Here is a 113,016-nt window from a genome sequence, read left to right as displayed (position 1 = left end):
ATCCGGTCCAGGTCGTCCGTGTGCTGGACGGCGATCCCGGCCACCGGCGTACCGGCCATGGCGGGGTCCGCGTCGATCAGCGCCGCGACCCGGAAGCCGCGGGAGGCGAAACCGCCGTAGTTGGCGAGGGCCGCGCCGAGGTTACCGATACCGACGATCGCGACCGGCCAGTCCTGGGTGAGCCCGAGCTCACGCGAGATCTGGTAGACGAGATATTCGACGTCGTATCCGACACCGCGGGTGCCGTAGGACCCCAGGTAGCTGAAGTCCTTGCGCAGCTTCGCCGAGTTGACGCCGGCCGCCGTGGCCAGCTCCTCGGAGGAGACCGTGGGGACCGATCGCTCGGAGAGCGCGGTCAGGGCGCGCAGATACAACGGAAGTCGGGCGACGGTGGCCTCGGGAATTCCTCGGCTACGGGTCGCCGGTCGGTGTGTTCGGCCAGTTGCCACGGTGCTCCTGCGGGATGAGCGGGGCTGCAGGCGGCCGTATGTCCCAAGACCGCCCCGTCGAATGCAGGCTATGCCTTTGTGAACGCGTGCACAAAGATGGTGTCCGTTTTGTCCGGTCAAAGTGACCGGGGTCACGCGTATTTCCCGCGCGATCCCGGAACCGGGGACCGCATCGGCCCGTTGCAACCTCGAAGGGGGCAAAGCGGTACACACTCCTCACAGCCAAGCCCCCGAGGCCACTCAAAACGCCCGCAATGTTAACCGGGTTTCGCGTCCGCACCCAGCGCCTTGCGCAGCCTCGCCGGGTCCACACGCCAGAACGTGTGCTGTTCGTCATCGATCAGCACCACCGGAATCTGCTCCCAGTACTCCTTGTGCAGCTCCTCGTCCTCGGTGATGTCCTTCTCCACCCACGACGCACCGGTCTCCGCGCAGACCGCGCTCACCACCGCCCGCGCGTCCTCGCACAGATGACATCCGGGCTTCCCGACCAGCGTGACCACCCGCTCGGCGGGCTTCTTCTTCGTACGGCGCAGCAGAGGACTCATGCCTTCATTCTGCGCCTGCGGGCCACCGCCCCGGGCCGCCCGGAATCGCCCGATTCACCGTTCCGACCCGAAGCGTTCACACCCTCGCATCGCGGCAGGTCGGGCAGGTACGGGCGGACTGGCTATGCTCACCGCATGGCCGCTCTTGGATGGCTCACACCCCGTAGGCGTTCCGCTACCGCACGGAGCGTCCTGGCAGGCGAGGCCGCCGCCGAGGCCGCACGCAAGACCTCGGCCGCCGACGACGACTCCGCCCTCCTGACCGGAACCTCCGAAGAAGCTCCCGAGGAGCCCGCGTTCCCCGTCGCCGGGGACCACCGCGCCGCCGCCTTCTTCGACCTCGACAACACCGTGATGCAGGGCGCCGCGATCTTCCACTTCGGCCGCGGCCTCTACAAGCGGAAGTTCTTCGAACGCCGCGAACTCACCCGGTTCGCCTGGCAGCAGGCCTGGTTCCGGCTGGCCGGCGTCGAGGACCCCGAACACATGCAGGACGCCCGCGACAGCGCCCTGTCCATCGTCAAGGGCCACCGCGTCTCCGAGCTGATGTCCATCGGCGAGGAGATCTACGACGAGTACATGGCCGACCGCATCTGGCCCGGCACCCGCGCCCTGGCCCAGGCCCACCTGGACGCCGGACAGAAGGTCTGGCTGGTCACCGCCGCACCCGTGGAGACCGCCACCATCATCGCCCGCCGCCTCGGCCTGACCGGCGCGCTCGGCACCGTCGCCGAATCGGTCGACGGCGTCTACACCGGCCGGCTGGTCGGCGAACCCCTGCACGGCCCCGCCAAGGCCGAGGCCGTCCGCGCCCTGGCCGCCGCCGAGGGCCTGGACCTGGACCGCTGCGCCGCCTACAGCGACTCGCACAACGACATCCCGATGCTCTCGCTGGTCGGCCACCCGTACGCGATCAACCCGGACACCAAGCTCCGCAAGTACGCCCGCGCCCGCGACTGGCGGCTGCGCGACTACCGCACCGGCCGCAAGGCGGCCAAGGTCGGCATCCCGGCCGCCGCCGGGGTCGGCGCGCTCGCGGGCGGCACGGCCGCCGCCGTCGCCCTGCACCGCCGCCGCCGCTGACCCGCACCCGCCCTCCGTACGCTCCACACCCCGCGCACTCCGCGCCCCGTGCCCCCAGGCCGGTCACGGGGCGCGGCCACGCCCGGACCCGGGCGCCCGATCGTGAGCCGCTCCGGCACCCCGGCCGACGCCCGCTCCGGCCTGCCGGATCGCCGTCGCACGGCCACAACCCGTCGCCCCCGCAGACAGATCACGAAGTAATCCGATCAATAAACGGTCACCAAGTGCTACTTGATTCGTCACTTAGCGATAACAGAAGCGACGGAACCGGTGATTTAGACAACTGGGTGTAGTGCTGCCTGCACGAAGCGTTATTCTCCTCAGACGCATCACGGAGACCGTCACTCGCTACCACGGGTGATGTTTTTCGAACTGCTCGTGATGGAAGCTCTGCCTCTGGGAGTCCCGTGTACCCACACGTCGGGGTTGACGCCTCGGGCCTGGCTACGCTGCGTGCATCGGTCATTGACCGCTTGCGCGGCTTCGTCCCCACCGCGTACGCCGTCCCCGCTTTTGCCACCCCTGCACCTGCCGGCCCTTGTTACGCCCTGGCCGAACGCAGTGCGGCGGTCGGAAGACGCGGCACCCGCGCCGCCTCGACCACCTCGACCGTCCGCCGTCCCACCGCCGACAGCGACAGCGCGCGCATGATGGATCTCGTCGAGCGCGCACAGGCCGGTGAGGCGGACGCCTTCGGCCGCCTGTACGACCAGTACAGCGACACCGTGTACCGGTACATCTACTACCGCGTGGGCGGCAAGGCGACCGCGGAGGACCTCACCAGTGAGACCTTCCTCCGCGCGCTGCGCCGTATCTCCACGTTCACCTGGCAGGGCCGCGATTTCGGCGCCTGGCTGGTCACCATCGCTCGCAATCTGGTCGCCGACCACTTCAAATCCAGTCGTTTCCGACTGGAAGTGACCACCGGCGAAATGCTCGACGCCAACGAGGTGGCGCGCAGCCCCGAGGACTCCGTCCTGGAGTCCCTCTCCAACGCGGCCCTGCTCCAGGCCGTGCGGCGGCTCAACCCCCAGCAACAGGAGTGCGTCACCCTGCGGTTCCTCCAAGGCCTCTCGGTCGCCGAGACCGCCCGGGTGATGGGCAAGAACGAGGGCGCGATCAAGACCCTCCAGTACCGAGCCGTACGGACGCTCGCCCGGCTCCTGCCGGACGACGCCCGCTGACCGAACCGCTGCGTGACCGTCCCGTCACGCACTGGTCCGATCATCTTTCGTGCGTAACCCAAGTGCCGCGCGCCTCGTTGTGCCGGTTGCAGGCCCCCTGCCGTCACCCCCTGTCCGTCTCCGCTCACTCCATCGAGTGGAAACGCTCAAGGTGTGCAACTTCCGGACCGCCAGGGGAGTCGACCGTCATGACGAGAGGAGGTGCCGCCAGTGATCGCAAACGTTTCGGCACACCGGCGGGCGAACGCCTTCGCCCAGGCCCTGGAGGAGCAGACCCCCCAGGGTGCGGCGGCCGTACAGCCCGCGGAGCCGGCCGACCAGGCCGACCGCGGACCGCTGTTGGCCCTGGCGAACGGCCTCGGTGAGCTACCGAAGCCGCAGTTGGACCCCGAGGTCAAAGTGGTGCAGCGAGCACAGCTCGTCGCGGCCATGGAGGCCATGTTCGCCGAGGGCGGCGCGTCCACGGGCCCTACGGTGCCCGTGCAACGGGGCAAGGGGGCCCACCGGGCCTCACCACTGCGGAAATTGCGCCCCCGCTCCCGCTGGGCGAAGGGTCTCACCGCCGGCGGGCTCACCGTCGGCGTGGCCGCGGGAGCCTTCGGCGGAGTGGCCGCCGCCAGCTCCGACGCCCTCCCCGGTGATTCGCTGTACGGGCTGAAGCGCGGGATGGAGGACATCAGCCTCGGCATGGCCAAGGGCGACGCCGACCGCGGCGAGGTCTATCTCGACCAGGCCTCCACCCGGCTCAGCGAGGCCCGCAGACTCATGGAGCGCGGCCGCTCCGGCGCACTCGACCACGAATCCCTCGGCGCCGTCAGACGCGCGCTCAACGGCATGTCCCACGACGCGTCCGAGGGCCACCGCCTGCTCCGCGCCGCCTATCAGCGCGACGGAGCGATCGGCCCCATCCAGACCCTGGACACCTTCTCCCGCTCGCACCGCGACACCTGGAGCAGCCTCCGCGACCGGCTGCCCGTCCAGCTCACCGACGTCCGCGACGAGGTCAGCTCGGTCTTCGACGCCATGGAGGAAGAAGTCGCACCGCTCCAGTCGCTCCTGCCCCGCCCCCCGGGCGAGGACAAGAACACCGGACGCGCCGACACCACCACCCCGGACACCGGTTCGCCCCGGACCGACGCCCCCGCATCCCCGGCCGCCCCCGAGCAGCCCGGAGACCGCACCGACGGCAACAGCACCACCCCCAAGCCCTCCGGCTCTCCGGGCTCCGCCGACACCACCCCGGACGACGGGCTGCTCGGCGGCGGCACGGACGGTCTGCTGGACGACCTCCCGACGGACGGCCTCACCAAGCCCTCCCCCGAGAGCAAGCCCAGCGCGCCGGCCGCCCCGGACGTCACCCTGCCCCCGCTCCTCCCCGGGCTCCTCCCGGGCCTCGGCATCGACGGCGAGAACCTCAGGCCGTAGCTCCCGAGCCCACAGAGGGAGGGGCCGGTACGCCATCGCGTACCGGCCCCTCCCCTGTGCAACTGATCAGAACGGGCAGGTCAACCGGGCAGGTCAGAAGAAGACCGACCGCCGCTGCACCAGCAGCTTGTACAGCGTGTGCTGGATCTGCTCGCGCACCTGGTCCGTCAGGTTGAACATCAGCATCGGGTCCTCCGCCGCCTCCGGCGGATATCCGTCCGTCGGAATCGGCTCACCGAACTGGATCGTCCACTTCGTCGGCAGCGGCAGCGCGCCCAGCGGCCCCAGCCACGGGAACGTCGGCGTGATCGGGAAGTACGGGAAGCCCAGCAGCCGGGCCAGCGTCTTCGCGTTGCCGATCATCGGGTAGATCTCCTCCGCGCCCACGATCGAGCACGGCACGATCGGCGCACCCGCGCGCAGCGCCGTCGACACGAATCCGCCACGGCCGAAGCGCTGAAGCTTGTAGCGCTCGCCGAACGGCTTGCCGATGCCCTTGAAGCCCTCCGGCATCACGCCGACGATCTCACCCGTCTCCAGCAGCCGCTGCGCGTCCTCCGCGCAGGCCAGCGTGTGACCGGCCTTGCGCGCCAGTTCGTTGACGACCGGGAGATGGAAGACCAGATCGGCGGCGAGCAGCCGCAGATGCCGCTCGGCCGGATGGTTGTCGTGCACCGCGACCTGGAGCATCAGTCCGTCCAGCGGCAGCGTCCCGGAGTGGTTGGCCACGATGAGCGCCCCGCCGTCCGACGGGATGTTCTCGATGCCCTTCACCTCGACCCGGAAATACTTGTCGGCCAGCGGGCGCAGCGCCGACATCAGGACCTGGTCGGTGAGCTCCTTGTCGTACCCGAACTCGTCGACGTCGTAGTCACCGGTGACCCGCCGCCGCAGGAACGCGAGCCCGCCCGCGATCCGCCGCTCCCAGCCGCCGCCCGCGGAACCCTCCACGTCCACCGCATCGCCGCGGGGCTCCTGCGGCACCTGCTCCGCCTCCACGGGCGGCTCGGGCACCTGCGCCCCCGGCAGGGCGCTCAGCGGAGCCGCCGAGCCGTCACCTCGACCGCCGCCGGGGCCGCCCGCCCCGGTCCGGCGCCGCGCCGGACGCGATGTGCCACCGGACCGCGAACGGTCGTCGTCGAACGGAATGACCTTGGCGTCCGCCATCGTCGGTGCGCTCCTCTACCTGGCGCCATGAGTCGTCTGTACCGCACCGGACCCGCGCTCCCGCGGCCCGGCGCCTCCCGGAAGCGGCAGCGCCGCCAGCCGGTCCACCACCCCGCCCACCGTCGCCGGCGGCAGCAGCCCCGGCCCCCGGCTCCGCGCGAACTCCGCGAACGTCTCCGCCGTGGTGAACTTCGGCCGGAAACCGAGGGTCTCGCGCATCTGCACGGTCGAGACCACCCTGCCATGGGTGAGCAGCCGGATCTGTTCCGGCGAGAAGTCGGTCATGCCGATCGTACGGAGCGCCGAGCCGACCCAGGTGACGGCGGGCAGCAGCACCGGCACGGTCGGCCTGCCCAGCCGCCGCGAGCACTGCGACAGCAGCAGCACCCCGTCACCGGCGATGTTGAACGTGCCGCTGTTCAGCGTCCCGCGCCGGGGCTCGTTCGCCGCGATCCCCAGGACGTCGATCACATCGTCCTCGTGCACGAACTGGAGCCGCGGGTCGTAGCCGAAGACGGTCGGCAGGACGGGCAGCGACAGATAGTCGGCGAGCGGCGAGTCCGGGTGCGGCCCCAGGATGTTGGCGAACCGCAGCACGCACACCGCCACGTCCGGCCGGCGGCGGGCGAAGCCCCGTACGTACCCCTCGACCTCCACCGCGTCCTTCGCGAAGCCGCCGCTGGGCAGCGACTTGGGCGGGGTGGTCTCGGTGAACACGGCGGGGTCGCGGGGCGCCGACCCGTACACGCTCGTACTGGACTTCACCACGAGCCGTCGCACCGTCGGCGACTTCTGGCAGGCGCCGAGCAGCTGCATGGTGCCGATGACGTTGGTCTCCTTGATCGCCGTCCGGCCGCCGGCGCCGAGCGCCTTGCCGGAGACGTCCAGATGAACCACCGTGTCGACGGCGTACTCGGCCAGGATCCGCGCTATGGCCGACTGCCGGATGTCGGCGCGGACGAACTCCGCGTCGCCCAGCTGATGCGCGGGCGCGACCGCGTCGACGGCGATCACCCGGTCCACCCCGGGCTCGCGCTGCACGCGCCGGACGAAGCGGCCTCCCAGCTGCCGGGCCACTCCGGTGACGAGCACGACCTTTCCCAAGACCCGGCTCCCCTGCTTCCCGCGGTAACTTCCCTGGCCGTCACCGTAGCGGGTGGACGCCGCCCTGTGATGACCCCAGGCCCCGAAACGCACCGCAGCCCTCCCGCCGGTAGGGCGGAAGGGCTGCGGATCTCACGAACTGCGTTCGCTTACTTCTTGTTGCGACGCTGAACGCGCGTGCGCTTGAGCAGCTTGCGGTGCTTCTTCTTGGCCATCCGCTTGCGCCGCTTCTTGATAACAGAGCCCACGACTACCCTCGCTTACTTCATCTTCACTGGTGCGGGGCGTCTGGGCCCACACGACCTACGTCGGCCTAGCCTACCCGCCACCGTCCGAGGGACGTAATCCGCAGGCAACCTCCGGCTGACCTCAGGCTGATTCCACCCCCACGAAGGACTCGCGGAGATACGCGTGAACCGCTTGCTCCGGCACCCGGAAGGACCTGCCCACCCGGATCGCCGGCAGATGACCACTGTGCACCAAGCGGTACACGGTCATCTTCGACACTCGCATGACCGAGGCGACTTCCGCCACAGTCAGAAACTTGACCTCGTTGAGAGGCCTCTCGCTGCCAGCAGCCATGACCCACCTGTACCTTCCGCACCGGACGCGCACCGGCTTCCCCTCCGGTGACTCTTCGTCGTTGTGCGCTCACTCACCAGATTAGGGGCGGGTGGTGCGAGTGGGGAAGAGGAGGGGCGGTCGACGGCCTACTGTGACAGACGGGCCCGATTGAGCACATAGCGCGTCAACGGCCGGTAAAACGGGGCCCGTACGCCGTCGTCGACCGGAACCACGACGGACACCCGGCCCTCCGCCTCCCCCACGAACAGCGCCGGATCGTCCGTGTCCGCCGGCCCGATCGCCTCGATCCCCAGCTGACCTGCACCGCAGACCCAGCCGTGATCCCCGATCACCAGCTCCGGCAGCACCCCGAGCCGCTCCGCCGCGTCCTGGAGCGCGAGCCGCACCGGAAGCGGCGAATGCGTGTGCGCGCCGGTCTCGCCCCCCGTGGGCCGCCCCCCTGGTTCGCGCACCAGGGCAACACCCCGTACGTAGTCGAGGTTGTACGTACGTACGCCAAACCGGGTCGTTATGTCGACACATCTCCCCTGCGCAGGGGTGAGAACAGGACAGCCCGCCGCCGACAGAGCGTCTGCCAGCCCGGCGTAGAAACCGAGCAGCCGGTGCGGATGACCGGTCCCCAGCAGCACCGGAGCCCGCCGCTCGGCCACCAGCGCCAACCGCTCGGCGAACGCGTCCAGCGCGGCCACCGTCCGGTCCGGGTCGATCGCGTCGGGCCCGCTCACATGCGCGGGATCCGCCGAGACCCCGCACCGGTCCGCCATCAGCCGCAGCAGCTCGCCCTCACCCCAGGCCCGCTCGGGCGCGAGCCCCAGCATCACCCGCGGATCCCGGGCGGCGAACAGCCGGTAGCTGCGCAGACTGTTCTCGCGCGGCGTGGCCACGGGCCCGGCCAGCCGGGCCGCCAGCAGATGGGCGCGTAACGCCCCGGTGCTCAACACCCCTGGGATGCTGCCGTATCGCGGAGCCACGGCGGACCGGATTCCCGGTACGCCCCACCGTTGGCGTAACGCACGGCACAATGCCCGCGTACGCCCGGCCGCACCTCTCAGGTCAGCAGCCCCCGCAGCGGGAACGCCGCCCTCCGGGACGCCAGCACCGCCTGGTCCAGCCGGTCGGCCGGATCGTAGCCGTCCTCCCACGCCTTCCAGGACGGCGTACGCCCGTCGGTCATCCTGCCCGGCCCCAACTGCCGCGTACGGGCGTAGACGAGATCCCGCCAGGACGGCGGCACCACCGACTCCGGATCGACGGGCGCGTGCGCCGCGATCCCGACGAGATGCGTCCACGACCGGGGCACCACGTCCACCACCGCGTATCCGCCGCCGCCGAGCGCCACCCAGCGCCCGTCGGCATGGTCGTGCGCCAGCCGGTGACAGGACTCCATGACCGCCCGCTGGGCGTCCAGCGACACCGCGAGATGGGCGAGCGGGTCCTCGAAGTGGGTGTCGGCCCCGTGCTGGGTGACGAGCACCTGGGGCCGGAAGTCGGCCAGCAGCTCGGGCACCACGGCGTGGAACGCCCGCAGCCACCCCTCGTCCCCGGTCCCGGCGGGCAGCGCCACGTTCACCGCGGAACCCTCGCCCGCCCCGGCCCCGGTCTCCTCCGGCCACCCGGTCTGCGGGAACAGCGTCCGCGGATGCTCGTGCAGCGAGATCGTCAGTACGCGCGGGTCCTCCCAGAACGCGGCCTGCACCCCGTCGCCGTGGTGCACGTCCACATCGACGTACGCGACCCGCTCCGCGCCCAGCTCCAGCAGCCGGGCGATGGCGAGCGCCGGATCGTTGTAGACGCAGAACCCGGCGGCCGAACCGGGCATGGCGTGATGCAGCCCCCCGGTGAAGTTCACCGCGTGCTCGCTCTCGCCCCGCCACACGGCCTCGGCGGCGCCCACCGACAGCCCGGCGATCAGCGCGGACGCCTCGTGCATCCCGGCGAACGCCGGATCGTCCACGGTCCCGAGCCCGTAGTTCTGGTCGGCGGCCCGCGGATTCAGCGAGGCGGCCCGCACCGCCGCCACATAGTCCTCGCGGTGCACGAGCCGCAGGGTGGAGTCCCCGGCGGACTTCGCCGACCGCAGATCCACCGCCCCGTCGAGCCCGAACGCCCGCACGAGCCCCATCGTCAGGTCCAGCCGGACCGGATCCATGGGGTGGGTGTCCCCGAAGTCGTATCCCGTAACTGCGTCATCCCACATCAGCTGTGCGCGCCCGCTCATGCCCGCCACCGTATCGGGCGGGGTTCGGCGCGAACGCGCGGGCATACACGAGCGTCACCAGCACCAGACCCATCGGTACGAGCATGGCTCCCCGATAGCTCCACGCATCGCCCAGAGCGCCCACGAGCGGCGAACCGATCAGGAACCCCACATAGTTGAAGATATTCAGCCGGGCCACGGCAGCATCGCTGTTCTCCGGGAACATCCGCCCGGCCGCCGCGAAGGTCTGCGGCACGATCACGCACAGCCCGAACCCGAGCATCGTGAACCCGAGCATCCCCACCCAGGCCCCCGGCGCCAGCGCCACCACCGCGAACCCGCCGGCCGCCAGCAGACTTCCGCCCCGCACCACAGCGACCGCCCCGAACCGCCGCACCCCGAGGTCCCCCACGGCCCGGCCCAGCAGGGTCGTCACCATGTAGACGTTGTACGGAACGGTCGCGAGCTGCTCGGAGCTGCCCAGCACGTCCTGGAGGTACTTGGCACTCCAGTTGGAGACGGTCGAGTCCCCGATGTACGCGAAGGTCATGACGAGACACAACGGCAACAACAGCTTGAACGACAGTCCCCCGCCCGCACCTCCACCACCGGAGCGCGCTTCCTCCTCCGGCCCCTTCCCCTCCGTGTACCACCGGCTCCCGGCCAGCGCGGCCGGCAACAGCACCACCACGACGGGCAGATAGGACACGAACAACGAGAGGTCCCACCGCGCCCCGACCCACGCCAGCGACGCCCCCGCGATCCCGCCGAGGCTGTACGCCGCGTGGAACCCGAGCATGATGCTGCGCCCGTACGCCCGTTGGAGGCTGACGCCCAACATGTTCATGGAGGCGTCCAGCGCCCCGACGGCCAGCCCGAAGACGCCGAGCGCGACGGCGACGTGCCACACCTCCCGCCCGGCGCCCACCCCGAGCAGGGCGAGCAGGACGAGGGGCTGGGCCCACCGCAGGACGACGCCTGGCCGCACCCGCGCGACCAGCTTCTCGGTGGCCACACTGCCGGCCCCCGCCAGGATCGGGACAGCGGCGAGGAAGACGGGCAGCAGCCCGTCGGATATCCCGTACTGGTCCTGAATGGCGGGGATACGCGTCACCAGAAGGGCGAAGGCCACCCCTTGGACGCCGAAGCTCAACCCCAGGGAGGCCCTGCCGTGCCGCAAGCCCGCTTCTGTCATGGCCGCGAGCGTAGAGCCAGGCGCTACCCGTGGGTAGACGGATCAGCCGAGCAGTTTCAGGCCAGCAGCTCGGGAAGCTGCGCCATGTCCGAGAAGTGCCCGGTCACTCCGGTGAGCCGGTCGGCGGGCATCATCGACGTGAACCCGTACACGTCCATCCCCGCCGCCCGCGCCGCCTCGACCCCGAGCGGACTGTCCTCGATGACGACGCACCGCTCCGGCGCGACGCCCATCCGCTCGGCGGCGTACAGAAACAGATCCGGCGCCGGCTTGCCCCGCCCGACATCCTCCGAGCTGAAGATCCACTCTTCCTCGAACCACTGGTCGATCCCCGTCTTGCGGTGCCCGACCCGGATGCGCTCGTGGCTCCCGGAGGAGGCGACGCAGTAGTCCACCCCGTCCGCGACGAGCTTCCCGAGCAGTTCCTCGGCCCCGTCCACCGCCACCAGCTCCTGCTGGAAAGCGGCGAACGTACGGGCGTTGAGCGTGGAGTCGAAGTCCTCGGGCAGCTTCTGCCCGGTCCTCTCCTCGACGAGATCGTGCACACGGTGCACGGCGGACCCCATGTAGTCGCGGAGCGACTCGTCGTACGTGGTGGGGTGACCGAGTTCGGTCAGGTAGCCGGAGAGGACGGTGTTGGCGAGCGGCTCACTGTCGACGAGCACACCATCGTTGTCGAAGATGACCAGTTCGTAGCGCATGGTTCGACCCTAGACGTTCAGAACGCAGAAAAGCCCCGTGCCACAAGGCACGGGGCTTTCCCGGAAAAATTGTTCGGCGGCGTCCTACTCTCCCACAGGGTCCCCCCTGCAGTACCATCGGCGCTGAAAGGCTTAGCTTCCGGGTTCGGAATGTAACCGGGCGTTTCCCTAACGCAATGACCACCGAAACACTATGAAAATTTGAACACCGGATGTTTACACGGCTGTTCATTATTTCAGAACTAACACAGTGGACGCGAGCAACTGAGGACAAGCCCTCGGCCTATTAGTACCAGTCAGCTCCACCCGTTACCGGGCTTCCACATCTGGCCTATCAACCCAGTCGTCTACTGGGAGCCTTAACCCTTCAAGAGGGTGGGAATACTCATCTCGAAGCAGGCTTCCCGCTTAGATGCTTTCAGCGGTTATCCTTTCCGAACGTAGCCAACCAGCCATGCCCTTGGCAGGACAACTGGCACACCAGAGGTTCGTCCGTCCCGGTCCTCTCGTACTAGGGACAGCCCTTCTCAATATTCCTACGCGCACAGCGGATAGGGACCGAACTGTCTCACGACGTTCTAAACCCAGCTCGCGTACCGCTTTAATGGGCGAACAGCCCAACCCTTGGGACCGACTCCAGCCCCAGGATGCGACGAGCCGACATCGAGGTGCCAAACCATCCCGTCGATATGGACTCTTGGGGAAGATCAGCCTGTTATCCCCGGGGTACCTTTTATCCGTTGAGCGACAGCGCTTCCACAAGCCACTGCCGGATCACTAGTCCCGACTTTCGTCCCTGCTCGACCCGTCGGTCTCACAGTCAAGCTCCCTTGTGCACTTACACTCAACACCTGATTACCAACCAGGCTGAGGGAACCTTTGGGCGCCTCCGTTACTCTTTAGGAGGCAACCGCCCCAGTTAAACTACCCATCAGACACTGTCCCTGATCCGGATCACGGACCCAGGTTAGACATCCAGCACGACCAGAGTGGTATTTCAACGACGACTCCACAACCACTGGCGTGGCCGCTTCAAAGTCTCCCACCTATCCTACACAAGCCGAACCGAACACCAATATCAAACTATAGTAAAGGTCCCGGGGTCTTTCCGTCCTGCTGCGCGAAACGAGCATCTTTACTCGTAGTGCAATTTCACCGGGCCTATGGTTGAGACAGTCGAGAAGTCGTTACGCCATTCGTGCAGGTCGGAACTTACCCGACAAGGAATTTCGCTACCTTAGGATGGTTATAGTTACCACCGCCGTTTACTGGCGCTTAAGTTCTCAGCTTCGCCGACCCGAAAGTCAGCTAACCGGTCCCCTTAACGTTCCAGCACCGGGCAGGCGTCAGTCCGTATACATCGCCTTACGGCTTCGCACGGACCTGTGTTTTTAGTAAACAGTCGCTTCTCGCTGGTCTCTGCGGCCACCCCCAGCTCACCGAGTAAATCGGATCACCAGTGATGGCCCCCCTTCTCCCGAAGTTACGGGGGCATTTTGCCGAGTTCCTTAACCATAGTTCACCCGAACGCCTCGGTATTCTCTACCTGACCACCTGAGTCGGTTTAGGGTACGGGCCGCCATGAAACTCGCTAGAGGCTTTTCTCGACAGCATAGGATCATCCACTTCACCACAATCGGCTCGGCATCAGGTCTCACCCTTAACGTGTGACGGATTTACCTACCACACGGGCTACACCCTTACCCCGGGACAACCACCGCCCGGGCTGGACTACCTTCCTGCGTCACCCCATCGCTTACCTACTACAAGTCTGGTTCATCGGCTCCACCACTACCCTCAACTCCGAAGAGATCGGGCCGGCTTCACGGACTTAGCATCGCCTGATTCAGTACTGGGCGTTTCAAAGCGGGTACCGGAATATCAACCGGTTGTCCATCGACTACGCCTGTCGGCCTCGCCTTAGGTCCCGACTTACCCTGGGCAGATCAGCTTGACCCAGGAACCCTTAGTCAATCGGCGCACACGTTTCTCACGTGTGTATCGCTACTCATGCCTGCATTCTCACTCGTGAACCGTCCACAACTCGCTTCCGCGGCTGCTTCACCCGGCACACGACGCTCCCCTACCCATCCACACAGGCGTTGGCCCTATATGTGTGAATGACACGACTTCGGCGGTACGCTTGAGCCCCGCTACATTGTCGGCGCGGAATCACTTGACCAGTGAGCTATTACGCACTCTTTCAAGGGTGGCTGCTTCTAAGCCAACCTCCTGGTTGTCTCTGCGACTCCACATCCTTTCCCACTTAGCGTACGCTTAGGGGCCTTAGTCGATGCTCTGGGCTGTTTCCCTCTCGACCATGGAGCTTATCCCCCACAGTCTCACTGCCGCGCTCTCACTTACCGGCATTCGGAGTTTGGCTAAGGTCAGTAACCCGGTAGGGCCCATCGCCTATCCAGTGCTCTACCTCCGGCAAGAAACACACGACGCTGCACCTAAATGCATTTCGGGGAGAACCAGCTATCACGGAGTTTGATTGGCCTTTCACCCCTAACCACAGGTCATCCCCCAGGTTTTCAACCCTGGTGGGTTCGGTCCTCCACGAAGTCTTACCTCCGCTTCAACCTGCCCATGGCTAGATCACTCCGCTTCGGGTCTAGAGCGTGCAACTCAAACGCCCTATTCGGACTCGCTTTCGCTACGGCTTCCCCACACGGGTTAACCTCGCTACACACCGCTAACTCGCAGGCTCATTCTTCAAAAGGCACGCAGTCACGACTGACAGCACAAGTACTGCCAGCGACGCTCCCACGGCTTGTAGGCACACGGTTTCAGGTACTATTTCACTCCGCTCCCGCGGTACTTTTCACCATTCCCTCACGGTACTATCCGCTATCGGTCACCAGGGAATATTTAGGCTTAGCGGGTGGTCCCGCCAGATTCACACGGGATTTCTCGGGCCCCGTGCTACTTGGGTGTCTCTCAAACGAGCCGTTGATGTTTCAGCTACGGGGGTCTTACCCTCTACGCCGGACCTTTCGCATGTCCTTCGCCTACATCAACGGTTTCTGACTCGTCTCACAGCCGGCAGACTATGAAAGAGAGATCCCACAACCCCGAATGCGCAACCCCTGCCGGGTATCACACGCATACGGTTTGGCCTCATCCAGTTTCGCTCGCCACTACTCCCGGAATCACGGTTGTTTTCTCTTCCTGAGGGTACTGAGATGTTTCACTTCCCCTCGTTCCCTCCACACTGCCTATGTGTTCAGCAGCGGGTGACAGCCCATGACGACTGCCGGGTTTCCCCATTCGGAAACCCCCGGATCAAAGCTTGGTTGACAGCTCCCCGGGGACTATCGTGGCCTCCCACGTCCTTCATCGGTTCCTGGTGCCAAGGCATCCACCGTGCGCCCTTAAAAACTTGGCCACAGATGCTCGCGTCCACTGTGCAGTTCTCAAACAACGACCAGCCACCCATCACCCCACCCTTCACAGGCGAGTTCACTGGGGCCGGATCAGAAGGACAGCCATTCCGGCCGCACCCTCAGACACCCAACAACGTGCCCGACACAACCGATCTCTCACCACGTTCCACGCCGAAGCAGTACTAGCAGTAATCAACCTGTCGTGCCGAATAGTCAACGTTCCACCCATGAGCAACCAGCACCGAACATTCGCCGGTGTACTGGCCTCTGACCAAACCGAAGCCTGGTAAGAAGTGCTCCTTAGAAAGGAGGTGATCCAGCCGCACCTTCCGGTACGGCTACCTTGTTACGACTTCGTCCCAATCGCCAGTCCCACCTTCGACAGCTCCCTCCCACAAGGGGTTGGGCCACCGGCTTCGGGTGTTACCGACTTTCGTGACGTGACGGGCGGTGTGTACAAGGCCCGGGAACGTATTCACCGCAGCAATGCTGATCTGCGATTACTAGCAACTCCGACTTCATGGGGTCGAGTTGCAGACCCCAATCCGAACTGAGACCGGCTTTTTGAGATTCGCTCCGCCTCGCGGCATCGCAGCTCATTGTACCGGCCATTGTAGCACGTGTGCAGCCCAAGACATAAGGGGCATGATGACTTGACGTCGTCCCCACCTTCCTCCGAGTTGACCCCGGCAGTCTCCTGTGAGTCCCCATCACCCCGAAGGGCATGCTGGCAACACAGAACAAGGGTTGCGCTCGTTGCGGGACTTAACCCAACATCTCACGACACGAGCTGACGACAGCCATGCACCACCTGTATACCGACCACAAGGGGGGCACCATCTCTGATGCTTTCCGGTATATGTCAAGCCTTGGTAAGGTTCTTCGCGTTGCGTCGAATTAAGCCACATGCTCCGCTGCTTGTGCGGGCCCCCGTCAATTCCTTTGAGTTTTAGCCTTGCGGCCGTACTCCCCAGGCGGGGAACTTAATGCGTTAGCTGCGGCACCGACGACGTGGAATGTCGCCAACACCTAGTTCCCAACGTTTACGGCGTGGACTACCAGGGTATCTAATCCTGTTCGCTCCCCACGCTTTCGCTCCTCAGCGTCAGTAATGGCCCAGAGATCCGCCTTCGCCACCGGTGTTCCTCCTGATATCTGCGCATTTCACCGCTACACCAGGAATTCCGATCTCCCCTACCACACTCTAGCTAGCCCGTATCGAATGCAGACCCGGGGTTAAGCCCCGGGCTTTCACATCCGACGTGACAAGCCGCCTACGAGCTCTTTACGCCCAATAATTCCGGACAACGCTTGCGCCCTACGTATTACCGCGGCTGCTGGCACGTAGTTAGCCGGCGCTTCTTCTGCAGGTACCGTCACTTTCGCTTCTTCCCTGCTGAAAGAGGTTTACAACCCGAAGGCCGTCATCCCTCACGCGGCGTCGCTGCATCAGGCTTTCGCCCATTGTGCAATATTCCCCACTGCTGCCTCCCGTAGGAGTCTGGGCCGTGTCTCAGTCCCAGTGTGGCCGGTCGCCCTCTCAGGCCGGCTACCCGTCGTCGCCTTGGTAGGCCATTACCCCACCAACAAGCTGATAGGCCGCGGGCTCATCCTTCACCGCCGGAGCTTTTAACCCCGTCCCATGCGGGACAGAGTGTTATCCGGTATTAGACCCCGTTTCCAGGGCTTGTCCCAGAGTGAAGGGCAGATTGCCCACGTGTTACTCACCCGTTCGCCACTAATCCACCCCGAAAGGCTTCATCGTTCGACTTGCATGTGTTAAGCACGCCGCCAGCGTTCGTCCTGAGCCAGGATCAAACTCTCCGTGAATGTTTACCCGTAATCGGGTGCACACATCACGAGAGCGGAACAACCGGTCGGAATAAGACCCGTTGTTCACAGCGTCCTCGCTGTGTAATTGCCTACCCGGTCACCGAAGTGAACCCGGTAGGACTTTCAAAGGAACCACCAACCTGCCGAAGCAGGCCGGGGTATCAACATATCTGGCGTTGACTTTTGGCACGCTGTTGAGTTCTCAAGGAACGGACGCTTCCTTCGGTCCCGTTTCACCGGGGCCCTCCGGGCGCTTCCCTTCGTTCTTGCGTTTCCGACTCTATCAGACTCTTTCGTGTCCGATTCCCGGCCGAAGCGGGTCAAGCGGTTTTCGCTTTCCAGGTCCTTCGCTTTCGCGTTTTCCCTTTCCGGCGAGTCCGACTCTATCAGATCCTTTCGGGCCTGATTCCCAGTCAGCGGGGCTTGTCTTCCCGGCCGTTGGGCCGTTCCGACGAGTGAGACTTTAGCGGAATCCTGCCCCCCGACGCTAATCGGGGTGCGTTCCTTCGAACGCGGATTCCTCATTTCGCGAGAGCACACGAAAAAGCATGCGACACGAGGTCGCGTGTTCTGTCGTGGTTACTGCGGAATGGCTGTCCGGGGACCGACCGGGGTCGGCGCTCACGTCGGACAACTCGGAGCACACTACGGATCTGCCGGGGGCGTGTCAACCCCCGGCGGGAGCCGTGGGTCAGCCGTTGCCGGAGGCCAGTTCGCGGCTGCGGTCGCGGGCCGCTTCCAGGGCGGCGATGAGGGCCGCGCGTACTCCGTGGTTCTCCAGTTCGCGGATGGCGCTGATGGTCGTGCCGGCCGGGCTGGTGACGGCCTCGCGGAGCTTGACCGGGTGCTCGCCGCTGTCGCGGAGCATGACGGCGGCGCCGATCGCGGCCTGGACGATGAGGTCGTGGGCCTGGGCCCGGGGCAGGCCGAGCAGGATGCCCGCGTCGGTCATGGCCTCGACCAGGAAGTAGAAGTAGGCGGGGCCGGAGCCGGAGAGGGCGGTCGCCGCGTCCTGCTGGGACTCCGGTACGCGCAGGGTCTTGCCGACGCCGCCGAAGATCTCCTCGGCGGCGGCGAGGTGCGTACCGGTGGCGTGGCTGCCCGCCGAGATGACGGACATGCCCTCGTCGACGAGGACCGGGGTGTTGGGCATGACCCGCACGACCGGGGTGTCCGGGGTGAGCCGGTCCTCGATGAACGCGGTGGTGATGCCGGCCGCGGCGCTGATGACCAGACGGTCGGCGGTGACGTGCGGTGCGAGTTCGTCCAGGAGCTTGCCCATGTCCTGCGGCTTGACCGCGAGGATGAGGATGTCGGCGTTCTTGGCCGCCTCCGCGTTGGTGACGGACTCGACCCCGTACCGCGTGTGCAGTTCCTGGGCCCGGTCGCTGCGGCGGGTGGTCACCAGGAGGTCGGCCGGTCGCCAGCCCGCCCGGATCATCCCGCTGAGCAGGGCCTCGCCGATCTTGCCGGTGCCGAGGACTGCGACTGTCTGGGTCATGCGTTCACCCTCCGGGCGGTGCTGGGCTGTGCTCTTCCCGTCATCCTCGCATCGGGGTTCTCACGGCGTACGGCGGCGGAGGGTGATCGCGCCGAGGCAGAGGACCAGCAGGGCGCTTCCCGCGACGATCGCGATGTCGCGGACGAAGTCGCCGGTGATGTCGGCGTGGTGGAGGACCTGGTTCATGCCGTCGACGGCGTACGACATGGGCAGGACGTTCGAGATCGCCTCCAGGACGGGGTGCATCGCCTCGCGCGGGGTGAACAGGCCGCACAGCAGGAGCTGGGGGAAGATCACCGCCGGCATGAACTGGACCGCCTGGAACTCGGACGCGGCGAACGCGGAGACGAACAGGCCGAGCGCGGTGCCGAGCAGGGCGTCGAGCAGCGCGACCAGGAGCAGCAGCCAGGGCGATCCGATGACGTCCAGGCCCAGCAGCCAGATGGAGACGGCCGTCGCGAGTGCCGACTGGACGACCGCGACGGCGCCGAACGCCAGGGCGTAGCCGGCGATCAGGTCGCCCCTGCCGAGCGGGAGGGCGAGGAGGCGTTCCAGGGTGCCCGAGGTGCGTTCGCGCAGGGTGGCGATCGAGGTCACCAGGAACATCGTGATCAGCGGGAAGATCCCGAGCAGTGAGGCCCCGATGGAGTCGAAGGTGTCGGGGCTGCCGTCGAAGACGTAGCGGAGCAGGGTGATCAGCAGGACCGGGACGATCACCAGGAGCGCGATCGTGCGGGCGTCGTGGGCCAGCTGGCGCAGGACGCGGCCCGCGGTGGCGGTCGTACGGGACGGGGTGATCGGGCGGGCCGGGGCGGCCTTGCTCGTGAGGCGGGCCGGCGTGGTGGGAGCGGTGGCCGTCATCGGGACGCCTCTTCCTCGGTGATGGGCGCGGTCTCGTCGACCAGGCGGAGGAACGCCTCCTCGACCGTGGCCGTGCCGGTGCTGTGGCGCAGGGCTTCGGGGGTTTCCTCGGCGAGGATGCGGCCGTCCCGCATCAGGAGGAGGCGGTGGCAGCGTTCGGCCTCGTCCATGACGTGGGAGGAGATGAGGAGGGCGGTGCCCCGGTCGGCGGCCAGGCGGTGGAAGAGGTCCCAGAGGTCGCGGCGGAGCACGGGGTCGAGCCCGACGGTCGGTTCGTCCAGGACCAGCAGGTCCGGGCTGCCGAGGAGGGCGACGGCCAGCGAGACGCGGCTGCGCTGACCGCCGGAGAGCGCGCCCGCGAGGGCGTCGGCATGGGTGGTCAGGTCGACGTCGCCGATGGCGCGGGTGACGGCGTCTCTTCGGGCGTCCCGGTGGGCGCGGCCGGGGTGCAGGACGGCGGCGAAGTAGTCGAGGTTCTGCCGGACGGTGAGGTCGGTGTAGACGGAGGGCGCCTGGGTGACATAGCCGATGCGGGGGCGCAGGGCCGGGTCGCCCGCGGGGTGGCCCAGGACGTCGAGGGTGCCGGTGACCTTGTCCTGGGTGCCGACCACCGCCCGCATGAGGGTGGTCTTGCCGCAGCCCGAGGGGCCGAGGAGGCCGGTGATGCTGCCGGGGCGGACGGTGAAGTCGAGGGCGCGCAGGACGGTGCGGGCGCCTCGGACGACGGTGAGGGCGTGGGCCTTGATCGCCGGGGGTGGTGGTGGCGGGTCCGGGGGGCCTTGAGGGGTGGTCGGCGCCGCACCTTGCTCGTAATTCATCATGTGATGAATTCTTCGCCCGATACTGCCGTTCGTCAAGGGGTGCGGGGGCGGACACACGACTGAGCCCGCCGACGGTGTCGGCGGGCTCAGTCGTGTGTGAAGCGGGTCGTCCGTACAGCAGGTCGTGAGTGGAGCGAGTTGTCCGTGGGGCGGGCTCGTCCTCAGGTGCGCTTGGGGCGCTTGCGCCCGGATGACGTGCGGGCCGCCGGATTGCCGGTGCGGGTCGAGCGCCGCTTCTCGAACTGGGCGCGGGCCTTCTCGTACTCGGTACGGCGCAGCTTCTCGCCCGGGGCCTCGGTGAGCGAGCGGACGAAGTAGGCGAGCAGCGAGCCGATGAACCCGATCGACTTCAGGCCGCGCAGGGCGTCCTCGCGGGCCGGGTCCTTCGGGCGGGCGCCGAAGCCCTCCCAGGTCTTGCGGAACGCGATGGCGCTGCAGATGGAGAACATCGCGATCACCAGTATCCCGACGAGGCTCCCGACCTCCGCGATCTCCAGCCCCTGGTAGGCGAAGCGCAGGATGAAGCAGGCGGCCACGGCGGCGGCCAGCGAGCCGACGGCGACGCCGGCGCGACGGAGCCCGTAACCGCCGTCGTGGTCGACCCACGTCGTGCCGAAGAAACGGATCGGCTCGGGCCGCGGGCCCGGAGCCGTGGGGGCGCCGCCGGAGGGGGTTCCTCCGGCGGGCGGGGTGCCGGGGGCTGCGCTGTTCTCGCTCACGGGGTCGATTATCCGCCATGCCCCGTCGCCCCCGGCCCCGCGGCGCCGGGACCGGTCGGTTCAGTCGCAGCGCGGTGCGATGTAGCCGTCGCGGCCGGTGTAGACGTACGCGTCCGCGACGAACTGGCCGTTGGCGATGTTGTCCCAGAGGTTCGACGTGCCGTACGGGCCGGTGACCCGCTCCCCCGGCTTCTGGCAGTAGATCGGGATCTTCTGTCCGTACGGCAGGGTCCGGACGATGCGGTAGCTGGTGCCCGGTCCGGTGCGGACGTTGACCCGGTAGCCCGGGGCGATCGGGTAGCGGGTGCCGCTCGCGGTGGTCTCCACCTCCAGCGCGGCCGCCGTCCCCTCCGTCCCGTCCTGGGCGGGCACCGCGGTGGGTTCCGCGGTGGGTTCCGCGGTGGGTTCCGCGGTGGGTTCCGCGGTGGGTTCCGCGGTGGGTTCCGCGGTGTGCTCTTCAACGCCCATGTGGGCCTCCCCCGTTGAGAAACGCGTACGCCAAGCGCGTACGACGCGCAGGCTAGCAAGCCCCGTGCCTCTCGCACGCACCATCGACTAGGCTCCGTGCGTCGCATGCGCACGAACACACGGGGGTGGGCGATGCCGCCGCTGCGAGAGCCCGGAGCGCATCCGGAAGCGGAGTTTCCGCAGTACGCCGGCACCTACCGTCTTGAGGCCTGTCTCGGCTCGGGCGGCATGGGGGTCGTGCACCTGGCGCGCTCGGCCTCGGGGATGCAGCTCGCGGTGAAGGTGGTGCATGCGCCGTACGCGGCGGATCCCGAGTTCAGGGCGCGGTTCCGGCAGGAAGTGGCGGCCGCGCGGCGGGTCAGCGGGGCGTTCACCGCGCCGGTCGTCGACGCCGATCCGGAGGCCGGGCGGCCCTGGATGGCCACCCTCTACATTCCCGGGCCCACGCTCGCCGAGCAGGTGAAGCGGAACGGCCCGATGGCCCCCGCCGAGCTGCGCAGGCTGACCGCCGGGCTGGCCGAGGCGCTGCGGGACATCCATCGGGCGGGCGTGATCCACCGCGATCTGAAGCCGAGCAACGTCCTGCTGACCGACGGCGGCCCCAAGGTCATCGACTTCGGGATCTCCCGGCCGTACGACAGCGATCTGCGCACCGAGACGGGCAAGCTGATCGGCTCGCCGCCCTATATGGCTCCCGAGCAGTTCCAGCGGCCGCGCGAGGTCGGGCCGCCGGCCGACGTGTTCGCGCTGGGCGCCGTGATCGTCCACGCGGCGACGGGCCGGGGGCCGTTCGACTCGGACAGCCCGTACATCGTGGCGTACCAGGTGGTGCACGATCAGCCGGACCTCGGCGGTGTGCCGGAGGATCTCGCGCCGCTGGTCGCCCGGTGCCTGGCGAAGGACCCGGCCGACCGGCCGACGCCGGGCGAGGTGATGGAGGCGCTGCTGCCCCCGTCGTACGAGGCGGCCGCGTTCGTACCGGCGCAGCGGCGGCGAGCGGCGGTCGCGGCGGCGGTGCCGGCGGAGGAGCGGGAGGGTTCGGAGGAGGACACGCATGTGCGCGCCGCGCCCGCGGTCCGGCGCCGGTGGCTGCCGCGCTCCCGGGTGGTCGTGGTGGCGGTGCTGCTTCTGCTGGTGGCGGGGGCGGGCGCGGGGGCGTACGCCGTGTGGGGCGGTGGTGAGGCGGGCGCGGGGCGCGCTGCGCCGGGGCGCGTCGGTGCCGAGGGCGGCGAAGGTGCCGGGGACGCCGGGGCCTTCGCTCCTTGGCGTACGGAGTTGCGGACGGCCGGGAGCGCCACGCCCGTCTGCTCCACCGCCGGGCCGGGTGGCGCGCTGTACTGCTCGGTGGCCGGGACCGGCACGGCCAGGATCGATCCGGCGGACGGGCGCGTGGTGTGGTCGGCCCGCTCGTCCTCGCCCCGGTCCGCCCACGCTCCGATCGTCTCGGGCGGGGTCGTGCTGGCCACCGGGCCGGACGGGAAGCTGCGCGCGTACGACCCGGTGAAGGGCACCGTCGTCCGGGACACCGCGCTGTCCGCGAGCCCCGGTGGCACGTTCCCGGCCGGCGACACGCTGCTGGCCGTGGCGGACGACGGCACGGTGACGGCGCTGGACGGTGCGAGCGGGGCGGTTCGCTGGAGGGGGCCGCTGGCGCAGCACACGCGGCCCGACTTCGCCCTCTACGACGCGGCGTCCGGGCTCGCCTACGCCTTCGAGCACGCGCCGTCCGGCACGTCGACCCTGGTCACCGCGGTGGATGTGGTGAGCGGCCGGGTGTCCTGGCAGCGGCGGCTGGACGGGGTGCTCACGCCGGTCGGCACGGCCGACGCCGGGGAGCTGGTGCTGACGGCGATGGACGAGAACTCTGACACCGCCGAGCTGGTGCGGTACGCCCCCGGGAGCGGTGCGTCCGCCCGGGTCACACTGCCGTTCACCCTGGACGGGCCGCAGGTGGTGATGGCCGGGGACGTCGCGTATCTGCTGGCGCGGGGCGGGTCGCTGCTGGCCGTCGACACGGGGTCGGGCGGCGGTGCGAAGGCGGAGCTGTGGCGGCTGGAGACGGGGGTCGGGCGGGCTTCCGCGCCGGTGCTTGGGGAGGGCGGGCACCTGTACTTCTCGGCCGCGGACGGGCGGCTGCTGGCCGTCGACACGGGCCGGGGCGCGTTGGTGGGGCAGACCCGGGCGCGGCTGAGCGGCGGGAAGCTGGCGTACGCGTCCGACCTGCCCGCCCCGGTGACCGCGGGGCGGACGGTCGTGGGGTCGGCGCCGGACGGGTCGGTGTTCGCGGTGGACGGGGCGGATCCGGGCGGCTGGTGAGGCCCGGTCCGCCCTCGGGCTCCCGGGGCTCCGCCCCGGACCCCGCTCCTCGATCCCGGGAGGGGCTTGCACGCGGAAGGGCTTGAGGAGCGGGAGGCGTCAGCCGAGCTTCGAGACGTCCCGGACCGCGCCGCGGTCCGCGCTCGTCGCCATCGCCGCGTAGGCGCGCAGCGCCGCCGACACCTTGCGGTCGCGGTTCTTCGGCGCGTACACGCCGTTCAGCGCCGCCCTGCGGGTGGCCAGTTCGGCGTCGTCGACGAGCAGTTCGATGGAGCGGTTCGGGATGTCGATCCGGATCCGGTCGCCGTCCTCGACGAGCGCGATGGTGCCGCCGGAGGCCGCCTCGGGCGAGGCGTGGCCGATGGAGAGGCCCGACGTACCGCCGGAGAAGCGGCCGTCGGTGACCAGCGCGCAGACCTTGCCCAGACCCCGGCCCTTGAGGAACGAGGTGGGGTAGAGCATCTCCTGCATGCCGGGGCCGCCGCGCGGACCCTCGTAGCGGATGACGACGACGTCGCCCGGCTCGATCTCCTTGCGGAGGATCTTGTCGACGGCCTCGTCCTGCGACTCGCAGACGACGGCCGGGCCCTCGAAGGTCCAGATCGACTCGTCGACGCCGGCCGTCTTCACGACACAGCCGTCCACGGCGAGGTTGCCCTTGAGGACGGCGAGGCCGCCGTCCTTGGAGTACGCGTGCTCGACGTCGCGGATGCAGCCGCCCGCCGCGTCCAGGTCGAGGGTGTCCCACCGCTCGGACTGCGAGAAGGCGGTCGCGGAGCGGACGCATCCGGGGGCGGCGTGCCACAGCTCGACGGCCTCGGGGGACGGGGAGCCGCCGCGGACGTCCCAGTTCTTCAGCCACTCGGCGAGGGTGTCGGAGTGCACCGAGTGCACGTCCTCGTTGAGCAGGCCGCCGCGGTGGAGCTCGCCGAGGAGGGCGGGGATGCCGCCGGCGCGGTGGACGTCCTCCATGTAGTACGTACCACCGGGGGCGACGTTCGGGGCGACCTTGGAGAGGCACGGGACCCGGCGCGAGACCTCGTTGATGTCGTCGAGGTCATACGCCAGCTGCGCCTCCTCGGCGGCGGCCAGCAGGTGCAGGATCGTGTTGGTCGAGCCGCCCATGGCGATGTCCAGCGCCATCGCGTTGTCGAACGCGGCGCGGGTGCCGATGGAGCGCGGCAGGACCGTCTCGTCGTCCTGCTCGTAGTAGCGCCTGGTGATGTCGACGACCGTGCGGCCGGCGTCCTCGTACAGCGCCTTACGGGCGGTGTGCGTGGCGAGGACGGAGCCGTTGCCGGGGAGGGAGAGGCCGAGGACCTCGGTCAGACAGTTCATCGAGTTGGCGGTGAACATGCCGGAACAGCTGCCGCAGGTGGGGCAGGCGTTCTCCTCGATACGGAGGATGTCCTCGTCGGAGACGGACTCGTCGACCGCGTCGCTGATCGCGTTGACCAGGTCGAGTTTGCGGACCGTGCCGTCGACGAGGGTGGCCTTGCCGGCCTCCATCGGACCGCCGGAGACGAAGACGGTCGGGATGTTGAGGCGCATGGCGGCCATCAGCATGCCCGGGGTGATCTTGTCGCAGTTGGAGATGCAGATCAGCGCGTCCGCGCAGTGCGCCTCGACCATGTACTCCACGGAGTCGGCGATCAGGTCGCGGGAGGGCAGGCTGTAGAGCATGCCGCCGTGGCCCATCGCGATGCCGTCGTCCACGGCGATCGTGTTGAACTCTCGCGGGACCGCGCCCGCCGCCAGGATCGCCTCGGAGACGATCCGGCCGACCGGGGCGAGGTGGGTGTGGCCGGGGACGAACTCGGTGAACGAGTTGGCGACGGCGATGATCGGCTTGCCGATGTCCGCGCTCGCTACGCCCGACGCGCGCATAAGGGCGCGCGCGCCCGCCATGTTGCGTCCGTGGGTGACCGTGCGGGACCTCAGCTGGGGCATCGTCGCTCGCTCCTTCGGCAGGGGGACTGCCTCCGACAGTGAAAGAAAAGACTGCCTTCGAGCGTACGCCCCGGATCCAAGATCTGGACAGACCGTCCGGAATACGGGACGTGACGGTCGGCGGGCGGTCAGCCCCCGCCCGGCTTCGGCTCTCGCCCGGCTTCAGCCCTCGCCCAAGTATCGCTGGAGCGTGGGGGCGACCATCGCGACGATGTCCTCCGGGTCGGCGGAGGCGAGCGGCTCGGCGCGGACCACGTACCGCAGCATCGCGATGCCGAGCATGTGCGAGGCGGCCAGCTCGGCGCGGAAGGTCGGGTCCGGTACGTCCAGCTCGGCCGCGACCCGCTCCAGCAGCCGCCGCAGCACGAAGTCGCGCAGGACGTTCGCCGCCGCCTCGTGGGTGACCGCGGAACGCAGGATCGCCAGGAGGGGCGTACGGGTGCCGGGGTCCTCCCACACGGCGAGGAAGAAGCGCGCCAGCCGCTCCCCCAGGTGCTCCGGCGGGCCGCCGAGCACGGTGGGGATGACCAGGGCGGGTTCGAAGGTGACCTCGACGGCGGCGGCGAAGACCTCGTCCTTCGTGCCGAAGTAGTGGTGGACGAGGGCGGCGTCGACCCCGGCGGCCTTGGCGATGCCCCGGATCGACGTCTTGTCGTAGCCCCGCTCGGCGAACTCCGTACGGGCCGCCTCCAGGATGCGCGTCCGGGCGTCGGGTCCTTCGGACGCGGCCCGGCGGGAGGGGCGGCCCCGGCGGCGCGGGGCGGGTGCGTCCTCGGTCACGGGCGGCGGATCCCGGAGGTCGGGTCGGCCGCGGCGGTCGTGGCGGCCGGGTCGTCGGCGCCGGCGGTCGCGGAGGCCAGGTGGAGGCGGGTGAAGGCCAGCGCCTCCGCGAGATCGGCCTCGCGTTCGGCGGAGGACATCGCGCGGCGGGTGTTGACCTCGATGACGACATGGCCGTCGAAGCCCGTGCGGGCCAGCCGCTCCAGCAGTTCCGCGCACGGCTGGTCGCCCCGGCCGGGCACCAGGTGCTCGTCCTTGGCCGAGCCCTTGCCGTCGGCGAGGTGGACGTGGGCCAGCCGGTCGCCCATCCGGTCCACCATGGCGAGCGCCTCGGTGCGGGCGGTCGCGGTGTGCGAGAGGTCGACCGTGAAGTGCCGGTAGTCGTCGTTGGTGACGTCCCAGTCGGGGGCGTACGCGAGCATCTCGCGGTCCCGGTACCGCCAGGGGTACATGTTCTCGACGGCGAACCGGACGTCCGTCTCGCCGGCCATCCGCCAGATCCCGGTCACGAAGTCACGGGCGTAGTTGCGCTGCCACCGGAACGGCGGATGCACCACGACGGTGGACGCCCCGAGCTTCTCGGCGGCGGCCTTCGCCCGCTGGAGCTTGACCCACGGGTCGGTGGACCAGACCCGCTGGGTGATCAGGAGGCAGGGGGCGTGCACCGCGAGTATCGGCACCTGGTGGTAGTCGGAGAGCCGGCGCAGGGCCTCGATGTCCTGGCTGACGGGGTCGGTCCAGACCATGACCTCGACGCCGTCGTACCCCAGGCGCGCGGCGATCTCGAAGGCCGTCGCGGTGGACTCGGGGTAGACCGAGGCCGTTGACAGGGCGACCTTCGCATCGGGGATGCGCACCAATGGTTCTGCCACCTGGACAGCGTACGGGCACCGGTGCGCCGCGCCGAGGGCTCCTGGCGGAAAGTGATCAGGGCCATGGGCCCCGGAGGTGTGTCACCCGGGCAGCGCGGCCCGTTCCGCCGGGAGGTGGTCCAGGCGGCGCAGGATGACGCCCTCGCGCAGCGCCCACGGGCAGATCTCCAGCTCCTCGACGCCGAACAGGTCCATCGCGCCCTCGGCCACCAGCGCCCCGGCGAGCAGCTGGGCGGCCCGGCCCTCGGAGACTCCGGGGAGCCGGCCGCGCTCCTCGACGGTCATCGCCGCCAGCTTGGGCACCCAGTCCTCCAGCGCCTTGCGGCTCAGCGAGCGCTGGACGTACAGGCCCTCGGTGGAGCGGGCGGCCCCGGCGATCCTGGCGAGCTGCTTGAAGGTCTTGGAGGTGGCGACGACGTGGTCGGGCCGGCCGGCCCGGGCGAACTCGCCGACCGTCCGCGCGATGCTGGCCCGTACATGCCGGCGCAACGCCCTGACCTGTTCGGGGTCGGCCGGGTCGTCCGGCAGCCAGGCGCCGGTGAGGCGGCCCGCTCCGAGCGGGAGGGAGACGGCGGTGTCGGGCTCCTCGTCGATGCCGAAGGCGATCTCCAGGGAGCCGCCGCCGATGTCCAGCACGAGGAGCTTGCCCGCCGACCAGCCGAACCAGCGGCGGGCGGCCAGGAAGGTCAGCCGGGCCTCCTCCTCACCGCTGAGAACGGCGAGGTCGACGCCGGTCTCCAGCCGTACGCGCTCCAGCACCACGTCCGCGTTGGTCGCCTCGCGCACCGCGGAAGTCGCGAAGGCGAGCACGTCCTCGCACCCCTTGTCCTCGGCCGCCTGGACCGCGTCGGCGATCGTCGCCACGAGCCGGTCCACGCCGAGCGGGCCGATCGCGCCGGTCTCGTCGAGGAGTTCGGCGAGCCGGAGCTCGGCCTTGTGCGAGTGCGCGGGCAGCGGGCGGGCGCCGGGGTGGGCGTCGACCACCAGCAGATGAACCGTGTTCGATCCCACGTCGAGGACTCCGAGTCTCATACGGGAACGCTACTGCTCCACGGGACCTACTCTGGGCGCGTGCCAAAGACGAAAAAGGCTAAGCAGGACAAAGCCACGAAGAAGCCGAAGTCGAACAAGCAGGCGTCACAGCCGGAGGAGAGCGGACCGGACCCGTCCGACGAGAAGGGCCTCGACTTCGCGCGGGCCTGGGTGGAGTTTCCCGACCCGGCGGACGACGAGCAGATCTTCCGCTGCGATCTGACCTGGCTGACCTCCCGGTGGACCTGCATCTTCGGCAGCGGCTGCCAGGGCATCCAGGCGGGCCGCGCGGACGACGGCTGCTGCACGCTGGGCGCGCACTTCTCCGACGAGGACGACGAGAAACGCGTCGCCGAGAACGTGGCGCGGCTCACGCCCGAGCTGTGGCAGTTCCACGCCGTCGGTACGGAGACGGGCTGGGTCGGCGTCGACGAGGACGGCGAACGCCAGACGCGCCGCTGGGAGGGCTCCTGCATCTTCCAGAACCGGCCGGGATTCGCCGCCGGGGCGGGCTGCTCGCTGCACATCCTGGCGTTGCGGGAGGGCAAGGAGCCCCTGGAGACCAAGCCGGACGTGTGCTGGCAGCTGCCGGTACGGCGGACCTACGACTGGATCGACCGGCCCGACGACACCCGGGTGCTCCAGGTGACGATCGGGGAGTACGACCGCCGGGGCTGGGGCCCGGGCGGCCACGATCTGCACTGGTGGTGCACCTCGGCCACCTCGGCGCACGGGGCCGGTGAGCCGGTGTACGTGTCCTACCGCCCGGAGCTGATCGAGCTGATGGGCAAGGAGGGGTACGACCGGCTGGTCGAACTGTGCGAGGAGCGGCTGTCCTCGCTGCTGCCGATGGCCCCGCACCCGGCGGACCCGCTCCCGGCGCTGAAGAAGAAGCACTGAGGCGTACGTCCGCCGACGAGGACGGCCGCCCTCGGCCCGTCGGGCTCCTCAGCCCGTCGGGCCCGGGTCCGACGGGCCGGGGTCGGTCGGGGCCGGGTCCGTGGGGCCCGGGTCCGTCGGGTCGGTGGGGTCCGGGGTCGGTTCGGGCGGGTCCGTGGGGTCCGGCGGGTCGGTCGGGTCCGGCGGGTCGGTCGGGTCCGGCGGGTCCGTGGGGTCGGTCGGGCCGGGGTCGGTGGGCCCGGGATCGGTGGGTCCGGGGCCCGGATCGGTCGGCCCCGGGTCGGTGGGACCGGGGTCCGTGGTGCCCGGGTCCGTCGGGCGGGGCGAGTCCGTGCCGGGGCGCGTGGGACGCGGGACGCCCGTCGTCGGGGAGGTGACGCCCTTGCCCTCGATGAGCACGGCGGAGCCCGAGGGGGCCAGCGTGATCCGGGCCCGCCACGGCCCGCCCGGCTGCGCGTCCCGGACCACCGAGACCGCGATCGTGGTGGACTTCCCGGGCGCGAGCGTGCCGGACGTACGGCTGAGCCGCAGCCACGGGGCGTCGGCCGCCGCCGACCAGCTGACCGGTTCCCGGCCGGGGTTGGTCAGCGTGATCGTGGTGACGCCCCCGGAGGTCTGGGCCGTCACCGCCAGCCGGGAGTCTCCCTGCTGCGCGCCGCCGGTGCTGACGACCTCGGCGGTGACGCCCGGGACACGGGCGCCGAAGCGGTCGCCGGGGCTGCCATGGCCGGTGTTCTCGTACGGGGAGTACGGGTCGCCGCTCATCCCGCCGACGCCGTCCACCTCCGTGGCGGTGACCGAGGTGCCGTCGTGGCCCTCGCCGGTCTGCGGCGCGCCCCGGTACGCGGCCCACAGGGCGATGACGGGGGCGGCGACCACCGTCGCGACGACCGTGGTGGTCACGAGCCGGGCGCGCAGCCGGTCGCGGCGGGCGGCCTGGTCCTTGGGGTCGAGCGGGAATCCGGTCCGGTCGAAGCGCGGGCCCGCGGCGCGGGAGCGCTGGGCCTGGGCCATCGCGACGTACACGGAGGGGCGGGGGGCCTCCACTACGGGCAGGGCGGCGACCGGGGCCAGGGCCGCTCCGGGCCAGGGGCCCGCGGCGTCCGCCCGCTCGGCGGCGCGGCGGCAGCGGGGGCAGTCGTCGACGTGCCGGACGAGCTCGCGGCGCAGGGCGGCGGAGAGCAGCACCTGGTGGTCGCCGGTGAGCCGGGCGACGGTGGGGCAGTTGCCCGCCTCGACGACCGCGAGGGCGGCGCGGGTGCGTTCCACCTCGCAGGCCGCGGCGGCCAGCAGCTCGCGGGCGGTGGCGGGCTCAAGACCGAGGACGGCGGCGACGGCGCGCGGGGTGAGCCGGTGGCGTACGGCCAGTTCGAGCGCTTCGCGCTGCTCCGGGGTGGTGCCCGCGGCCTCGGGCCAGGCGAGCGTGGCGAGCTCCCGGCGGCGGGCTTCGGCGGCCGGTGACTCGGCGGGGGCGGGGGTGGCGGCGTCCTCGGGGGTGGCAGGCGTCGGCGCGGAGGTGGCGGGCGGGGTGTGCTCCGGCGTGCGCCGGGCGGAGTGCGCCCCCTTCCCGGTCTCGGGTGCCGTGGGCGTACCGGCCTCGGAAGCCTTGGCCGTACGGGGCGGCTTGACCGTTCCCGAGGGCTGGCGGTGGGCCTGGCGGCCGCGCTTGCGCTCGGTGAGGGTGCGCAGACAGGTCCACCGGGCCAGCGCGTACAGCCAGGATTTACGTTCCTCCTCGGCCGTGGGCCCCCGGGCGTCCTGCCGGTCCGCGATCGACAGGACGGCGCCGAGCGCCTCGGTCGCCTCGTCGTGGTCGCAGAGCACGGAGAGGCAGTAGGTGAACAGTCCGTCGAGATACGGCTCGTAACGTGCGGGCGGTCGCTGCGCCGGAGCGTGGGGGGCTCGGCGGTGCGCCCGGTGTGCGCCGGTGGTGTGCGTGGGGGTCTCCAGCCTGCTGCTCGTCACCCGGCGACCGTAGGCAAAGGAGCGCATGCCCCAAGTGCCCCTTGAGCACATTTAATCCTTACGGGTGAATGTATCCCTCGAAAGAGTTGTGAAAGAGGACAGAGATCATGGATTCGGGCGGGAGCGCCCAGGAGCACTCGGGAGTGCTTCCGTGCGCCCTGCGTGTGGACGGACAGCGCGAACCGACGACCGTGGCTCCGACCGTGCGGGCGGCGTTGTCGTACCCCACCTATACGGTGACGCCATGGCTGCCCGTACGAAATCCGCGAAGGACCGGCCGTCCTACCGCTGCACCGAATGCGGCTGGACCACCGCCAAATGGCTCGGCCGTTGCCCGGAGTGCCAGGCGTGGGGGACGGTCGAGGAGTTCGGCGGCGCGCCCGCCGTGCGCACCACCGCGGCGGGCCGGGTCTCCACGGCGGCCCTGCCGATCGGCCAGGTCGACAGCCGGCAGGCCACCGCCCGCTCGACCGGCGTCGGTGAGCTGGACCGGGTGCTCGGCGGCGGGCTCGTGCCGGGCGCGGTCGTGCTGCTGGCGGGCGAGCCGGGCGTCGGCAAGTCGACGCTGCTGCTGGATGTGGCGGCCAAGGCGGCGAGCGACGACCACCGCACGCTCTATGTGACCGCCGAGGAGTCCGCGAGCCAGGTCCGGATGCGGGCCGACCGGATCCGGGCGATCAACGACCACCTCTATCTCGCGGCGGAGACCGACCTCTCCGCGGTGCTCGGCCATCTGGACGCGGTGAAGCCCTCGCTGCTCGTCCTGGACTCGGTGCAGACGGTCGCCTCGCCCGAGATCGACGGCGCGCCCGGCGGAATGGCCCAGGTCCGTGAGGTCGCCGGGGCGTTGATCCGGGCGTCCAAGGAGCGCGGGATGGCCACGCTGCTCGTCGGCCACGTCACGAAGGACGGCGCGATCGCCGGGCCCCGGCTGCTGGAGCACCTGGTGGACGTGGTGCTCTCCTTCGAGGGCGACCGGCACGCCCGGCTGCGGCTGGTGCGCGGCGTCAAGAATCGTTACGGGGCGACCGACGAGGTCGGCTGCTTCGAGCTGCACGACGAGGGCATCACCGGTCTCGCCGACCCCTCGGGCCTCTTCCTGACCCGCCGCGACGTGGCGGTGCCGGGCACCTGCCTCACCGTGACCTTGGAGGGCAAGCGGCCGCTGGTCGCCGAGGTGCAGGCGCTCACCGTCGACTCGCAGATCCCCTCGCCCCGGCGCACCACCTCCGGTCTGGAGACCTCCCGGGTCTCGATGATGCTCGCCGTGCTGGAGCAGCGCGGCCGGATCAGCGCGCTCGGCAAGCGGGACATCTACAGCGCGACGGTGGGCGGTGTGAAGCTCACCGAGCCCGCCGCCGACCTGGCGATCGCGCTCGCGCTGGCCAGTGCCGCCAGCGACACCCCGCTCCCGAAGAACCTGGTCGCGATCGGTGAGGTGGGGCTCGCGGGCGAGGTCAGGAGGGTCACCGGGGTGCAGCGGAGGCTGGCCGAGGCACACCGTCTGGGCTTCACCCACGCGCTCGTTCCGACCGATCCGGGGAAGGTCCCGGCCGGTATGAAGGTCACGGAAGTCGCCGACATGGGCGATGCTCTGCGGGTCCTCCCGCGCCGGTCTCGTCAAGAGGCGCCGCAGCCTCGTCAGGAAGACAACGCGCGCCGGTAGACTTTGCCCTGGTCTCGCCGCCCGTGGACACGGCATGGGGGACGCGAGGGCACCGCAAACCTGTGACCGGAGGAGTGCAGTGGCAGCCAACGACCGGGCGACGACGCCCGGAAAGTCCGGCCAAGGCACCGGTAACGAGGCGCTGATGCGCGCCTCGTTGAGCGCGGTCGCGCCCGGAATGGCCCTGCGGGACGGCCTGGAGCGCATTCTCCGCGGCAATACCGGTGGGCTGATCGTGCTGGGCATGGACAAGACCGTCGAGTCGATGTGTACCGGCGGATTCGTGCTGGACGTGGAGTTCACGGCGACGCGCCTGCGCGAGCTGTGCAAGCTCGACGGGGCGCTGATCCTGGACAAGGACATGACCAAGATCCTGCGGGCCGGGGTGCAGCTGGTCCCGGACGCCTCGATCCACACGGAGGAGACGGGCACCCGTCACCGTACGGCGGACCGGGTCTCCAAGGCGTGCGGCTTCCCCGTCGTCTCGGTCTCCCAGTCGATGCGGCTGATCGCGCTGTACGTGGACGGCGAGCGGCGGGTCCTGGAGGAGTCCTCCGCGATCCTGTCCCGGGCCAACCAGGCGCTCGCCACGCTGGAGCGGTACAAGCTCCGCCTGGACGAGGTGGCCGGCACGCTCTCCGCACTGGAGATCGAGGACCTGGTCACCGTCCGGGACGTGACGGCGGTGGCGCAGCGGCTGGAGATGGTGCGGCGGATCGCGACGGAGATCGCGGAGTACGTGGTCGAGCTCGGCACCGACGGACGGCTCCTCTCGCTCCAGCTGGACGAGCTGATCGCCGGGGTGGAGCCGGAGCGGGAGCTGGTGGTCCGGGATTACGTTCCCGAGCCGACGGCGAAACGGTCGCGCACGGTGGCCGAGGCGCTGACCGAGCTCGACTCCCTGAGCCATACGGAGCTGCTGGAGCTGCCGGTGGTGGCGCGGGCGCTGGGCTACAGCGGCTCGCCGGAGACGCTGGACTCCGCGGTGTCGCCGCGGGGATTCCGGCTGCTGGCGAAGGTGCCGCGGCTGCCGGGGGCGATCATCGAGCGGCTGGTGGAGCACTTCGGCGGTCTGCAGAAGCTGCTGGCTGCGAGTGTGGACGATCTCCAGACGGTGGACGGCGTGGGCGAAGCCCGGGCCCGGAGTGTCCGCGAGGGGCTGTCGCGGCTGGCGGAGTCGTCGATCCTGGAACGCTACGTCTGAGACCGGGCCACGCGTTCCGAGCCCGTCCGGCGTTTGAGGACGGAATTCCGGGCGACGGCAGACGGCGCGCACACGGGCCGACCCGAACCACAACCAAGCCCGTCCGGCGTTTGAGAACGGAGCCCAGGGCCATGGCAGGCCTGCTCATACGGGCTGGCCCGATCCCGTAGGCGCTTCGCTCGTCCCCGTGAACGGTTCCGTCCTCAAGCGCCGGACGGGCTGGGGTGGACCCGGACCCCGTAGACGCCTCGCCCGTCCACCTCGACGGTTCCGTCCTCGAACGCCGGACGGGCCGAGGCGGGCACCGGACGGGCTGTAAGGCGTCAGTCCTTGGCGAGGACGAAGGATGCTCGTTGGACCGGCTCGCCCGGGGCCTTCGCCTCCAGGAGGTACGTTCCAGGCCCCGCCCTGCCCGCCGGCGGCGTCGCACACCCGGGCTCCGACAACGTACGGTTCCAGTCCACCGTGTGGATCACCGTCGCCCCCGCCGGCACCTTCAGGAACAGCGGACCGGCCGCGGCGGGACAGTCCTTCGAGGACCAGATCGGGTCGTCGTCCTCGCCACCCGCCTCGGTGACCGTGAGCACCGCGTTCTTCGGCCCGAAGTCGGCCTTGCACGTGGTCGACGAGGTGTTCTTCGCGATCAGTTCGAACTTCGGCCGGTCGTCGGGCCCGTAACTGACCTTCGTCCGCAGGCTCCACTGCACCGCGGCCGGCTTGCAGTCGGGGAGCGGGGAGCCGGCCGGAACCTGCTGGCCCGCCGTGCCGCCGCCGCCCGAACCGGCCGTATCCGTACCCGCCGAGCCGCCGGCACCCTTATCCGTACCGCCGGTTGACGGTCCGTCGGACGAACCGCCGTCGCCCGAGCCGCCCGAGGACTCACCCGAACCGCCCGAGCCGCCCTCCTCGCCCGACTCGTCGCGCCCGCCCGGCTGTTGGCTGATCGCGGGGCCGGAGCTCGACGGCCCGGGGTCGATCGACTTGGCCGGGCCGGAGCCGCCGGACTTGCCGTCGTCCCGGCTGCCCCCGCCGCCTCCTCCGGACGTCACCGCCCAGGCGACCAGCACGGCGAGCAGCGCAACCAGAAGTCCCGCTACCGCCCTTCGTCGCCAGTAGATGCTGGAGGGAAGCGGACCGACCGGATTGCGCATAGATCCCACGGTCCGAACTCTACGAGAGTTCTGGGCCGTCTCCGGCCCCACCCGCCGCTCCGGTCACAAGTTTTGCCGATCATCATCACGGGAACCGGCCCACGAGACGGTCACAGGGGACAGAACGGGTGGCGTTGTCACCTCCTGGACCGCCGCACAGGGCGACACCCCCGCGCCCGTGACGCCCGCCCCGTCTTCCGTGCCAGGATCGTCAGTGCCATGACTGCCATGACTTCCACTTCACCCCAGACGCCCCCCGCCGCCGCCTCCCTCCACACCCCCGTCATCGGGTGGTTCGAGCAGCATGCCCGCGATCTGCCCTGGCGCCGCCCCGAAGCGGGCGCCTGGGGCGTGATGGTCAGCGAGTTCATGCTGCAGCAGACCCCGGTGAGCCGGGTCCTCCCGGTGTACGAACAGTGGCTCGCCCGCTGGCCCCGCCCCGCCGACCTGGCCGCCGAGGCGTCCGGTGAGGCGGTCCGCGCCTGGGGCCGGCTCGGCTACCCGCGCCGTGCGCTTCGCCTGCACGGGGCCGCGCAGGCGATAACGGAACGGCACGGCGGCGATGTGCCGAGCGAGCACGCGCAGCTGCTGGCGCTGCCCGGGATCGGCGAGTACACGGCGGCGGCCGTGGCCTCGTTCGCGTACGGGCAACGGCACGCGGTGCTCGACACGAACGTCCGCCGGGTGTTCGCCCGCGCCGCGTCCGGCGTCCAGTACCCGCCGAACGCGACCACGGCCGCCGAACGCAAGCTCGCGCGGGCACTGCTGCCCGAGGAGGACGAGCGGGCGGCGCGCTGGGCGGCGGCCACGATGGAGCTGGGCGCGCTCGTGTGCACCGCGCGCAACGAGGACTGCGACCGCTGCCCGATCGCCTCGCGGTGTGCCTGGCGGCTGGCCGGGAAGCCCGCGCACCAGGGGCCGCCGCGCAAGGGCCAGACGTACGCCGGTACCGACCGCCAGGTGCGCGGGCGGCTGCTGGCGGTGTTGCGGGACGCGCTGAACCCGGTGCCGCAGGCCGCGCTGGACGCGGTGTGGCAGGAGCCGGTGCAGCGCGCCCGGGCGCTGGACGGGCTGGTGGCGGACGGGCTCGTCGAGCCGCTGGCCGACGGCCGGTACCGGCTGCCGCTGACCTGACCGGCCCGGCCCGACCCACCCCGCTGTTACACAACCGATGGGCAGCCGTGCACCGGCCTACGGCTGCTCCGCACATCGCCGTGACAACGCCTCCGTAGCGTCTCCGACAGCAGTGACCACGGGGATTCATCGGGGACGGAGGCGGTTGTCATGGCGCAGGGCGAGGTGCTCGCGTTCGAGGACTACGTACGCACACGGCAGGAGGCGCTGCTGCGCAGCGCGCGCCGTCTTGTTCCCGACCCCGTGGACGCCCAGGACCTGCTGCAGACCGCCCTGGTCCGCACCTACGGCCGCTGGGACGGCATCGCCGACAAGTCGCTGGCCGACGCCTATCTGCGCCGCGTCATGATCAACACCCGTACGGAGTGGTGGCGGGCGCGCAAACTCGAAGAGGTGCCGACCGAGCAGCTGCCCGACGCGAGCGTCGAGGACGGCAGCGAGCAGCGCGCCGACCGCGCCCTCCTGATGGACATTCTGGGCATTCTGGCTCCCAAGCAGCGCAGCGTCGTCGTGCTGCGACACTGGGAGCAGATGAGCACGGAGGAGACGGCCGCAGCGCTCGGCATGTCGGCCGGTACGGTCAAGAGCACGCTGCACCGGGCGCTGGCGCGACTGCGCCAGGAGCTGGAGAGCCGCGAGCTGGACAGCCGCGAGGCGGTCGCCCGGGAGACCGGGAGCCACCGGAGCGCGGCGCCGGTCGCCTCCGCCCGTGTCCCCGCCCAGCGGTCGCCGGTCACGTCGGTGCGGGGGGCGGGGGCACACACCTCGGCGCAGCGGAACGGGCGTCACGACGAGCGGGGGATGGAGCGGTGCGCGGCCTGAGCGGCAGCAGCAGCGGCGGGGACGGATTCGGGCACGGCTTCGGGGGCGACTCCCCGACCGGCCCCGGCGGCCCGGACGACGGCGACAACCCGGGCAGACCGGGCCGGAGCCGGGGCTTCCGGGCCGGCATGGCGGCGAGTGGCACGGCCTTGGCCGGACTCGCCGCCTTCGGGCTGTTCTGCGTCGGCTGCTCCACGGGCGGCACCGGCACCCGCGACGAAGGGCCCGCCGGCAGTCAGCCGGTCGCCCAGATCACCCCGCAGGCCAGCCCTTCCGGCACGACTCCACCCGTCCGGCGGGTCGACGCCGTTCGGCTCCTCAAGAGCGACCCCAAGGTGGGCGAGCAGGTCAGGGAGGGGCTCCGGCCCTGCGCGGGCAAGGCCTATCCGGTCGACACCTCCTACGGGTCGCTTACCGGCGGCCGGTCCGCCGACGTGGTCGTCAACGTGATGAGCTGCGCCGACTCGGTGAGCGTCGGGACGTACGTCTACCGGGCGGACGACGAGGGCTCGTACAAGAACGTCTTCTCGGCCGAGGTCCCCGCCGTCTACGGCACGATCGACCGGGGCGACCTGGTGGTGACGACCCAGGTCTACGGGTCGAAGGATCCGCTGTCGTCCCCCTCCGGCTCGGAGGTGGTCACCTACCGTTGGGCGAGCGACCGCTTCACCGAGCACGACCGGGTGCACAACGACTTCAGCCGTGCCGTCGAGGGCGCGGACGGTGATCTGCCCGTGCAGTCGGAGCCGGTGGAACCGGAACCGGTTCCCTCGGACGGACCGGTGAACCCGGACAGGAACTGACACACGGCGGCACCGACCCCGGGCAGGAACGAAGCCGCGCCGGTGGAACCGGGCAGGAACGGAAAGCGAGAAGCAGCCCATGGCCGAGACCCACGTCCTCTTCGTCGAGGACGACGACGTCATCCGCGAGGCCACCCAGCTCGCCCTGGAACGGGTCGGCTTCACGGTCACCGCGATGCCCGACGGGCTCTCCGGTCTGGAGGCGTTCCGCGCCGACCGGCCGGACATCGCCCTGCTCGACGTGATGGTGCCGGGACTGGACGGGGTGAGCCTGTGCCGCCGTATCCGGGACGAGTCGACCGTACCGGTGATCATGCTCTCCGCCCGGGCCGACTCGATCGACGTGGTGCTCGGCCTGGAGGCCGGGGCCGACGACTACGTCACCAAGCCCTTCGACGGTGCGGTCCTGGTCGCCCGCATCCGGGCGGTGCTGCGCCGCTTCGGCCACGCGGCCGGACCGGACGGCCCGGGCCAGGGCGGTACGGACGAGGACGCCGAGGCGTTCGGCGGGGTGCTGGTCTTCGGCGATCTGGAGGTCGACACCGACGGTATGGAGGTGCGGCGCGCCGGTGAGCAGGTGGCGCTGACGCCCACCGAGATGCGGCTGCTGCTGGAGTTCTCGTCAGCGCCGGGCACCGTGCTGTCCCGCGACAAGCTCCTGGAGCGGGTCTGGGACTACGGCTGGGGCGGTGACACCCGGGTCGTGGACGTCCACGTCCAGCGGCTGCGCACCAAGATCGGCCAGGACCGGATCGACACGGTCCGCGGCTTCGGCTACAAGCTGCGCGGCTGAGGCGCAGATGAAGCGACTGGCCCTGCGGACCGGTGTCCGCTGGAAGATCAGCATCGCCATCGCGGCGGTCGGCGCGCTCATCGCGGTGGCGCTGAGCCTCGTGGTGCACAACGCGGCCCGCGTCTCGATGATCGAGAACGCCCGCGAGGTGCAGCTGGAGCGGCTGCTGGGCGCCCAGCGCTTCTACGAGGCGACGAGCATGCAGAGGGGCGGGCCGAAGTTCGGGGCGAAGCTGAACGACCCGGCGATCCCGCAGAGCCTGCGCGACGAGGTCCGCAAGAACCGCCGGGCCACCCATGTGACGCAGGGTTCCAACGGGGTTCCCGAGGTCTGGGCGGCGGTGCCGCTGGCCAACGGCGACGTGCTCTCGCTGCACACCCGGTTCGCGGACCGCTCCGCCACGATCATGGACGACCTGGACCGGGCCCTGATCATCGGCTCGGTCTCGGTGGTCTTCGGCGGCTGCGCGCTCGGGGTGCTCATCGGCGGCCAGCTCTCCCGGCGGCTGCGCAAGGCGGCGGCCGCGGCGGGCCGGGTCGCCCAGGGGCAGACCGACGTACGGGTCAGGGAGGCGGTCGGCGGCGTCGTGCGCGACGAGACCGACGAGCTGGCGCGGGCGGTCGACGCGCTGACCGACGCGCTGAACGAACGGATCGAGGCGGAGCGCCGGGTCACCGCGGACATCGCCCATGAGCTGCGTACCCCGGTGACCGGGCTGCTCACGGCGGCCGAGCTGCTGCCGCCGGGCCGCCCCACCGAGCTGGTACGGGACCGGGCCCAGGCGATGCGCACGCTGGTCGAGGACGTACTGGAGGTGGCCCGCCTGGACAGTGCGTCGGAGCGGGCGGAGCTCCAGGAGCTGCCGCTCGGCGAGTTCGTCAGCCGCCGGATCGGGCTGCTGAACCCCGATGTGACCGTACGGGTGATCCATGAGTCATGGGTCTCCACCGATCCGCGCCGGCTGGAGCGCATCCTCGGCAATCTGCTCGGGAACGCCGCCAAGCACGGGTCCACCCCGGTGGAGGTCTCGGTCGAGGGCCGGGTGGTACGGGTCCGCGACCACGGTCCGGGGTTCCCTGAGGAGCTGCTGCGGGACGGGCCGAGCCGGTTCCGTACGGGCTCCATGGACCGGGCCGGGCACGGGCACGGGCTCGGCCTGACGATCGCGGCGGGCCAGGCGCGGGTGCTGGGGGCCCGGCTGACCTTCCGCAACGCGGCTCCCTCGGGTGCGGCGGAGGGCACGGGCGGGGCGATCGCGGTGCTGTGGCTGCCGGAGCACGCACCGACAGTGACAGGGAGCTTCCCGGTGCTGCGGATGGCGGACCAGCGGCAGCCCTCGGACTGAGCGGCGCCACGTTCTGCGGTGCCACGCCCTCCGCGCAACGCCGACGGCGACCCCGAGGAGTGAGCCGTGAGGCTGTCCTCGACGTCGCCGTCGGTCGGGTGACCCGGGCGCACGCCCCGGGTACCGGGGTGTAGCGGGTCCACTGACACTTTTCGGTTGTGCTGCGCGGCCGGCCGGCTGACGCCGGGCGGGGCCGCGCGGTTACGCCGGCCGGATCAGATGGAGACGTGCACCGAGCGGAGGAACGCGGCCGGGTTCAGCGCCGAGCCGTAGTTCGGGGTGGTGCGGATCTCGAAGTGGAGGTGCGGGCCGCTGGAGTTTCCGGTGTTGCCGGACAGGGCGATCTTCTGGCCCGTCTTCACGTGCTGGCCGATCTTCACGTTGACCTTCGACAGGTGCGCGTACTGCGAGTACTTGCCGTTGGAGTGCTTGATCACGACGGCGTTGCCGTACGCGGGGCCGTCGCCGGCGCCGTTCGGGCCGGCCTTCACGACGGTGCCGGTGTGGGCGGCCACGACGTTGGTGCCGACCGGCACGGCGAAGTCCTGGCCGGAGTGCTTGGCGGCCCAGCGGGCGCCGCCGGTGCCGTAGCTGGCGCTCAGCGTGTACTTCTTGACCGGGGACTTCCAGGAGGCGGCGTTCTTCTTCGCGGCCTTCTTCTTGTCCTCGGCCTTCTTCTTCGCGTCGGAGGCCTTCTTCGCGGCCGCCTTCTTGGCCGCGTCGGCGGCCTTGCCCTGCGCGGTCGCCTGCGCGGCGACGGAGTTGGCGGTGGTGTTCGCGGCAAGGGGAGCCGCAGCGGCGTCGGTGCCGCTGGAGGCGAACGCCGTTCCGGCACCCAGCACCACGGACGCCCCCAGGCCGGCGGCCAGGACGGCGCCACGGACGCGGAAGGCGGACGGGCGGATGGTGTGCTGGTTCGTTGCGCGCTTCATACGAGGAAGTCCTCCGAAGGTGAGTGGACCCGGCGTGCTGTCCGGGCTTGCTCCACCTTGGTAACCCGCACCCCCGCCGGTACTCAAACACCCCATCTACGAAGAAAAGCCGTAGAGAGGGCCGGGGGAATTCGCCGCGCTTGTCCCCTTACGGGCAGGCGGCGCGGGCCACGAAATCCTTCGCGCGGAAGACGTTTAACGCCTGTTCCATGGGCCCTTTTCCGGACATGCTGCCGCGAAACGGTCGTATAGCCCAAAACCTCGAAAGGGCCTGCCGACGCCGGGCCGAAGGTCCCGCGGCGGATCGTGGCGCTTTCTACGGTCCCGGGTAGTAGGCCTGTTTCGGGCTGTGCGCCTTGTCACCGCCGGTGGGACCTAAGTCCTTCCGATTCGGGACCTTCGGCCCGCTACTTCACTACGCTGACGGGAAAGCGGCACCGCACCCCGGGGGACCCCAATGACGGCCGAGAACACCCACGCGCTGGACGGCATCGAGCTCGCCGATGCCGTCGCGTCCATCCGCAACCAGCTCATCGACGCGGCGACCCGGGCCACGGACCACCCCGTCTCCTTCGCGGTCGGCGACATCCAGATGGAGTTCACCCTCGAACTGCGCCGGGAAGCCAGGGCGGGCGGCAAGGTGAAGGCCTGGGTGGTCGAGGCGGGCGCGGACGCCGCCCGCACCACGGGCCGCACGCACAAGGTGGCCTTCACCCTGACCCCGCGCAACGCGGCGACGGGCGAGGCGTGGGAGATCGGGACGGAGGACGACGGGTCGACGGCGGGGTTCGGTGACGGGGTCTCCCGTACATGAGCCTGCCCGTCGTCCACCCCGCCGACCGTACGGTGGTCGTCTCCGCGATCCAGCAGGGCAGTGGCGTCCTGCTCACCGACCGGCTGGTCCTGACCTGCGCCCATGTGGTCAAGTCCGGGTCCGTCCTGATCGCCCACCCGGCCGTCTCCGACCGCGTACGGGCCACCGTCGCCTGGATCGACTACCGGCTGGACGTGGCCCTGCTGGAGGCCGTCGAGCCGGTGCGGCCGGTCCCGCCCGTACGGCTCGGCGTGGTCGACACCCGACAGGCCATACCCGACTGCGAGATCACCGGCTTCCCGCGCGTCCAGCGCTACGGCCGCGACCAGCGTCTGGAGGCCGACCAGTACACGGCGACGGTCCTGCCCCTGGCGGGCCGGGTCCGCGACCTGCTGGTCTGCGATCTCGACGGCCCGCCCGCGGCCCGCCCGGACGACGAGCCGGCCGCCCTGTCCGGGCTCTCCGGCGGCCCGGTCTTCATGGGGGACGTGCTGCTGGGCGTCGCCCGGCAGGTGCCGCAGCAGCGCGACGGACGCCGGGTCGAGTGCGTCCCGCTCGGCCCGGTCCTGGCGGCGAACCCCTTCCGCCTCGTCTGCCGGCGCGCCGGTCTCGACCTGCGCGAGGAACGCGTCCACGGCAGCTTCCCGCGCGACCTGCGGTACGAAGCCGAGTACGCGCAGGCGCTGGGCGCCAAGTACCGCCGTACGAAGATCTTCGGCCTGGACGAGCTGAGCCGGCACGACACCGAGTGGGACCTGGACACCGCCTACCTCAGCCTGGAGGCCCAGGCACAGGATCGGGCCGCACAGCACCCAGGGGTTACGGAGGCCTCCCCACCCCTCCCCCAGCGCATCGACGCCCTTCTCGCGGACCGCCCCCGGGTTCTGCTGCGCGGCGAGGCGGGCGCGGGCAAGACGACGCTGCTGTGGTGGCTGGCCGCCCACGCCTCGGCCCGCACCCTGGGCGACGCGCTGGCCCCGCTGAACGGCCTGATCCCCTTCGTGGTGCCGCTGCGCACCCTGCGGGCCCGCGGGGTGACGTTCCCGCGCCCGGCCGAGCTGTCGGGCGCGGCGGGACTGGTGGTCGACACGGCACCGGAGGGCTGGGCGGGCCGGGTCCTGGAGTCGGGCCGGGCGTTGCTGCTGGTGGACGGCCTGGACGAGGTTCCGCCGGAGGAGCGCGAGCAGACGCACACCTGGCTCTCGCAGCTGCTGGCCCGCTATCCGGACACCCGGTGCGTCGCGACCGTACGGCCCCTCGCCGTGGAGCCGGACTGGCTGCGCTCGGAAGGCTTCGCGGAGTTACGACTGCTGCCGATGCGGAACGAGGACATCCAGGCGTTCGTGGCCTCCTGGCACCGGGCGGCCCGGCTGTCGGAGGAGGCCGACGCCGAGCGGCTGGACGAACTGGAACGCGACCTCTCGCACCAGTTCGACCAGAACCCCACGCTCCGTGACCTGGCCCGTACGCCGCTGCTCTGCGCGGTCATCTGCGCCCTGCACCGCCGCCGCGACGGCTTCCTCCCGGAGACCCGCTGGAAGCTGTACCGCTCGGCCCTGGAGATGCTGCTGGGCCACCGCGACCACCGCCGCCGGATCGGGAACCCCGAGGGCATCGACCTGGACGTCGAGGAATCCACCCAGCTCCTCCAGCGGATCGCGGTCTGGCTGGTCCGCGAGGGCCAGTCCGAGTTCACCCGGGACCAGGCGCTGCGCCAACTCGACCGTGCGCTGGCGGGGATGGCAGGGGTCAGAGCCCAGGGCCCGCCGGAGAGGATCCTCACCCACCTGCTCAACCGCAGCGGCCTGATCCAGGAACACACCGACGACACCTACCAGTTCATCCACCGGACCTTCCAGGACTACCTGGCAGCGAAGGAACTCGTCGAGGACGACCACCTGGGCGAACTGCTCCGCCACGCGGACGAGGAGCCCTGGCAGGACGTGATCCTGCTGGCGTCGGGGCACTGCGGGCGGCGCGAACTGGGCCTGCTGGTATCCGGGTTGCTGGACGCGGGCGAGGGGTGCGAGCCAGGGTCGGTCGAGCGGACCGACCTCCACGTCCTGGCCGCACTGTGCGCCCAGCACGCGGCGTGGCTGGACGGGGCGGTACGGGACCGGGTCCGGGTGAGCGTCGCGAGGCTGTTCCCGCCCCACGGCGCGGATCAGCGGAACGCCCTGGCTCGGCTCGGGCAGGACGCGCTGGCCGTCCTCCCGCAGCCGGGCGACGTGCCGGTCGACAGCGCGATCGCCGAGCAGGCGGTGCTTCTCCTCGGCCTGATCGGCGGGGCGCAGGCGGTCCCGGTGGCCCGGGACTGGGCACGCGCCCATCCGGGCCTGGGCAGGACGATGGCGGACTGCTGGGACGCCTTCCCGCCCGAAGCTTTCGCCGTCGAAGTGCTGAGTCACTACTGCCTGACCGGTGCATCGGTCACGATCACCGACTCCCAGCAGTTGAAGGCCCTGCGCCATCTGCCGTCCGCCGACTACCTCTCCTTCGGGGGCGACTTCTCCGCAGCGGAGCTGGGCGAGGCACTTCACGGGAGGGCGCCGGAGTTCCTCTTCCTCGCCGAGAACCACCGGTTCTCGGACCTCTCCGTGCTGAACGGATGCGGGAAGACCCTCCGGCACCTCTTCCTCCGCTGGTGTCCGCAGATCAAGGACCTTCGCCCGCTTCAGGCGCTGAGCGCTCTCATGACGCTGAAGCTCGACGCCACTCATCTGCCACCGGCGCTCCTGGGCCCGCTGGCGGACATCCCCGCGCTGACCGCGTTGTGGCTGATCTGCCCGGACGTACGGAAGCTCAGCGACATACCCGCCCACCGGCAGGTGACACGCCTGGCGGTGGAGACCGAGCATCCCCTGGCGCTGGACGTCCTCCATGCCTGGCCGGCGCTGACCTCACTGGAGCTCTCGGGCACTCACGCGTCCCTCGACACCTTGGCGGATCTGCGGGCGCACCCGAGGATCACCCGACTTGAGCTGACAGCGTTTCCCTGGGGCAGCCAGGCGGCGGTCCCCGTGGACGTACCGTCGGTCACCGACCTGACCGTGCCGTCGCCCCCGCACGAGGAGGACCTGGCGTCCGTCCGGCACAGTTTCCCCGCGCTCAGCCACCTGGTCCTCCTGGTGCCCGATACCACCGAGGTGCTGGACCTCACCACACTGCACGCATGGCACGACCTCCAGGTGACCATCGCCAGGCCACACGTCCCGAAACTCGTCGGGGCAGCCGAGCTGGGCGAGCGGCTGAAGATCGACACCTCCTGATCCACGAGGAAATCCCCCTGAGCACCGAAAAGGGGCTGCCCCGGACCGGTACGAATACCGATTCCGGGGCAGCCCCTCAGCTGTGCGCTACGAGAGCGTCACGCGTCCTTCGTGAGGTTCGGGCCGGCGCCGCCTGCCGCCTGCTCGATCGGGGGGACGTCGGGCAGAGCCGACTTCTCCTCGCCCCGGAAGGTGAACTTCTTGTCGTCACCCTCGCCCTCGGTGCCCACGACCACGATGTGACCGGGACGCAGCTCACCGAAGAGGATCTTCTCGGAGAGGATGTCCTCGATCTGCCGCTGGATCGTCCGGCGCAGCGGCCGGGCGCCCATCACGGGGTCGTAGCCCTTCTTCGCGAGGAGCGTCTTGGCCTCGCCGCTGAGCTCGATGCCCATGTCGCGGTCCTTGAGACGCTCGTCGACCTTGGCGAGCATGAGGTCGACGATCTGGATGATGTCTTCCTCGGTCAGCTGGTGGAAGACCACCGTGTCGTCGACACGGTTGAGGAATTCCGGCCGGAAGTGCTGCTTGAGCTCTTCGTTGACCTTGACCTTCATGCGCTCGTAGTTCGTCTTGACGTCGCCCTGGGCGGCGAAGCCCAGGTTGAAGCCCTTCGAGATGTCCCGGGTCCCGAGGTTGGTCGTCATGATGATGACCGTGTTCTTGAAGTCCACGACCCGACCCTGGGAGTCGGTCAGGCGACCGTCCTCCAGAATCTGGAGCAGGGAATTGAAGATATCGGGGTGGGCCTTCTCGACCTCGTCGAAGAGGACGACGGAGAACGGCTTGCGGCGCACCTTCTCGGTGAGCTGGCCGCCCTCCTCGTACCCCACGTAACCGGGGGGCGAACCGAAGAGGCGGGAAACCGTGTGCTTCTCGCTGAACTCCGACATGTCGAGGGAGATCAGCGCGTCCTCGTCGCCGAAGAGGAATTCGGCGAGCGTCTTGGAGAGCTCGGTCTTACCGACACCGGACGGGCCGGCGAAGATGAACGAGCCACCCGGGCGCTTCGGGTCCTTCAGACCGGCTCGCGTACGGCGGATCGCCTGCGAAAGGGCCTTGATGGCGTCCTTCTGCCCGATGACGCGCTTGTGGAGCTCGTCCTCCATGCGCAGCAGACGGGAGGACTCCTCCTCCGTCAGCTTGAAGACCGGGATTCCGGTGGCCGTGGCCAGGACCTCGGCGATGAGCTCGCCGTCGACCTCGGCGACGACGTCCATGTCGCCGGCCTTCCATTCCTTCTCCCGCTTGGCCTTCGCCGCCAGCAGCTGCTTCTCCTTGTCGCGGAGCGAGGCTGCCTTCTCGAAGTCCTGGGAGTCGATGGCCGACTCCTTGTCCCGGCGGACACCGGCGATCTTCTCGTCGAACTCGCGGAGGTCCGGCGGCGCGGTCATCCGGCGGATGCGCATCCGGGAACCGGCCTCGTCGATCAGGTCGATCGCCTTGTCCGGCAGGAAGCGGTCCGAGATGTACCGGTCGGCCAGGGTCGCGGCCTGGACGAGGGCCTCGTCCGTGATGGAGACCCGGTGGTGGGCCTCGTAACGGTCGCGCAGACCCTTGAGGATCTCGATGGTGTGCGGCAGCGACGGCTCCGCGACCTGGATGGGCTGGAAGCGGCGCTCGAGGGCCGCGTCCTTCTCCAGGTGCTTGCGGTACTCGTCGAGCGTGGTGGCGCCGATGGTCTGGAGCTCACCGCGCGCCAGCATGGGCTTCAGGATCGAAGCCGCGTCGATGGCGCCTTCCGCGGCACCCGCACCGACCAGCGTGTGGAGCTCGTCGATGAACAGGATGATGTCGCCGCGGGTGCGGATCTCCTTGAGGACCTTCTTCAGGCGCTCCTCGAAGTCACCCCGGTACCGCGAACCGGCGACCAGGGCGCCGAGGTCCAGGGTGTAGAGGTGCTTGTCCTTGAGGGTCTCGGGCACCTCGCCCTTGACGATCGCCTGGGCCAGGCCCTCGACGACCGCCGTCTTGCCGACGCCGGGCTCGCCGATGAGGACCGGGTTGTTCTTGGTCCGGCGGGACAGCACCTGCATGACCCGCTCGATCTCCTTCTCGCGCCCGATGACCGGGTCGAGCTTGGATTCACGAGCGGCCTGGGTGAGATTCCGGCCGAACTGGTCGAGCACCAGGGACGTGGAGGGCGTGCCCTCGGCGGGACCGCCTGCGGTGGCCGCCTCCTTGCCGCCCGAGTACCCGGAAAGCAGCTGGATGACCTGCTGCCGGACCCGGTTCAGGTCGGCGCCCAGCTTCACGAGGACCTGGGCTGCGACGCCCTCGCCCTCGCGGATCAGGCCGAGCAGGATGTGCTCGGTGCCGATGTAGTTGTGGCCCAGCTGAAGGGCCTCGCGGAGCGACAGCTCCAGGACCTTCTTGGCTCGCGGGGTGAAGGGGATGTGCCCGGAAGGAGCCTGCTGCCCCTGCCCGATGATCTCCTCCACCTGCTGGCGGACCGCCTCGAGCGAAATCCCGAGGCTCTCCAGGGCCTTAGCGGCGACACCCTCACCCTCGTGGATCAGGCCCAGGAGGATGTGCTCGGTGCCGATGTAGTTGTGGTTGAGCATCCGGGCTTCTTCCTGAGCCAGGACGACAACCCGCCGCGCGCGGTCGGTGAACCTCTCGAACATCGTTAATCGCTCCTCAGAGCGGTCGGTCAGTGAGGGGTCGGTCCCCTCCCAGTCCTTCCGCATGCTAGTCCCGCAGGACGGGACAGCTCATTCCAACTGCCGACATCCGTCCGGATCACCCCGCGCCGGGCGGGGATTCTTACTGCCGAACAGCTGACAACTGCTCCAACCCGATGGTGCGAGACGATGTTCCCGCAGGCCAGGCAGATACCCCTTTCGCCAGTACGCCGATGGCGAACGTGAGACGCCTCGGCCAGCGTGTCGCCCCTTCCCACTAGGAAAGTCTTACCCGCAATCACTGACAGTCCATGCGGCGCGCCCCGGTTCCCTCCGCTACGGGCGAACAACCTTGCGCTGCTGAACGCTCTCGCGCGCCCCCAGGGCCGGAACACAACGTGACGCGGCGCGGACCCCGCGTAACTCCGGAGGTGGTTCGGCGGTTCATCGGGCATGACCCCCACCGTCCCGCAGCCCCGATCGTCACCCGATACCGCTCCGGGTTCCGCCGACGCCGCTCTCGCCCGGCGGTACGCGAGGGAGCTGGGCTGGGCGGCCGAGGGGCACGCTCCGCTGCGGCTGCTCACCGGGGTGCGCTTCGATGTGCTGGAGCTGCCCGCCGAGGCCGGTCACGCCGTGCTGCGGCGCGGGGTGCGCACCGGTCCCGTGCTGCTGTCCGGTGCGCGGATGGGGCTGCTGGTCGCCGCGGGCGGCGCCGATGAGCTGCCGGGGCTGCTCGACTGGCTGGAGTGGGGTCCGGTCCCGCTGGACCTGACCGCCGTGGGTGCGGGGGGCCGCGTCGCGGCCCCGCCCCTCCCTGGTTCCCCCGGGGGCTCGCCGGGGGCCGCGCTCTGGCTGCGGCCCCCAGAGCCGAGGCATGCGCCCGAGCCGGGGCTGCCGGCCCTCATGGGCTTCGGGAGCAGCGGTGGGGATGCCCCCGATCTCGTACGCCTGGTGGACGCCGCGGCCACGGAATGCCATCGGGTCCGGTTGTCGCACGCCCGTTCCGGAGCGCTGACAAGGGGTGGAGCGGATCAGCCGTTGGCCTTCTCGTAAGCCTCACGGATCTCGGCGGGAACGCGGCCGCGGTCATTCACATTGTGGCCGTTCTCCCGGGCCCACCGGCGGATTTCCGCGGTGTCCTTGTTACCGCCGGACACGGCGCGGCCCTTGCCACGGCCCGTGGCGGCACGGCCACCGGTGCGACGTCCACCCTTGGTGTAGGGCTCGAGAAGGCCGCGAAGCTTGTCCGCGTTGGCCGTGGTGAGGTCGATCTCGTACGTCTTGCCGTCAAGAGCGAACGTGACGGTCTCGTCGGCCTCGACGCCGTCGAGGTCATCGACAAGAAGGACCTGAACCTTCTGTGCCACGGGATATCCTTTCATCGAAAATGGAGTACGCGGAAAGGAAACCGCTTTTCCCCCGAAAACACAAACCCCCAGGAGAGGTTCAGCAGCCCGAGAAGACGGGAAACGTGCGCGATTCGGACATAGGGTTGCAGGTCCTTCTGCAGATCACAGGTGCAGAAGCATCCGGCTGTTGCCCAAGGTGTTCGGCTTCACTCGTTCGAGACCGAGGAACTCCGCGACACCCTCGTCGTAGGAACGCAGCAGCTCACTGTAGACATCGGTGTCGACGGGCGTCTCTCCGATCTCGACGAACCCGTGCTTCGCGAAGAAGTCCACTTCGAAGGTGAGACAGAAAACCCTGCGGACACCGAGCCATCGCGCGGTCTGCAAGAGCTTGTCCAGTACGTGATGCCCCACCCCCGCGCCCTTGATGCGGGGGTCGACGGCAAGGGTCCGCACTTCTGCCAGGTCTTCCCACATGACATGAAGTGCGCCGCAGCCGATGACCGTCGCGTCCTCGTCGCGTTCCGCGACCCAGAACTCCTGGATGTCCTCGTAAAGGGTGACGGTCGCTTTGTCGAGCAGGATGCCTCCGGACACGTACCCGTCGAGGAGTCGTCGCACCGAACCGACATCACTCGTCCTGGCCCGCCGGACGGTGATGGCGGGCTTATTTACCGACGGGTCGGTATGGAGTTCGGTTTCCGGATCGCTTTGCGGCTGCTCTGAGGACATGCCCCGACGCTATCGCCCGCTCTCCGGCGTCGCGTCATCGGCCGGGGCGTCATCTCCGGCGGCGTCGGCGGCCGGTTCCGCGGGGTTGCCCGGGGCACTTTCGGCAGGGTTGGGGGAAACCATCCGAACGGCATCCTGGAGCGCTTCGCGCTGCTCGGCGGACATCATGCCGAAGAACGCGACAAGTGCGGCGGCGGGGTTGTCACTGAGCGACCAGGCTTCGTTCATCAGTGCGGCCGAGTAGGCGGCCCGGGTGGAGACGGCCGTATATCGATAGGCCCGTCCGTCGACTTCCCTGCGCACCCAGCCCTTCTGATGGAGATTGTCCATTACCGTCATCACGGTCGTGTACGCGATGGACCGTTCCTGCTGAAGGTCCTCAAGGACTTCCCGCACCGTGACCGGTCGGTTCCATTGCCAGACGCGCGTCATCACGGCGTCTTCGAGGTCTCCCAATTGGCGGGGCACGAGATCATTTTAGTGCTAGATGTCCTGAATATTCCGGTATTTACACAGCAAAAGAGCGCACGACTCGGACGAGTCGTGCGCTCCGGGTGCGTACGCCGGGAAGGCGCGGGGCGGACGGGCCGCTTCCGCGGTCAGACATTCTCCGGACGAGCGGTCTGCTTTGCGGATTCCGCGCGGGCGAACGTCGCGTCCACCGCGGCGTCCTCCTTGGCCTTGTTCGGGCCACCCTGACTCTTGACGATGATCACGATCAGGGCGATGAAGAAGACGGCCATCACCACGGGCGGCACGAGCGCGGATACATAGTCCATGCCGTCCAGAGTAGCGAGCCCCGAACGGCCCGACGCGGCGACCTCCCGGTGGAGGCCGCCGCGTCGGACACCGCCGGAGTGTCAGCCGGCCGCCCGCTCCTCGGACGGAGGCGGCGCGGGCCGGCGGCGCGGCGGGAAGACCTCGGAGGGCTTGGGCATCGGGCGGTCGCCGGGCTTCCGCGGGCGGTCCGGAGCGGCCGGGGTCCTGGGCCGGTCCGGCTCCCGGTCGGCGGCGCGGCCGCCGGGCAGGGCGAGCAGCCGGCTGCGGGGGCCGGGGGCCGCGAGCCCGGCGGAGCGGCCGGCGAGCCGGGCGCGTACGGAACGCTCGGCGAGCACCTGACAGCGTTCCAGGAGGGTCGCCGCGAGCGGCCTCCCGCGCAGGGCGCGCAGCGCGGCCAGATCGTCCGGGCGGGGGTCGTAACCGGCCGCCAGGGCGTCCTGGAGCAGCTCCAGATAGCCGGCGACGGAGCCGGGGAGGGCGTTGCGGTAGCGGGCGAGATCGGCGAGGAGGAACGCTCGCAGCCGACCCGCCTCGCCGACCGCCTCGTCCACGGAGCCGGCGAGCCGCAGGCAGTCCTGGACGTCCTCGTCGGACAGGGGCATGGGGTGGAGGGCGATGGCGAGGGCACGTCGGAGCACCCGCAGCTCGTCCGCGCTGAACGCCATGCCGCCTCGTGAACCGTAGGGCGTGGGCATAGCGCGACAATACGTGCTAAATGGACAAAATCCGTTTAACTGGTCGCCGGTGGCGCGGCGTGCCGTAGCCGTTCCCCGGCCCACCGTCCCGGCCGTTCCCGCAGGTACGCAGGGCCCCGCGCCGCGCCCGCTACGAGCGGGACACGTTCCGCTCGTAGACCAGGCGCAGCCCGATGAGCGTCAGCCACGGCTCGTGCTCGTCGATGACGGAGGACTCCCCCAACACCATCGGAGCAAGGCCGCCCGTCGCGATGACCGTGACGTCGTCCGGGTCGGCGGCCAGTTCCTTCTTCATCCGGGCCACCACCCCGTCGACCTGGCCGGCGAAGCCGTAGATGATGCCGGACTGCATGGCCTCGACGGTGTTCTTGCCGATCACGCTGCGCGGCCGGGCCAGCTCGATCTTGCGGAGCTGGGCGCCCCGGACGCCGAGCGCCTCCACCGAGATCTCGATGCCGGGGGCGATCACCCCGCCCGCGTACTCGCCGCGCGGCGAGACCGCGTCGAAGGTGGTGGCGGTGCCGAAGTCGACGACGATCGCCGGGCCCCCGTACAGCTCGACGGCGGCGACCGCGTTGATGATGCGGTCCGCGCCGACCTCCTTGGGGTTGTCCATCAGGATCGGCACCCCCGTCTTGACCCCGGGCTCCACCAGGACGGCGGGGACGTCGCCGTAGTAGCGGCGGGTGACCTCGCGCAGCTCGTGCAGGACCGAGGGGACGGTGGCGCAGATCGCGATGCCCTCGATGCCGTCGCCCAGCTCCATGCCGAGCAGCGGGTGCATGCCCATCAGGCCCTGGAGCAGGACGGCCAGCTCGTCCGCGGTGCGGCGGGCGTCGGTGGAGATCCGCCAGTGCTCGACGATCTCCTCGCCGTCGAAGAGGCCGAGGACCGTGTGCGTGTTGCCGACGTCGATGGTGAGCAGCATCAGGCGTCGGCCCCGTCCCCGGCGGAGGGGGACGCGTCCGCGTCGCGGAAGTCCAGGCCGATGTCGAGGATCGGCGAGGAGTGGGTGAGCGCCCCGACGGCGAGATAGTCGACGCCCGCGTCGGCGTAGGCGCGGGCCGAGTCGAGGGTGAGGCGGCCCGAGGACTCCAGGATCGCCCGGCCGTCGACCAGGGCGACCGCCTCGGCGGTCTCGGCCGGAGTGAAGTTGTCCAGCAGGATCAGGTCGACGCCCGCGTCCAGCACCTCGCGGACCTGGTCCATCGTGTCGACTTCGACCTCGATGGGCAGCTCGGGGAACTCGGCGCGCACGCGCAGAAACGCCTCCGCGACGCCGCCCGCGGCGATCACGTGGTTGTCCTTGACCAGGGCCGCGTCGGAGAGCGACATCCGGTGGTTGACGCCGCCGCCGCAGCGCACCGCGTACTTCTCCAGCGCGCGCAGGCCCGCCGTCGTCTTGCGGGTGTCGCGGACCTTGGCCCTGGAGCCCTCCAGCACGTCCGCCCAGGCGCGGGTGGCGGTCGCGATGCCCGAGAGGCGGCAGAGCAGGTTGAGCGCGCTGCGCTCGCCGGTCAGCAGGTCGCGGGTGCGGGTGGTGACGGTCAGCAGCTTCTGGCCGGGGACGATCCGGTCGCCGTCCTCGACGTGCCGCTCGACCTCGAACGCCTCGGTGCAGACGATCGACAGGACCGCCTCGGCGACCCGGAGCCCGGCGACCACACCGGCCTCGCGGGCGGTGAAGTCACCGGTGATCACGGCGTCCTCGGGCACGGTCGCCACGGTCGTGACGTCCACCCCGCCGTCGAGGTCCTCCTCGATCGCCACATGGGCGACGTCCTCGACCTGGACGGGGTCCAGTCCTGCCTGGGCCAGCAGCAGGGCGAGCGCCGGGTCCAGGCCGCACTCCAGGGCCTCCGGGTCGAAGCCCTCGTCACCGCCGCAGCCGCAGCCGTCGCCGCAGCCGCCTCCCGTCGGTGCGGAGGATGCGGGCGCGCCGACGCTGATCAACGGTACGTCCACGGGTGTGGGGCGCGGATTCTCTTCGGGCGTGCTCACGGTGTCGGCTCCTCGGGGGCGTGGCGGGTGGTGCGGGTGGGGCTGGTGCTGCGTGCGGTGCCGGTGCTGCTCCGCGGGTGCGGCGGAGCGGCTGCTTCCAGCAGTCTGCTCAATCCGACGGGCGTACGGGCGGGAATGCGGCGGTCTCCGTGCGGTGGACGGCCGGGGTGCGGTCCGGTGCGATACGGACGACCAGGTGGCGGCGGCCGTGGGTGTCGTCGCGGTCGGGCCGGTCCTCGCGCCAGTGGCAGCCGCGGGTCTCCTCGCGTTCCCGGGCGGCGGCGACCAGGACCCGGGAGACCAGGAGCAGATTGGTGACCTCCCAGGCGTCGACCCCGGGCACGACGGCCTTGGACCCGTCCGCGTCGGCGGCGGCCTCGCGGTGCAGGGCCTCCAGCTCCTCGGCGGCGGCGGCCAGGCTGCCGGCGGAGCGCAGCACTCCGGCGCCCCGGGTCATCGTGCGCTGGATCGCCGTACGGGCCTCGGGGGCCAGCAGCGGAACGGGGGCTTCCGCGTCACCGGGGGCTTCGGCCGGTTCGGTGCGGGGCGGGCGGGCCTCGGCGATGTCGGCGGCGATGCGCTCGGCGAAGACCAGGCCCTCCAGGAGGGAGTTGGACGCGAGGCGGTTGGCCCCGTGCACCCCGGTGCAGGCGACCTCGCCGCAGGCGTACAGCCCGGGGACGGTGGTGCGGCCGCGCAGGTCGGTGCGGACGCCGCCGGAGGCGTAGTGCGCGGCCGGGGCGACCGGGATCGGCTCGGTGACCGGGTCGATGCCGTGGGCCCGGCAGGCGGCCAGGATGGTGGGGAAGCGCTGCTCCCACATCCGCGCCCCGAAGTGCCGGGCGTCCAGATACATGTGCTCGGCGCCCTTCTCGTGCATCCGGCGCGTGATGCCCTTGGCGACGATGTCGCGCGGGGCCAGCTCGGCCAGCTCGTGCTGTCCGAGCATGAACCGGACGCCGTCGCCGTCGACGAGATGCGCTCCTTCGCCCCGTACGGCTTCGGAGACCAGCGGCTGCTGGCCCTCGGAGTCCGAGCCGAGGAACAGGACGGTCGGGTGGAACTGGACGAACTCCAGGTCGGAGACCTCCGCCCCGGCCCGCAGCGCCAGCGCCACGCCGTCGCCGGTGGAGACGGAGGGGTTGGTGGTGGCGGAGAAGACCTGGCCCATGCCGCCGGTGGCGAGGACGACCGAGGGGGCCCGGACCGCGCCGACGCCGTCGTGCTGGCCCTCGCCCATGACATGCAGCGAGACGCCCGCCGTACGGCCTTCGGCGTCCGTCAGCAGGTCCAGGACCAGGGCGTTCTCGATGGTGTGCAGGGCGGCCTCGCGGACCGCCCCGACCAGGGCGCGGGAGATCTCCGCGCCGGTCGCGTCACCGCCCGCGTGGGCGATGCGGCGGCGGTGGTGGCCGCCCTCACGGGTCAGCGCGATGTCGCCGCTGTCGGTGGTGTCGAAGTGCGCGCCGGTGTTGATCAGCCGGCGTACGGCGTCGGGGCCCTCGGTGACCAGGGTGCGCACGGCCTCCTCGTCGCAGAGGCCCGCGCCCGCGACGAGGGTGTCGTCGAGGTGCTGCTCGGGGGTGTCGCCCTCGCCGAGGGCCGCGGCGATGCCGCCCTGGGCCCAGCGGGTCGAGCCGTCGTCGAGGCGGGCCTTGGTGACGACGACGGTGTCCAGACCGGCGGCGACGCAGCGCAGCGCCGTGGTGAGTCCGGCGACGCCGGAGCCGACCACCACGACGTCCGCGTCGATGGCCCAGCCGGGGGCGGGGGCGGTCAGCCGTATTCCGGTCACGTGAGGGCTCCGAAGGTGAGGGGGATGTTGTCGATGAGGCGGGTGTCCCCGACCTGGGCCGCGACGACGAGGACCGCCTCACCGCTCTCGCGGTCGTCCGGGATCTCGGTGAAGTCCGCCGGGTCCACCAGGGCCAGGTAGTCCAGGGCCAGCGGCAGCCTGCCCCGGGCGGCGGCCTCCTCCAGCACGGTCCGGGCGGCGGCGCGGACGGCGGCGGGCGCGCCGTTGGGCCGGGCCAGCGCCACGGCCTGGGCGTCGGCGGCGGCCCGGGCCTCGCCGAGCTTGTTGAGCCCGGCGGCCCGGTCGCCGCCGGGCGCCGTGGCCCGGGCCCGCTCGTGCAGGGCCTGCTGGGCGGCGAGCCGGTCGCGGGCCGCGAACAGCGCGCGGGACAGGGCGAGCGCGGTGTGCCGCTCCTCGGCGGAGAGGAAGCGGTTACGGCTGGAGAGCGCCAGGCCGTCGGGGTCGCGGACGGTGGGGACGCCGGTGATCCGGACGCCGAAATTCAGGTCGCGGACCATCCGGCGGATCAGGGCGAGCTGCTGGGCGTCCTTCTGCCCGTAGAACGCCTCGTCGGGGCGGGTGAGGTGGAGGAGCTTGGCGACGACGGTGAGCATCCCGTCGAAGTGCCCCGGCCGGGCCGCGCCTTCGAGGCGCTCGCCCATGGGGCCCGCGGTGATCCGGACCTGGGGCTCGCCGCCGGGGTAGACCTCGTCGACTCCGGGGGCGAAGACCGCGTCGGCCCCCGCCGCCGCGGCGATCTCCAGGTCGGCGTCCAGGGTGCGCGGATAGCGGTCCAGGTCGGCTGCCTCGCCGAACTGCAGCGGGTTCACGAAGACGGTGACCACGACCTGGCCGTCCGGGCCCGCGGCTTCGCGGGCGGCGCGGATCAGGGCGGCGTGGCCGTCGTGGAGCGCGCCCATCGTCATGACGACGGCCCGCTCGGCCCCGGCGGGGCGGGGCAGCGCGTCGAGCTCGGCGGCGGTGCGCAGGAGGGCGGTCCGCATCGTGCGCGTCATCGGGTCTCCCCCGCTCCCGTACAGCTGGTCGTCGTCATCGGGTCTCCCCCGCTCCGGGGCCGCCGGGGCGGCGCTCCTGGTCGGCCAGGACGCCGAGAAGGTCCTCGGCCAGCTCCGCCTTGAGCAGGCCGTGGGCGAGCGCCCGGTCGGCCGTGGCGCGGGCCATCGCGACATATCCGGCCACCGCCTGCGGGGCATGGGCACGCAGTTCACGGATGTGGGCGGCGACCGTGCCCGCGTCCCCCCGGGCCACCGGGCCGGTCAGCGCGGCGTCGCCGGAGCGCAGGGCGTTGTCCAGGGCCGCGCCGAGCAGCGGGCCGAGCATCCGGTCGGGCGCGGTGACCCCGGCCTTGGTCAGCAGCTCCATCGACTGGGCGACCAACGTGACCAGGTGGTTCGCGCCGAGCGCGAGGGCCGCGTGGTAGAGCGGGCGGGACTCCTCGGCGATCCACTCGGGCTCGCCGCCCATCTCGATGACGAGCGCCTCGGCGGCCAGCCGCAGTTCCTCGGGGGCGGTGACGCCGAAGGAGCAGCCCGCGAGCCGCTGGACGTCGACGGCGGTGCCGGTGAAGGTCATCGCGGGGTGCAGCGCGAGTGGCAGCGCCCCGGCCCGCAGCGCGGGGTCCAGCACCTTCGCCCCGTACCGCCCGGAGGTGTGGACGAGCAGTTGTCCCGGCCGTACGGCACCGGTCCCGACGAGGCCCTCGACCAGCGTGGGCAGCACATCGTCGGGGACGGTCAGCAGCACCAGCTCGGCGCGGGCCAGCACCTCGGCCGGCTCCACCAGCGGCACGTCGGGGAGCAGCTCGGCGGCGCGGCGCCGGGAGGCGTCGGAGACTCCGGACACGGCGACCGGGCGGTGCCCGGCGAGCCGGAGCGCCGCGGCGAGCGCGGGCCCGACCCGGCCCGCGCCGACGACGCCGACCGTGAGCCGGGCGGGGCGGTCCCTCGCGTCGAGGGGTTCCTTCGAAACTGATGCGTTCACGCGGCGATGGCCTTCCGTTCCAGTCCGCGGGGGGTACCGGACGATTTCTCTGCATGCTACGCCAGCGTTTCGGGGAAGCCCCGCCCCTGCCCACAGCCTGTGGATAACTTTCCGGACGGGACGGAATACCGCGGGCGCGCTGTCGGAGGTCCGGGTGATGATCGTCCCATGGCGACGATGGATGAGCAGGAGCAGCGGCGGCGCAGGCTGACCGCGTGGCGGGGGTCGCGGCGGGTGCTGGCCCGGGTGGGCGCGGACGGCACGCTGGGCGAGCGGCTGGCGGCGCTCGCGGCCGGTGCCGCGTCCGTACACGATCCGGAGGACTGGACCGATGTGTACGGCGGCGGGGTCGTCGCCGATCTGGAGCGGCGGGTGGCCGGGCTGCTCGGGATGGAGGCGGCCGCGTTCTTCCCGACCGGGACGATGGCGCAGCAGGTCGCGCTGCGGTGCTGGGCGGGGCGTACGGGCGACGCGACGGTGGCGCTGCACCCCCTGTCCCATCCGGAGCTGCACGAGGGCGGGGCGCTGGGGGTGGTGAGCGGGCTGCGCACGGTGCATCCGACGTCCGATCCGAGGCTGCCGAGCGCGGACGAGGTCCGGGAGTTCCCTGAGCCGTTCGGCACGCTGATGCTGGAGCTGCCGCTGCGGGACGCCGGGTTCGTCCTGCCGTCCTGGGAGGAGCTGACGGCGGTGGTGGAGGCGGCCCGGGAGCGGGACGCGGTGGTCCACTTCGACGGGGCGCGGCTGTGGGAGTGCGGTCCGCACTTCGGGCGGGAGCTGTCGGAGATCGCGGCGCTGGCGGACAGCGTGTACGTGTCGTTCTACAAGTCGCTGGACGGGCTGTCCGGGGCGGTGCTGGCGGGCCCTTCGACGCTGGTGGAGGAGGCGCGGGTGTGGCGCCACCGGTACGGGGGTCAGCTCTTCCAGCAGTACCCGGCGGCCCTGTCCGCGCTGATCGGGCTGGAGCGGGAGCTGCCGAGGCTTCCTACGTTCGTGGCGCACGCGAAGGTGGTGGCCGGGGCGCTGGCGGAGGGGTTCGCGGCGTCGGGGGTGCCGTGGTTCCGGGTGCGTCCGGAGCCGCCGCACACGCATCAGTTCCAGGTCTGGCTGCCGTACGGGACCGAGGTGCTGGACGAGGCGTCGGTGCGGCAGGCCGAGGAGACCGGGGTGACGTTGTTCCGGCGGTGGTTCGCGGGGGCGCCCGGGTCGGGGCTGCCGCCCGGGGTCTCGGTCACGGAGGTGACGGTGGCCGGGGCGGGGCTGGAGTGGTCGGCGGAGGATGTGCGGGAGGCGGTGGCGGGGTTCGTGCGGTACGTGGGGTAGGGGCGGGGGGGGCTTGGGGGCGGGTCCTGTCCAGTGGCCGGCCCCCGGGGGTCGGGGTTCCGTCCTCAAGCGCCGGACGGGCTGGATGTGCCGGGTCCTGCCCAGTGGTCGGTCTCCAGGCCCAGGGTTCCGTCCTCAAGCGCCGGACGGGCTTGGTGTGGTGCCGGACGGGCTGGAGGCGGCGGGGCGGAGGTGGCGGTACAGGGCTTGCAGGGTCGTGCGGTCGTGGCGGCCCGGGGGCGGGGGTGCGGGCTGGGCCAGGCGGGCCGCGCGGCAGGTGTCGAGCAGGTGCTGCTGAAGAGCGGTCATGCGGACAGCCTGCGCAGGTCACGGCGGTGCCGCGCGCGGATTGACGGCCCCCGTCAAATGGCACGACGCCCCGTGCGCGTACCCCCACTATGGAGAGGTGAGCGTGCACATAGACATCGCGGGACTGCCCGCCGACCGCGTCGTTTTCGCGACCTCCCCGCTGGCCGAACTCGGCCTCGCCCTGCACGCGCTCTCCGAGCCCGGCCACCACCCGGGGCTGCACGGCTGGGCCACCGCGACCGCGGCGGCCCTGGAGGCCGACCTCGCGGACCGGATGCTGGAGGCGGAGTTCCTCTGGCGGAACACCTTCTCCGATGTGTTCATGCCGTTCTCCGGGCTCCGGGGCGGCGACGGCAGGACCGGGGCGACGCTCGCCGAGGACCTGGATCTGCTCGACCGGATGGACGACGAGCGGTTCGTCGCCGCGGCCCTGGAGTTCACCTGCGCCACCCATTACGGGGCCGGGGCGCCGTCACCGCTGAGCGACGCGGCGATGCGGGCCCGCGCCCTGGAGCTGGCGGCGGCGCGCGGTCCGCAGCAGGTGGAGTTCACCCGGCGGCTGCTGGCCGACCCCGTCTCCGTACGCGGCTGGATCCGGCGGCTCTTCGAGGACTGCGACCAGGCGTTCTTCGCCGACACCTGGCGCCGGGCCTCCGTGCAGCTGGTCGCCGACGCCCGCCACAAGACGGAACTGCTGCGCCGCAAGGGGCTGGCCGAAGCGGTCGGCGCGGTGTCAGCCGCCGTGACGCTGGACGAGGACGCGGGCCGGATCAGCATCGACAAGCTGTCCGAGGGCCGGACCACCGCCGTCGACCCCGGCGTCGGCCCCGGCCTGACGTTCGTCCCGACCAGCTTCGGCTGGCCGCATCTGATGGTGCTGCACGCCCCGGGCTGGCGGCCGGTGATCCACTACCCGGTCCATCTGCCCGACCTGCCGTCGCCCGCCACCGTGGAACAGCTCCAGCGCCGGATGGAGGCCCTGGCCCACCCGATGCGGATGCGGCTCTGCCGCAATCTGGCCCGCTCCCCGTACACCACCGGTGAGCTGGCCGAATCCAACGGCATCACCTCCCCCGAGGTCTCCCGCCACCTCTCGGTGCTCAAGAAGGCGGGCCTGGTCACGACGCGCCGCCGGGGCCGTTACGTCCTCCACCAGCTGGACCTGACGGTCGTGGCCCGGCTCGGCAGCGACTTCCTGGAGGGCGTCCTGCGCTGAGCCCGCCCGCAGTCGGCAGCGAACGCCTCAGTCGAAGCGGATGTGCCGCACGCCCGTCCAGGTCCGCCGCAGCCGGTGCCGCAGCCGGCCGCCCGTGTCCGGCACGGGTGTCAGGCCCGCGGCCCCGGCCACCAGGTCCGCCACCTGGGGGACCGTCACCCCATCCGTACGGATGTGAAGGGCGAACTCCGGGCGCGCGAGCCTCTCCAGGCAGTCGTCCAGCCGGCTCACGGCGAAGCTCTCCCGCTTCAGCCCGCGACCGAGACCGCGTTCGCGCAGCCGCCGCAGAACGGTGGCGCGGTCGGCGAGGAGGGCGCTGTGGTGGACGGTGTGGCCGTCCTCGCGCAGCCGTCCGACGATCTCGGCGAAATACCCCGGGTCGACCAGCGTCATCGGCACGATCACCGGCCCCGGGTGCCGCTCCAGGGCGAGGCCGAGCACCTCACGGACCCCGGAGCGCCAGGACGCCAGATCCTGGAAGTCGCCGCGCAGCCGGGGCGGCAGCGTCCGGTGCAGCCCGAAGCCGATGTGCTCGGGGTCGCAGACCACACTGCCGGGGAGCCGCCGGTGCAGCTCGTACGCGGTCTGGGTCTTGCCGCCGCCGAACGGCCCGTTGATCCACAGCAGCGTGCCCACGGCCTGCCTCCCCCGCTCTCAGCCCGCGCCGCCGCCGGCCCGGACCAGGCCGGTCTCGTAGGCGAGGACGACGACCTGGACCCGGTCGCGGAGGTTCAGCTTGGTGAGGATGCGGCCGACGTGCGTCTTGACCGTCGCCTCGGAGAGCACCAGCCGGGCCGCGATCTCGCCGTTCGACAGGCCCTGGGCGACCAGGAGCATGACTTCCCGTTCGCGCTCGGTGAGCTTGCCGATGTGCTTGTTCTTCGGCTCCTTGTCGCTGCTGGGCAGCATCGGCGAGAAGCGGTCGAGGAGCCGGCGCGTGGTGGACGGGGCGACGACCGCGTCGCCGCTGTGCACCGAGCGGATCGCGGCGAGCAGTTCGGCGGGCGGTACGTCCTTGAGCATGAAGCCGCTGGCCCCGGCCTTCAGCCCGGAGAAGGCGTACTCGTCGAGGTCGAAGGTGGTCAGGATGAGCACCTTCGGCGGGTCCTGCTGCGCGCAGATACGGCTGGTCGCCTCGACGCCGTCCAGCCGGGGCATACGGACGTCCATCAGGACCACGTCGACGGCGGTGGACCGCAGCATCTCGATCGCCTCGGCCCCGTCCCCGGCCTCGGCCACGACTTCCATGTCGGGCTGGGCGGCGAGCACCATCCGGAAGCCGGTCCGCAGCAGCACCTGGTCGTCGACGAGCATCACGCGGATGGCCATGGTCATGGGAACGTGTCCTGTCCTGAGGTCGGTCGATCGGTCGGTCGTGGTGGCCGTGGTGGCCCTGGTGGCTTCGGCGGCCGTGGAAGGCCGGACCCGGCCCGGTCAGCCCGGGGGCTTGAGCGGCAGCAGCGCGCTGATCCGGAAGCCGCCGCCGGGCCGGGGACCCGCGTCCAGGGTGCCTCCGACCATGCCGACCCGCTCCCGCATCCCGATCATCCCGTGCCCGGCGCCGTCCGCGCCGCCGTCCTCGTACAGCTCGTGCGCCGCGCCCCGGCCGTCGTCCTCGATCAGCAGCCCGAGGCCGTCGTCGAAGTAGACCAGCCGGACGCTGGCCCCGGCGTCGGGCCCGCCGTGCTTGCGGGTGTTCGTCAGGGCTTCCTGCACGACGCGGTACGCGGTCAGCTCCACGCCGCTGGGCAGCGGGCGGGGGGTGCCCTCGACCTTGAAGTCGACTTCCAGGCCGGTCTGCCGCACCTGCGCGACCAGGTCCTCGATCTGCTCGACGTCGGGCTGGGGAACGTACTCGCCGCTCTCCGGGGCATCGCCGGTGCGCAGCACCCCGAGCAGCCGGCGCATCTCGGCGAGCGCCTGGCGGCCGGTGCTGGAGATGGTCTCCAGGGCCTGCTTGGCCTGGTCGGGGGCGGCGTCCATGACATAGGCGGCGCCGTCGGCCTGGACGACCATCACGGACACGTTGTGCGCGACGACGTCGTGCAGTTCGCGGGCGATCCGGGCCCGCTCGGCGGCGACCGCGACCTTGGACTGCGCCTCGCGTTCCCGCTCCAGGCGGGCGGCACGCTCCTCCAGCTGGTCGAAGTAGGCGCGCCGGGTCCGCAGCGAGTCCCCGAGCACCCAGGCCAGCACGAACGGCACGGTCATGATGACCGTCACGAAGATCACCTGGGCCCAGGAACCGCCGGGCTCGGCCTCCCACCGCAGCTGGGACAGGGCCGCCGCGCTCAGGCTGCAGATCAGGGCGAGCCGGGACGCCCAGCGCTCGCCGACCGTGGCCACGGTGTACGTGATCACCAGCATCGCGAAGTTCCCGATGCCCGGCCGTACGTTGAACACCAGCTGCACGACGCCCACCAGGATGGCGAGCAGCAGCATCCTCTCCGGCGCCTTGCGGCGCAGCGCCACGACCGTGGAGAGCCCCAGCACCACCGGAACGGCGACGATCTCCTCGCGCCCCGCGTCGTACATGCCCGACGCCATCGACACGCCGGAGAGCCCGAGGAGGAAGACGGCCCAGAAGACGTCGACGCCCGTCGGGTGTCTGCGGATGAAATCGTAGAGGCGCTGCACGTAACCCAGCGTAGGGACAGCGGATCGGTGCCCGGGTCAACCGGAGGGTCGATCCGGGTACTGGGACCGTACTCCCCAAGGTGGAGACTTGCCCATGTGACGGACGAGTGGCGTGGGTGGCGGGAGGCGGCTCAGGCCGCCCTGTACGGACATGAGGGCTTTTATCGCAGCCTGCTGCGGAGCCCGGAGGGGCCCGCCGGCCACTTCCGTACGTCGGTCCACGCCTCGCCCCTTTTCGCGGCGGCGGTGGCCCGGCTGCTGACCGGAATCGCACGCGAGCTGGCGACCGGCACGGTCGCGCTGGTCGACGTCGGGGCGGGGCGCGGCGAGCTGTTGACCGGAGTGCTGGCCGCGCTGCCGGAAGGGCTGGAGGTGACCCCGTACGCCGTCGAGGTCGCCGCCCGGCCGCCGGGCCTGGACCCCCGGATCGAGTGGTGCGCGGAGCCGCCCTCCGGAACCACCGGGCTGCTGTTCGCCAACGAGTGGCTGGACAACGTTCCGGCGGCGGTGGCGGAGGCGGACGCGGACGGCGTCCCCCGGTACGTCCAGGTGCGCACCTCGGACGGCGCGGAGCGGCTCGGCCCCGCCGTGACCGGGGCGGACGCGGCGTGGCTGGAGCGCTGGTGGCCGCTGTCCGCGCCGGGCGAGCGGGCGGAGATCGGGCGCTCCCGGGACGAGGCGTGGGCGGCCGCGGCCGGTTCGCTGGCCGCCGGGCTCGCGGTGGCGGTGGACTACGCGCACGTACGGGACGCCCGGCCGCCCTTCGGGACGCTGACCGGCTTCCGGCACGGGCGCGAGACGCGTCCGGTGCCGGACGGCTCCTGCGATCTGACGGCCCATGTGGCGCTGGACGCCTGCGCGGCGGCGGTGTCCTCGGCCGTACCGCACGCGAGCACCGAACTGACCGACCAGCGGGCGGTGCTGCGCCGCCTGGGCGTCGGGGGCGACCGGCCGCCGCTGAGCCTGGCCGCCGCCGATCCGGCGGGCTACGTACGAGCGCTGTCGGCGGCGGGCGAGGCGGCGGAGCTGACCGCCCGCGGCGGCCTCGGCGACTTCGGCTGGCTGCTGCACCGGGTGGGGCTGCCGGAACCCGGGTGACCGCCCTCGCACGGCGGCGGCAGGGAATACTGTCCCGCATGACGGAGACGACGATCGGCATCGGCGGAGCGGCGGAGAGCACCGACATGGTGCTGAACATCGGTCCCCAGCACCCCTCGACGCACGGGGTCCTCCGGCTGCGGATCGTGCTGGACGGCGAGCGCGTCCAGCACGCGGAGCCGGTCATCGGCTATATGCACCGGGGCGCGGAGAAGCTCTTCGAGGCGCGCGACTACCGGCAGATCGTCATGCTCGCCAACCGCCACGACTGGCTCTCCGCGTTCTCGAACGAGCTGGGCGTCGTGATGGCCGTCGAGCGGATGCTCGGCATGGAGGTCCCCGAGCGCGCGGTCTGGACGCGGACGCTGCTCGCCGAGCTGAACCGGGTCCTCAACCACCTGATGTTCCTCGGCTCCTACCCGCTCGAACTCGGCGGCATCACCCCGGTCTTCCACGCCTTCCGGGAGCGCGAGGAGCTCCAGGCGGTGATGGAGGAGGTGTCCGGCGGGCGGATGCACTACATGTTCAACCGGGTGGGGGGCCTCAAGGAGGACGTCCCGGCGGGCTGGGCGGGGCGGGTCCGGGACGCCGTCGCCTCCGTCCGCTCCCGCATGGACGTGTACGAGAACCTCGTCCTCGGCAACGAGATCTTCCGGGGCCGTACGCGCGACGTGGGCGTGCTGTCCGCCGCGGCGGTGCACGCGTACGGGGTGTCGGGGCCGATCGCCCGTGCCTCGGGCGTCGACTTCGATCTGCGGCGCGACGAGCCGTATCTCGCGTACGGGGAGCTCCAGGACACCCTGAAGGTCGTCACCCGGGCCGAGGGCGACTGCCTGGCCCGCTTCGAGTGCCTGCTGGAGCAGACCCTCAACGCCCTGGACCTGGCCGACGCCTGTCTGGACCGGATGGCCGAGCTGTCGCCCGGGCCGATCAACCAACGGCTGCCCAAGGTGCTCAAGGCCCCGGAGGGCCACACCTACGCCTGGACGGAGAACCCGCTCGGCGTCAACGGCTACTACCTGGTGTCCAAGGGCGAGAAGACGCCCTACCGGCTGAAGCTGCGCTCCGCCTCGTTCAACAACATCCAGGCGCTCACCGAGCTGTTGCCGGGCACCCTGGTCGCCGACATGGTGGCGATCCTGGGCTCGCTGTTCTTCGTCGTCGGGGACATCGACAAGTAGCGGGGCTTCCGCGTCAGGACACCGCGCCGCGCAGCTGCGCCACGTCGATCTGCTCGGTCTCGTCGTGCGCGGTGAGGTCGATGACCTTGCCGACGGCCTGGTTCGGCACCGTTCCCGTGCGGTGGGCGGCGAGCGCCTCCTCACCGACGACGTCCGCGAGGTCCTCGTTCTGCACGGACTCGATCGCGGCGTTCGTCTTCTGGGCGTGCTGGGACCCGAAGAAGTCGAAGTTGCCCTGGGGGACCGGCTGGCGGCGCGCGGCGTACGGGACGACGGCCGAGGCGGCCGCGATCGCGCGCGGCACCCGCACCGGCGCGATGGAGGCCGGGGTCTCCGCACGCGGAAGAGCGTCGGCTTCGGTGACCGGGGTCTCCGCACGCGGAAGAGCGTCGGCTTCGGTGGCCGGGGCGGGCTGGGTGGTCGTGGGGCGGCGGTGCTGGTGGTCCGAGTGCGCGCCCGCCCCGGTGGCCGCCGCGTGCTTCCCCTGCGGGCCCTCCGCCTCCGTGTTCCGGTTCCGGTCCGCGACGGCCAGCTGCCGCTGCCGGACCGCCTCCACCGTCCGACGGGTCTCCTGGAGCGCCGCGTTGCGCGTGAGGTTCTTCAGGGCCTCGTCCGCGCGGCGGTAGGACTCGGGGGTCGGCGTGGACCGCGCGGGCAGCAGCTCCTTGGGGGACGCGGCTTCGATGGCGAGCTGCCTGCGGCCCTCCAGCGCGCTGGCCCGCTCGGTCTCGGCGTTGGCGTAACGGCGCAGCAGTCCGGCGTGCTCGCCGCGCAGCCCCGCGAGCTCCACGCGCTTGCGGCGGAGCTTGGTCTCCAGACGGGTGCGCAGCTCGCGCGACTCCTCCAGATCCTGCTCCAGCTCGGCTATCCGCTCCTCGGCCCGCCATTCGTCACTGGCGCGGGCCCGGGTCAGCTCGGCGACCCGCAGCCCCGCCGCCCGGTCCCAGCTGCGCATCAGATACGCGCCGGTCACGGCGGCGGCCGCCACGGCGGCCACCAGGCCGCGCAGGACCAGGGGTTCGGCCAGCAGCCAGGCGCCTGCGGCACCGGCGACCGGCACTCCCGCCACCACGGAAGGCGGCAGGATTCTGTGGAGGGGCGGCGAATGGCGGTGGCGTCCACGTGGCATGGCCTGAAATTTACCGTGTGTGCGCGCCACTTGGGGGGCCGCCCGGCAATCTGTTCCCCGCCGGTTACCTCGCGGCCCCCCGGAAGCCCACTCCGCGGCCCTTTGCCTATGGATCGAGAACTACTTCTTGATCAGATCCCTCGACTCCAGATACTCCTTGGCCACATCGGCCGGCTTGGCCCGCTCGGCGTCGACCTTCCGGTTCAGCTCGGCGAGATCCTCCGTGGTGAGCGCCGCGGTGAGCTTGCCCAGCGCGTCGGCGATCTCCGGCGCACCCGCGTCCTTGGCATTCAGCACGGGAAGGACGTTGTCCGCGTTCTGGAGCTTCTTGTCGTCCTCCAGGAACACCAGCCCGTCCAGCACCGCGTCCGTGGTGGTCGTCAGGACCAGCTGGACCTTGCCGTCACGAACGGCCTGCTTGGACTGCGGGGTGCCGACGCCCTTGGGGTCGATCCCGGTGACGTCGATGCCGTACGTCTTCTTCAGACCGGGTGCGCAGAACGGCCGCACCTCGCACTCGTCGCCCGCCGCGACCTTGACCTTGATCTTCGACTTCCCCAGATCGGAAAGCGTCTTCAGGCTGTTCTTCTCGGCGAATTCCTTCGAGACCGCGAAGGCGTTCTGATCGACGGCCTTCCCGGCCGGGAGGACCGTGAGACCCAGCGGCTCGGCGAGCTGCTTCAGCGCGGAGACCGTCGCCTCGACGTCCCCGGAGGCCACCGGCTTCGCCTGGGCCTCATCGGCCCCGTTGACCTTGGCGTTGAGGAATTCGGCGATCGTGGCCGCGTACTCCGGTACGACGTCGATCTCGCCCTTCTCCAGCGAGGGCTCGTACAGCTCACGGTTCTTCACCGTGGTGATCGAGGTGCTGTATCCGGCGTCGCCCAGGATCTGGGCATACAGCTCGGCGAGCACCTTGGACTCGGTGAACGAGGCCGAGCCGACGACCAGGGAGCCCTTCTTCCCGTCACCGGCCGAGGAGCCCGAGCCGCCCTTCTCCTTCTCCAGGCTGTCGCCGCCGCAGGCCGCGAGCGACCCGGCCAGCGCCGCCATGCCGATGACCGCTCCGGCTATCCGCGAGGTCCTGCTCATAAGTGTTGTTCTCCGTCCGAACAGAAGAAAAGTGACCAGAAGAAAGATGACGAGAGGAGAGGTGATGGCGACCGGTGGAAAGAGGCGCGCTCACGCGGGCCTGCGGCGGCGCAGCGGGGACAGCGCCCGGTCCAGCGCCACCAGCACGCCCTCCACCAGCAGGGCGAGACCGGCGACCAGGACGGCGCCCGCGAAGACCTGGGCGGTGTCGTAGGTGTTGAACCCGGCGGTGATGATCCGGCCCAGACCGCCGAGGCCGACCATCGCGGCGATCGACGCGGTGGCCACGACCTGGACCGCGGCGGACCGCAGCCCGGTCATGATCATCGGGTAGGCGAGCGGCAGCTCGACCCGGAAGAAGAGCTGCCCGCCCGACATCCCCATGCCGCGCGCGGCCTCCACCACCGCCCGGTCCACCTCCCGCATGCCGACATAGGCGTTGGTCAGCAGCGGCGGCACCGCGAACAGCACCAGCGCGATGATCGTGGGCCAGTACCCCGAGTTGCGCAGGGGCGTGACCATGAAGAGGGCCAGCACCGCGAAGACCGGTACGGCCCGCCCCACGTTGGAGATGTTGACCGCGAGCGCGCCGCCCCTGCCGATGTGCCCCAGATACAGGGCGAGCGGCAGAGCTATCGCGCAGGCCACCGCGAGGGCGACCCCGCTCACGTACAGATGCTCGCCGAGCCGGTGCGCGGCCCCGCCGTCCCCCGACCAGTTGGCCCCGGTGGTCAGCCAGGTCCAGGCGTCGCCGATGACTCCCACGGGTCAGCCCACCTCCACCTTCGCCGGGGCGGACGCGGACGCCTCCGCCTTCACCGGGCCGGACGGCGGGACGACCGCCCCGGATATCCGGGTCCAGGGCGTCAGCAGCCGCTGGAGGCCGAGCAGCAGCAGGTCCGCCGCGACCGCGAGCAGCACGCACAGCACCGAGGCGGTGAGCACCTGGGCCTTGAAGAAGCTGGGCAGCGCGTCCTCGATGAGATTGCCGAGGCCGCCCTTGCCGACGAGCGAGCCGACCGTGGTCAGCGCGACCGTCGACACGGTGGCTATCCGCAGCCCCGCCATCACCGCGGGCAGCGCCAGCGGAAGCTCCACCTCCCACAGCAGCCGCGCCGGGCCGTACCCCATACCGCGGGCGGCCTCCCTGGCCTCCTGCGGCACCGCTTCGAGCCCCGCCAGGATGTTGCGCACCAGGATGGTCAGCGAATAGAGCACCAGACCCGTGACGACGAGCGCGGCCGACAGCCCGAACAGGGGCAGCAGCAGCGAGAACATCGCCAGCGAGGGCACGGTGTAGAGCACGGTCGTCAGCCCGAGCACCGGTCCGGCGAACCGCCGGCCCCGGCGGGCGAGCAGCGCCAGCGGAAAGGCGACCGCGAGCCCGATCAGCACCGAGACCACCGTGATCCCGACGTGCTGCACGGTCGCATCGGTCAACTCCTGGCTGCGGGAGCGGAGATACTCCCCGCAGATCCAGTCGTTCGTCACCAGGCAACTCTGCTCGGCCATCCGCCCCTCACCTCCTGCTTTCCTCCCGCCGACCCGGATCGCCCCGGATCGAACTGATGACTGGCGAGCCTATCCTCGACCACTGACAATCGCGGAGGCTGTCGCATTCCGGCAACATGCCCTTCACAGAACGCCCTCCACAATGGGGAACCATGATCCGTTTCGAGCACGTCACCAAGCGGTACGCCGACGGCACCACGGCCGTCGACGACCTTTCCTTCGAGGTCGCCGAGGGTGAACTGGTCACGCTCGTCGGACCTTCCGGTTGTGGCAAGACGACCACCATGAAGATGGTGAACCGGCTGACCGAACCGACCGAGGGCAGGATATTCCTCGACGGGGACGACATATCCACCATCGACCCCGTCCGACTGCGCCGCCGCATCGGCTATGTGATCCAGCAGGTGGGCCTCTTCCCGCACAAGACCGTGCTGGAGAACACCGCGACCGTTCCCCATCTGCTCGGCTGGAAGCGTGGAAAGGGACGCGAACGCGCCGCCGAACTCCTCGATCTCGTCGGACTCGATCCATCCGTTTATGGCGACCGCTATCCGGAACAGCTTTCCGGCGGCCAGCGTCAACGCGTGGGCGTGGCACGCGCATTGGCCGCCGATCCGCCCGTTCTCCTGATGGACGAGCCTTTCGGCGCGGTCGATCCGGTCGTGCGCGAACGGCTCCAGAACGAATTCCTGAAACTCCAGGCCCAGGTCCGTAAGACCGTGCTGTTCGTCACCCACGACATCGAGGAGGCCGTCCGTCTCGGCGACCGGATCGCCGTCTACGGGCAGGGCCGCATCGAGCAGTTCGACTCCCCCGCCACCGTGCTCGGCGCCCCCGCGACCCCGTACGTGGCCGACTTCGTCGGCGCGGACCGCGGGCTCAAGCGGCTCTCGGTGACGCCCATCGAGGAGAGCGACCTCGACCAGCCGCCGGTCGTCCACCTCGACGATCCGCTGACCACCGCCACCGAACGGCTCAGGTCCCAGGGCGCGCGCTGGGCGGTCGTCCTGGATGGCCGCGACAACCTCCACGGCTGGATCCCCGCCGACGCGACCGCCGACACCACGGCCAAGGGCACCGTCCGCGAACACGCCCGCCGCATGGAGGCCTGGCTTCCGCTCGGCGCGCCCCTCAAGCAGGCCTTCGCCACCATGCTCCAGCACGACGCGGGCTGGATCGCGGTCATCGACAAGGAGAGCGAGGGCCGCTTCCTCGGTGTGCTGACCCCCGCCCGGCTGCACGAGGCCCTGCGCCGCTCGATCGACGCGGACGCCCAGGACGTACCGCGCGCCGAGGTCGCCGTGGAGACGGTGGCGACGATCACTCCGAGCGGCTGAGCGACGGCGCCCGGCGCTCGCCGGCGCGGACGCTCAGTTCTCGCTGAGGCGGGCGCTCAGCCACTCCAGGGCCGGCGGGATCTCCCGCCGCCAGGTCGTGAAGTTGTGCCCGCCGCTGTCCAGCACGATGGACGACACCTTCGCGGGCGCCTTCACCTTCTCGATGAACTTCATCGTTTCGCCGAGGTTGTCCTCGCCCTCCCGCGACGTCGTCACCAGGAACGAACCGCCGGACGGCGGCCGGTTCTCCAGGGTCCACATCAGGTCGGCGCGGTCGCGCAGCTCGTCCTGTCCCTGGAACAGATCGCCCGTCGTCGGGTCCTCGGCGGCCTTGTAGTACGCGGAGAGCCCGGCGCTCGCCGCGTACCGGTCCGGGTGGTGCATCCCGATCTTCAACGCGCAGTAGCCGCCGGTCGAATTGCCGACGATGCCCCAGTTACGGGCCTTCTTCCCGGCCCGGTAGGACCCGGAGATGGCCTCGGGAAGGTCCTTCGCGAAGAACGTCTCGGTCTGCGGGCCCTTCGGAATGTCCACGCACTCGGTGTCCCGGGGCGGCGCGACCGTCGGCCGCAGCATCACCAGGATCATCGGCTGCGCCTTGCCCGCCTTCACCCGCTCGTGGGCGGTCTGCGGATAGCGCAGCCCCTTCAGCAGGTTCTCCGCCGTGCCCGGATAGCCGGTGAGGACCACGACCGCCGGGAACGTCCGCCCGGCGTAGGCCGCCTGGAAGTACTCCGGCGGCAGATAGACGTACGCCGGTGACTCGATGCCCGAGGTCCGCCCCGAGACGACCACCTTGTCGATCCGCCCGCCGACCGCCGGCACCCGGCCCCCCGGCACGTCCGGGTGCTGGGTGTCGATCCGCGTCATGTGCCGCGAGCCGGGCCCGTTCCCCGCATGGTCGGAGACCACGCCGAGCTCCTGCTGCCGGCCGAAGAGGTCGGCCCAGGAACCGTAGAAGAGAAAGGCGTTGTTGGCGGCCAGACCCACCGCCGCGAACAGCGTCAGCTGGGTCGCCAGGAGCAGCCCGATCCGGCCCGACACCGCGGCGGCGCCGGGCCGGGCCAGACGCGGCCAGAACCGGACCGTGGCGGCGAAGAGCGCGACGGCCAGCACCGCCACGACGGCGAGGACTGCTGTGCTGGTGAGACCCATGAGTGAGCTTTCTCTGCGATTCCGTACAAGTGGCGCGGTGCGAGGAACGGAAGAAGGACAGGAAGGGGGACAAGGAAGAGAACAAGGAAGGGCTGAAAGGGACAGGAGAGGGAAATTTCCGGAATGTGGGTGAACCCTCGCTCCGCAACCCACGTCCTAGAGGGCGCACATCGTCCGTGGGGCTCCGGCCGGCGGACTCAACGAACCTCTCGCGAAGCCACGGGAAACGATGTCTGTCACGCTAGATGGGGATAATTCGGTGTCGGTTCCGCAGCGCGTCCGCCGGTTGCTCCGCGGGCCGCGCCCCGAATCCGTACCGGCTCTCGTCGGTACCGCCTGCACCGTCGTCGGGCTGATCGACGTCGCCGCCGGGGTCTTCCCCCGCTTCCGGCACAGCCGGATGCACACCCTCGCCGAAGTGCTCCCCGGGGCGCTCGGCCCGTTCGCCGCCGCGCTCTCGCTGAGCGCCGGTGTGCTCCTGCTGCTGCTCGCGCACGGGCTGAAGCGGCACAAGCGGCGGGCCTGGCGGGCGGCGGTGGCACTGCTGCCCGCGGGGGCCGTGGCGCAGTTCGCGTACCGCCACTCGATCATCGGGGTGCTCGTCTCGCTGACGCTCTGCGCTCTGCTGGTACGCCACCGGGACCAGTTCCGGGCGCTGCCGGATCCGCGCAGCCGCTGGCGCGCGCTCGCCAACTTCGTCCTCCTGGGCGCCGGTTCGCTGGGGCTCGGACTGATCATCGTCAGCGTCCACCCCGGCCGGGTCGTCGGCGACCCGTCCATCGCCGACCGCCTCCAGCACGTGCTGTACGGCCTGTTCGGCGTCGAGGGGCCCGTCGACTACGCGGGGCGGACCAGCTGGACGGTGGCGTACTCGCTGGGCGCGCTCGGCCTGCTGACCGCCGTCACCACCATCTACCTCGCCTTCCGCCCCGAGCACCCGGCCGCCCGCCTCACCGAGGACGACGAGAGCCGGCTGCGGGCCCTGCTGGAGCAGCACGGCGGCCGGGACTCGCTCGGCCACTTCGCGCTCCGCCGCGACAAGGGCGTCGTCTTCTCCCCCAGCGGCAAGGCGGCCGTCTGCTACCGCGTCGTCTCCGGGGTGATGCTGGCCGGCGGCGACCCCATCGGCGACGTGGAGGCCTGGCCGGGCGCGATCGAGCGCTTCATGGACGAGGCGCAGGCGCACTCCTGGACGCCCGCCGTGATGGGCTGCAGCGAGACCGGCGGCCAGGTCTGGACCCGCGAGACCGGGCTCACCGCCCTGGAGCTGGGCGACGAGGCGGTGGTGGACGTGGCGGATTTCTCCCTCGCCGGGCGCGCCATGCGTAACGTGCGCCAGATGGTCAAGCGCATCGAACGCAATGGCTACGAGACCCGGGTCCGGCGGGCACGCGACATCGGCGACACCGAGCTGGACCGGATCCGCCGGGCCGCCGCCGACTGGCGCGGCACCGACACCGAGCGCGGCTTCTCCATGGCCCTGGGCCGGATCGGCGACCCGGCCGACGGCGACTGCGTGATCGCCACCGCCCATCTGCCCGGCTCCGGTACGGAGGACTCCCCGCACGGCGATCTGAAGGCCGTCCTCCACTTCGTCCCCTGGGGGCACGACGGGATGTCCCTGGAGCTGATGCGCCGCGACCGCTCGGCCGACCCCGGCATGAACGAGCTGCTGATCGTCGCCTCGCTCCAGGCCGCCGAGAAGCTCGGTGTCGCCCGGGTCTCACTGAACTTCGCGATGTTCCGCTCCGCGCTGGCCCGCGGCGAACGGCTGGGCGCGGGACCCGTGCTGCGCTGCTGGCGCGGGCTGCTGATCTTCCTCTCCCGCTGGTTCCAGATCGAGTCGCTGTACAAGTTCAACGCCAAGTTCAAGCCGCGCTGGGAGCCCCGCTTCGTGGTCTTCCGCACCAGCCGCGACCTGCCCCGCATCGGGATCGCCGCGATGCAGGCGGAGGGCTTCGTGAACTTCTCGCTGCCCCGCCCGTTCCGCCCCCGCAGACGCCGCCCGTGCGGCCACGCGCGGCACACGGCCCCGGAGCAGCACGAGGTGAGCGCGGTATGAGCAGGGCGGACACGCCCTAGTCTGGTCGTATGAGTACGTCACGCGCGCGGGGCACGGTCCGAGGACTGCCGGAGTGGGACCGCTGTGCGGTCATGGGGGTCGTCAACGTGACGCCCGACTCCTTCTCCGACGGCGGCCGCTGGTTCGACACCACGGCCGCGGTCAAACACGGTCTGCACCTGGTCTCCGAGGGCGCGGACCTGGTCGACGTGGGCGGTGAGTCGACCCGCCCCGGCGCCAGCCGGGTGGACGAGGCCGAGGAGCTGCGCCGGGTCGTCCCGGTCGTGAGGGGGCTGGCCTCCGAGGGCGTCACCGTCTCCGTGGACACCATGCGCGCCCGCGTCGCCGAGCAGGCCGTCGCCGCCGGGGCCGTCCTGGTCAACGACGTCAGCGGCGGCCTCGCCGACCCGGACATGATCCCGGCCGTCGCCGCCGCCCAGGTCCCGTTCGTCGTGATGCACTGGCGCGGCTTCAGCGAGTCGATGAACAGCCGCGCGGTGTACGGGGACGTCGTCGCCGAGGTCCTCGACGAACTGCGGCAGCGGATGGACGCGGTGATCGCGGGCGGGGTCGCCCCGGAGCGCGTCGTGGTCGACCCGGGCCTCGGCTTCGCGAAGGACGCCGCCCACGATCTGTCGCTCGTCGCGCACCTGGCCGAGCTGCGCACCCTGGGCCGCCCGCTGCTGGTGGCCGCCTCCCGCAAACGTTTCCTCGGCCATGTCCTGGCCGGTACGGGCTCGGCCCCGCCGCCCGCCCGCGAACGCGACGCGGCGACCGCAGCCGTCTCCGCACTGTCCGCGCAGGCCGGCGCCTGGGCCGTACGGGTCCACGAGGTAAGGGCCACCGCCGACGCCGTCCGCGTCGCCCGTGCGGTCGAGGGAGCCGCGTGAACGAGGAACACGCACAGGCCGCCGCCGACATCGCGGAGGTCGAGGCGGCCAACACCGGCTTCTACGAGGCGCTGGAACGCGGCGACTACGAGGACCTCTCCGACCGCTGGCTGCCGGGCGAGGACCTCACCGTCTCCTGCGTCCACCCCGGCTGGCCGGTGCTCACGGGCCGGGGCGAGGTGCTGCGCAGCTACGCCCTGATCATGGCGAACACCGAGTACATCCAGTTCTTCCTCACCGACGTCAACGTATCGATGACCGGCGACCTGGCACTGGTCACCTGCACCGAGAACATCCTCAGCGGCGGCCCCGCCGAGGACGGCAGCGCGCTCGGCCCGCTCGTGGGCCAGCTGGTCGTCGCCACGAACGTGTTCCGGCGCACCGCCGACGGCTGGAAGCTCTGGTCCCACCACGGGTCGCCCGTCCTGACGGAATCCGACGAGGACGACGACGAGGAAACGCCCTCCTGAGGAGGAAACACCCTCCCGAGTGGGTACGGGACCGATAGGGATTGAACCGCCGACCGCCGGGTATGGGCGGCTATCAGCCAGGTGAGGTGCTGTCCATGGCCCCCACGGGCGAGCACTGTCGGTGCTCGCAGGTAGATTCGAAAGAAGGCACCTCGCCGCCCGCACGCGGCCGGGTGCCTCTCGACCAACGACAGCAGGAGTGATTCGCGTGGATCGTGTCGCGCTGCGCGGCCTCAAGGCCCGTGGGCACCACGGTGTCTTCCCCCGGGAGCGGGAAGAGGGCCAGACCTTCATCGTCGACCTGGTGCTCGGCCTCGACACCCGCCCCGCGGCAGCCACCGACGACCTGGCGCGCACCGTGCACTACGGCGTGGTGGCCGAGGAGGTCGTCGACGTGGTGACGGGCGAGCCGGTCGATCTGATCGAGACGCTCGCCGAGCGCATCGCCCAGCAGTGCCTGAAGCACGAAGGCGTCCAGGAGGTCGAGGTGGTGGTGCACAAGCCGGACGCGCCGATCACCGTCCCCTTCGACGACGTGACCATCACCATCACCCGGAGCCGAGCATGACTGCATTTTCCACCGAAGGGCAGAGCGACCCGACCGTACAGCCGGTCCCGACCGCCGTCGTCCGGCAGGTGGACGCCGCGGACGTCACGCTCTCCAACCCCAAGATGGCCGTGATCTCCCTCGGCTCCAACCTGGGCAACCGCCTGGAGACCCTCCAGGGGGCCGTCGACGCCCTGGAGGACACCCCGGGCCTGCGGGTCAAGGCCGTCTCCCCGGTCTACGAGACGGAGCCCTGGGGCGTCGAGGCGGACTCCCAGCCCTCCTACTTCAACGCGGTCATCCTCGTGAAGACGACCCTGCCGCCCGCCTCCCTGCTGGAGCGCGGCCAGGCCGTCGAGGAGGCCTTCGACCGGGTCCGCGAGGAGCGCTGGGGCCCGCGCACCATCGACGTCGACATCGTGTCGTACGCCGACGTCCTCTCCGACGACCCGGTGCTCACGCTCCCCCACCCGCGCGCCCACGAGCGGGCCTTCGTCCTCGCCCCCTGGCACGACATGGACCCCGAGGCCCAGCTTCCCGGCGCCGGGCCGGTGGCCCAGCTGCTCGCGGCGGTCGGCCGCGACAGCGTGCTGCCCCGCGCCGACCTGGAACTGCGCCTGCCGGAGTAATCGTTAGGCTCGACGGACGGTGGTCCGGCGCACGGCCGGACCGGGCACAGGCGGCGCGAAGGGCGGCTCACTCGGTGAAGCAACTACGGCTCGGGGTACTGGCGGGCCTCTTCGCCGCCGCCGGTGTCCTCTCCTGGGGCGGAGCCCGCCTCTGGGACTCCTTCGGCACCCTGCCGAGCGTCCCGCTGGCCGCGTCGATCGTGCTCGCCGTGATCGCGGTGATCCTCCTCGCGACCGCCCTCTCCACCCGCACCCGCCTCCGCGCCCAGCGCGAACGCCGCCCCGGCGCCAAGGGCGTGGAGCCCCTGTTCGCGGCCCGCGCGGTCGTCTTCGGCCAGGCGAGCGCCCTGGTGGCCGCCCTGGTCGCCGGAATGTACGGCGGCACGGGCGTCTTCCTCCTGAGCTACCTCGACATCCCGCCCCGCCGCGACCAGGCGATCTACGCGGGAGCGGCGGTGATCGCCGCCATCGGCGTCATCGCGGCCGCCCTCTTCCTGGAACGCGTCTGCCGCCTCCCGGAGGACGGCAACGACCACGACGGCACGGGCACGGCGGCGGCGTAACGCAGGAGACGGGCCCGGGCCGGTCACGCCGCCGCGCGGACCAGATGCCCGTTGACCAGGAACGTGGGATGCGGTCGGAGCCGGTATCCGTACAGAGTGAACGGCTTGCCGGGCGCGGGGCGGGGTCGCACGGACTCGACGGTCACCCAGCCGGCTTCCACGGGATCGGCGTCGTGATGCTCCGGCCGGAACGTGCCTCGGGCCGCCCAGCGGTCCACGACGACCAGATGCGACGCCAGGCCCTTCCTCGCGGGGGTGAACCGTGCGCCGATGATCTCGGCTATAGGTCGACGAGGAACGGCACGTTGGCGCTGACCAGGGTCCGGCCGGTCCAGCGCCTGGCACGGCACCCGTCACCGTCCGCGTACCCGTCCAGGAAACCGTCGAAGACCTCGCGGTCCCGCAGCACGACCCGGGGAAACGCCTGCCTCATGTGGTGCGCGTCGCCGCCCGCGTACTGGCGCAGGGCGTCGGCGAGGTAGGAGGACACCACCCGGACCCGGAAGCCCGGGACGTTCCGCCCCAGGTACCCGGAGGGCCGCACGACGGGCTGAAGCCGTGCTTCCAGACCCGTCGCCTCTGTGAGACACCTCGCGTAGCGGGTGGCGAACGCCTCGTCGTTCACGACGAGCGAGACGTAGTTCTTGCCCACCGTGCCGTCCGCGCAGGTGGCCCCCACGAAATAGCCGAACGCGTATCCCAAGCGGAACGTGAGCCGTTCACGGCAGAGCTTACGCGCGTGAGTCCACGCGATGGTTCTGCCTGTCGCGTCCTCGGCACGGGTCCAGCCGCCCGGCGTGGCCAGCAGAAAGTCCCCGGAGACCGTGAAAGCCGCATGGCTCGTGGCGACCTCCACAGCCGCTCTCGCCTTGCCGGCCGTGACGTCCGTGACCGTCGTCTGTGCCGCGCGGGACCCGTCCAGCGTCCACAGCCTGGTGCCGACGGTGATCTCCCGGGCCTGCAGACGCCCTCCCACCGCGTTCACGGTCTGCTTGCTCGGTAACCCATCGATCATGCGGCGCTCCTCGGCCTGTTCACCATCACAGGCCGAGGAGCGTATCGGGCACCACTGACAAAGCGGTCTAGCGCGCCAATATGAGGCTCATCGCCTCGGCACGGGTCGAAGCGTCGCGCAGCTGTCCGCGCACGGCCGACGTCGTGGTCTTCGCCCCGGGCTTGCGGATGCCCCGTACCGACATGCACATGTGCTCGGCCTCGATCACCACGATCGCGCCCCGCGCCTCCAGGATCCGCATGAGCGAGTCCGCCACCTGTGTGGTGAGACGTTCCTGTACCTGGGGCCTGCGGGCGAAGACGTCCACCAAGCGGGCCAGCTTCGACAGGCCGGTGATCTTCCCCGTGTCGGCCGGGATGTACCCGACGTGTGCGACACCGTGGAAGGGCAGGAGGTGGTGTTCGCAGAGCGACATGATCTCGATGTCCTTCACCAGGACCATCTCGTCGTGCCCGAGGTCGAAGGTCGTGGTGAGCACGTCCTCGGGTTCCTGGCGCAGACCGGCCAGAATCTCCTTGTACGCCCGTGCCACCCGCCCCGGCGTCTCCCGCAGCCCCTCGCGGTCCGGGTCCTCTCCGACGGAGATCAGCAGTTCGCGTACGGCCGCCTCGGCCCGCTTCTCGTCGAATTCGCCGATCGAACCCTGGCCGTCCAGCGTCACCGGGTCGGTCATCTGTGCCTCGTTCCTCTGTGCTGTCCGATGCGCGGATTGCGCTCGAACCTCGCAGGCATACGGAAAAGCCGCGCCCCCACAGGCTAAAACCTGGGGGGCGCGGCATCCATTCCGGGACCGGGTCGGCCCCCGTGACGGGGGTCTCACCGGAGTCGGTCCGGGGCTAGCTCTCGGGACGGTCCTCGGGGATCGCCTCGGTGGACGGGGCGATGTCCTTCGTCAGGTCCGTCGGGGCGATCTCCGGCGGGGTGGCCGAACCGTTGGCGACCGAGGCGCCGTTGGTGAGGGCCAGCTCCTTGGGAGAGAGGACCGGGGGCCGCGTCGACGGGGTGCGTCGGGCGGATCCGGTCCATGCCGGGCGGGCGGGGCGCTTCACGATCGGGGCGAAGATCTCCGCGATCTCGTCCTTGCCCAGCGTCTCCTTCTCCAGGAGTTCGAGCACCAGGGTGTCGAGGATGTCGCGGTTCTCGACGAGGATCTCCCACGCGTCGTTGTGGGCGGTCTCGATGAGCTTCTTGACCTCCTCGTCGACCAGTGCCGCGACCTCTTCCGAGTAGTCGCGCTGGTGGCCCATCTCGCGGCCCAGGAAGGGCTCCGAGTTGTCGCCGCCGAACTTGATCGCGCCGAGGCGCTCCGTCATGCCGTACTGCGTGACCATCGCGCGGGCCGTTGCCGTGGCCTTCTCGATGTCGTTCGCGGCGCCGGTGGTCGGGTCGTGGAAGACCAGCTCCTCGGCCGCACGCCCGCCCAGCATGTACGCCAGCTGGTCGAGCATCTCGTTGCGGGTCGTGGAGTACTTGTCCTCCTCCGGGAGCACCATCGTGTAACCGAGGGCGCGGCCGCGGGAGAGGATCGTGATCTTGTGGACCGGGTCCGACTGGGGGGAGGCCGCCGCGACCAGGGCGTGTCCGCCCTCGTGGTACGCGGTGATCTTCTTTTCCTTCTCGGACATGATCCGGGTCCGCTTCTGCGGGCCCGCCACGACACGGTCGATCGCCTCGTCGAGGCTCTCGTTGTCGATGAGCTTCTTGTTGCTGCGCGCCGTCAGGAGCGCGGCCTCGTTCAGCACGTTCGACAGGTCGGCACCGGTGAAGCCGGGCGTGCGCCGGGCGACGGCGCCGAGGTCGACGCCCTCCGCGACGGGCTTGCCCTTCTGGTGCACCTTGAGGATCTCCAGGCGGCCCTGCATGTCCGGGCGGTCGACCGCGATCTGCCGGTCGAAACGTCCCGGGCGCAGCAGCGCCGGGTCGAGGATGTCCGGGCGGTTCGTGGCGGCGATCAGGATGACGCCGCCCTTCACGTCGAATCCGTCCATCTCGACGAGCAGCTGGTTGAGAGTCTGCTCGCGCTCGTCGTGACCGCCGCCCATGCCGGCGCCGCGGTGGCGGCCGACGGCGTCGATCTCGTCGACGAAGACGATCGCCGGGGCGTTCGCCTTGGCCTGCTCGAAGAGGTCGCGCACTCGGGAGGCGCCGACGCCGACGAACATCTCGACGAAGTCGGAACCGGAGATCGAGTAGAACGGCACGCCCGCTTCGCCGGCGACGGCGCGTGCGAGCAGCGTCTTGCCCGTACCGGGCGGCCCGTAGAGCAGGACGCCCTTGGGGATCTTGGCGCCGACGGCCTGGAACTTCGCCGGCTCCTGGAGGAACTCCTTGATCTCGTGGAGCTCTTCGACCGCCTCGTCGGACCCCGCCACATCGGCGAAGGTCGTCTTGGGGGTGTCCTTGGTGATCAGCTTGGCCTTGGACTTGCCGAACTGCATGACCTTGGAACCGCCGCCCTGCATCTGATTCATCAGAAACAGGAAGACGACCACGATGAGGACGAAGGGCAGCAGCGAGAGGAGGATCGAGACGAACGGGGACTGCTTCGACGGCGAGATGGTGTAACCCTTCTCGATGTCACCCGCCTCGAACTTCGTCTGCAGCGTGTCGGCGAGCTCGACACCCTGGTTGCCGATGTAGCTCGCCTGGAACTTGCTGCCGGACTCGCCTTCGAGCTTCTGACCCTTCTTCAGCTCGATCTTGACCATTTGTTCGTCACCGGTGGTCAGCTTGGCCTGCTCCACCTGGTCCTTGCTGATCGCCTGGATCACCTTGCCGGTGTCCACCGTCTTGTGGCCGCCCGACGAGCCGACGACCTGCATCAACACGACCACGGCGAGGACGGCCAGCACGATCCACATGACCGGCCCACGGAAGTATCGCTTCACGTCCATCCATACGGAGCGAAGACGCCCCGTCCCTCCTGCCCGTAGGTAAATGCTGCTGTTTGAAAAGACTGTTCTTCGGACGGTACCCCAGCATCGTCACCCGCGACTGCCGGGTACGGCGGAGAAACCTGCTTTCGAAGCTCCAACGGCCCGAGGGCAGTGAGGGTTCCCCGGCGGGTCGGCCGGGGTCAGCCGCCGTAGACGTGCGGGGCGAGCGTGCCGACGAAGGGCAGGTTGCGGTACTTCTCCGCGTAGTCCAGCCCGTAGCCGACGACGAACTCGTTGGGGATGTCGAAACCGATCCACTTCACATCGATCGCGACCTTTGCGGCATCCGGCTTGCGCAGCAGGGTGCAGACCTCCAGCGAGGCCGGCTCGCGGGAGCCCAGGTTGGACAGCAGCCAGGACAGCGTCAGCCCGGAGTCGATGATGTCCTCGACGATCAGGACGTGCTTGCCCTTGATGTCGGTGTCGAGGTCCTTGAGGATCCGGACGACGCCGGAGGACTGGGTGCCCGCTCCGTACGAGGAGACGGCCATCCAGTCCATCGTGACGGGGGTGGACAGCGCGCGCGCCAGGTCCGCCATGACCATCACCGCGCCCTTGAGCACGCCGACGATGAGCAGGTCCTTGCCCGCGTACTCCGCGTCGATCTTCGCGGCCAGCTCGACGAGCTTCGCGTCGATCTCTTCCTTGGTGAGGAGCACCGACTGAAGGTCGGTACCCATGTCCTTCTCGTTCACCCACGTCTCTTTCTCTGCCTGCCGGCCCGGGAAAGCGCCCCGGGCCGGGCCGGCTGTTCGCCTGCACTTCAGCCGCTTGCGCGTCAGCTCTGCCGAATGACCAGTCTGCCACCCTGCCGCATCGCTTCGACGCGGCCGGGCAGGTTGATGGCGCGCTGGCCGCGCCAGCCGGTGATCAGGCGGTCGACTTCTTCGAGGTGCCGGGCGAAGAGCGAGCCGGCGGGCGCCCCGGCCTCGATCAGCGCGCGGCGCAGCACCCGGCGGCGTACCGCGGGGGGCAGGACGTAGAGCTTGGCGCACTCCAGCCGGCCGGTGTCGTCGCGTACGGAGAGCTCGGCCTCGGCGGCCCAGGTGTCCAGGGCGTCGGCGTCGTCGCGGGAGAGCTGGGCGGTGCGGGCGAGGGCTTCGACGACGCCTTTGCCGAGCGCCTTCTCCAGGGCGGGCAGGCCTTCGTGGCGGAGCCGGGAGCGGGTGTAGGCAGGGTCGATGTTGTGCGGGTCGTCCCAGACGGGCAGCGACTGGACCAGGCAGGCCTTGCGGGCGGTCTGCCGGTCGAGCTGGAGGAAGGGGCGGCGGTAGCGGCCGGCCGGCCCGGAGGCGGCGGCCATGCCGGAGAGCGAGCGGATGCCGGAGCCGCGGGCGAGGCCGAGGAGGACGGTCTCGGCCTGGTCGTCGCGGGTGTGGCCGAGCAGGACGGCGGCGGCGCCGTGCCGTTCGGCGGCGGCGTCCAGCGCGGCGTAGCGGGCGTCGCGGGCGGCGGCCTCGGGGCCGCCCTCGCGTCCGACGTGCACGGCGACGGCCTCGACGGGGTCGAGGTCCATGGCGGTGAGCCGGGTGACGACCTCGGCGGCGCGGAGGCCGGATCCGGGCTGGAGGTTGTGGTCGACGGTGATGCCGCCGGCCCGGACGTCGAGTTTGCGGGCCTCGAACGCGAGGGCGGAGGCGAGCGCCATGGAGTCGGCGCCGCCGGAGCAGGCGACGAGGACGAGCGGGGTGTCGGGCCGTTCGGGGAGGGCTGCGCGGGGGGCGCCCGCGGTGCCGGCCTCGGCGTAGCGGGAGCGGGCGGCGTGCGCGGGGCGCCTGGCCGCTTCGGCGGGCCGGTCGTGGTCGGCGTGCCGGTGGAGTTCGGTGAGTACGTCGTGGAGTACGCGGCGGACCGCCAGGCGTATCGCCGCGACCGCAGGATGGGGACCCATGTCCGGTGCCCTTCGTGGAGTTCGGGAGGAGCGTCGAGCGCCGGAACGCGTGAGTCCCGTCACTCAGAGTGCGTCGATGGTGACAGAGGCAAGCTGTTCATCGAGCATTGCACGCCTTCCCATGCCCCTATGGTCCCTCGGATGGGTGATTGGAGGGCCAATTTGGGTCCGCGGACCGCCTGATGGTCAGGATTCGGCCTTACGGTGCACCCGCGCGACCCAGTCGGCGGGCTTGGCGATCTCGGCCTTGGTCGGCAGGGTGTTCGGTGAGGTCCAGACGCGGTTGAAGCCGTCCATGCCGACCTCTTCGACGACCGATCGTACGAACTTCTCGCCGTCCTTGTACTGCCGGAGCTTGGCATCCAGGCCGAGGAGCTTGCGCAGGGCCTGGTCGAGGCGGCCGGCGCCCTGGGCGCGGCGCTGCTGGAACTTCTCCCGGATCTCGGAGACGGAGCCGACGACGTCGGGGCCCACGCCGTCCATCACGTAGTCCGCGTGGCCCTCCAGGAGGGACATGACGGCGGTGAGGCGGCCGAGCACCTCGCGCTGGGCGGGGGTCTGGACGATGTCGACGAGGCTGCGGCTGTCGCTCTCGCCCTGTTCGCCCTCGGGGCGGCCGCCGGAGAGCGACTGGGCGGCTTCGCGGAGGCGTTCCACGAAGGTCATCGGGTCGACGTCGGTCTCGTCGAGGAACGTCTGGATCTCGCCCTGGAGGTGGTCGCGGAGCCAGGGCACGCCGGTGAACTGGGTGCGGTGGGTCTCCTCGTGGAGGGCGACCCAGAGCCGGAAGTCGTGCGGGTCGACGTCCAGCTCGCGTTCGACGTGGACGATGTTCGGGGCGACGAGGAGCAGCCGGCCGCCGCCGTTCGCGGAGGCGGGCAGGTCTCTGGTGGCGGGGGCGAAGGTCTCGTACTGGCCGAGCACCCGGGAGGCGAGGAACGAGAGCAGCATGCCCAGCTCGACGCCGGTGACCTTGCCGCCGACGGCGCCGAGGACGGCGCCGCCGGGTCCGCCGGAGCGGCGGCTCTCCATCTTGGTGAGCAGGGGGCGCAGCAGTTCGCGGAAGCCGGCGACGTTGGCCCTGATCCAGCCGGGGCGGTCGACGACGAGGACGGGGGTGTCCTCGGGTTCGGTGCCCTCGGGGATCATCCGGGTGAAGAGCCGGACGTGTTCCTCCGAGGCCTTGGCGTGCCGCCGGAGCTCCGCGACGACGGCACGGGCCTCCTCGCGGCTGATGTCGGGCCCGGGCCGCACGAGCCGGGTCGCGGTCGCCACCGCGAGATTCCAGTCGACCATCTCGGCACCACCGATGCTCGTCATGCGTCAACCGTACGTGAGCCTGTCGCCCCTTGGTGGGGTCTTGCGGGGCTCTTCGGGTACGGCCGCCCGTCAGCCGCCCGTTCCGGCGAGGGCGGTGGCCAGGGCGTCGAGGGCGGGTTCGGCCTCGGACGCGTGGAGGCTGCCGGAGGCGAGGAAGGCGAAGGCGAGCAGTCGGCCCCGGGAGTCGACGACGGTTCCGGCGAGGGCGTTGACGCGGTTGAGGGTGCCGGTCTTGGCGCGGATCAGGCCGGTGCCTCCGGCGTCCTTCTCGTAGCGGCCGTCGAGGGTGCCGCTGAAGCCGGCGATCGGGAGGCCGGTGAGGACGGGGCGCAGTCCGGGGCGGTCGGGGTCGGCGGCGCGGGTGAGGAGGGCGGTGAGGAGGGCGGGGGTGACCCGGTCCTTGCGGTCCAGGCCGCTGCCGTCGGCGAGGTGGGCGCCGGCCACCGGGATATCGAGCTTCTCCAGTTCGTTGGTGACGGCGCGGCGGGCCCCGGCGAACGAGGCGCTCTCGCCCTTGGCGATGGCGGTCTGCCGGGCGAGGGCCTCGGCGATGTCGTTGTCGCTGTTGGTGAGGGTGCGCTCGACGAGGGCGGAGAGCGGGGCGGAGCGGTGGGTCGCGACGGTGCGGGCCTTGTCGCCCGCGCGGGCCTCGCGGGGCTCGCCGGTGACCTCGACGCCGGCCTTCTCCAGCTGCGCGGCGAAGGTGCGGGCGGCGTCGCCGGCGGGGTCCTCGCTGCGGTCGGCGATGCCGCGGTCGGTGTCGTCGAGGCGGCCCTCGTTGACCATCAGCGCGGTGACGGGCGCGATGTTCTCGTTGGGGCTGATCGGGTGGAGCACGGGGCCGGTGTAGCGGGAGGTGTCGTACGCGAGCCGTACGGAGTCCTTGCCGTCCTCGCGGAGCGCCTCGGCCGCCTTGCCGGCCATCGTGCGCAGGGCCGTCTCGCTGAGCGTGGGGTCGCCGCCGCCGACGAGGGTGAGGGTGCGCGCGTCGGGGGAGAGCGCGGCGGTGGTGGCGATGCGGTGGTCGGGGCCCAGGACGGAGAGCGCGGCGGTGGCGGTGGCGATCTTGATGGTGGAGGCCGGCGTCATCGGAGTGGTGGCGCCGCGTCCGTACAGCTCCTTGCCGGTGGCGGTGTCGATGACGGACGCGGCGACCTCGGTGCCCAGCTGGGGCGCGCCGATGAGCGGGGCGAGGGCGTCGCGGAGCCCGGCGGGGTCCTGGGGGGCGTCGTGGGTGGTGGTGCCGAGGGCCGGGAGAACGGCCGGGGCGCTGGGGGCCGGGCGGGGGCCGTCGGGCGTCGGGCGGCCGTGATGTGCGCCACCTGTTCGGTCCGCGGTGACGGCCAGTGCCCGCTCGGCCTTACGCTGACCGTTGTCCCAGGGGCCGGCGGCGAGGACGGCGCCGGTGGCGACGACCAGGCCGAGCGCGGCGGAGCCTGCGATGACCTGCCAGGTGTACGACCCGTTGCGTCTGTTCTTCAGGACCTTCAGCCTGCCCCACGGGTCCGACGGGCGCATCGACGGTCTTTCCACCGGCTCGGCCACCGTTGACCAGCCCCTTTCGCGAGCACTCTTCTGCGTGGGGGACACTTAATCACCAGTCGTATGTGTTGATCATGGAGGAGCCACCCGTGGAGTTCGACGTCACCATCGAGATCCCGAAGGGTTCGCGGAACAAGTACGAGGTGGACCACGAGACCGGTCGGATCCGCCTGGACCGTCGACTCTTCACCTCGACCAGCTACCCGGCCGACTACGGCTTCGTCGAGAACACCCTCGGCGAGGACGGCGACCCGCTGGACGCGCTGGTCATTCTGGACGAGCCGACCTTCCCGGGTTGCCTCATCAAGTGCCGCGCCATCGGTATGTTCCGGATGACCGACGAGGCGGGCGGCGACGACAAGCTGCTCTGCGTCCCGGCGTCCGACCCGCGGGTGGAGCACCTGCGTGACATCCACCACGTGTCGGAGTTCGACCGTCTGGAGATCCAGCACTTCTTCGAGGTCTACAAGGACCTGGAGCCGGGCAAGTCCGTCGAGGGCGCCGACTGGGTCGGCCGTACCGAGGCGGAGGCCGAGATCGAGGCCTCGTACAAGCGCCTCGAGGCGCAGGGCGGCGCGCACTGACGTCCCTCTTCCGGTTCCGTTTGTGAGCCGGACGGCCGTCTTCGAACGGGCGGTACACCTTCGCGGGTGTGCCGCCCGTTTCGCTGTCCGCACTTCCGCACGTGCGGGGCCCATGCCGGTGGCCATACTGGGCACACGTGCGGCGGGGCGACCCCCAGTGACGTGCAGTCGAGCAGGAACGAGGTCGAGTGGTGGCGGAATCGGGCGGTCCTGAGGACCAGAAGCCCCAGTCCGACGAGGCGCGGAGCGCTTTCGCTCCGCCCGCGGGGACGATGCATCCGGTGTCGCCGCCCGAGGAGGACCATCCGACGTCGGAGTTCGCCATCCCGACCGGGGTGCACCAGGAGCCGAACGGTCCGGCCGCGTCGGGCGGCGGTTCCGGGGGCGGTTCGAACTCCGACACGCTGAGTTCCGCTTTCACGCCGCCGAGCACGTACAGCGCCCAGCAGTCGCCGCCCGCGTTCACCCCGGCGCAGGGCATTCCGATGGTCAAGCTGACCAAGGAGGCGCCCTGGCAGGACCGGATGCGCACGATGCTGCGGATGCCGGTGACCGAGCGTCCGGCCACGGAGGCGATCCAGCGCACCGACGACGAGACGGGCCCCGCGGTGCCGCGCGTGCTCGACCTGACGCTGCGTATCGGGGAGCTGCTGCTGGCGGGCGGCGAGGGCGCCGAGGACGTCGAGGCGGCGATGTTCGCGGTGACCCGGTCCTACGGTCTGGACCGCAGCGAGCCGACCGTCACGTTCACGCTGCTGTCCATCTCGCACCAGCCGTCGCTGGTCGACGACCCGGTGACGGCGAGCCGTACGGTACGCCGCCGGGGCACCGACTACACCCGGCTGGCGGCCGTGTTCCGGCTGGTCGACGACATCACGAGCACGGACACCGAGGTGTCGCTGGAGGAGGCCTACCGGCGGCTCGCGGAGATCCGCCGTAACCGCCACCCCTACCCGGGCTGGGTGCTGACGGCGGCCGCCGGGCTGCTGGCGGGTTCGGCTTCGGTGCTGGTCGGCGGCGGGCTCCTGGTGTTCGTCGTGGCGGCGGCGGGCGCGATGCTCGGCGACCGGCTCGCGTGGCTGTGCGCCGGGCGCGGGCTGCCGGAGTTCTACCAGTTCACGGTGGCCGCGATGCCGCCCGCCGCGATGGGGGTGGCGCTGACGCTGACGCATTCGACGGACATCCGCCCGTCCGCGGTGATCACCGGTGGGCTGTTCGCGCTGCTGCCGGGGCGGGCGCTGGTGGCGGGGGTGCAGGACGGGCTGACCGGCTACTACATCACCGCCTCGGCCCGGCTGCTGGAGGTCATGTACTTCTTCATCGGGATCGTCGCGGGCGTGCTGATGATCCTGTACCTGGGGGTGCAGCTGGGGGCCCAGCTCAATCCCGAGGCCCGGTTCACGCCGTACGACGAACCGGTGGTGCAGATCCTGGTGTCGATGTCGCTGAGCCTGGCCTTCGCGGTGCTGCTCCAGCAGGAACGGTCGACGGTGCTGGCGGTCACCCTCAACGGCGGTGTCGCCTGGATCGTCTTCGGGGCGATGGCCCGGACCGGGGGCATCTCGCCGGTCGCGGCGACGGCGGTGGCGGCCGGTCTGGTGGGCCTGTTCGGCCAGTTGTTCTCGCGCTACCGGTTCACGTCCTCGCTGCCGTACATCACGGCGGCGATCGGGCCGCTGCTGCCCGGTTCGGCGACGTACTTCGGTCTGCTGGGCGTGGCCCAGAACGATGTGACCCGAGGGCTGACCTCGCTGTCGACGGCGGTCGCGACGGCGCTGGCCATCGCGATCGGGGTGAACCTGGGGAGCGAGATCTCGCGGCTGTTCATGGGGGTGCCGGGCGCGGTCGGCGGGGCGAGCCGGCGGGCGGCGAAGCGGACCCGGGGGTTCTGAGCCCGCGGGCCTCGTGGCTGTACGAGCGCCGTACGCACGCCGGTACGCACAGAAGCGCCCCTCCCCCGAGCTGCGGGGAGGGGCGCTTCGTCGCGTACGTACGCGGGGTCAGCGCTTGGCGTGGCGGCCGCGCTGGCCGGAGGAGGGGCCGTTGCCGCCCGCCGGGGGGCGGCCGGAGCCGTCGCCGCCCGGCGCCTCGGCGGCGGCCGCCTTCTTGCTCTGACTGCGGGCCCGCAGCACCTCGATCACGATCGGCACCACGGAGATGAGCACGATCAGGATGAGGATCATCTCGATGTGCTCGTGCACGAAGTCGATCTTGCCGAGCAGTGCTCCGAGCACGGTGACGCCGACGCCCCAGAGGATCGCGCCGACGACGTTGTACGTGATGAAGGAGCGGTAGTTCATCCGGCTGACGCCCGCGATGATCGGCGTGAACGTACGCACGATGGGCACGAAGCGCGCCAGGACCAGGGACTTCGGCCCGTGCTTCTCGAAGAACTCGTGGGCCTTCTCGACGTTCTCCTGCTTGAAGAGGCGGGAGTCGGGGCGCTTGAAGAGGGCCGGGCCGACCTTGCGGCCGAAGAGATAGCCCACCTGGTCGCCGACGATCGCGGCCACCGCGATCAGCGTGCAGACCAGCCAGAGCGGGTACTTCAGCTGTCCTGTGGTCACCAGCAGACCCGTGGTGAACAGCAGCGAGTCGCCGGGCAGGAAGAACCCGATCAGGAGGCCGGACTCGGCGAAGACGATGAGGAGCAGGCCGGGGAGCCCGAACGTGTTGAGCAGATAGTCCGGGTCCAGCCAGCTCGGTCCGAGCGCAAGCGTATTCAAGGGTCCGGGCTCCAGGATGAGGGGTGCGATGGCGGCTCTGTGGCTGCCCCAAGCTATCAACGCCCGATGGATGCCCGTGGTTCCAGTGGCCCACAGCGGGAATGCGCATCCTGGAAAGCGGCCCGAAGCTGATCACAGGAGGTGCCACAAACATGGGCATTGAGGAATTCGGCGGTGGCCAGACGGCCCAGGCGGACGTGCTGGTCGTCACCACGAACGACGTACCCGGCTACCAGGTGACCCAGGTCATCGGCGAGGTCTTCGGGCTGACCGTACGGTCGCGCCATCTGGGCAGCCAGATCGGCGCCGGGCTGAAGTCGATGATCGGCGGCGAGCTGAGGGGGCTGACGAAGACGCTGGTCGAGACCCGTAACCAGGCGATGGAGCGGCTCGTGGAGCAGGCGCGGGCCCGGGGCGCCAACGCGGTCCTGATGATGCGCTTCGACGTGACCGAGGCGGCGGACGTGGGTACGGAGGTCTGTGCGTACGGGACGGCGGCGGTGATCAGCAAGGTGTGACGCGCCCGGGGCGCGGGGCGGGCCGCGGGGCCGGAGTCGGGGGCGGTCCGGGTGGGACGCGGGGCCAGCGGGCCACCATTGAAGGGTTTTGTCCGTTTCGTCACCCTAGGGTGGGCCGGTGGCCCCCGAATCCCCCGCTCCGCCGCCGGCTCCCCCGCACCCTCCGGCCGCCCCGGCCCGGCGGCTGCTGCCGCTCGTGCTGCCCGCGATCGTCGTCGGCGTCGTCTGCGCGCTGATCCTGCTCGGCGTGAGCCTGCTGGCCGAACAGCTCCAGGACGTGCTCTGGGAGACCCTGCCCGACACACTCGGGGTGGGTCGGTTCTCCTCCCTGTGGATGGTCGTGATGCTCACCGCGACCGGTCTCGCGGTGGGGCTCGTCCTGCGGGCCGTGCCGGGTCACGGCGGCCCGGACCCGGCCACCACCGGCCTGGTCGACGCCCCGATGCGGCCCGGCATCGTGCCCGGGCTGCTCCTGGTGACGGTCCTGGCGCTGGCGGGCGGGGTGAGCCTCGGGCCGGAGAACCCGATCACCGCGGCCAACATCGCGCTGGCCTTCTGGCTCGGCCGGCGGTTCGCGCCCGGCGCTCCGGGCGAGCTGTGGGTGGCACTGGCGGCGGCCGGGACGATCGGGGCGCTCTTCGGCACTCCGGTCGCGGCCGCGCTGATCCTCTCCGAGGCACTGGCCGCGCAGCCGGGCCCCGGGGCTTTCTGGGACCGGCTGTTCGCCCCGCTCGCGGCGGGCACGGCGGGTGCGCTGACCATGTCGCTGATCGCACACCCCAGCTTCGACCTGTCGCTCCCGGCGTACGACGGACCGCACTGGGGCGATCTGCTCTCCGCCCTGCTGATCGCCTCGGCGGGCGCGCTCCTCGGGCTGCTCGCGGTGTACGCGTTCCCGGTGGCGCACCGGGTCTTCACGGCGCTGCGGCATCCGGTGCTCGCCCTGACGGCGGGCGGCCTGGTGCTGGGGCTGCTCGGCGCGCTGGGCGGCCATCTCACCCTCTTCAAGGGGCTCGACGAGGTGAAGGAGCTGGCCGGCGACCCGGACGGCTGGTCGGCCGGGGAGTTCGCGGGGATGGCGGTGGTGAAGACGGCCGCCCTCGTGATCGCGGCCACCTGTGGCTTCCGGGGCGGCCGGATCTTCCCGGCGGTCTTCGTCGGGGTGTCGCTCGGGCTCTGCGCCCACGCGCTCGTCGACGCGGTCCCGGCGGCGCTCGCGGTGTCCTGCGCGGTGCTGGGCGTCCTGCTCGCCGTCACCCGGCAGGGCTGGGTGAGCCTGTTCACCGCGGCGGTGCTGGTCGGCGACGCGTCCGTGCTGCCGCTGCTGTGCGCGGCCACCCTGCCCGCCTGGCTGCTGGTCACCGGGCGGGCCCAGATGCAGCTGGACGGCGACGGGAAGTCGCTGCGCTAGGCGAGCGGCGTACGCGGTCGCGGGAGCGGTCACGGAGAAGGGCCCGTCCGACGCGCCGGAAGCGGCGAACCTCCGTATCGTCTGGTTCATGTGCTTTGCGTGCTTTGCTCGCTCATGCCCCGATACGGTTCCGTATCCGCTGCTCCGACGGAGGTCCCCCGCATGCCCACGCCCGTCAACGTCGCCGTCGTCTACTACTCCTCCACCGGCACCATCGCCACGATCGCGAAGGCGATGGCCGAGGACGCGGAGCGGGCCGGGGCGCAGGTGCGGCTGCGCCGGGCCGCGGAGCTCGCCCCGCGGGCGGCCATCGACTCCAACCCCGCGTGGGCCGAGAACGTGACGAAGACCGCCGACATCCCCGAGGTCACGCCGGACGACATGGTCTGGGCGGACGCGGTGATCTTCGGTACGCCGACCCGGTTCGGGAACATCACCGCCCAGCTGAAGCAGTTCATCGACACGCTCGGCGGGCTGTGGCAGTCGGGGCAGCTCGCCGACAAGGTCTACAGCGGCTTCACCTCCACGGCCACCGCCCACGGCGGCCAGGAGTCCACACTGCTCGCGCTGTACAACACGATCCACCACTTCGGCGGCATCCTCGTCACCCCCGGTTACACCGACCCCACGAAGTTCGTCGACGGCAACCCGTACGGCACCTCGCACATCGCCGGGCAGGGCGACCTCCCGGTCGGCGAGCAGACGCTCACCGCCGTCCGCGTGCAGGCCGAGCGGGTCGTGAAGTTCACCCGGGCGATCAAGGCGGGCCTGGCAGCGGAGAGCTGACCCCGTACCCGCATCGCTCCGGCCGAGAGAAGGGCTTCCCCCATGCCGCTCCACCGCGGTGCCCACCCGGAACAGGACGAACCCTCCGAGGAGCGGCGCAGGCTCGCCCTGAACCCGTTCTTCGGCGAGGCGGACCCGACGGCCGCGATGAACACCGCGCCGCCCCGGCACCGGCTGCCGGACGGGCCGTTGCCGCCGCTGACGGCGTACCGGCTGGTCCACGACGAGCTGATGCTCGACGGCAACTCCCGGCTCAACCTGGCCACGTTCGTCACCACCTGGATGGAGCCGCAGGCCGGCGTCCTGATGGGCGAGTGCCGGGACAAGAACATGATCGACAAGGACGAGTACCCGCGCACCGCCGAGCTGGAGCGGCGCTGCGTGGCGATGCTCGCCGACCTGTGGAACGCGCCCGATCCGGTGTCCACCGTGGGGTGTTCGACCACCGGATCGAGCGAGGCGTGCATGCTCGCGGGGCTCGCCCTGAAGCGGCGCTGGGCGAAGCGGAACGCGGACCGCTATCCGGCGACGGCACGGCCCAATCTCGTGATGGGCGTCAATGTGCAGGTCTGCTGGGAGAAGTTCTGCACCTTCTGGGAGGTGGAGGCCCGGCAGGTCCCGATGGAGGGCGGCCGCTTCCACCTCGACCCGCAGGCCGCCGCCGAGCTCTGCGACGAGAACACCATCGGGGTCGTCGGCGTCCTCGGCTCCACCTTCGACGGGTCCTACGAACCGATCGCCGATCTGTGCGCGGCCCTGGACGCCCTCCAGGAGCGCACCGGCCTCGACATCCCGGTCCATGTGGACGGGGCGTCCGGCGCGATGGTGGCGCCCTTCCTCGACCCGGACCTGGTGTGGGACTTCCGGCTGCCGAGGGTGTCGTCGATCAACACCTCGGGCCACAAGTACGGCCTGGTCTACCCGGGCGTCGGCTGGGCGCTGTGGCGGACGGCGGACGAGCTGCCGGAGGAGCTGGTCTTCCGGGTGAACTACCTGGGCGGCGACATGCCGACGTTCGCGCTGAACTTCTCCCGGCCCGGGGCGCAGGTGGTCGCGCAGTACTACACGTTCCTGCGCCTCGGGCACGACGGCTACCGGGCGGTCCAGCAGGCCTCCCGGGACGTGGCCTGCGGACTGGCCCGCGCGATCGAGGAGTTGGGCGACTTCCGGCTGCTCACCCGGGGCGACGAGCTGCCGGTGTTCGCCTTCACGACGACCGCCGACGTGCACGCGTACGACGTGTTCGACGTGTCGCGCCGGCTGCGCGAGCACGGCTGGCTGGTGCCCGCGTACACCTTCCCCGCCAACCGGCAGGATCTGTCGGTGCTGCGGGTGGTGTGCCGCAACGGGTTCTCCTCCGACCTGGCCGAGCTGCTGATCGAGGACCTGAGGCTGATGCTGCCCGAACTGCGGGCGCAGAGGCATCCGCTGAGCCATGACCGGAAGGCCGCGACGGCCTTCCACCACTAGGGCCCCGTCGAACTGCCGCCTGCCGGACGACGACGGCAGTTCGACGACACGGCCCCAGGGGCCTCGGTCCGCACCGGCCGGAGGCACAAGAACCGGTCCAGCCGTTACGGGCCCTGCCCGCGCGTCCGCTAACGGCTCAGGCGCGCGAACTTCCGGACCGCCAGCGGGAAGAACACCGCGACGATGGCCACCGGCCAGAGGACCGCGAGCAGTTGAGCGTGTTCGGCGGCCCAGGATCCGGTGGCGCCGCCCGGGTTGCCGAACAGCTCCCGTACGGCGGTGGCCGTCGCCGACATCGGGTTCCACTCGACCACCGCGCCCAGCCACCCCGGCATCGACTCCGGGGTGGCGAACACGTTGGAGAGGAAGCCGACCGGCCAGACCAGGATCTGGACCGCCGTGACCATCTCCGGCCGCCCGGCCACCATGGCCAGCTGGATGCCGACCCAGAGCATCGCGAACCGCAGCAGGAGCAGCAGCCCCACCGCGCCCAGCGCGGCGGCCGCCCCGTTGTGCCAGCGCCAGCCGACCGCGTACCCGGTCCCGGTCATCACCGCGAGCGCGACCGCCGACTGAAGCATGTCCGCGGCGCTGCGGCCGACCAGTACGGCCCCCGGGACCATCGGCATCGAGCGGAAGCGGTCGATGACGCCCTTGCCGAGGTCCTGGGTGACCGCGAGCATCGTGCTCTCCAGGCCGAAGGCCATGGTCAGCGCGAGCATCCCGGGGACCAGGTACTCGGTGGGGTCGCCCGCCACGCCCCGGCCGCCGCCGACCAGATACGTGAACATCAGGAGCAGCATCACCGGGAAGACCAGGCCCACGAGCACCTCGACGGGCTGCCGGGCCCAGTGCGCCAGTTCGCGGCGGGTCATCGTCCAGGAGTCGGTCAGCGCCCAGCCGAGCCGGGAGGACGCCCCGTCCGGTCCGGGAACCGCCGTCGTCGTCGCCGCGCTCATGCCGCCACCTCAGCCTTCTCCGTGCGCCGCTCCTCGGCGGGCCGCCCGGTCAGGGACAGGAACACCTCGTCCAGGGTCGGGCGGCGCACCGCGATGTCCTCCGCCTCGATGCCCGCCTCCTCCAGCACCCGCACCGTCCGGGTCAGGGCCGCCATCCGGTCCGGGGCGGGCGCGCCGATCCGCCGCCGGTCGGCGTCGACCGCCAGGTCCGTGCCGCCGAGCAGCGCGGCCGCCTCCACCAGCCGGGAGGCGTCGCGCAGCACGATGTCGATCCGGTCGCCGCCGACGAGGGCCTTCAGCTCGTCGGGGGTACCCTCGGCGACCGCCCGGCCGTCGTCGATCAGCGAGATCCGGTCGGCCAGCTGGTCCGCCTCGTCCAGATACTGCGTGGTCAGCAGCACCGTGGTGCCGCCGCCGACCAGCGACCGCACCGCGTCCCACACCTCGGTCCGGCCGCGCGGGTCGAGGCCGGTCGTCGGCTCGTCCAGGAACAGCACGTCCGGATCGGTGATCAGCGACGCGGCCAGGTCCAGCCGTCTGCGCATGCCGCCGCTGTACTGCTTCACGGCCTTGCACCCGGTGTCCGCGAGGCCGAACCGCTCCAGCAGTTCGTCCGCCCGGCTGCCCGCCCGGCGTGCGCCCAGGTGGTACAGCCGCCCGAACATCTCCAGGTTCTGCCGCCCGCCGAGCTGTTCGTCCACCGCCGCGTGCTGCCCGAGCAGCCCGATCCTGCGCCGCACCTCGCCCGCCCGCTCCCGGACGTCGAGGCCGGCCACGGTCACCCGGCCCGCGTCGTGACGCAGCAGCGTCGACATGATCCGTACGGCTGTGGTCTTGCCCGCGCCGTTGGGGCCGAGCACTCCGTGCACGGTGCCGCTGCCGACGGCCAGATCCAGTCCGTCCAGGGCGCGCTTCTCCCCGTACCGCTTGTGCACGCCGTCCATGACGATCGCGTCGGTCACGTTCCCCGCCACCCTTCCGGACCTTCGCCCCATTCGTAGTCAAACTTGACTAGTAGCGTGAAGGTAAACCCCGATCCCGCATTAGTCAAACTTGATCAGTCGTTGTCCCCGGGGTCGGGAACACCGGTGGCGTACGGGTTCTCCTCGCCCTCGGCGAGCACTCCGACGAACGGGTCGCCCTCGCCGGCGAAGGTGTACGCGCCGCCCTCGATACGGGCGATCAGGCCCCGGGTCCACTCCGCGCCGGTGTCGGCCGAGTGCACCCACAGGTTCATGATCTCGCCGATGTGGCCGAGGGATTCGGGGCCCTCGTCGGGCGTGTAGTACCCGGTGACCGAGTCCCGCCAGCCCTTCATGGCCTCGATCCGCTCCTTGAGCAGCGCGACCGCCTCCGCGCGGGGCAGGTCCACGATGAACCCGATCGCCGCCGAGAGGACGTCCATGCCCTGGTCGTAGGAGCGGATGGCGTCACGCAGCAGGGTGCGGTACTCCGCCAGCCCCGCGTCCGTGACCTCGTACTCCGTGCGCGGCGGGCCGCCTGCCGTGGAGGGCGCCGTCTCGTGCGCGAGGAGCAGCCCCTGCTTCGCCATCTGCTTCAGGGCGTGGTAGATCGACCCGGGCTTGGCGTTGGACCACTCGTGCGCGCCCCAGTACTCCAGGTCGTTGCGGACCTGATAGCCGTGTGCGCGGCCGTGCATGCGCACGGCGCCGAGGACCAACAGCCGGATCGCGGACATGACACCCATCTTTCCTATTCAACTTTGACTAGGGTAGCCCGCCGGGCGTGCGCACGGCGGGCCGGTGTGCCCCGGCACGCAGCGCCGGGGCCAGCAGCGCCGCGACGAGGCAGCCGGCCGCCAGCGCCGCCCACACCACGTCGTAACTGCCGAACGCGTCCCGTGCGCCGGCGCCGAGGAAGGCCGAGGCGCCCGCGCCCAGTTGGTGGGCCGCGTTCGTCCAGCCGAAGACGACCGGGCCGTCCGCCCCGTACACCCGGCGGGCCAGCTCGATGACGGGCGGCACGGTCGCGACGTCGACGAGGCCGTAGACCGCCACGAACAGGAGCATCGGGGCCGTGACCGAGGAGGTGAACACCAGCGGCAGTGCGAGGAGGGTGAGCGCGCGGACGGCGAAGCAGACGGTCAGCAGGCGGCGCGGGTCGAAGCGGTCGGTCAGCCAGCCGGCCAGGAGCGCGCCGAGGGCGGAGAAGACCCCGACGAGCGACAGCAGCGAGGCCGCCGCCGTGGCCCGCATGCCGTGATCGTGCGCGGCGGGCGCCCAGTTGGACCACATGATGCCGTTGGTGGACGCCCCGCAGAGCGCGAACATCCCGGCCAGCAGCCAGAACGGGCCGGTGCGCGCGGCACGCACGAGGACCTTCAGCGTGCGCGCCGCCGCTCCGGGCGCCGGGGGCGGCCGGGGAACGAACTCCGGTGCCCCGTACGGCTCTACGCCCGCATCGGCCGGGTGGTCGCGCAGCAGCAGGAACACCGTGGCGGCGACCGCCAGGGCCACCAGCGCCAGCGTCACCACCGGCGGCCGCCAGCCGAAGCGGTCGACGGACCAGGCCAGCAGCGGCAGGAAGAGCAACTGGCCCAGATGACTGGCGGAGCCGAGCGCACCGGTCACCAGACCGCGCCGCCGGTCGAACCAGCGGGCGGTCACCCCGGCGGCGAAGGTCATGGTCAGACAGCCGCTGCCGAGGCCGATCAGCACACCCCAGTACGCGACCAGCTGCCACGGTCGCGTCATCACCCCGGTGAGCAGCGCCCCCGCCGAGACCAGCAGCAGCGCGCCCACGACGACCCGGCGGGCCCCGACCCGGTCCGTCAGTGCCGCCGCGAACGGGGCGGTGAGGCCGAAGAGCACCATGTTCACCGAGGCGGCGAGGGCGATCTGCCCGCGTTCCCAGGCGTACTCCTCGTGCAGGGGTGTCACCAGCAGGCCCGGCACGGTGGTGAACGCCCCGGCCGTGACGACGGCGGCGCCGGCGCCGGCGGCCATCAGCCAGGCGCGGTGGACACGAGCGGGCCGGACGGATGTCGAAGAGGCCATACGGGCAGCCTGGCGAGCGGGGGCCGCCGCCACGAGTGTCCTGATGGACCAGGTGCGCAAGGATATGGCCATGACGGTTTTCACCCACCCCGGGCGGCACCGGGTCGCCGTGCTCGCCCGCGAGGTCCTGCTCCCCATCGAGCTGGGCATCGTGCACCAGCTCTTCGGCCAGGCCCGGCACGGAGCCTCGGCGGACGGCGAGCCGCTGTACGAGGTCGCCACCTGCGCCCCGAGCCCCGGGGACGTCCGCACGGACGGCGACTTCACCGTGGCCGTCCCGCACGGGCCCGAGGCGCTGGCCGAGGCCGACACGGTGATCGTCCTGTCGTCGTACGAGGACTACGTCCAGGAGGAGCCGGTCCTCCCGGCCCCGCTGGCGGAGGCCTTCGCGCTGATCCGGCCCGGCGCGCGGGTGGCCTCGATCTGCACCGGCGCGTTCGTGCTGGCCTCGGCCGGGCTGCTCGACGGGCACCCGGCGACCACCCACTGGCGGTACACGGAGCTGTTCGCCCGGCTCTTCCCGCAGGTCGCCCTGGACCCGGACGTGCTCTACACCGACGGCGGGCCCGTGCTGACCTCGGCGGGCTGCGCCTCCGGGATCGATCTGTGCCTGCACATGATCCGGTGCGACCACGGGACGGCCGTCGCGAACGACGTGGCCCGGCGCACGGTCGTGCCGCCCCATCGCGAGGGCGGCCAGGCGCAGTTCATCCGGCGACCGGTGCCCGAGCGGTCGGCTCCGGGGACCTCGGCGGCCCGCGACTGGGCGCTGCGGCGGCTCCAGGACCCGATCACCCTGGGTCAGTTGGCGGCCCGGGAGTCGATGAGCGTACGGCACTTCACCCGGCGGTTCCGGGAGGAGGCGGGCATGCCGCCGATGGTCTGGCTGACCCGGCAACGTATCGAACTGGCACGGGAGTTGCTGGAGGAGTCGGACCTGCCCGTCGAGCAGGTGGCCGCCCGCGCCGGGCTCGGCACGGCGGCCAATCTGCGCCTTCACCTCCACGCGGCGCTGGGCGTCTCGCCGAGCGCCTACCGCACCACGTTCCGAGGTCCGGCCCAACGGCCATGACGGAGCGTCAGTACGGGAAGACCGAGCGGCCGTGCTGGATCGACATCCACCGCTGCGTGGTGAACGCCTCCACCGCCGCCTCGCCGTTCAGCCGCCCCATGCCGGACGCCTTCTCCCCGCCGAACGCGACCAGCGGGTCGTCCTGGACGGTGGAGTCGTTGACGTGGAACATCCCGCTGTCGATCCGCCGCGCGAACCGCACCCCGCGCTCCGCGTCCCCGGTGTGGACGGCGCCGCTCAGTCCGTAGGGGCCGTCGTTGACGATGCGTACGGCCTCCTCCTCGCCGTCGAACGTCATCAGCAGGGCCACCGGACCGAGGATCTCCTGCCGAAGCAGCGGGGAGTCCTCCGCGAGGCCGGTGAGGACGGTCGGGGCGACGACGTTGCCGACGGTCCGGCCGCGCACGAGCGCCGTCGCGCCGTCCGCGACCGCCCGGTCCACCAGGGCGTCCAGCGCGTCGGCCTGGAAGGCGTTGATGACGGGCCCGACGGTGGTCTCCGGATCCCTCGGGTCGCCGGCCTTGAGGGCGGCCACCCGGGCGGTGAACTTCTCGGCGAACTCCGCCGCCACCGACCGGTCCACCAGGATGCGCGTGGAGGCCAGGCAGGTCTGCCCCTGGTAGACGAAGCGGCTGAAGAGAGCCGCCCGGACCGCGTGGTCGACGTCGGCGTCCGCGAGCACCACCAGGGCGCTGTTGCCGCCCAGTTCGAGGACGGTCCGCTTGAAGGCCCCGGCGGCGGTGGCGGCGATGTGGCGGCCGACCCGTTCGGAGCCGCTGAACGAGATCACCTTGGGTACGGGGTGCTCGATGAACGCGTCGCCGATCTCGGCGCTGTCGGTGATGACGACGTTGAGCAGCCCGGCCGGCAGCCCCGCGTCCTCGAATATCTTCGCTATCAGTCCGCCGCCGACGATGGGCGCGTTCTGGTGGGGTTTGACGACGACCGCGTTGCCGAGCGCCAGGGCGGGTGCGACGGACTTCATCGTCACCAGGAACGGGAAGTTGAAGGCGCTGATGACGCCCACAACCCCGACGGGCAGCCGGTAGAGCCGGTTCTCCCGGCCGTCGCCCACGGCGGGCAGCAGCCTCCCCGTGGGCCGCAGCGCCTGGCGGACCGCCTCGCGCAGGAATTCCGACGCCGCGTGCACCTCGTGCGCCGCCCTCGACCGGATGCCGCCCAGTTCGTCGATGATCGCCTCGACGATCTCCTCGGCGCGCTCTTCGGTGATCCGGAGCGCGCGTTCGATGACGGCGCGCCGCTCGTACGGGTTGACGGCGGCCCATTCCCGCTGCGCCCGCTCGGCCGCCCGGTAGGCGCGGTCGACCTCCAGCGCGGTGGCCACGGTGACGGCGGCGAGTTTCTCACCGTTGTAGGGATTGAAATCGATGATGTCCCACGAGCCGCTGCCGTTCAGCCACTCGCCGTCGATGTACTGGTGGGCCAGTTCATGGAAGAAGGACATGCAATCCCTTACTGCAGGCGTTCGCATACTCCTGATGCGACGTCATCGTACTGAGAATTTACGTCAGTTGGAGGAGCCCGCGCAGGAGATCCCGGCTCTCTTCCGGTGCGGGGCTCTCCTGGGCGAGGTCCGCCATGGTCTTTTCGTAGTGTGCGACTTCCTCGGGCTTGTCCAGATAGAGCGCGCTCGTCAGCTGCTCCAAATAGACAATGTCCGACAGATCGGATTCCGGGAATCGCAGCATCGTGAACGATCCGCTCTCGCCCGCATGACCGCCGTGACTGAAGGGCATGACCTGAAGCGTGATGTTCGGCTGCTCCGACATATCGATCAGATGCCGCAATTGGGCGCGCATGACCTCGCGTTCGCCGTACGGACGGCGCAGCGCCGCTTCGTCGAGCACGGCATGGAACGTCGGTGCGCGCTCGGAGACGAGGGCCTTCTGGCGCTCCAGCCGCAGGGCCACGCGGCGGTCGATCTCGGCGGGCGAGGCGCCGCGCAACCCGCGCGCGACGACGGCGTGGGCGTACGCCTCGGTCTGCAACAGGCCGTGCACGAACTGGACTTCGTAGGTGCGGATGAGGGAGGCCGCACCCTCCAGACCGATGTACGTCTGGAACCAGCCGGGCAGTACATCGCCGTAACTGTGCCACCAGCCCGCCACATTGGCCTCGCGCGCCAGGCCGAGAAGAGAGTCCCGCTCCGCCTCGTCCGCGACTCCGTAGAGCGTGAGCAGGTCCTCGACGTCCCTGGCCTTGAAGCTCACCCGTCCCAACTCCATGCGGCTGATCTTCGATTCGGAGGCCCGGATCGAGTAGCCGGCCGCCTCACGGGTGATACCGCGCGACTCCCGCAGCCTCCTGAGCTGTGAGCCCAGGAGGATGCGCCGCACCACCGATCCACTCGACTCGCCTGCGGACACTGGTCCGACCCTCCCCATCGTGTACCTGGCACCCGGAGCCCCCCGGAACCCCGAGTGCCGGATTCTGCCACCAAAACGCTTCAGCCCGTACTCATTCGATTACGGAAATGGGAAGACGTCCAGAAAGCTCCGAAACTGACCCCGGGAAGAAATGCCCCAGAACCACCACGGTATCGGGCAGGTCCGGCGCGTGCACGTGCATCTGCCCTTGCATCTGCCCTGCGCATTCGGAACCATGGTCCTCGCGCACCTGCGTGCTCGTGTTGTGCCGCTGTACCCCCCGCAGTACCGCTACAGGCAGTGCCGCTACAGCCGCGAATCCCGGGAGTGCCTCGTATGGGGACGAATGGATCGACGATGCTCGAGCCGTTACGGCAGGGGCTTCCCCCCACCGACCCCTCAGGGGTTGCCGGATCGGCGTCCTGCGCTCTGCCCGCACGCTACGAAGCGGTCGGCGGCGCACGGAAGTTCACCCGGGCCACACTGGAGCGCTGGGAGCTGGGCGACCGTTTCGACGATGTCGCCCTGGTGGTGTCCGAACTCGTCACCAACGCCCTGCGCCACGCGCTGCCCGACGATCCGCCGCGGGAATTCCAGGACCCGCCGGTGCGCCTGCATCTGATGCGCTGGACCTCACGACTGGTGTGCGCGGTGCGCGATCCCAGCCGGGAGAGCCCGGTGGCCGCCGAGGCGGCGGATTCCGCCGAATCCGGCCGCGGTCTGTTCCTGGTGGAATGCGTCAGCGACAGCTGGGGCTGGCACCCCTCCCCCGTACCGCTCGGAGAACTGCCTTCCGGACCGCTGTACGGCAAGGTGGTCTGGGCCCTTTTCCGGCTTCCGGAAAACACGAAGTCGGGTTCGTAGGAACCCCGGTCCGGCCCGTCACGGGCCGGGCCCGGCGTCAGGCGCCGGCGGCGAGGTGGTCGAACTCGCCGTCCTTGACGCCCAGCAGCAGCGCCTCGATCTCCGCGGGCGTGTAGACGAGAGCGGGCCCGTCGGGGTGACGGGAGTTCCGCATCGCCACATCCCCTCCGGGCAGCCGGGCGAACTCCACGCAGGATCCCTGGGAGTTGCTGTGCCTGCTCTTCTGCCAGACGACTCCGCGAAGCTCTGTGGCCGCCATGCCGTTGTACACGTGGTGCACAGGACGCTCCCCGAGTTGCAAGGTGCAAGTGTCAACTAGCTCGGATCATAGCTGTGTTCATATGCCAATGCATGAGCAGATGCACGTGCACGCGGGGTGTTCCTTCGATTACAGACTTTCCGCCCCGGTCGCACCCTCCCGGAAGAGAGACGAACGGCACGCCTATTTCGCTCCCGCTTACCGGAGTTGACCCTTGCGGACCTTGGTAACGTGGCGCGGTCTTTCGACCGGAAATACAGCAAGGGGGAACTCCACGTGACCAGCTCTCTACGCACCGGCGCCGTCGTGGCCGCCGCTCTGGCCGCATCGCTGGCGCTGACCGCGTGCGGCAGCGACGACGCGGGCAAGGATTCCGGCGCGGACTCCGCGGCGAGCGCGACGCCCGGCGGCGGCGGTGACGACAACTCCGGGGAGTCCGGGGGCGGCACGGACGCCGCCGCACTGGAGGGCACCTGGGTGGGGCTCACGGACGGCAAGAACGTCACCGTGTCCGTCGCCGCCCGCAAGGTCGCCCTCGTCGCCGACCAGTCCGTGTGCCAGGGCGATGTGAAGGACATGGGCGGCGAGCCGATGCTGGCGCTGACGTGCACCGGCGGCTCCACCGACCGCACGATGGGCGCGATCGACTCCGTCGACGGCTCGAAGCTGGTCGTCTCGTGGGACGGCGGCACCAAGGACACCCTCACCAAGGCCGACCCGGGCAAGCTGCCGAGCGGTATGCCCTCGCTGCCCGACCTCCCGGACGTGCCCGAGGTGCCCGCCCCGTAAGGGCCGTGGCCGCCGGGCCACCGGGCCACCGGGCCGTCGCGCCGTCAGCTCTCAGCTCTCAGCTCTCAGCTCTCAGCTCTCAGCTCTCAGCTCTCAGCTCTCAGCTCTCAGCGAGCGTGCTGCTGACCCGGGTGGAGCCGCCCCGCTCGTCCAGGGCGCGGGTGAACTCCTCCAGCGCGTCCAGCAGCAGCGCCGCGCCCCGGCGCACCACCGGGTCGCCCACCGGCGTCGTGCCGTCCTCCGTCGGTGTGGGCATGTCCCACTGGGCCACCGCGTCCACCACCGGCTGCCAGTCGGGCAGTCGCCGCTCCCGTACCGCCTTGGCGCCCTTCTCGGTGGCCCGGCGCAATGCCTCGGCCAGTTCGGCGGCGCCGGGCACCGGGTCGGCCGACCGGGCCGGGAGGTGGGCCTCCAGGACCATCGCGGAGCGTCCGAGCTGGGCCAGCGCGTGCTGGGCGTCGGTGGCGGCGGCCCGGGAGATGCCCCGGTGGCGTACGGGTTCGTGCTGGGCGGTCGCCAGCGCCTCCTGCCACGCCACACGGGCCTCGCGGGTGGCGATCAGGGCGTCCCGGACGTCCTCGTCGTCGCGGTCGGCGGGGTCCGCGTACCGGTCGACGACGGCGGCCGCGTACCGCCCGTCCGCCACCAGCCACTCGGCCAGCCGGTTGCGCAGCCGCGGGGTCTCCCAGGCCGGGTAGACGGCGTACGAGATCATCGCGAGGAGTCCGCCGACGAGCGTCAGCACGATGCGTTCGGTGACGGTCTGGGACCAGTCGTCGCCGGCCATGCCGAGCAGGAAGACGACGTACGCGGCGACGCAGACCTGGCCGACCGCGTAGCCGGTGCGCATCAGCAGATACATCAGCCCGGCGCAGATCACCGCGAGGAGCGCGGAGAGCCGGGCGTCGGGGTGGGCGGTCTGCACGACGGCGGTGGCAAGACCGACGCCGACCAGGGTGCCGCCGAAGCGGCCCGCGGAACGGGCGTACGTCTGCGAGAACTCGGGGCGCATCACCATGACGGCGGTCATCGGCGCCCAGTAGCCGTGCCCGAACGGCACGGCCTCGCCCACGAAGTACCCGCAGACGGCGACCACCGCGACCCGGATGGCGTGCCGCATGATCGGCGAGCCGTGGTGCAGCTCGCGGCGCATCGAGGCCAGCACCACCGGGATCAGCTTCAGCAGGGTCGGCCGGTGCCGGGTGTCCGGGGCCAGGTCCGTGGGGATCCCGCTGTCGGTGCCGGTGCCCTCCGCGATCTCCAGGACGTCGTCGAGCAGGGCGGAGAGCCGGTCGGCGGCGCGGCGGGCGGGGCCGACGAGGATCACGTCGTTGTCGGGGGTCTTCAGGACGCCCAGGTCGGTGGCAGAGAGATGGACGGGCTCGCCGTGCCGGACGGCCCGCGCGGCGGCGTCCAGCACCGATCCGGCCGCGCCCAGCAGCTCGTTCACCCAGAGCCGTTCCAGACCGTCGCCGGGCACCCCCATCGCCGGGTCCGCGAGCGAGGCGAGCACCGGGCGCAGCCGTTCGGCGACGCCGCGCGCCCCGTGCAGTTCGGCGGGGCGGCGGCGGGCCTGGCGCGGGGTGACGGCTGCGGCGCTGCGGGCGGTCATCAGGGGCAGCGGGTCGAAGGGGGCGACCGGGTCGTGGCGCAGCCGCCGGGCGTAGTCGGCCTCGGCGGCGAGCGCGTCGGCGAGCGCGTCGCGCTGCGCGCCCCATCTGCGGACCGGGAAGAGGACGATGAGCGCCGCCTGTACGAAGCCGCCGACGGCGATCATCCCGGCGTGGGCGGCGGCGTCGACGACCGAGGTGGGCAGGGTGATCGTCACCAGCATGATCGCGACGTTGGACGAGGCGATGATGCCGCCCGTGGGCCCCGCCGCCCAGGCGAGCCCGGCGAGGAAGGTCCAGGCGCCGAGCAGACAGAGGAAGAGGACGACGTGCGCGCCGCTGACGTAGCCGACGAACGTCGAGACGGCGAGGCTGGCGCCGGAGACCAGGGCGAGGACCGGGCGCGGACGCCAGCTGCGCTGGAAGGTGGCGATGGCCGCCTGGAACGCGCCGAACGCGGAGCTCGCCGCGATCTCCGGCCCGAACAGCAGGAGGCTCGTGCCGATGACGAGGGCGAGGCCGGCCGCACCGCGGAAGGCGATGAGGGGTTCCAGCCTCTGCCGCTCGATCTCCAGCCCCGAGCGGGCGGTCTCCTTCAGCGCCCGGAGCCAGCTCATGGGCCGAGCCTAACCGGGCAATGTGAGACAAGCTCGACTTACCGCTTGATTTCGCGATCGGGTCGGTGTGACGCGCCACCCCTCCCGCCGCCCATACGAGCCCGGTCGGCGGCCTCGGTGCCGTGCGTCCAGCCGTCCAGGTCGCTCACGCCCCGCACCCGGGTGGTCGTGGTCCTCGGGAACATCCGCCCGGCGGTGTCGGTGACCGCGACGTCCCGGGCGGCGAGGACGGGAAGCAGCCCGGCTCCCCGGTCCGTACCGGAGTCGGCCGCCGCCACGACCCGCTCGGCACCGTCGGCGAGCCGGCGGCCGAGCCGCTGCGCGTACCCCATCAGGAACGCCTGCCGGAAGGTCTTGGTCCGCTTACGGCCGCCGGCCCGCTGTCCCGCCTCCGCCCGGGTCATCGCGGCCGTCCCCTGGACGAGCAGCGAGGTGAACAGCAGCTCCACGGCCTCCAGGTCCGGTTCGAAGCCGACGACCGTGGTGAAGCCGAGGTCCTCGTTCCACACGGCCTGGCAACGGTTCGCGGAGGCGACGGCGTCGAGCAGGATCGCCTTGGCGCTCTCGTACGGGGGCTCCACCCCGATCCGGCAGGCGCCCGGGTTCTCGCGGCTGTGCGTCCGGGCGGCGAGCAGGGCCTCGTCGATGCTGTGCCGGGCCATCAGCTCCTGCGCCTTGGTGGTCAGCGCCTCGGCCTCCTCCGGGAAGCCGGTCGCCTCGGCCTTCGCCAGCAGCGCCCGGATCCGGGTGAGCATGCGGGGCTCGTCGGCGGCGGGCGGCCGGTGCAGGTCGTCGGCGACCGTGCCGGGCGGCGGTCCCACGGGCTCGATGGCGGGCAGCCGCAGCAGCAGCCGGTACAGCTCCAGCAGATCGGCGGCGTAGGAGAACCGGTCGGGGCGGTTGCGGGGCGCCGGCGGCGGAAGCTCGGCGAGCTGCTGCCGCCACCGGGGCGGCAGCTCCGCGTACCGGGCGGTCTCGGCGGCGATCAGGGCCGCGGCCAGCGCCGCCCGCCGCTCGTCCAGCTCCCGGCGCACCCACCGGATCAGGTCGGCCGGCTGCCAGCCCCGGTCCCAGGCCCGGCGTACGAACTCCTCGCCGCGCCGGTGCGCCGCGTCGTCGGCGTCCGGGGCGGCGGCGAGCAGGGACGCGCCGGTGTCCAGGGCGGCGTCGCCCTCCGCGTAGAGGGCCGCCGCGCACGCCCGGTCGATCACCGATTCCATCCGGCCAAGGGTAGGCGCACCGTCCGGCCGCCCTTATGGCAGCAGCACCAGCTTGCCCCGCACATGGCCGCCCTCGCTCAGGGCGTGGGCGCTCGCGGCGTCGGCGAGCGGGAAGACCTGGGCGATCTCCACCCGCAGCTCACCGACGGCCGCCAGCCGGGCGCTCTCCGCGAGGCGTTCGGCCGAGGGCCGGCCGCCGGCGGAGAAGGCGACGCCCAGCTCGGCGGCGTCCCCGTCGGCGATGGTGACGATCCGGTCCGTGGTGCCGCCGCGCAGCTCGATGGAGGCGGGCAGCGCGCCGCGCCCCGACGCGTCGAACACCGCGTCCACACCCTCCGGGGCCAGCTCCCGCACCCGCTCGACCAGCCCGTCCCCGTACGCCACCGGGACCGCGCCCAGCACCCGCAGATAGTCGTGGTTGGCCGGGGAGGCGGTGCCGATGACGGTCGCGCCGCGGGCCGTCGCGAGCTGTACGGCGGCGGAGCCGACGCCGCCGCCCGCCCCGTGCAGGAGCAGCGTCTCGCCCTCGGCCAGCGCCAGTTCGTCCAAAACCCGGGACGCGGTGTCGGTCGCGACGGGCAGCGCCGCGGCCTGCTCCCAGGACAGCCCCTCGGGCTTACGGGCGAGGGAGGCGGCCTCGGCCAGCGCCTCGGTGGCGTAGGAGCCGGTGGCGCTCCAGCCGAGGACCTCGTCACCGGGGGCGAACGCGGTGACGTCCTCCCCCGCCTCCTCGACCACCCCGGCGAACTCTGCGCCGGGCGTGGCGGGCAGCGAGGTGGGGGAGGCGCCCTCCATCCAGCCGTTCCGGATCTTGTGGTCGAGCGGGTTCACCCCGGCCGCCCGCACGGCGACCCGGACCTGGCCGGGGCCGGGGCGCGGCCGGTCGAGCCGGGCCAGATGCAGGACGTCGGGGCCGCCGAACTCCTCGTACACGATCGCTTCCATGGGGTGATCCTCGTGGCTGCGGAGCCGGGCGGCCAGTCGGCGGCACGCTTCCGGGGCACTGTCAGTGGCGGGTGCCAGACTCGCCCCCATGACCGAACGGTGGGCGGTGGCGGCCGCGGACGGGGGCGGGGCGCTGCTCGCGCCGCTCGCCCGGGACGGCACGCCCGCCGGCCCGGTCGTCGCCGAGCCCGATCTCGTCGAGGCGGTCCGCTCCCGCCCCGATGTGGTGCGCTGGGTGTGGCGGTCGACCGCCGCGATCTACCCCCGGCTGCTGGCCGCCGGGGTCCGGGTCGAGCGGTGTTACGACATCGAGTGCGCCGAGCTGCTGCTGCTCGGATACGCCGGGCGGCTGGGCGAGCCCCGGTCGGCGGCCGCCGCGCTGGCTCGGCTGGACAACGGTCCGGTGCCGCCCGATCCGCCCGCCCGGTCCGCCGAACCGGGTGCGCAGTCCTCCCTCTTCGAGCCGTCGTCGGGGACCGGGGTGCCCTTCGAGGGGCTGCTGCGGGTCTACGCGGACCAGGTGCGCCGCCATGACGCGGCGGAGCACCCGGACCGGATGCGGCTGCTGACCGCGTCGGAGTCGGCGGGGATGCTGGTGGCCGCCGAGATGCACCGGGCGGGGCTGCCCTGGCGCGCCGACGTCCACCGGGAGCTGCTGAACGGACTGCTGGGCGAGCGGTACGCGGGCGGCGGCGAGCCCCGCAGACTCGCCGAGCTGGCGGACGAGGTGTCGGCGGCGTTCGGCAGACGGGTCCGCCCGGATCTGCCCGCCGATGTGGTGAAGGCCTTCGCGCAGGCCGGGATCCCGGTGAAGTCGACCCGGCGGTGGGAGCTGGCGGAGCTGGACCATCCGGCGGTCGAGCCGCTGATCGCGTACAAGAAGCTCTACCGGATCTGGACGGCGCACGGCTGGTCCTGGCTCCAGGACTGGGTGCGCGAAGGCCGTTTCCGCCCGGAGTACCAGCCGGGCGGCACGGTCAGCGGCCGCTGGACGACCAACGGCGGCGGGGCCCTGCAGATCCCCAAGGTGATACGGCAGGCCGTCGTCGCCGACGAGGGGTGGCGGCTCGTCGTCGCGGACGCCGACCAGATGGAGCCCCGGGTGCTGGCGGCGATCTCCCGCGACCGGGGCCTGATGGAGGTGGCCGGTCATGACGGCGATCTCTACAAGGCCCTGTCCGACCGGGCGTTCGCCGGCGACCGCGAGCACGCCAAGCTGGCGCTGCTCGGTGCGATCTACGGCCAGACCTCCGGCGACGGCCTGAAGAACCTGGCCGCCCTGCGCCGCCGCTTCCCGCTCGCCGTCGCCTATGTCGACGACGCGGCGCGGGCGGGCGAGGAGGGGCGGGTGGTGCGGACCTGGCTGGGCCGGACCAGCCCGCCGGTCGCGCTGGCCGGCCAGGACGAGGAGGCGGGCATCCCGCAGGAGGATCCGGCGGGCGCCGGTGACGCCGGGTCCGGGTCCGGCGGCGGTACGGCACGGGCCCGGGGCCGCTTCACCCGTAACTTCGTGGTGCAGGGCAGTGCGGCCGACTGGGCGCTGCTGCTCCTGGCCGCTCTGCGCCGGACGCTCTTCGAGCAGGGGCTGCGGGCGCGGTTGGTGTTCTTCCAGCACGACGAGGTGATCGTGCACTGCCCGGCCGAGGAGACCGCGGCCGTCGCCGAGGCGATCCGCGCGGCGGGCGAGCTGGCCGGACGGACCGCCTTCGGACGGACACCGGTGCGCTTCCCCTTCACCACGGCGGTGGTGGAGCGCTACTCGGACGCCAAGTGACACGCGGTGGTGCGGCTACCGCTGCTGGAGCTTCGGCCATTCCGGGCTGACCACCAGGGCGATGAGCTGGTCCATGGTGAGCGCGGGCTCCGGACGGGTGGCGGGGCTCGACTGCTCGCCGGAGTTGAAGGCCGAGACGACGACCCGCATGCCGTCGGGGCGCAGGGAGTCGGCCGTCCACATGACGACCCCCGCGCCGCCCTTCTCACCGGGCGTCTTCGAGGTGGCGAGCAGGGTGCCGTCGGGCCGGGTGGTCGCGTCGCGGTACAGGTTGTCGGCGACGTCCCGCATGTCCTGCTGCACATTGATCTGCACGAGGGAACGGCCCTTGCCGTCGTCGACGACGACCGAGGCGAACTCGCCGCCGCCGTCCGTCTCGTCGCTCACGGTCAGCCCCTCGGGCAGCAGGGCGCGGAAGGTCGGCATCAGCAGCGTGTAGTCGAGCGGCGGCGCCGGGGTCCCGGCGTCGTGCGTCCCGCGCGAGGCCGGGTCCGGCGAGGGCTCGCCGGTGCGCGAACCGCCCGTGACGGTGGAGGTGGCCGCCGGTGGGTCCGAGGGCGAGGGGTCGGCCGTCGCGGCGTCGGTGGGCGCGGCCGTCGGTGTGGGTGCGGCGGCGTCCGTGGACGCGGCCGTGGGGGTGGCCGTCGACGCGATCGGGCCGCTGCTCGCGACGTCCGCCCCGTCGCCGGAAGCGCGCAGCTGCCCGGTGGCGAAGGTGACCCCGCCGCCGATGAGGGCGAGGGTCAGCACGCTTCCGGCCACGGCGGCGGCCCGGCGGCGGCGCACGGTGCGCCGGCCCTTTTCCAGCGCGCCGTCCACCAGGGCGGCACGGCCGGACAGCTCGAAGGTCTCTCCGGCACGGCGGAGCTCCGTACCGAGGCCGTCCTCGAACGGCAGCTCGTCTTCGCTGGGCATGGGGAACCACCACTTCTCACTCGGGTCTGCTCGACAGTTGACGGCCCGTCGGGGCCGGTAAGGCGGGCGGCGAAGGCCGCCGGAAGGTCAGCGGGCGGCGAACTCCGCGATGCTGCCGCCCAGGTGCTCCCGAAGCCGCCCGAGCGCCCGCACACAGCGGGTCCGTACGGCAGCGGGGCTGACCTGGAGGGCGACGGCGGTCTCCTCGATGCTCCGGTCCTCCCAATACCGCAGCACCACGACCGCGCGGTCCTTGGGCGCCAGTTGGGAGAGGGCCTGGAGCAGCGTCATCCGCAGTGCCGGGTCGTCGGGGTCCACCGGAGCGCCGTCGGGCAGTTCGGCCAGCGGGCGTTCGCTCGCGGAGCGCCGTCGCCGGTGGGTCAGAAAGGTCCGCACGAGCACGGTCTGCGCGTACGCCGCCGGGTTGTCGATCCGGCGGGCCCGGCCCCACAACACGTACATCCGGCTCAGCGTCTCCTGCACCAGATCCTCGGCGAGGTGCACATCGCCACTGGTCAGCAGGCAGGCCGAGCGGAACAGATGGCCGGCCCGGCCGGCCGCGAACACCCGGTACTCCTCGGTGCGCGACGCCCTCATGCCCTCCCCCGTCCGTCCATCCGTTCCGCCCTTCCACCTGTATGACGCGACGGGGCCGGGCAAATGTTTCGGACGGTCCGGGAAAACTTTCCGGCACGGAGAAGCGCCCCGTTCACGCGCCGGACGGCGTGAACGGGGCGCGGGCGGTGGTGCGCGCTCGCTGTTCCTCGTCTACCCGCGTTCCCACAACGCGGGGACGTTCGGCGGCTCCCAGCCCGAGATGGCCTGGTGTGCCTGCAGACAGCGGTAGGCGACCCCGCCGTAGGTCACGCGGTCGCCCGCGCGGTAGGAGGTGCCGGAGGCCCAGCTGGTCCCCGGCTCGGTGGGCGGGTCGGTGGGCGGATCGGTCGGGCCGGGCGTCTGGGCGACGTCCAGGACGAAGTCGAAGGTGCCCTGGCGCCCGTTCCCGACGCTGCGGACGTTCATCAGCAGCTCCGGGTCGAACAGGGCGTCGGTGTTGTTGCGCGGCTCGTCCGGGAAGTACAGCTGGGTGGTGAGGATGCGGCCGCCGGGCGCCTGCGCCTTCACATGGATGTGGCGCGTCCGGCCCGGGTAGAGGCCCGGCACGATCGTGGTGAGGCTGAACGACCCGTCCGTTCCGGTGAACTGGTGACCGCGAAAGGCGAACCGGGCCATGTCGTACGCCCCGTTGGTGTCCGCCTGCCAGAAGTCGAGCAGTGCCCCGGAGATGGGCCGGCAGGCCCGGCCGAAGACATAGCCGCTCACGGTGAGCGGTATGCCGGGGGTGCCCGGGGTCACCAGGCTGGTGCGGCGCGGCGAGTTGGGCTTGAAGTACGGCCCCTCCATCTGCGGCGGCGTCGTGTCGTCGCCGTCGTCGCACTCCGGGGTCGGGGCCAGTGGCCCGTTCCCGGTGGCGGCGGCGTCCCGGGCGAGGGCGACGCCTCCACCGGCGAGCAGGGGCGCGGCGCTCGCGACGAGCGCGGCCTTCAGGAGACCTTTGCGGCTGATCCGCCGCCGGTCGCCCGACGCCGCGTCGGACGCGTTCGGGTCGTGGGGGGTCGCGTTGTCCGTTTGCGGGGTCATGACGTTTTCCTCGGAGTCCTCGGTGGGCCTCGGCGCGGGGAGGCGGGAGGCGGAGGTTCAGGAGGTTCGGTGACGCGGGACGGCCGGTGGCCGGCCCGGGTACGGGTGTCGGTGACCGACACCCGTACGGGCGGCCGGGGCGGCGGCGGTCAGATCCGCTGCCAGAGCGCCGGAACGGCCGCGGGGGTCCAGCCGGGCTGGGCCGTGTGCGCCTGGAGGCAGCGGTAGGTCGCTCCGCCGTACGTCACCGTGGCTCCCACGGGGTACGCGGTGCCGGCCGCCCAGGTGCCGCCCGGCGGGTCGGTGGGCGGGTCGGTCGGCGGCGTGGTGGGCGGGTCGGTGGGAGTACCGCTGGTGACCAGGGTCAGCCCGTACGCCTGGAGCAGCGGGTTGAGCGGCTGGAAGTACGTCGTACCGCCGGACGAGCAGTTGCCCGAGCCTCCGGAGGTGACGCCCTGCGCCTGATTGCCGGAGATGTACGAGCCGCCGGAGTCGCCCGGCTCCGCGCAGACGCTGGTGCGGGTCACGCCGGAGATGGTGCCCTCCGGGTAGGTGACGCTGGTGTTGAGCTGCTGGATGGTGCCGCAGTGCCAGCCCGTGGTGGAGCCGGAGCGGCAGACCGAGGCGCCGACGACGGCCGCGGTGGATCCGGCGACGGTGACGTCGCCCCGCCCGTAGCCGTTGACCGTCGGGCGCGGCGTCCAGTTGGCGTTGGTGGCGACCCAGGCGTAGTCGCGGCCGGGGAAGGTGGAGCCCTGGAAGGTGCCCTGGGCCTGCTGGTTGAAGCCGTTGGTGGTGGTGCCGACCCGGCCGCAGTGGCCCGCGGTGGCGAAGCCGTTCTGGGTGCCGCGCTTGACGGAGAAGCCGATGGAACAGCGGCCGGAGCCGTTCATGTAGTACGCGTCGCCGCCCCGGAGGTCGGCGAAGGTGCGGGGCTTCTCGGCGGAGCGGGCGACGGTGACGAGTGCGCTGTCGACCCCGGCCGCCTTGAGGAACGCCGTTCCGGCGGCGGTGCTCGCGGCGTTCACGACGACCCGGTTGGCCTCGACGTCGACGTACCAGACGGGCACGTCCTTCGGGGCCTTGCGCAGCGCGACCCTGTCGAGGGCCTCCTTGACCCCTTCGAGCCGGTCCAGGCTGTGGCCGACGACCTCGGCCTTCGCCCCGGCCTCGGTGATCCGGGCGGTCTGGGAGGCGTCGGTGGTGGCGACGGTCAGGGCCGCCTTCGCACCGCTGACCCGGGCTCCGGCGTAGCTGGCGCCGAGGGACTTCTCCAGACCGGCGGCGACGGCGGCGGCGCGGTACTCGTTGGCTATCCGGCTGCGCGCGTCGTCCGCGTCCAGGCCGAGGTCGCGCTCCATGGCGGACAGCAGTCCGGGCGACAGGCTGTCGGCGGAGACCGGCGGGGCGGTGGTGCCCGAGGGACCGGCGGACGCCACGCCGGTCAGCCCGGCGAGGGCGAGCGCGCCCACGGCCACCGTGGCGGTGCCGGCGACGAGGGCGCGTCTGCGGAGCGTGGTTCTCTCCACGTAACTCTCCTTGGTTCAGGGGTGTCCGGGTCCGGTGGGGGTTGGTCCGGACCAGGGAATTGCCGAAACCGTAGCGGCGGCGACACCCGGCGCAGGAGATCCCGTTCACCCCCCTCCCTCCGCGTTATGGGGCGAAGCCGGAAGCCGTCTCCCTTTCGGCGGGGCGCCCGGGTAGGTTCGCCCTCATGCACACAGGGCAACTTCTGGGCTCGGGACGCACCGCCGACGTGTACGCACTCGACGGCTCCTGGGTCCTTCGCCGCTACCGGGACCGCACCGACACCACGGCGGAGCTGGCCGTGATGTCGTACGTGGGCGCCTTCGGGTTTCCCGTACCGCGCATCGGCCCGCCCGCCGAGGGCGCCCGCCCCACGGATCTGGTGCTGCAGCGGCTGACCGGCCCGACCCTGGCCGAGGCCCTGCTGGCGGGGCGGGTGGGGGCGGCCGAGGCGGGTGCGCTGCTCGCCCGGCTGCTGCGTGACCTGCACGCCATACCGCCCCGGGTCTCGGCGAACCCGGAGGACTGTGTGCTCCACCTGGACCTGCATCCGGAGAACGTGGTGCTGACGGCGGGGGGCGCGGTGGTGATCGACTGGTCCACCGCGGCGGAGGGGCCGCCCGGCCTCGACCGCGCGATGTCGGCGCTGACCCTGGCCCGGATCGCGCTCGACCCGTCGCTCCCGGCCGGGGCGGACGTACGGCCGCTGCTGGCGGCGCTCCTGGCCGAACTCTCCGACGCCGGCGGCGCGTCGGACGCCGACCTGGCCCTGGCCCGCACCCGTCAGCAGCAGAACCCGCACCTGACCGACGCCGAACGCGGCCGCCTGGGCCGGGCGGTGGACCTGGTGCTCGACTCCTCAAGCCCTTCCGACTCCTCAAAACCTTCCGGCACTTGAGAAGCGGGCCCGCACTTCAAGCCCCTCCGGCGATCGAGGAGCGGGGGTCCGGGGGGGCGGAGCCCCCGAAAAGCCGCCGGTCAGCGCCGCCCGCGCCGCGCGTCCCGCACCCGCCGCAACCGGTTCACCGTGACCGGATCCTCCCGCAGCGCCCGCTCGTCCTCGATCAGCGCGTTGAGGAGCTGGAAGTACCGCACCGGCGACATCCCCAGCTC

Annotated in this window: 102 protein-coding genes and 3 rRNA genes (2 of these 105 running past the window's edge); 37 read left to right on the top strand and 68 right to left on the bottom strand. The window is 71.2% G+C overall.

The annotated features are described in order from the left end of the window. Positions 1-449: the 5' portion of a redox-sensing transcriptional repressor Rex gene (locus AC0VY3_RS02590; RefSeq protein WP_003968336.1), read on the bottom strand. 313 nt of this gene lie to the left of the window's left edge; only the first 449 of its 762 coding nucleotides appear in the window; it begins with the start codon at positions 447-449; its stop codon lies beyond the left edge, outside the window. A 257-nt stretch (positions 450-706) separates the two neighbouring features. Beyond that, complete coding sequence (locus AC0VY3_RS02585) at positions 707-997, bottom strand: glutaredoxin family protein (protein ID WP_475548795.1); 291 nt, start codon at positions 995-997, stop codon at positions 707-709. Between the two features lie 135 nt (positions 998-1,132). On the opposite strand from AC0VY3_RS02585, the gene AC0VY3_RS02580 reads away from it, so the two are divergent. The 3 genes from AC0VY3_RS02580 to AC0VY3_RS02570 all read left to right on the top strand — a co-directional run bounded on the left by AC0VY3_RS02580 (position 1,133) and on the right by AC0VY3_RS02570 (position 4,689). Next, positions 1,133-2,080, top strand: coding sequence for an HAD family hydrolase (locus AC0VY3_RS02580; protein WP_475548794.1), 948 nt, complete (start codon positions 1,133-1,135; stop codon positions 2,078-2,080). A 407-nt stretch (positions 2,081-2,487) separates the two neighbouring features. Next, on the top strand, positions 2,488-3,264 hold the full coding sequence (locus AC0VY3_RS02575; RefSeq protein ID WP_003968333.1) for an ECF subfamily RNA polymerase sigma factor, BldN family: 777 nt from the start codon (positions 2,488-2,490) through the stop codon (positions 3,262-3,264). A gap of 210 nt (positions 3,265-3,474) precedes the next feature. Continuing rightward, positions 3,475-4,689 (top strand): DUF5667 domain-containing protein, encoded by a 1,215-nt coding sequence (locus AC0VY3_RS02570; RefSeq protein WP_475548793.1) that lies wholly within the window; start codon positions 3,475-3,477, stop codon positions 4,687-4,689. 93 nt (positions 4,690-4,782) lie between these two features. Here the strand turns inward: AC0VY3_RS02570 and AC0VY3_RS02565 are convergent, their stop codons facing one another. The 16 genes from AC0VY3_RS02565 to AC0VY3_RS02490 all read right to left on the bottom strand — a co-directional run bounded on the left by AC0VY3_RS02565 (position 4,783) and on the right by AC0VY3_RS02490 (position 21,230). Continuing rightward, positions 4,783-5,856, bottom strand: coding sequence for a lysophospholipid acyltransferase family protein (locus tag AC0VY3_RS02565; RefSeq protein ID WP_475548792.1), 1,074 nt, complete (start codon positions 5,854-5,856; stop codon positions 4,783-4,785). A 15-nt stretch (positions 5,857-5,871) separates the two neighbouring features. After that, positions 5,872-6,960 carry an NAD-dependent epimerase/dehydratase family protein gene (locus AC0VY3_RS02560; RefSeq protein ID WP_103509243.1) on the bottom strand — a complete coding sequence of 363 codons (1,089 nt, stop codon included), beginning with the start codon at positions 6,958-6,960 and terminating at the stop codon, positions 5,872-5,874. Positions 6,961-7,109: 149 nt separating this feature from the next. Beyond that, positions 7,110-7,208, bottom strand: a complete 99-nt coding sequence (locus tag AC0VY3_RS02555) for a 30S ribosomal protein bS22 (RefSeq protein WP_003948845.1) — start codon at positions 7,206-7,208, stop codon at positions 7,110-7,112. 121 nt (positions 7,209-7,329) lie between these two features. Next, entirely contained in the window at positions 7,330-7,542 is a 213-nt protein-coding gene (locus AC0VY3_RS02550; RefSeq protein ID WP_003968329.1) for a helix-turn-helix domain-containing protein, read from the bottom strand. Between the two features lie 128 nt (positions 7,543-7,670). After that, on the bottom strand, positions 7,671-8,486 hold the full coding sequence (locus AC0VY3_RS02545) for a phosphatase (protein ID WP_103509247.1): 816 nt from the start codon (positions 8,484-8,486) through the stop codon (positions 7,671-7,673). Positions 8,487-8,593: 107 nt separating this feature from the next. After that, positions 8,594-9,763, bottom strand: a complete 1,170-nt coding sequence (locus AC0VY3_RS02540) for an acetoin utilization protein AcuC (RefSeq protein WP_137234241.1) — start codon at positions 9,761-9,763, stop codon at positions 8,594-8,596. Beyond that, a complete protein-coding gene (locus AC0VY3_RS02535; protein WP_103509245.1) occupies positions 9,732-10,937 on the bottom strand; it encodes an MFS transporter in 1,206 nt (401 codons plus the stop codon). The genes AC0VY3_RS02540 and AC0VY3_RS02535 overlap by 32 nt, the downstream gene beginning before the upstream one ends. A 56-nt stretch (positions 10,938-10,993) precedes the next feature. Beyond that, positions 10,994-11,638: an HAD family hydrolase gene (locus AC0VY3_RS02530; RefSeq protein WP_103509246.1), complete on the bottom strand. Its 645-nt coding sequence runs from the start codon at positions 11,636-11,638 to the stop codon at positions 10,994-10,996. 71 nt (positions 11,639-11,709) lie between these two features. Beyond that, positions 11,710-11,826, bottom strand: a 5S ribosomal RNA gene (gene rrf, locus AC0VY3_RS02525). A 78-nt stretch (positions 11,827-11,904) separates the two neighbouring features. Beyond that, positions 11,905-15,029: ribosomal RNA gene (locus tag AC0VY3_RS02520) — 23S ribosomal RNA — on the bottom strand. Positions 15,030-15,331: 302 nt separating this feature from the next. Continuing rightward, positions 15,332-16,857, bottom strand: a 16S ribosomal RNA gene (locus tag AC0VY3_RS02515). Together the 16S, 23S and 5S rRNA genes form the textbook arrangement of a ribosomal RNA operon. 694 nt (positions 16,858-17,551) lie before the next feature. Continuing rightward, positions 17,552-18,361 (bottom strand): pyrroline-5-carboxylate reductase, encoded by an 810-nt coding sequence (proC, locus tag AC0VY3_RS02510; RefSeq protein WP_103511581.1) that lies wholly within the window; start codon positions 18,359-18,361, stop codon positions 17,552-17,554. A 60-nt stretch (positions 18,362-18,421) separates the two neighbouring features. Next, entirely contained in the window at positions 18,422-19,222 is an 801-nt protein-coding gene (locus tag AC0VY3_RS02505; protein WP_475548791.1) for an ABC transporter permease, read from the bottom strand. Then, entirely contained in the window at positions 19,219-20,043 is an 825-nt protein-coding gene (locus AC0VY3_RS02500; protein ID WP_475548790.1) for an ABC transporter ATP-binding protein, read from the bottom strand. The genes AC0VY3_RS02505 and AC0VY3_RS02500 overlap by 4 nt, the downstream gene beginning before the upstream one ends. A 161-nt stretch (positions 20,044-20,204) precedes the next feature. Next, complete coding sequence (locus AC0VY3_RS02495) at positions 20,205-20,762, bottom strand: hypothetical protein (RefSeq protein WP_103511584.1); 558 nt, start codon at positions 20,760-20,762, stop codon at positions 20,205-20,207. A gap of 60 nt (positions 20,763-20,822) precedes the next feature. Then, entirely contained in the window at positions 20,823-21,230 is a 408-nt protein-coding gene (locus AC0VY3_RS02490; protein WP_475548789.1) for a PT domain-containing protein, read from the bottom strand. A gap of 132 nt (positions 21,231-21,362) precedes the next feature. Between AC0VY3_RS02490 and AC0VY3_RS02485 the strand changes: the two genes are divergently transcribed. Beyond that, positions 21,363-23,546, top strand: coding sequence for a protein kinase domain-containing protein (locus tag AC0VY3_RS02485; RefSeq protein WP_103511586.1), 2,184 nt, complete (start codon positions 21,363-21,365; stop codon positions 23,544-23,546). A gap of 99 nt (positions 23,547-23,645) precedes the next feature. Here the strand turns inward: AC0VY3_RS02485 and ilvD are convergent, their stop codons facing one another. The 4 genes from ilvD to AC0VY3_RS02465 form a co-directional block, all read right to left on the bottom strand. Beyond that, entirely contained in the window at positions 23,646-25,496 is a 1,851-nt protein-coding gene (ilvD, locus tag AC0VY3_RS02480) for a dihydroxy-acid dehydratase (RefSeq protein ID WP_103511587.1), read from the bottom strand. A gap of 162 nt (positions 25,497-25,658) precedes the next feature. Next, a complete protein-coding gene (locus tag AC0VY3_RS02475) occupies positions 25,659-26,276 on the bottom strand; it encodes a TetR/AcrR family transcriptional regulator (protein WP_103511588.1) in 618 nt (205 codons plus the stop codon). Beyond that, positions 26,273-27,136 carry a sugar phosphate isomerase/epimerase family protein gene (locus tag AC0VY3_RS02470; RefSeq protein ID WP_103511589.1) on the bottom strand — a complete coding sequence of 288 codons (864 nt, stop codon included), beginning with the start codon at positions 27,134-27,136 and terminating at the stop codon, positions 26,273-26,275. Before AC0VY3_RS02470 ends, AC0VY3_RS02475 begins: the two co-directional genes overlap by 4 nt. A 93-nt stretch (positions 27,137-27,229) precedes the next feature. Beyond that, on the bottom strand, positions 27,230-28,180 hold the full coding sequence (locus tag AC0VY3_RS02465; RefSeq protein WP_103511590.1) for a Ppx/GppA family phosphatase: 951 nt from the start codon (positions 28,178-28,180) through the stop codon (positions 27,230-27,232). Between the two features lie 39 nt (positions 28,181-28,219). Between AC0VY3_RS02465 and AC0VY3_RS02460 the strand changes: the two genes are divergently transcribed. Beyond that, complete coding sequence (locus tag AC0VY3_RS02460; protein ID WP_475548788.1) at positions 28,220-29,080, top strand: DUF3109 family protein; 861 nt, start codon at positions 28,220-28,222, stop codon at positions 29,078-29,080. A gap of 48 nt (positions 29,081-29,128) precedes the next feature. On the opposite strand, the gene AC0VY3_RS02455 is transcribed toward AC0VY3_RS02460, so the two are convergent. After that, a complete protein-coding gene (locus AC0VY3_RS02455; RefSeq protein WP_475548787.1) occupies positions 29,129-31,045 on the bottom strand; it encodes a BACON domain-containing protein in 1,917 nt (638 codons plus the stop codon). A gap of 244 nt (positions 31,046-31,289) precedes the next feature. Between AC0VY3_RS02455 and radA the strand changes: the two genes are divergently transcribed. Both radA and disA read left to right on the top strand, forming a co-directional pair. Then, entirely contained in the window at positions 31,290-32,711 is a 1,422-nt protein-coding gene (gene radA / locus AC0VY3_RS02450; RefSeq protein WP_103508126.1) for a DNA repair protein RadA, read from the top strand. 79 nt (positions 32,712-32,790) lie between these two features. Beyond that, entirely contained in the window at positions 32,791-33,915 is a 1,125-nt protein-coding gene (gene disA / locus AC0VY3_RS02445; protein WP_103508127.1) for a DNA integrity scanning diadenylate cyclase DisA, read from the top strand. A 323-nt stretch (positions 33,916-34,238) separates the two neighbouring features. Here disA and AC0VY3_RS02440 read toward each other — a convergent pair whose 3' ends face one another. Further along, the gene (locus tag AC0VY3_RS02440) at positions 34,239-35,066 is read right to left on the bottom strand and encodes a hypothetical protein (RefSeq protein ID WP_475548786.1); all 828 of its coding nucleotides are present in this window, start codon (positions 35,064-35,066) and stop codon (positions 34,239-34,241) included. 219 nt (positions 35,067-35,285) lie between these two features. On the opposite strand from AC0VY3_RS02440, the gene AC0VY3_RS02435 reads away from it, so the two are divergent. The 5 genes from AC0VY3_RS02435 (at position 35,286) to cseC (ending at position 39,963) form a co-directional block, all read left to right on the top strand. Beyond that, positions 35,286-36,200, top strand: coding sequence for an HhH-GPD family protein (locus AC0VY3_RS02435; RefSeq protein WP_103508129.1), 915 nt, complete (start codon positions 35,286-35,288; stop codon positions 36,198-36,200). A 150-nt stretch (positions 36,201-36,350) separates the two neighbouring features. Beyond that, a complete protein-coding gene (locus AC0VY3_RS02430; RefSeq protein ID WP_103508130.1) occupies positions 36,351-37,022 on the top strand; it encodes a SigE family RNA polymerase sigma factor in 672 nt (223 codons plus the stop codon). 128 nt (positions 37,023-37,150) lie between these two features. Then, entirely contained in the window at positions 37,151-37,825 is a 675-nt protein-coding gene (locus tag AC0VY3_RS02425; protein WP_103508138.1) for a hypothetical protein, read from the top strand. A 79-nt stretch (positions 37,826-37,904) separates the two neighbouring features. Next, positions 37,905-38,618 carry a two-component system response regulator CseB gene (cseB, locus tag AC0VY3_RS02420; protein WP_103508131.1) on the top strand — a complete coding sequence of 238 codons (714 nt, stop codon included), beginning with the start codon at positions 37,905-37,907 and terminating at the stop codon, positions 38,616-38,618. 7 nt (positions 38,619-38,625) lie between these two features. Beyond that, a complete protein-coding gene (cseC, locus tag AC0VY3_RS02415) occupies positions 38,626-39,963 on the top strand; it encodes a two-component system sensor histidine kinase CseC (protein ID WP_103508132.1) in 1,338 nt (445 codons plus the stop codon). 215 nt (positions 39,964-40,178) lie between these two features. Here cseC and AC0VY3_RS02410 read toward each other — a convergent pair whose 3' ends face one another. Next, entirely contained in the window at positions 40,179-40,895 is a 717-nt protein-coding gene (locus AC0VY3_RS02410; protein WP_103508133.1) for a M23 family metallopeptidase, read from the bottom strand. A gap of 457 nt (positions 40,896-41,352) precedes the next feature. Between AC0VY3_RS02410 and AC0VY3_RS02405 the strand changes: the two genes are divergently transcribed. Together AC0VY3_RS02405 and AC0VY3_RS02400 are read left to right on the top strand one after the other, a co-directional pair. Continuing rightward, on the top strand, positions 41,353-41,709 hold the full coding sequence (locus AC0VY3_RS02405; protein ID WP_103508134.1) for a trypco2 family protein: 357 nt from the start codon (positions 41,353-41,355) through the stop codon (positions 41,707-41,709). Further along, on the top strand, positions 41,706-44,978 hold the full coding sequence (locus tag AC0VY3_RS02400) for an NACHT domain-containing protein (RefSeq protein ID WP_475548785.1): 3,273 nt from the start codon (positions 41,706-41,708) through the stop codon (positions 44,976-44,978). The genes AC0VY3_RS02405 and AC0VY3_RS02400 overlap by 4 nt, the downstream gene beginning before the upstream one ends. Positions 44,979-45,076: 98 nt before the next feature. Here the strand turns inward: AC0VY3_RS02400 and AC0VY3_RS02395 are convergent, their stop codons facing one another. After that, the gene (locus AC0VY3_RS02395; protein WP_103508135.1) at positions 45,077-47,605 is read right to left on the bottom strand and encodes an ATP-dependent Clp protease ATP-binding subunit; all 2,529 of its coding nucleotides are present in this window, start codon (positions 47,603-47,605) and stop codon (positions 45,077-45,079) included. A 450-nt stretch (positions 47,606-48,055) separates the two neighbouring features. On the opposite strand from AC0VY3_RS02395, the gene AC0VY3_RS02390 reads away from it, so the two are divergent. Then, complete coding sequence (locus tag AC0VY3_RS02390; RefSeq protein WP_103508136.1) at positions 48,056-48,658, top strand: SCO3374 family protein; 603 nt, start codon at positions 48,056-48,058, stop codon at positions 48,656-48,658. Here AC0VY3_RS02390 and AC0VY3_RS02385 read toward each other — a convergent pair. The 10 genes from AC0VY3_RS02385 to AC0VY3_RS02340 all read right to left on the bottom strand — a co-directional run bounded on the left by AC0VY3_RS02385 (position 48,637) and on the right by AC0VY3_RS02340 (position 56,958). Continuing rightward, positions 48,637-48,972: a histone-like nucleoid-structuring protein Lsr2 gene (locus tag AC0VY3_RS02385; RefSeq protein WP_018489329.1), complete on the bottom strand. Its 336-nt coding sequence runs from the start codon at positions 48,970-48,972 to the stop codon at positions 48,637-48,639. The two genes, AC0VY3_RS02390 and AC0VY3_RS02385, sit on opposite strands and share 22 nt — an antisense overlap. Before the next feature lie 144 nt (positions 48,973-49,116). Continuing rightward, positions 49,117-49,686, bottom strand: a complete 570-nt coding sequence (locus AC0VY3_RS02380; protein WP_030625797.1) for an amino-acid N-acetyltransferase — start codon at positions 49,684-49,686, stop codon at positions 49,117-49,119. A 9-nt stretch (positions 49,687-49,695) separates the two neighbouring features. Beyond that, on the bottom strand, positions 49,696-50,154 hold the full coding sequence (locus AC0VY3_RS02375; protein WP_103508137.1) for a BlaI/MecI/CopY family transcriptional regulator: 459 nt from the start codon (positions 50,152-50,154) through the stop codon (positions 49,696-49,698). A 131-nt stretch (positions 50,155-50,285) separates the two neighbouring features. Further along, on the bottom strand, positions 50,286-50,465 hold the full coding sequence (locus tag AC0VY3_RS02370) for a hypothetical protein (protein ID WP_030087885.1): 180 nt from the start codon (positions 50,463-50,465) through the stop codon (positions 50,286-50,288). An 81-nt stretch (positions 50,466-50,546) separates the two neighbouring features. Continuing rightward, positions 50,547-51,131: a hypothetical protein gene (locus AC0VY3_RS02365; protein ID WP_242742276.1), complete on the bottom strand. Its 585-nt coding sequence runs from the start codon at positions 51,129-51,131 to the stop codon at positions 50,547-50,549. A 160-nt stretch (positions 51,132-51,291) separates the two neighbouring features. Beyond that, entirely contained in the window at positions 51,292-52,089 is a 798-nt protein-coding gene (locus tag AC0VY3_RS02360; protein WP_030087892.1) for a type III pantothenate kinase, read from the bottom strand. Continuing rightward, entirely contained in the window at positions 52,089-53,162 is a 1,074-nt protein-coding gene (gene nadC, locus AC0VY3_RS02355) for a carboxylating nicotinate-nucleotide diphosphorylase (protein WP_103507960.1), read from the bottom strand. Before nadC ends, AC0VY3_RS02360 begins: the two co-directional genes overlap by 1 nt. Positions 53,163-53,271: 109 nt before the next feature. Beyond that, entirely contained in the window at positions 53,272-54,957 is a 1,686-nt protein-coding gene (locus AC0VY3_RS02350; protein ID WP_475548784.1) for an L-aspartate oxidase, read from the bottom strand. Beyond that, positions 54,954-55,973 (bottom strand): pantoate--beta-alanine ligase, encoded by a 1,020-nt coding sequence (gene panC, locus AC0VY3_RS02345; RefSeq protein ID WP_475548783.1) that lies wholly within the window; start codon positions 55,971-55,973, stop codon positions 54,954-54,956. The genes AC0VY3_RS02350 and panC overlap by 4 nt, the downstream gene beginning before the upstream one ends. Positions 55,974-56,007: 34 nt before the next feature. Next, positions 56,008-56,958 (bottom strand): Rossmann-like and DUF2520 domain-containing protein, encoded by a 951-nt coding sequence (locus tag AC0VY3_RS02340; protein ID WP_103508122.1) that lies wholly within the window; start codon positions 56,956-56,958, stop codon positions 56,008-56,010. A gap of 168 nt (positions 56,959-57,126) precedes the next feature. Here AC0VY3_RS02340 and AC0VY3_RS02335 point away from each other — a divergent pair, with 168 nt between their 5' ends. Continuing rightward, the gene (locus AC0VY3_RS02335; RefSeq protein ID WP_242742191.1) at positions 57,127-58,281 is read left to right on the top strand and encodes a threonine aldolase family protein; all 1,155 of its coding nucleotides are present in this window, start codon (positions 57,127-57,129) and stop codon (positions 58,279-58,281) included. 135 nt (positions 58,282-58,416) lie between these two features. Here AC0VY3_RS02335 and AC0VY3_RS02330 read toward each other — a convergent pair whose 3' ends face one another. Then, the gene (locus AC0VY3_RS02330; RefSeq protein ID WP_475548782.1) at positions 58,417-58,590 is read right to left on the bottom strand and encodes a hypothetical protein; all 174 of its coding nucleotides are present in this window, start codon (positions 58,588-58,590) and stop codon (positions 58,417-58,419) included. Between the two features lie 103 nt (positions 58,591-58,693). Between AC0VY3_RS02330 and AC0VY3_RS02325 the strand changes: the two genes are divergently transcribed. Beyond that, positions 58,694-59,806: a DUF5937 family protein gene (locus AC0VY3_RS02325; protein WP_103507683.1), complete on the top strand. Its 1,113-nt coding sequence runs from the start codon at positions 58,694-58,696 to the stop codon at positions 59,804-59,806. A 27-nt stretch (positions 59,807-59,833) separates the two neighbouring features. On the opposite strand, the gene AC0VY3_RS02320 is transcribed toward AC0VY3_RS02325, so the two are convergent. The 3 genes from AC0VY3_RS02320 to AC0VY3_RS02310 all read right to left on the bottom strand — a co-directional run bounded on the left by AC0VY3_RS02320 (position 59,834) and on the right by AC0VY3_RS02310 (position 62,443). Continuing rightward, positions 59,834-60,442, bottom strand: coding sequence for an AAA family ATPase (locus AC0VY3_RS02320; RefSeq protein WP_258047057.1), 609 nt, complete (start codon positions 60,440-60,442; stop codon positions 59,834-59,836). 18 nt (positions 60,443-60,460) lie between these two features. Next, a complete protein-coding gene (locus tag AC0VY3_RS02315) occupies positions 60,461-61,135 on the bottom strand; it encodes a response regulator transcription factor (RefSeq protein WP_103507684.1) in 675 nt (224 codons plus the stop codon). A 105-nt stretch (positions 61,136-61,240) separates the two neighbouring features. Beyond that, positions 61,241-62,443 carry a sensor histidine kinase gene (locus AC0VY3_RS02310; protein WP_103507682.1) on the bottom strand — a complete coding sequence of 401 codons (1,203 nt, stop codon included), beginning with the start codon at positions 62,441-62,443 and terminating at the stop codon, positions 61,241-61,243. Between the two features lie 96 nt (positions 62,444-62,539). Here AC0VY3_RS02310 and AC0VY3_RS02305 point away from each other — a divergent pair, with 96 nt between their 5' ends. Both AC0VY3_RS02305 and AC0VY3_RS02300 read left to right on the top strand, forming a co-directional pair. After that, positions 62,540-63,541 carry an SAM-dependent methyltransferase gene (locus AC0VY3_RS02305; protein ID WP_475548781.1) on the top strand — a complete coding sequence of 334 codons (1,002 nt, stop codon included), beginning with the start codon at positions 62,540-62,542 and terminating at the stop codon, positions 63,539-63,541. Positions 63,542-63,579: 38 nt separating this feature from the next. After that, positions 63,580-64,722 carry an NADH-quinone oxidoreductase subunit D gene (locus AC0VY3_RS02300; protein WP_103507681.1) on the top strand — a complete coding sequence of 381 codons (1,143 nt, stop codon included), beginning with the start codon at positions 63,580-63,582 and terminating at the stop codon, positions 64,720-64,722. Between the two features lie 13 nt (positions 64,723-64,735). Here AC0VY3_RS02300 and AC0VY3_RS02295 read toward each other — a convergent pair whose 3' ends face one another. From AC0VY3_RS02295 to AC0VY3_RS02280, 4 genes are all read right to left on the bottom strand, one after another. Beyond that, positions 64,736-65,851, bottom strand: a complete 1,116-nt coding sequence (locus AC0VY3_RS02295; protein ID WP_475548780.1) for a hypothetical protein — start codon at positions 65,849-65,851, stop codon at positions 64,736-64,738. Between the two features lie 120 nt (positions 65,852-65,971). Beyond that, positions 65,972-66,943 carry an ABC transporter substrate-binding protein gene (locus tag AC0VY3_RS02290; protein ID WP_475548779.1) on the bottom strand — a complete coding sequence of 324 codons (972 nt, stop codon included), beginning with the start codon at positions 66,941-66,943 and terminating at the stop codon, positions 65,972-65,974. Positions 66,944-67,033: 90 nt separating this feature from the next. Next, positions 67,034-67,708 (bottom strand): ABC transporter permease, encoded by a 675-nt coding sequence (locus AC0VY3_RS02285; RefSeq protein WP_030087921.1) that lies wholly within the window; start codon positions 67,706-67,708, stop codon positions 67,034-67,036. A 3-nt stretch (positions 67,709-67,711) separates the two neighbouring features. Further along, complete coding sequence (locus tag AC0VY3_RS02280) at positions 67,712-68,455, bottom strand: ABC transporter permease (RefSeq protein ID WP_475548778.1); 744 nt, start codon at positions 68,453-68,455, stop codon at positions 67,712-67,714. Between the two features lie 152 nt (positions 68,456-68,607). Between AC0VY3_RS02280 and AC0VY3_RS02275 the strand changes: the two genes are divergently transcribed. Further along, entirely contained in the window at positions 68,608-69,792 is a 1,185-nt protein-coding gene (locus AC0VY3_RS02275; protein WP_475548777.1) for an ABC transporter ATP-binding protein, read from the top strand. A 33-nt stretch (positions 69,793-69,825) separates the two neighbouring features. Here AC0VY3_RS02275 and AC0VY3_RS02270 read toward each other — a convergent pair whose 3' ends face one another. Continuing rightward, positions 69,826-70,947 carry an alpha/beta hydrolase gene (locus AC0VY3_RS02270; protein WP_475548776.1) on the bottom strand — a complete coding sequence of 374 codons (1,122 nt, stop codon included), beginning with the start codon at positions 70,945-70,947 and terminating at the stop codon, positions 69,826-69,828. A 229-nt stretch (positions 70,948-71,176) separates the two neighbouring features. On the opposite strand from AC0VY3_RS02270, the gene AC0VY3_RS02265 reads away from it, so the two are divergent. The 6 genes from AC0VY3_RS02265 (at position 71,177) to AC0VY3_RS02240 (ending at position 76,108) form a co-directional block, all read left to right on the top strand. Beyond that, positions 71,177-73,009: a phosphatidylglycerol lysyltransferase domain-containing protein gene (locus tag AC0VY3_RS02265; RefSeq protein WP_242742201.1), complete on the top strand. Its 1,833-nt coding sequence runs from the start codon at positions 71,177-71,179 to the stop codon at positions 73,007-73,009. Positions 73,010-73,038: 29 nt separating this feature from the next. Beyond that, a complete protein-coding gene (folP, locus tag AC0VY3_RS02260; RefSeq protein ID WP_475548775.1) occupies positions 73,039-73,899 on the top strand; it encodes a dihydropteroate synthase in 861 nt (286 codons plus the stop codon). Then, complete coding sequence (locus tag AC0VY3_RS02255; protein WP_103507674.1) at positions 73,896-74,369, top strand: nuclear transport factor 2 family protein; 474 nt, start codon at positions 73,896-73,898, stop codon at positions 74,367-74,369. The genes folP and AC0VY3_RS02255 overlap by 4 nt, the downstream gene beginning before the upstream one ends. A gap of 208 nt (positions 74,370-74,577) precedes the next feature. Beyond that, positions 74,578-74,937: a dihydroneopterin aldolase gene (folB, locus tag AC0VY3_RS02250; protein ID WP_003968268.1), complete on the top strand. Its 360-nt coding sequence runs from the start codon at positions 74,578-74,580 to the stop codon at positions 74,935-74,937. Continuing rightward, positions 74,934-75,545, top strand: a complete 612-nt coding sequence (gene folK / locus AC0VY3_RS02245) for a 2-amino-4-hydroxy-6-hydroxymethyldihydropteridine diphosphokinase (RefSeq protein WP_103507673.1) — start codon at positions 74,934-74,936, stop codon at positions 75,543-75,545. The genes folB and folK overlap by 4 nt, the downstream gene beginning before the upstream one ends. A 74-nt stretch (positions 75,546-75,619) precedes the next feature. Continuing rightward, positions 75,620-76,108 (top strand): DUF3180 domain-containing protein, encoded by a 489-nt coding sequence (locus tag AC0VY3_RS02240; RefSeq protein WP_030087936.1) that lies wholly within the window; start codon positions 75,620-75,622, stop codon positions 76,106-76,108. A 280-nt stretch (positions 76,109-76,388) separates the two neighbouring features. Here the strand turns inward: AC0VY3_RS02240 and AC0VY3_RS02235 are convergent, their stop codons facing one another. The 7 genes from AC0VY3_RS02235 to dacB form a co-directional block, all read right to left on the bottom strand. Further along, entirely contained in the window at positions 76,389-77,123 is a 735-nt protein-coding gene (locus tag AC0VY3_RS02235) for a hypothetical protein (RefSeq protein ID WP_475548774.1), read from the bottom strand. 67 nt (positions 77,124-77,190) lie between these two features. Next, a complete protein-coding gene (gene folE, locus AC0VY3_RS02230) occupies positions 77,191-77,796 on the bottom strand; it encodes a GTP cyclohydrolase I FolE (protein ID WP_103507672.1) in 606 nt (201 codons plus the stop codon). Between the two features lie 163 nt (positions 77,797-77,959). Then, positions 77,960-80,017, bottom strand: coding sequence for an ATP-dependent zinc metalloprotease FtsH (ftsH, locus tag AC0VY3_RS02225; protein WP_103507671.1), 2,058 nt, complete (start codon positions 80,015-80,017; stop codon positions 77,960-77,962). A gap of 182 nt (positions 80,018-80,199) precedes the next feature. Further along, the gene (hpt, locus tag AC0VY3_RS02220) at positions 80,200-80,739 is read right to left on the bottom strand and encodes a hypoxanthine phosphoribosyltransferase (protein WP_003968263.1); all 540 of its coding nucleotides are present in this window, start codon (positions 80,737-80,739) and stop codon (positions 80,200-80,202) included. A gap of 98 nt (positions 80,740-80,837) precedes the next feature. Further along, positions 80,838-81,950 (bottom strand): tRNA lysidine(34) synthetase TilS, encoded by a 1,113-nt coding sequence (tilS, locus tag AC0VY3_RS02215; protein WP_475548773.1) that lies wholly within the window; start codon positions 81,948-81,950, stop codon positions 80,838-80,840. Between the two features lie 186 nt (positions 81,951-82,136). Continuing rightward, on the bottom strand, positions 82,137-83,270 hold the full coding sequence (locus AC0VY3_RS02210; protein WP_103508308.1) for a zinc-dependent metalloprotease: 1,134 nt from the start codon (positions 83,268-83,270) through the stop codon (positions 82,137-82,139). 69 nt (positions 83,271-83,339) lie between these two features. Next, a complete protein-coding gene (dacB, locus tag AC0VY3_RS02205) occupies positions 83,340-84,788 on the bottom strand; it encodes a D-alanyl-D-alanine carboxypeptidase/D-alanyl-D-alanine endopeptidase (protein ID WP_103508307.1) in 1,449 nt (482 codons plus the stop codon). 113 nt (positions 84,789-84,901) lie between these two features. Here dacB and AC0VY3_RS02200 point away from each other — a divergent pair, with 113 nt between their 5' ends. Both AC0VY3_RS02200 and AC0VY3_RS02195 read left to right on the top strand, forming a co-directional pair. Then, positions 84,902-85,396, top strand: a complete 495-nt coding sequence (locus tag AC0VY3_RS02200; RefSeq protein WP_018959738.1) for an inorganic diphosphatase — start codon at positions 84,902-84,904, stop codon at positions 85,394-85,396. Positions 85,397-85,584: 188 nt separating this feature from the next. Beyond that, positions 85,585-87,288, top strand: a complete 1,704-nt coding sequence (locus AC0VY3_RS02195) for a threonine/serine exporter family protein (protein ID WP_103508306.1) — start codon at positions 85,585-85,587, stop codon at positions 87,286-87,288. Between the two features lie 108 nt (positions 87,289-87,396). Here the strand turns inward: AC0VY3_RS02195 and AC0VY3_RS02190 are convergent, their stop codons facing one another. Next, positions 87,397-88,122, bottom strand: coding sequence for a DedA family protein (locus tag AC0VY3_RS02190; RefSeq protein WP_475548772.1), 726 nt, complete (start codon positions 88,120-88,122; stop codon positions 87,397-87,399). A gap of 152 nt (positions 88,123-88,274) precedes the next feature. On the opposite strand from AC0VY3_RS02190, the gene AC0VY3_RS02185 reads away from it, so the two are divergent. The 4 genes from AC0VY3_RS02185 (at position 88,275) to gad (ending at position 92,307) form a co-directional block, all read left to right on the top strand. After that, positions 88,275-88,640 carry a YbjQ family protein gene (locus AC0VY3_RS02185; protein WP_010063720.1) on the top strand — a complete coding sequence of 122 codons (366 nt, stop codon included), beginning with the start codon at positions 88,275-88,277 and terminating at the stop codon, positions 88,638-88,640. A gap of 118 nt (positions 88,641-88,758) precedes the next feature. Then, a complete protein-coding gene (locus AC0VY3_RS02180) occupies positions 88,759-90,051 on the top strand; it encodes an ion channel protein (protein WP_103508304.1) in 1,293 nt (430 codons plus the stop codon). Between the two features lie 162 nt (positions 90,052-90,213). Continuing rightward, on the top strand, positions 90,214-90,837 hold the full coding sequence (gene wrbA, locus AC0VY3_RS02175) for an NAD(P)H:quinone oxidoreductase (RefSeq protein WP_103508303.1): 624 nt from the start codon (positions 90,214-90,216) through the stop codon (positions 90,835-90,837). Between the two features lie 42 nt (positions 90,838-90,879). Then, complete coding sequence (gene gad / locus AC0VY3_RS02170) at positions 90,880-92,307, top strand: glutamate decarboxylase (protein ID WP_475548771.1); 1,428 nt, start codon at positions 90,880-90,882, stop codon at positions 92,305-92,307. A 128-nt stretch (positions 92,308-92,435) separates the two neighbouring features. Here the strand turns inward: gad and AC0VY3_RS02165 are convergent, their stop codons facing one another. From AC0VY3_RS02165 to AC0VY3_RS02150, 4 genes are all read right to left on the bottom strand, one after another. Beyond that, positions 92,436-93,266, bottom strand: coding sequence for an ABC transporter permease (locus AC0VY3_RS02165; protein WP_103508301.1), 831 nt, complete (start codon positions 93,264-93,266; stop codon positions 92,436-92,438). Beyond that, entirely contained in the window at positions 93,263-94,228 is a 966-nt protein-coding gene (locus AC0VY3_RS02160; RefSeq protein ID WP_475548770.1) for an ATP-binding cassette domain-containing protein, read from the bottom strand. Before AC0VY3_RS02160 ends, AC0VY3_RS02165 begins: the two co-directional genes overlap by 4 nt. Before the next feature lie 95 nt (positions 94,229-94,323). Further along, a complete protein-coding gene (locus tag AC0VY3_RS02155; protein WP_475548769.1) occupies positions 94,324-94,965 on the bottom strand; it encodes a PadR family transcriptional regulator in 642 nt (213 codons plus the stop codon). A 28-nt stretch (positions 94,966-94,993) separates the two neighbouring features. Next, positions 94,994-96,283, bottom strand: a complete 1,290-nt coding sequence (locus tag AC0VY3_RS02150) for an MFS transporter (protein ID WP_475548768.1) — start codon at positions 96,281-96,283, stop codon at positions 94,994-94,996. Positions 96,284-96,347: 64 nt separating this feature from the next. Here AC0VY3_RS02150 and AC0VY3_RS02145 point away from each other — a divergent pair, with 64 nt between their 5' ends. Continuing rightward, the gene (locus AC0VY3_RS02145; protein WP_475548767.1) at positions 96,348-97,355 is read left to right on the top strand and encodes a GlxA family transcriptional regulator; all 1,008 of its coding nucleotides are present in this window, start codon (positions 96,348-96,350) and stop codon (positions 97,353-97,355) included. Positions 97,356-97,362: 7 nt separating this feature from the next. Here the strand turns inward: AC0VY3_RS02145 and AC0VY3_RS02140 are convergent, their stop codons facing one another. Together AC0VY3_RS02140 and AC0VY3_RS02135 are read right to left on the bottom strand one after the other, a co-directional pair. Further along, complete coding sequence (locus AC0VY3_RS02140; protein WP_475548766.1) at positions 97,363-98,820, bottom strand: aldehyde dehydrogenase family protein; 1,458 nt, start codon at positions 98,818-98,820, stop codon at positions 97,363-97,365. 58 nt (positions 98,821-98,878) lie between these two features. Further along, on the bottom strand, positions 98,879-99,742 hold the full coding sequence (locus AC0VY3_RS02135) for a helix-turn-helix domain-containing protein (RefSeq protein WP_475548765.1): 864 nt from the start codon (positions 99,740-99,742) through the stop codon (positions 98,879-98,881). 357 nt (positions 99,743-100,099) lie between these two features. Here AC0VY3_RS02135 and AC0VY3_RS02130 point away from each other — a divergent pair, with 357 nt between their 5' ends. Continuing rightward, positions 100,100-100,606, top strand: a complete 507-nt coding sequence (locus AC0VY3_RS02130) for an ATP-binding protein (protein WP_103508295.1) — start codon at positions 100,100-100,102, stop codon at positions 100,604-100,606. 37 nt (positions 100,607-100,643) lie between these two features. Here the strand turns inward: AC0VY3_RS02130 and AC0VY3_RS02125 are convergent, their stop codons facing one another. Continuing rightward, entirely contained in the window at positions 100,644-100,886 is a 243-nt protein-coding gene (locus AC0VY3_RS02125; protein ID WP_010063707.1) for a DUF397 domain-containing protein, read from the bottom strand. A 255-nt stretch (positions 100,887-101,141) separates the two neighbouring features. Between AC0VY3_RS02125 and AC0VY3_RS02120 the strand changes: the two genes are divergently transcribed. Then, positions 101,142-101,654, top strand: coding sequence for a hypothetical protein (locus tag AC0VY3_RS02120; protein ID WP_475548764.1), 513 nt, complete (start codon positions 101,142-101,144; stop codon positions 101,652-101,654). Between the two features lie 100 nt (positions 101,655-101,754). On the opposite strand, the gene AC0VY3_RS02115 is transcribed toward AC0VY3_RS02120, so the two are convergent. The 3 genes from AC0VY3_RS02115 to AC0VY3_RS02105 are packed head-to-tail and all read right to left on the bottom strand — an operon-like array spanning position 101,755 to position 106,046. Continuing rightward, positions 101,755-103,881, bottom strand: coding sequence for an FUSC family protein (locus tag AC0VY3_RS02115; protein ID WP_475548763.1), 2,127 nt, complete (start codon positions 103,879-103,881; stop codon positions 101,755-101,757). 38 nt (positions 103,882-103,919) lie between these two features. After that, positions 103,920-105,101, bottom strand: coding sequence for a DUF2786 domain-containing protein (locus AC0VY3_RS02110; protein ID WP_103507267.1), 1,182 nt, complete (start codon positions 105,099-105,101; stop codon positions 103,920-103,922). Between the two features lie 33 nt (positions 105,102-105,134). Then, the gene (locus AC0VY3_RS02105; RefSeq protein ID WP_475548762.1) at positions 105,135-106,046 is read right to left on the bottom strand and encodes an NADP-dependent oxidoreductase; all 912 of its coding nucleotides are present in this window, start codon (positions 106,044-106,046) and stop codon (positions 105,135-105,137) included. 88 nt (positions 106,047-106,134) lie between these two features. Here AC0VY3_RS02105 and AC0VY3_RS02100 point away from each other — a divergent pair, with 88 nt between their 5' ends. Continuing rightward, positions 106,135-107,820, top strand: a complete 1,686-nt coding sequence (locus AC0VY3_RS02100; protein ID WP_475548761.1) for a bifunctional 3'-5' exonuclease/DNA polymerase — start codon at positions 106,135-106,137, stop codon at positions 107,818-107,820. A gap of 15 nt (positions 107,821-107,835) precedes the next feature. Here the strand turns inward: AC0VY3_RS02100 and AC0VY3_RS02095 are convergent, their stop codons facing one another. From AC0VY3_RS02095 to AC0VY3_RS02080, 4 genes are all read right to left on the bottom strand, one after another. Then, on the bottom strand, positions 107,836-108,735 hold the full coding sequence (locus tag AC0VY3_RS02095; protein WP_475548760.1) for a hypothetical protein: 900 nt from the start codon (positions 108,733-108,735) through the stop codon (positions 107,836-107,838). Between the two features lie 87 nt (positions 108,736-108,822). Further along, complete coding sequence (locus AC0VY3_RS02090) at positions 108,823-109,332, bottom strand: SigE family RNA polymerase sigma factor (RefSeq protein ID WP_242742217.1); 510 nt, start codon at positions 109,330-109,332, stop codon at positions 108,823-108,825. A 171-nt stretch (positions 109,333-109,503) separates the two neighbouring features. Beyond that, entirely contained in the window at positions 109,504-110,376 is an 873-nt protein-coding gene (locus tag AC0VY3_RS02085) for a dioxygenase family protein (RefSeq protein ID WP_103508157.1), read from the bottom strand. Between the two features lie 149 nt (positions 110,377-110,525). Next, entirely contained in the window at positions 110,526-111,905 is a 1,380-nt protein-coding gene (locus AC0VY3_RS02080) for an alpha-lytic protease prodomain-containing protein (protein ID WP_103508158.1), read from the bottom strand. Between the two features lie 185 nt (positions 111,906-112,090). Between AC0VY3_RS02080 and AC0VY3_RS02075 the strand changes: the two genes are divergently transcribed. After that, complete coding sequence (locus AC0VY3_RS02075; protein WP_475548759.1) at positions 112,091-112,801, top strand: phosphotransferase; 711 nt, start codon at positions 112,091-112,093, stop codon at positions 112,799-112,801. A gap of 80 nt (positions 112,802-112,881) precedes the next feature. On the opposite strand, the gene AC0VY3_RS02070 is transcribed toward AC0VY3_RS02075, so the two are convergent. After that, on the bottom strand, positions 112,882-113,016 hold the end of the coding sequence (locus AC0VY3_RS02070; protein WP_103508160.1) for a DUF3263 domain-containing protein. The gene runs 183 nt beyond the window's last position; only the last 135 of its 318 coding nucleotides appear in the window; its start codon lies off the right edge, out of view; it ends in the stop codon at positions 112,882-112,884.

The organism is Streptomyces sp. iso_384 (genome assembly GCF_056172905.1).
This window is presented reverse-complemented; position numbering and strand designations above follow the sequence as displayed.

What these genes read in the sequence shown, in the direction of transcription:
- AC0VY3_RS02585 (WP_475548795.1), bottom strand. Translation starts at nt 997, where the DNA reads ATGAGTCCTCTGCTGCGCCGTACGAAGAAGAAGCCCGCCGAGCGGGTG.
- AC0VY3_RS02580 (WP_475548794.1), top strand. Translation starts at nt 1,133, where the DNA reads ATGGCCGCTCTTGGATGGCTCACACCCCGTAGGCGTTCCGCTACCGCA.
- AC0VY3_RS02565 (WP_475548792.1), bottom strand. Translation starts at nt 5,856, where the DNA reads ATGGCGGACGCCAAGGTCATTCCGTTCGACGACGACCGTTCGCGGTCC.
- AC0VY3_RS02550 (WP_003968329.1), bottom strand. Translation starts at nt 7,542, where the DNA reads ATGGCTGCTGGCAGCGAGAGGCCTCTCAACGAGGTCAAGTTTCTGACT.
- AC0VY3_RS02540 (WP_137234241.1), bottom strand. Translation starts at nt 9,763, where the DNA reads ATGAGCGGGCGCGCACAGCTGATGTGGGATGACGCAGTTACGGGATAC.
- AC0VY3_RS02535 (WP_103509245.1), bottom strand. Translation starts at nt 10,937, where the DNA reads ATGACAGAAGCGGGCTTGCGGCACGGCAGGGCCTCCCTGGGGTTGAGC.
- AC0VY3_RS02530 (WP_103509246.1), bottom strand. Translation starts at nt 11,638, where the DNA reads ATGCGCTACGAACTGGTCATCTTCGACAACGATGGTGTGCTCGTCGAC.
- proC (WP_103511581.1), bottom strand. Translation starts at nt 18,361, where the DNA reads ATGACCCAGACAGTCGCAGTCCTCGGCACCGGCAAGATCGGCGAGGCC.
- AC0VY3_RS02505 (WP_475548791.1), bottom strand. Translation starts at nt 19,222, where the DNA reads ATGACGGCCACCGCTCCCACCACGCCGGCCCGCCTCACGAGCAAGGCC.
- AC0VY3_RS02500 (WP_475548790.1), bottom strand. Translation starts at nt 20,043, where the DNA reads ATGATGAATTACGAGCAAGGTGCGGCGCCGACCACCCCTCAAGGCCCC.
- AC0VY3_RS02490 (WP_475548789.1), bottom strand. Translation starts at nt 21,230, where the DNA reads ATGGGCGTTGAAGAGCACACCGCGGAACCCACCGCGGAACCCACCGCG.
- AC0VY3_RS02485 (WP_103511586.1), top strand. Translation starts at nt 21,363, where the DNA reads ATGCCGCCGCTGCGAGAGCCCGGAGCGCATCCGGAAGCGGAGTTTCCG.
- ilvD (WP_103511587.1), bottom strand. Translation starts at nt 25,496, where the DNA reads ATGCCCCAGCTGAGGTCCCGCACGGTCACCCACGGACGCAACATGGCG.
- AC0VY3_RS02465 (WP_103511590.1), bottom strand. Translation starts at nt 28,180, where the DNA reads ATGAGACTCGGAGTCCTCGACGTGGGATCGAACACGGTTCATCTGCTG.
- radA (WP_103508126.1), top strand. Translation starts at nt 31,290, where the DNA reads ATGGCTGCCCGTACGAAATCCGCGAAGGACCGGCCGTCCTACCGCTGC.
- AC0VY3_RS02440 (WP_475548786.1), bottom strand. Translation starts at nt 35,066, where the DNA reads ATGCGCAATCCGGTCGGTCCGCTTCCCTCCAGCATCTACTGGCGACGA.
- AC0VY3_RS02435 (WP_103508129.1), top strand. Translation starts at nt 35,286, where the DNA reads ATGACTGCCATGACTTCCACTTCACCCCAGACGCCCCCCGCCGCCGCC.
- AC0VY3_RS02430 (WP_103508130.1), top strand. Translation starts at nt 36,351, where the DNA reads ATGGCGCAGGGCGAGGTGCTCGCGTTCGAGGACTACGTACGCACACGG.
- AC0VY3_RS02425 (WP_103508138.1), top strand. Translation starts at nt 37,151, where the DNA reads ATGGCGGCGAGTGGCACGGCCTTGGCCGGACTCGCCGCCTTCGGGCTG.
- cseB (WP_103508131.1), top strand. Translation starts at nt 37,905, where the DNA reads ATGGCCGAGACCCACGTCCTCTTCGTCGAGGACGACGACGTCATCCGC.
- cseC (WP_103508132.1), top strand. Translation starts at nt 38,626, where the DNA reads ATGAAGCGACTGGCCCTGCGGACCGGTGTCCGCTGGAAGATCAGCATC.
- AC0VY3_RS02410 (WP_103508133.1), bottom strand. Translation starts at nt 40,895, where the DNA reads ATGAAGCGCGCAACGAACCAGCACACCATCCGCCCGTCCGCCTTCCGC.
- AC0VY3_RS02405 (WP_103508134.1), top strand. Translation starts at nt 41,353, where the DNA reads ATGACGGCCGAGAACACCCACGCGCTGGACGGCATCGAGCTCGCCGAT.
- AC0VY3_RS02400 (WP_475548785.1), top strand. Translation starts at nt 41,706, where the DNA reads ATGAGCCTGCCCGTCGTCCACCCCGCCGACCGTACGGTGGTCGTCTCC.
- AC0VY3_RS02395 (WP_103508135.1), bottom strand. Translation starts at nt 47,605, where the DNA reads ATGTTCGAGAGGTTCACCGACCGCGCGCGGCGGGTTGTCGTCCTGGCT.
- AC0VY3_RS02390 (WP_103508136.1), top strand. Translation starts at nt 48,056, where the DNA reads ATGACCCCCACCGTCCCGCAGCCCCGATCGTCACCCGATACCGCTCCG.
- AC0VY3_RS02380 (WP_030625797.1), bottom strand. Translation starts at nt 49,686, where the DNA reads ATGTCCTCAGAGCAGCCGCAAAGCGATCCGGAAACCGAACTCCATACC.
- AC0VY3_RS02370 (WP_030087885.1), bottom strand. Translation starts at nt 50,465, where the DNA reads ATGGACTATGTATCCGCGCTCGTGCCGCCCGTGGTGATGGCCGTCTTC.
- AC0VY3_RS02365 (WP_242742276.1), bottom strand. Translation starts at nt 51,131, where the DNA reads ATGGCGTTCAGCGCGGACGAGCTGCGGGTGCTCCGACGTGCCCTCGCC.
- AC0VY3_RS02360 (WP_030087892.1), bottom strand. Translation starts at nt 52,089, where the DNA reads ATGCTGCTCACCATCGACGTCGGCAACACGCACACGGTCCTCGGCCTC.
- panC (WP_475548783.1), bottom strand. Translation starts at nt 55,973, where the DNA reads ATGACGCGCACGATGCGGACCGCCCTCCTGCGCACCGCCGCCGAGCTC.
- AC0VY3_RS02335 (WP_242742191.1), top strand. Translation starts at nt 57,127, where the DNA reads ATGGCGACGATGGATGAGCAGGAGCAGCGGCGGCGCAGGCTGACCGCG.
- AC0VY3_RS02330 (WP_475548782.1), bottom strand. Translation starts at nt 58,590, where the DNA reads ATGACCGCTCTTCAGCAGCACCTGCTCGACACCTGCCGCGCGGCCCGC.
- AC0VY3_RS02315 (WP_103507684.1), bottom strand. Translation starts at nt 61,135, where the DNA reads ATGGCCATCCGCGTGATGCTCGTCGACGACCAGGTGCTGCTGCGGACC.
- AC0VY3_RS02300 (WP_103507681.1), top strand. Translation starts at nt 63,580, where the DNA reads ATGACGGAGACGACGATCGGCATCGGCGGAGCGGCGGAGAGCACCGAC.
- AC0VY3_RS02295 (WP_475548780.1), bottom strand. Translation starts at nt 65,851, where the DNA reads ATGCCACGTGGACGCCACCGCCATTCGCCGCCCCTCCACAGAATCCTG.
- AC0VY3_RS02290 (WP_475548779.1), bottom strand. Translation starts at nt 66,943, where the DNA reads ATGAGCAGGACCTCGCGGATAGCCGGAGCGGTCATCGGCATGGCGGCG.
- AC0VY3_RS02280 (WP_475548778.1), bottom strand. Translation starts at nt 68,455, where the DNA reads ATGGCCGAGCAGAGTTGCCTGGTGACGAACGACTGGATCTGCGGGGAG.
- AC0VY3_RS02275 (WP_475548777.1), top strand. Translation starts at nt 68,608, where the DNA reads ATGATCCGTTTCGAGCACGTCACCAAGCGGTACGCCGACGGCACCACG.
- AC0VY3_RS02270 (WP_475548776.1), bottom strand. Translation starts at nt 70,947, where the DNA reads ATGGGTCTCACCAGCACAGCAGTCCTCGCCGTCGTGGCGGTGCTGGCC.
- AC0VY3_RS02265 (WP_242742201.1), top strand. Translation starts at nt 71,177, where the DNA reads ATGTCTGTCACGCTAGATGGGGATAATTCGGTGTCGGTTCCGCAGCGC.
- folP (WP_475548775.1), top strand. Translation starts at nt 73,039, where the DNA reads ATGAGTACGTCACGCGCGCGGGGCACGGTCCGAGGACTGCCGGAGTGG.
- folK (WP_103507673.1), top strand. Translation starts at nt 74,934, where the DNA reads ATGACTGCATTTTCCACCGAAGGGCAGAGCGACCCGACCGTACAGCCG.
- AC0VY3_RS02235 (WP_475548774.1), bottom strand. Translation starts at nt 77,123, where the DNA reads ATGATCGATGGGTTACCGAGCAAGCAGACCGTGAACGCGGTGGGAGGG.
- folE (WP_103507672.1), bottom strand. Translation starts at nt 77,796, where the DNA reads ATGACCGACCCGGTGACGCTGGACGGCCAGGGTTCGATCGGCGAATTC.
- ftsH (WP_103507671.1), bottom strand. Translation starts at nt 80,017, where the DNA reads ATGGACGTGAAGCGATACTTCCGTGGGCCGGTCATGTGGATCGTGCTG.
- hpt (WP_003968263.1), bottom strand. Translation starts at nt 80,739, where the DNA reads ATGGGTACCGACCTTCAGTCGGTGCTCCTCACCAAGGAAGAGATCGAC.
- tilS (WP_475548773.1), bottom strand. Translation starts at nt 81,950, where the DNA reads ATGGGTCCCCATCCTGCGGTCGCGGCGATACGCCTGGCGGTCCGCCGC.
- AC0VY3_RS02210 (WP_103508308.1), bottom strand. Translation starts at nt 83,270, where the DNA reads ATGACGAGCATCGGTGGTGCCGAGATGGTCGACTGGAATCTCGCGGTG.
- dacB (WP_103508307.1), bottom strand. Translation starts at nt 84,788, where the DNA reads ATGCGCCCGTCGGACCCGTGGGGCAGGCTGAAGGTCCTGAAGAACAGA.
- AC0VY3_RS02185 (WP_010063720.1), top strand. Translation starts at nt 88,275, where the DNA reads ATGGGCATTGAGGAATTCGGCGGTGGCCAGACGGCCCAGGCGGACGTG.
- wrbA (WP_103508303.1), top strand. Translation starts at nt 90,214, where the DNA reads ATGCCCACGCCCGTCAACGTCGCCGTCGTCTACTACTCCTCCACCGGC.
- gad (WP_475548771.1), top strand. Translation starts at nt 90,880, where the DNA reads ATGCCGCTCCACCGCGGTGCCCACCCGGAACAGGACGAACCCTCCGAG.
- AC0VY3_RS02165 (WP_103508301.1), bottom strand. Translation starts at nt 93,266, where the DNA reads ATGAGCGCGGCGACGACGACGGCGGTTCCCGGACCGGACGGGGCGTCC.
- AC0VY3_RS02155 (WP_475548769.1), bottom strand. Translation starts at nt 94,965, where the DNA reads ATGTCCGCGATCCGGCTGTTGGTCCTCGGCGCCGTGCGCATGCACGGC.
- AC0VY3_RS02150 (WP_475548768.1), bottom strand. Translation starts at nt 96,283, where the DNA reads ATGGCCTCTTCGACATCCGTCCGGCCCGCTCGTGTCCACCGCGCCTGG.
- AC0VY3_RS02145 (WP_475548767.1), top strand. Translation starts at nt 96,348, where the DNA reads ATGGCCATGACGGTTTTCACCCACCCCGGGCGGCACCGGGTCGCCGTG.
- AC0VY3_RS02140 (WP_475548766.1), bottom strand. Translation starts at nt 98,820, where the DNA reads ATGTCCTTCTTCCATGAACTGGCCCACCAGTACATCGACGGCGAGTGG.
- AC0VY3_RS02130 (WP_103508295.1), top strand. Translation starts at nt 100,100, where the DNA reads ATGCTCGAGCCGTTACGGCAGGGGCTTCCCCCCACCGACCCCTCAGGG.
- AC0VY3_RS02115 (WP_475548763.1), bottom strand. Translation starts at nt 103,881, where the DNA reads ATGAGCTGGCTCCGGGCGCTGAAGGAGACCGCCCGCTCGGGGCTGGAG.
- AC0VY3_RS02110 (WP_103507267.1), bottom strand. Translation starts at nt 105,101, where the DNA reads ATGGAATCGGTGATCGACCGGGCGTGCGCGGCGGCCCTCTACGCGGAG.
- AC0VY3_RS02105 (WP_475548762.1), bottom strand. Translation starts at nt 106,046, where the DNA reads ATGGAAGCGATCGTGTACGAGGAGTTCGGCGGCCCCGACGTCCTGCAT.
- AC0VY3_RS02100 (WP_475548761.1), top strand. Translation starts at nt 106,135, where the DNA reads ATGACCGAACGGTGGGCGGTGGCGGCCGCGGACGGGGGCGGGGCGCTG.
- AC0VY3_RS02095 (WP_475548760.1), bottom strand. Translation starts at nt 108,735, where the DNA reads ATGCCCAGCGAAGACGAGCTGCCGTTCGAGGACGGCCTCGGTACGGAG.
- AC0VY3_RS02090 (WP_242742217.1), bottom strand. Translation starts at nt 109,332, where the DNA reads ATGAGGGCGTCGCGCACCGAGGAGTACCGGGTGTTCGCGGCCGGCCGG.
- AC0VY3_RS02085 (WP_103508157.1), bottom strand. Translation starts at nt 110,376, where the DNA reads ATGACCCCGCAAACGGACAACGCGACCCCCCACGACCCGAACGCGTCC.
- AC0VY3_RS02075 (WP_475548759.1), top strand. Translation starts at nt 112,091, where the DNA reads ATGCACACAGGGCAACTTCTGGGCTCGGGACGCACCGCCGACGTGTAC.